At 44.7% G+C, this 115,343-nt stretch carries 96 protein-coding genes and 2 pseudogenes (2 of these 98 only partly in view); 46 read left to right on the top strand and 52 right to left on the bottom strand.

Annotation, left to right across the window (positions count from 1 at the left end; translation table 11 throughout):
* On the bottom strand, positions 1–878 hold the 5' portion of the coding sequence (locus V7R42_RS09925; protein WP_334020025.1) for a D-2-hydroxyacid dehydrogenase. Its footprint begins 115 nt before the window's first position; 878 of the gene's 993 nt are visible here — the first part of the coding sequence; it begins with the start codon at positions 876–878; the stop codon falls past the left edge of the window.
* A 155-nt stretch (positions 879–1,033) separates the two neighbouring features.
* Between V7R42_RS09925 and V7R42_RS09920 the strand changes: the two genes are divergently transcribed.
* Entirely contained in the window at positions 1,034–2,845 is a 1,812-nt protein-coding gene (locus tag V7R42_RS09920; protein ID WP_334020024.1) for a trans-sulfuration enzyme family protein, read from the top strand.
* 201 nt (positions 2,846–3,046) lie between these two features.
* The gene (locus tag V7R42_RS09915) at positions 3,047–3,493 is read left to right on the top strand and encodes an SRPBCC family protein (RefSeq protein WP_334020023.1); all 447 of its coding nucleotides are present in this window, start codon (positions 3,047–3,049) and stop codon (positions 3,491–3,493) included.
* 95 nt (positions 3,494–3,588) lie between these two features.
* On the opposite strand, the gene V7R42_RS09910 is transcribed toward V7R42_RS09915, so the two are convergent.
* Both V7R42_RS09910 and V7R42_RS09905 read right to left on the bottom strand, forming a co-directional pair.
* A complete protein-coding gene (locus V7R42_RS09910) occupies positions 3,589–4,710 on the bottom strand; it encodes an alkene reductase (RefSeq protein ID WP_334020022.1) in 1,122 nt (373 codons plus the stop codon).
* Between the two features lie 113 nt (positions 4,711–4,823).
* Positions 4,824–6,146: a carbohydrate porin gene (locus V7R42_RS09905; RefSeq protein ID WP_438823646.1), complete on the bottom strand. Its 1,323-nt coding sequence runs from the start codon at positions 6,144–6,146 to the stop codon at positions 4,824–4,826.
* Positions 6,147–6,645: 499 nt separating this feature from the next.
* Between V7R42_RS09905 and fucP the strand changes: the two genes are divergently transcribed.
* Both fucP and nhaD read left to right on the top strand, forming a co-directional pair.
* Positions 6,646–7,983 (top strand): L-fucose:H+ symporter permease, encoded by a 1,338-nt coding sequence (gene fucP, locus V7R42_RS09900; RefSeq protein ID WP_334020020.1) that lies wholly within the window; start codon positions 6,646–6,648, stop codon positions 7,981–7,983.
* 248 nt (positions 7,984–8,231) lie between these two features.
* On the top strand, positions 8,232–9,485 hold the full coding sequence (gene nhaD, locus V7R42_RS09895; RefSeq protein ID WP_334020019.1) for a sodium:proton antiporter NhaD: 1,254 nt from the start codon (positions 8,232–8,234) through the stop codon (positions 9,483–9,485).
* Positions 9,486–9,551: 66 nt separating this feature from the next.
* On the opposite strand, the gene V7R42_RS09890 is transcribed toward nhaD, so the two are convergent.
* Together V7R42_RS09890 and V7R42_RS09885 are read right to left on the bottom strand one after the other, a co-directional pair.
* On the bottom strand, positions 9,552–10,754 hold the full coding sequence (locus tag V7R42_RS09890; RefSeq protein ID WP_334020018.1) for an anhydro-N-acetylmuramic acid kinase: 1,203 nt from the start codon (positions 10,752–10,754) through the stop codon (positions 9,552–9,554).
* Positions 10,755–10,764: 10 nt separating this feature from the next.
* Complete coding sequence (locus V7R42_RS09885; protein ID WP_334020017.1) at positions 10,765–12,090, bottom strand: OapA family protein; 1,326 nt, start codon at positions 12,088–12,090, stop codon at positions 10,765–10,767.
* A gap of 319 nt (positions 12,091–12,409) precedes the next feature.
* On the opposite strand from V7R42_RS09885, the gene tyrS reads away from it, so the two are divergent.
* Positions 12,410–13,609, top strand: coding sequence for a tyrosine--tRNA ligase (gene tyrS / locus V7R42_RS09880; protein ID WP_334020016.1), 1,200 nt, complete (start codon positions 12,410–12,412; stop codon positions 13,607–13,609).
* 54 nt (positions 13,610–13,663) lie between these two features.
* Here the strand turns inward: tyrS and V7R42_RS09875 are convergent, their stop codons facing one another.
* From V7R42_RS09875 to gltB, 12 genes and pseudogenes are all read right to left on the bottom strand, one after another.
* Entirely contained in the window at positions 13,664–14,017 is a 354-nt protein-coding gene (locus V7R42_RS09875; protein WP_334020015.1) for a DUF1428 domain-containing protein, read from the bottom strand.
* A gap of 97 nt (positions 14,018–14,114) precedes the next feature.
* Positions 14,115–15,473 (bottom strand): NAD(P)/FAD-dependent oxidoreductase, encoded by a 1,359-nt coding sequence (locus V7R42_RS09870; RefSeq protein ID WP_334020014.1) that lies wholly within the window; start codon positions 15,471–15,473, stop codon positions 14,115–14,117.
* 29 nt (positions 15,474–15,502) lie between these two features.
* Positions 15,503–16,099: pseudogene (locus tag V7R42_RS09865) on the bottom strand (GNAT family N-acetyltransferase).
* On the bottom strand, positions 16,096–16,497 hold the full coding sequence (locus V7R42_RS09860) for a DUF2721 domain-containing protein (protein WP_334020013.1): 402 nt from the start codon (positions 16,495–16,497) through the stop codon (positions 16,096–16,098). The pseudogene V7R42_RS09865 and the gene V7R42_RS09860 overlap by 4 nt, the downstream one beginning before the upstream one ends.
* A gap of 136 nt (positions 16,498–16,633) precedes the next feature.
* A complete protein-coding gene (locus tag V7R42_RS09855) occupies positions 16,634–17,038 on the bottom strand; it encodes a rhodanese-like domain-containing protein (RefSeq protein ID WP_334020012.1) in 405 nt (134 codons plus the stop codon).
* 133 nt (positions 17,039–17,171) lie between these two features.
* Positions 17,172–18,095, bottom strand: coding sequence for a cobalamin-binding protein (locus V7R42_RS09850; RefSeq protein WP_334020011.1), 924 nt, complete (start codon positions 18,093–18,095; stop codon positions 17,172–17,174).
* Positions 18,092–19,039, bottom strand: coding sequence for a cobalamin biosynthesis protein CobD/CbiB (locus V7R42_RS09845; RefSeq protein ID WP_334020010.1), 948 nt, complete (start codon positions 19,037–19,039; stop codon positions 18,092–18,094). The genes V7R42_RS09850 and V7R42_RS09845 overlap by 4 nt, the downstream gene beginning before the upstream one ends.
* Before the next feature lies 1 nt (position 19,040).
* On the bottom strand, positions 19,041–19,742 hold the full coding sequence (locus V7R42_RS09840; RefSeq protein WP_334020009.1) for a 5'-methylthioadenosine/adenosylhomocysteine nucleosidase: 702 nt from the start codon (positions 19,740–19,742) through the stop codon (positions 19,041–19,043).
* 165 nt (positions 19,743–19,907) lie between these two features.
* Positions 19,908–20,495: a DUF2726 domain-containing protein gene (locus V7R42_RS09835; RefSeq protein ID WP_334020008.1), complete on the bottom strand. Its 588-nt coding sequence runs from the start codon at positions 20,493–20,495 to the stop codon at positions 19,908–19,910.
* Between the two features lie 162 nt (positions 20,496–20,657).
* A complete protein-coding gene (locus V7R42_RS09830) occupies positions 20,658–21,113 on the bottom strand; it encodes a hypothetical protein (RefSeq protein ID WP_334020007.1) in 456 nt (151 codons plus the stop codon).
* A gap of 268 nt (positions 21,114–21,381) precedes the next feature.
* On the bottom strand, positions 21,382–22,797 hold the full coding sequence (locus V7R42_RS09825) for an FAD-dependent oxidoreductase (protein ID WP_334020006.1): 1,416 nt from the start codon (positions 22,795–22,797) through the stop codon (positions 21,382–21,384).
* Positions 22,798–22,810: 13 nt separating this feature from the next.
* Positions 22,811–27,277, bottom strand: a complete 4,467-nt coding sequence (gene gltB, locus V7R42_RS09820) for a glutamate synthase large subunit (protein WP_334020005.1) — start codon at positions 27,275–27,277, stop codon at positions 22,811–22,813.
* Positions 27,278–27,939: 662 nt separating this feature from the next.
* Between gltB and V7R42_RS09815 the strand changes: the two genes are divergently transcribed.
* The 5 genes from V7R42_RS09815 to V7R42_RS09795 all read left to right on the top strand — a co-directional run bounded on the left by V7R42_RS09815 (position 27,940) and on the right by V7R42_RS09795 (position 35,440).
* Positions 27,940–28,875 carry an N-acetylmuramoyl-L-alanine amidase gene (locus V7R42_RS09815; RefSeq protein ID WP_334020004.1) on the top strand — a complete coding sequence of 312 codons (936 nt, stop codon included), beginning with the start codon at positions 27,940–27,942 and terminating at the stop codon, positions 28,873–28,875.
* 98 nt (positions 28,876–28,973) lie between these two features.
* A complete protein-coding gene (arcB, locus tag V7R42_RS09810; RefSeq protein ID WP_334020003.1) occupies positions 28,974–31,328 on the top strand; it encodes an aerobic respiration two-component sensor histidine kinase ArcB in 2,355 nt (784 codons plus the stop codon).
* 165 nt (positions 31,329–31,493) lie between these two features.
* A complete protein-coding gene (locus V7R42_RS09805) occupies positions 31,494–32,048 on the top strand; it encodes a PH domain-containing protein (RefSeq protein WP_334020140.1) in 555 nt (184 codons plus the stop codon).
* A complete protein-coding gene (locus V7R42_RS09800) occupies positions 32,048–33,760 on the top strand; it encodes a PH domain-containing protein (protein ID WP_334020002.1) in 1,713 nt (570 codons plus the stop codon). Before V7R42_RS09805 ends, V7R42_RS09800 begins: the two co-directional genes overlap by 1 nt.
* Before the next feature lie 102 nt (positions 33,761–33,862).
* Positions 33,863–35,440, top strand: coding sequence for a sodium:solute symporter family transporter (locus tag V7R42_RS09795; protein ID WP_334020001.1), 1,578 nt, complete (start codon positions 33,863–33,865; stop codon positions 35,438–35,440).
* A 10-nt stretch (positions 35,441–35,450) separates the two neighbouring features.
* Here V7R42_RS09795 and V7R42_RS09790 read toward each other — a convergent pair whose 3' ends face one another.
* From V7R42_RS09790 to V7R42_RS09765, 6 genes are all read right to left on the bottom strand, one after another.
* On the bottom strand, positions 35,451–36,707 hold the full coding sequence (locus V7R42_RS09790; RefSeq protein ID WP_334020000.1) for a diguanylate cyclase: 1,257 nt from the start codon (positions 36,705–36,707) through the stop codon (positions 35,451–35,453).
* A 121-nt stretch (positions 36,708–36,828) separates the two neighbouring features.
* Complete coding sequence (gene prpF, locus V7R42_RS09785) at positions 36,829–38,010, bottom strand: 2-methylaconitate cis-trans isomerase PrpF (RefSeq protein ID WP_334019999.1); 1,182 nt, start codon at positions 38,008–38,010, stop codon at positions 36,829–36,831.
* Positions 38,011–38,021: 11 nt separating this feature from the next.
* A complete protein-coding gene (gene acnD, locus V7R42_RS09780) occupies positions 38,022–40,613 on the bottom strand; it encodes a Fe/S-dependent 2-methylisocitrate dehydratase AcnD (protein ID WP_334019998.1) in 2,592 nt (863 codons plus the stop codon).
* Between the two features lie 17 nt (positions 40,614–40,630).
* Positions 40,631–41,755: a bifunctional 2-methylcitrate synthase/citrate synthase gene (prpC, locus tag V7R42_RS09775; protein WP_334019997.1), complete on the bottom strand. Its 1,125-nt coding sequence runs from the start codon at positions 41,753–41,755 to the stop codon at positions 40,631–40,633.
* Positions 41,756–41,993: 238 nt separating this feature from the next.
* Entirely contained in the window at positions 41,994–42,869 is an 876-nt protein-coding gene (gene prpB / locus V7R42_RS09770; protein WP_334019996.1) for a methylisocitrate lyase, read from the bottom strand.
* Between the two features lie 65 nt (positions 42,870–42,934).
* Positions 42,935–43,597 (bottom strand): GntR family transcriptional regulator, encoded by a 663-nt coding sequence (locus V7R42_RS09765; RefSeq protein ID WP_334019995.1) that lies wholly within the window; start codon positions 43,595–43,597, stop codon positions 42,935–42,937.
* 791 nt (positions 43,598–44,388) lie between these two features.
* On the opposite strand from V7R42_RS09765, the gene V7R42_RS09760 reads away from it, so the two are divergent.
* Positions 44,389–46,686 carry a TonB-dependent receptor gene (locus V7R42_RS09760; protein WP_334019994.1) on the top strand — a complete coding sequence of 766 codons (2,298 nt, stop codon included), beginning with the start codon at positions 44,389–44,391 and terminating at the stop codon, positions 46,684–46,686.
* A 174-nt stretch (positions 46,687–46,860) separates the two neighbouring features.
* A complete protein-coding gene (locus tag V7R42_RS09755) occupies positions 46,861–47,193 on the top strand; it encodes a hypothetical protein (RefSeq protein ID WP_334019993.1) in 333 nt (110 codons plus the stop codon).
* Positions 47,194–47,223: 30 nt separating this feature from the next.
* On the opposite strand, the gene V7R42_RS09750 is transcribed toward V7R42_RS09755, so the two are convergent.
* Together V7R42_RS09750 and V7R42_RS09745 are read right to left on the bottom strand one after the other, a co-directional pair.
* Positions 47,224–47,427, bottom strand: a complete 204-nt coding sequence (locus V7R42_RS09750) for a hypothetical protein (RefSeq protein ID WP_334019992.1) — start codon at positions 47,425–47,427, stop codon at positions 47,224–47,226.
* Between the two features lie 28 nt (positions 47,428–47,455).
* Positions 47,456–48,205, bottom strand: a complete 750-nt coding sequence (locus V7R42_RS09745) for a hypothetical protein (RefSeq protein WP_334019991.1) — start codon at positions 48,203–48,205, stop codon at positions 47,456–47,458.
* A 218-nt stretch (positions 48,206–48,423) separates the two neighbouring features.
* Between V7R42_RS09745 and V7R42_RS09740 the strand changes: the two are divergent.
* Positions 48,424–48,669 (top strand): annotated as a pseudogene (locus tag V7R42_RS09740) (transposase); the annotation flags it as partial.
* Positions 48,670–48,905: 236 nt separating this feature from the next.
* Here the strand turns inward: V7R42_RS09740 and V7R42_RS09735 are convergent.
* From V7R42_RS09735 to V7R42_RS09710, 6 genes are all read right to left on the bottom strand, one after another.
* Complete coding sequence (locus V7R42_RS09735) at positions 48,906–50,318, bottom strand: MFS transporter (protein ID WP_334019990.1); 1,413 nt, start codon at positions 50,316–50,318, stop codon at positions 48,906–48,908.
* Positions 50,302–50,877 (bottom strand): BON domain-containing protein, encoded by a 576-nt coding sequence (locus V7R42_RS09730; protein ID WP_334019989.1) that lies wholly within the window; start codon positions 50,875–50,877, stop codon positions 50,302–50,304. Before V7R42_RS09730 ends, V7R42_RS09735 begins: the two co-directional genes overlap by 17 nt.
* A 23-nt stretch (positions 50,878–50,900) precedes the next feature.
* On the bottom strand, positions 50,901–51,497 hold the full coding sequence (locus tag V7R42_RS09725; RefSeq protein WP_334019988.1) for a phosphoheptose isomerase: 597 nt from the start codon (positions 51,495–51,497) through the stop codon (positions 50,901–50,903).
* Between the two features lie 177 nt (positions 51,498–51,674).
* On the bottom strand, positions 51,675–52,763 hold the full coding sequence (locus tag V7R42_RS09720; RefSeq protein ID WP_334019987.1) for a glycosyltransferase family 4 protein: 1,089 nt from the start codon (positions 52,761–52,763) through the stop codon (positions 51,675–51,677).
* 181 nt (positions 52,764–52,944) lie between these two features.
* Entirely contained in the window at positions 52,945–53,286 is a 342-nt protein-coding gene (locus V7R42_RS09715; protein ID WP_334019986.1) for a YraN family protein, read from the bottom strand.
* A 4-nt stretch (positions 53,287–53,290) separates the two neighbouring features.
* The gene (locus tag V7R42_RS09710; RefSeq protein WP_334019985.1) at positions 53,291–55,291 is read right to left on the bottom strand and encodes a penicillin-binding protein activator; all 2,001 of its coding nucleotides are present in this window, start codon (positions 55,289–55,291) and stop codon (positions 53,291–53,293) included.
* 141 nt (positions 55,292–55,432) lie between these two features.
* On the opposite strand from V7R42_RS09710, the gene rsmI reads away from it, so the two are divergent.
* From rsmI to V7R42_RS09695, 3 genes are all read left to right on the top strand, one after another.
* Complete coding sequence (gene rsmI / locus V7R42_RS09705) at positions 55,433–56,269, top strand: 16S rRNA (cytidine(1402)-2'-O)-methyltransferase (protein WP_334019984.1); 837 nt, start codon at positions 55,433–55,435, stop codon at positions 56,267–56,269.
* 98 nt (positions 56,270–56,367) lie between these two features.
* On the top strand, positions 56,368–56,631 hold the full coding sequence (locus V7R42_RS09700) for a hypothetical protein (protein WP_334019983.1): 264 nt from the start codon (positions 56,368–56,370) through the stop codon (positions 56,629–56,631).
* Between the two features lie 251 nt (positions 56,632–56,882).
* Complete coding sequence (locus V7R42_RS09695; RefSeq protein ID WP_334019982.1) at positions 56,883–57,719, top strand: glycosyltransferase; 837 nt, start codon at positions 56,883–56,885, stop codon at positions 57,717–57,719.
* A gap of 252 nt (positions 57,720–57,971) precedes the next feature.
* On the opposite strand, the gene nspC is transcribed toward V7R42_RS09695, so the two are convergent.
* The 4 genes from nspC to V7R42_RS09675 form a co-directional block, all read right to left on the bottom strand.
* On the bottom strand, positions 57,972–59,102 hold the full coding sequence (nspC, locus tag V7R42_RS09690) for a carboxynorspermidine decarboxylase (protein WP_334019981.1): 1,131 nt from the start codon (positions 59,100–59,102) through the stop codon (positions 57,972–57,974).
* Positions 59,103–59,291: 189 nt separating this feature from the next.
* Positions 59,292–60,494 (bottom strand): saccharopine dehydrogenase family protein, encoded by a 1,203-nt coding sequence (locus tag V7R42_RS09685; RefSeq protein WP_334019980.1) that lies wholly within the window; start codon positions 60,492–60,494, stop codon positions 59,292–59,294.
* A 305-nt stretch (positions 60,495–60,799) separates the two neighbouring features.
* Complete coding sequence (locus V7R42_RS09680; protein ID WP_014999348.1) at positions 60,800–61,210, bottom strand: hypothetical protein; 411 nt, start codon at positions 61,208–61,210, stop codon at positions 60,800–60,802.
* Between the two features lie 173 nt (positions 61,211–61,383).
* Positions 61,384–62,454, bottom strand: coding sequence for an AraC family transcriptional regulator (locus V7R42_RS09675; protein ID WP_334019979.1), 1,071 nt, complete (start codon positions 62,452–62,454; stop codon positions 61,384–61,386).
* 99 nt (positions 62,455–62,553) lie between these two features.
* Here V7R42_RS09675 and V7R42_RS09670 point away from each other — a divergent pair, with 99 nt between their 5' ends.
* The 3 genes from V7R42_RS09670 (at position 62,554) to add (ending at position 65,052) form a co-directional block, all read left to right on the top strand.
* A complete protein-coding gene (locus V7R42_RS09670; protein WP_334019978.1) occupies positions 62,554–62,982 on the top strand; it encodes an SRPBCC family protein in 429 nt (142 codons plus the stop codon).
* Entirely contained in the window at positions 62,969–63,781 is an 813-nt protein-coding gene (locus tag V7R42_RS09665) for a sterol desaturase family protein (protein WP_334019977.1), read from the top strand. The genes V7R42_RS09670 and V7R42_RS09665 overlap by 14 nt, the downstream gene beginning before the upstream one ends.
* A gap of 257 nt (positions 63,782–64,038) precedes the next feature.
* Complete coding sequence (gene add, locus V7R42_RS09660; RefSeq protein ID WP_334019976.1) at positions 64,039–65,052, top strand: adenosine deaminase; 1,014 nt, start codon at positions 64,039–64,041, stop codon at positions 65,050–65,052.
* A 68-nt stretch (positions 65,053–65,120) separates the two neighbouring features.
* Here the strand turns inward: add and V7R42_RS09655 are convergent, their stop codons facing one another.
* Positions 65,121–65,366, bottom strand: coding sequence for a DUF4282 domain-containing protein (locus V7R42_RS09655; RefSeq protein ID WP_334019975.1), 246 nt, complete (start codon positions 65,364–65,366; stop codon positions 65,121–65,123).
* Between the two features lie 172 nt (positions 65,367–65,538).
* Positions 65,539–66,468 (bottom strand): 1-aminocyclopropane-1-carboxylate deaminase/D-cysteine desulfhydrase, encoded by a 930-nt coding sequence (locus tag V7R42_RS09650; RefSeq protein WP_334019974.1) that lies wholly within the window; start codon positions 66,466–66,468, stop codon positions 65,539–65,541.
* A 274-nt stretch (positions 66,469–66,742) separates the two neighbouring features.
* Between V7R42_RS09650 and V7R42_RS09645 the strand changes: the two genes are divergently transcribed.
* Positions 66,743–67,231 carry a chalcone isomerase family protein gene (locus V7R42_RS09645; protein ID WP_334019973.1) on the top strand — a complete coding sequence of 163 codons (489 nt, stop codon included), beginning with the start codon at positions 66,743–66,745 and terminating at the stop codon, positions 67,229–67,231.
* Between the two features lie 59 nt (positions 67,232–67,290).
* Positions 67,291–67,848: a DUF3833 domain-containing protein gene (locus V7R42_RS09640; RefSeq protein WP_334019972.1), complete on the top strand. Its 558-nt coding sequence runs from the start codon at positions 67,291–67,293 to the stop codon at positions 67,846–67,848.
* 109 nt (positions 67,849–67,957) lie between these two features.
* On the opposite strand, the gene V7R42_RS09635 is transcribed toward V7R42_RS09640, so the two are convergent.
* Entirely contained in the window at positions 67,958–68,812 is an 855-nt protein-coding gene (locus V7R42_RS09635) for a right-handed parallel beta-helix repeat-containing protein (RefSeq protein WP_334019971.1), read from the bottom strand.
* Between the two features lie 161 nt (positions 68,813–68,973).
* Here V7R42_RS09635 and V7R42_RS09630 point away from each other — a divergent pair, with 161 nt between their 5' ends.
* Both V7R42_RS09630 and rhaM read left to right on the top strand, forming a co-directional pair.
* On the top strand, positions 68,974–69,876 hold the full coding sequence (locus V7R42_RS09630; RefSeq protein WP_334019970.1) for a HEAT repeat domain-containing protein: 903 nt from the start codon (positions 68,974–68,976) through the stop codon (positions 69,874–69,876).
* A 365-nt stretch (positions 69,877–70,241) separates the two neighbouring features.
* Positions 70,242–70,556 carry an L-rhamnose mutarotase gene (rhaM, locus tag V7R42_RS09625; RefSeq protein ID WP_334019969.1) on the top strand — a complete coding sequence of 105 codons (315 nt, stop codon included), beginning with the start codon at positions 70,242–70,244 and terminating at the stop codon, positions 70,554–70,556.
* 114 nt (positions 70,557–70,670) lie between these two features.
* Here the strand turns inward: rhaM and V7R42_RS09620 are convergent, their stop codons facing one another.
* Positions 70,671–71,459: a DUF1961 family protein gene (locus tag V7R42_RS09620; protein WP_334019968.1), complete on the bottom strand. Its 789-nt coding sequence runs from the start codon at positions 71,457–71,459 to the stop codon at positions 70,671–70,673.
* A 137-nt stretch (positions 71,460–71,596) separates the two neighbouring features.
* On the opposite strand from V7R42_RS09620, the gene V7R42_RS09615 reads away from it, so the two are divergent.
* The 13 genes from V7R42_RS09615 to V7R42_RS09555 all read left to right on the top strand — a co-directional run bounded on the left by V7R42_RS09615 (position 71,597) and on the right by V7R42_RS09555 (position 89,365).
* Positions 71,597–74,293 (top strand): exo-rhamnogalacturonan lyase family protein, encoded by a 2,697-nt coding sequence (locus V7R42_RS09615; RefSeq protein WP_334019967.1) that lies wholly within the window; start codon positions 71,597–71,599, stop codon positions 74,291–74,293.
* A 214-nt stretch (positions 74,294–74,507) separates the two neighbouring features.
* Entirely contained in the window at positions 74,508–75,614 is a 1,107-nt protein-coding gene (gene bglB / locus V7R42_RS09610; RefSeq protein WP_334019966.1) for a beta-galactosidase BglB, read from the top strand.
* A gap of 32 nt (positions 75,615–75,646) precedes the next feature.
* Positions 75,647–77,194 carry an MFS transporter gene (locus V7R42_RS09605; protein ID WP_334019965.1) on the top strand — a complete coding sequence of 516 codons (1,548 nt, stop codon included), beginning with the start codon at positions 75,647–75,649 and terminating at the stop codon, positions 77,192–77,194.
* Positions 77,184–78,521: an oligogalacturonate lyase family protein gene (locus V7R42_RS09600; RefSeq protein WP_334019964.1), complete on the top strand. Its 1,338-nt coding sequence runs from the start codon at positions 77,184–77,186 to the stop codon at positions 78,519–78,521. Before V7R42_RS09605 ends, V7R42_RS09600 begins: the two co-directional genes overlap by 11 nt.
* A 50-nt stretch (positions 78,522–78,571) precedes the next feature.
* Positions 78,572–79,333, top strand: coding sequence for a 2-dehydro-3-deoxy-D-gluconate 5-dehydrogenase KduD (gene kduD / locus V7R42_RS09595; RefSeq protein WP_334019963.1), 762 nt, complete (start codon positions 78,572–78,574; stop codon positions 79,331–79,333).
* 56 nt (positions 79,334–79,389) lie between these two features.
* Positions 79,390–80,163 carry an IclR family transcriptional regulator gene (locus V7R42_RS09590; RefSeq protein ID WP_334019962.1) on the top strand — a complete coding sequence of 258 codons (774 nt, stop codon included), beginning with the start codon at positions 79,390–79,392 and terminating at the stop codon, positions 80,161–80,163.
* Positions 80,164–80,208: 45 nt separating this feature from the next.
* Positions 80,209–81,150, top strand: coding sequence for a sugar kinase (locus V7R42_RS09585; RefSeq protein WP_334019961.1), 942 nt, complete (start codon positions 80,209–80,211; stop codon positions 81,148–81,150).
* A gap of 43 nt (positions 81,151–81,193) precedes the next feature.
* Complete coding sequence (locus V7R42_RS09580; RefSeq protein WP_334019960.1) at positions 81,194–82,582, top strand: FGGY-family carbohydrate kinase; 1,389 nt, start codon at positions 81,194–81,196, stop codon at positions 82,580–82,582.
* An 86-nt stretch (positions 82,583–82,668) separates the two neighbouring features.
* Positions 82,669–83,454: a DeoR/GlpR family DNA-binding transcription regulator gene (locus V7R42_RS09575; protein WP_049588492.1), complete on the top strand. Its 786-nt coding sequence runs from the start codon at positions 82,669–82,671 to the stop codon at positions 83,452–83,454.
* A gap of 314 nt (positions 83,455–83,768) precedes the next feature.
* On the top strand, positions 83,769–85,961 hold the full coding sequence (locus V7R42_RS09570) for a bifunctional rhamnulose-1-phosphate aldolase/short-chain dehydrogenase (protein WP_334019959.1): 2,193 nt from the start codon (positions 83,769–83,771) through the stop codon (positions 85,959–85,961).
* A gap of 10 nt (positions 85,962–85,971) precedes the next feature.
* Positions 85,972–87,267, top strand: coding sequence for an L-rhamnose catabolism isomerase (gene rhaI, locus V7R42_RS09565; RefSeq protein ID WP_334019958.1), 1,296 nt, complete (start codon positions 85,972–85,974; stop codon positions 87,265–87,267).
* Positions 87,268–87,404: 137 nt separating this feature from the next.
* A complete protein-coding gene (locus tag V7R42_RS09560) occupies positions 87,405–88,550 on the top strand; it encodes an alpha-hydroxy acid oxidase (RefSeq protein WP_334019957.1) in 1,146 nt (381 codons plus the stop codon).
* Between the two features lie 176 nt (positions 88,551–88,726).
* A complete protein-coding gene (locus V7R42_RS09555; RefSeq protein WP_334019956.1) occupies positions 88,727–89,365 on the top strand; it encodes an RpiB/LacA/LacB family sugar-phosphate isomerase in 639 nt (212 codons plus the stop codon).
* 106 nt (positions 89,366–89,471) lie between these two features.
* Here V7R42_RS09555 and V7R42_RS09550 read toward each other — a convergent pair whose 3' ends face one another.
* The 3 genes from V7R42_RS09550 to aceK form a co-directional block, all read right to left on the bottom strand.
* The gene (locus V7R42_RS09550; RefSeq protein ID WP_334019955.1) at positions 89,472–90,872 is read right to left on the bottom strand and encodes a sensor histidine kinase; all 1,401 of its coding nucleotides are present in this window, start codon (positions 90,870–90,872) and stop codon (positions 89,472–89,474) included.
* Positions 90,869–91,549, bottom strand: coding sequence for a response regulator transcription factor (locus V7R42_RS09545; protein ID WP_334020138.1), 681 nt, complete (start codon positions 91,547–91,549; stop codon positions 90,869–90,871). The genes V7R42_RS09550 and V7R42_RS09545 overlap by 4 nt, the downstream gene beginning before the upstream one ends.
* A gap of 274 nt (positions 91,550–91,823) precedes the next feature.
* Positions 91,824–93,554 carry a bifunctional isocitrate dehydrogenase kinase/phosphatase gene (aceK, locus tag V7R42_RS09540; protein ID WP_334019954.1) on the bottom strand — a complete coding sequence of 577 codons (1,731 nt, stop codon included), beginning with the start codon at positions 93,552–93,554 and terminating at the stop codon, positions 91,824–91,826.
* 179 nt (positions 93,555–93,733) lie between these two features.
* Here aceK and V7R42_RS09535 point away from each other — a divergent pair, with 179 nt between their 5' ends.
* Entirely contained in the window at positions 93,734–94,132 is a 399-nt protein-coding gene (locus tag V7R42_RS09535; RefSeq protein ID WP_334019953.1) for a response regulator, read from the top strand.
* A gap of 133 nt (positions 94,133–94,265) precedes the next feature.
* Here V7R42_RS09535 and arsB read toward each other — a convergent pair whose 3' ends face one another.
* The 6 genes from arsB to V7R42_RS09505 all read right to left on the bottom strand — a co-directional run bounded on the left by arsB (position 94,266) and on the right by V7R42_RS09505 (position 98,820).
* Positions 94,266–95,306, bottom strand: a complete 1,041-nt coding sequence (arsB, locus tag V7R42_RS09530; RefSeq protein ID WP_334019952.1) for an ACR3 family arsenite efflux transporter — start codon at positions 95,304–95,306, stop codon at positions 94,266–94,268.
* Positions 95,307–95,328: 22 nt separating this feature from the next.
* The gene (gene arsH, locus V7R42_RS09525) at positions 95,329–96,003 is read right to left on the bottom strand and encodes an arsenical resistance protein ArsH (protein WP_438823649.1); all 675 of its coding nucleotides are present in this window, start codon (positions 96,001–96,003) and stop codon (positions 95,329–95,331) included.
* Positions 96,004–96,095: 92 nt separating this feature from the next.
* The gene (locus tag V7R42_RS09520; protein ID WP_334019950.1) at positions 96,096–96,563 is read right to left on the bottom strand and encodes an arsenate reductase ArsC; all 468 of its coding nucleotides are present in this window, start codon (positions 96,561–96,563) and stop codon (positions 96,096–96,098) included.
* Positions 96,564–96,698: 135 nt separating this feature from the next.
* The gene (locus tag V7R42_RS09515) at positions 96,699–97,043 is read right to left on the bottom strand and encodes a metalloregulator ArsR/SmtB family transcription factor (RefSeq protein ID WP_334019949.1); all 345 of its coding nucleotides are present in this window, start codon (positions 97,041–97,043) and stop codon (positions 96,699–96,701) included.
* 143 nt (positions 97,044–97,186) lie between these two features.
* Complete coding sequence (locus V7R42_RS09510) at positions 97,187–97,843, bottom strand: hypothetical protein (RefSeq protein WP_334019948.1); 657 nt, start codon at positions 97,841–97,843, stop codon at positions 97,187–97,189.
* Positions 97,844–98,040: 197 nt separating this feature from the next.
* Positions 98,041–98,820, bottom strand: a complete 780-nt coding sequence (locus tag V7R42_RS09505; protein ID WP_334019947.1) for a hypothetical protein — start codon at positions 98,818–98,820, stop codon at positions 98,041–98,043.
* 173 nt (positions 98,821–98,993) lie between these two features.
* Here V7R42_RS09505 and V7R42_RS09500 point away from each other — a divergent pair, with 173 nt between their 5' ends.
* The 3 genes from V7R42_RS09500 (at position 98,994) to V7R42_RS09490 (ending at position 101,628) form a co-directional block, all read left to right on the top strand.
* Positions 98,994–100,247 carry a sensor histidine kinase gene (locus tag V7R42_RS09500; protein WP_334019946.1) on the top strand — a complete coding sequence of 418 codons (1,254 nt, stop codon included), beginning with the start codon at positions 98,994–98,996 and terminating at the stop codon, positions 100,245–100,247.
* A complete protein-coding gene (locus V7R42_RS09495; RefSeq protein ID WP_334019945.1) occupies positions 100,244–100,888 on the top strand; it encodes a response regulator transcription factor in 645 nt (214 codons plus the stop codon). Before V7R42_RS09500 ends, V7R42_RS09495 begins: the two co-directional genes overlap by 4 nt.
* Before the next feature lie 104 nt (positions 100,889–100,992).
* The gene (locus V7R42_RS09490) at positions 100,993–101,628 is read left to right on the top strand and encodes a DUF642 domain-containing protein (RefSeq protein WP_334019944.1); all 636 of its coding nucleotides are present in this window, start codon (positions 100,993–100,995) and stop codon (positions 101,626–101,628) included.
* Positions 101,629–101,718: 90 nt separating this feature from the next.
* Here the strand turns inward: V7R42_RS09490 and V7R42_RS09485 are convergent, their stop codons facing one another.
* Positions 101,719–102,876: an S-(hydroxymethyl)glutathione dehydrogenase/class III alcohol dehydrogenase gene (locus V7R42_RS09485; protein ID WP_334019943.1), complete on the bottom strand. Its 1,158-nt coding sequence runs from the start codon at positions 102,874–102,876 to the stop codon at positions 101,719–101,721.
* Positions 102,877–103,065: 189 nt separating this feature from the next.
* Here V7R42_RS09485 and V7R42_RS09480 point away from each other — a divergent pair, with 189 nt between their 5' ends.
* From V7R42_RS09480 to ung, 6 genes are all read left to right on the top strand, one after another.
* Complete coding sequence (locus V7R42_RS09480; protein WP_334019942.1) at positions 103,066–103,944, top strand: LysR substrate-binding domain-containing protein; 879 nt, start codon at positions 103,066–103,068, stop codon at positions 103,942–103,944.
* Positions 103,945–104,023: 79 nt separating this feature from the next.
* Positions 104,024–106,567: an excinuclease ABC subunit UvrA gene (locus tag V7R42_RS09475; protein WP_334019941.1), complete on the top strand. Its 2,544-nt coding sequence runs from the start codon at positions 104,024–104,026 to the stop codon at positions 106,565–106,567.
* A 354-nt stretch (positions 106,568–106,921) separates the two neighbouring features.
* Positions 106,922–109,387, top strand: a complete 2,466-nt coding sequence (gene thrA, locus V7R42_RS09470; RefSeq protein WP_334019940.1) for a bifunctional aspartate kinase/homoserine dehydrogenase I — start codon at positions 106,922–106,924, stop codon at positions 109,385–109,387.
* A 137-nt stretch (positions 109,388–109,524) separates the two neighbouring features.
* Complete coding sequence (thrB, locus tag V7R42_RS09465; RefSeq protein WP_334019939.1) at positions 109,525–110,469, top strand: homoserine kinase; 945 nt, start codon at positions 109,525–109,527, stop codon at positions 110,467–110,469.
* 101 nt (positions 110,470–110,570) lie between these two features.
* Entirely contained in the window at positions 110,571–111,854 is a 1,284-nt protein-coding gene (gene thrC, locus V7R42_RS09460; RefSeq protein ID WP_334019938.1) for a threonine synthase, read from the top strand.
* Complete coding sequence (gene ung / locus V7R42_RS09455) at positions 111,854–112,525, top strand: uracil-DNA glycosylase (protein ID WP_334019937.1); 672 nt, start codon at positions 111,854–111,856, stop codon at positions 112,523–112,525. The genes thrC and ung overlap by 1 nt, the downstream gene beginning before the upstream one ends.
* A 242-nt stretch (positions 112,526–112,767) precedes the next feature.
* Here the strand turns inward: ung and V7R42_RS09450 are convergent, their stop codons facing one another.
* The 3 genes from V7R42_RS09450 to tal form a co-directional block, all read right to left on the bottom strand.
* Positions 112,768–112,944, bottom strand: a complete 177-nt coding sequence (locus V7R42_RS09450) for a DUF3545 family protein (RefSeq protein WP_012519516.1) — start codon at positions 112,942–112,944, stop codon at positions 112,768–112,770.
* 362 nt (positions 112,945–113,306) lie between these two features.
* Positions 113,307–114,956, bottom strand: coding sequence for a glucose-6-phosphate isomerase (pgi, locus tag V7R42_RS09445; RefSeq protein WP_334019936.1), 1,650 nt, complete (start codon positions 114,954–114,956; stop codon positions 113,307–113,309).
* A gap of 14 nt (positions 114,957–114,970) precedes the next feature.
* On the bottom strand, positions 114,971–115,343 hold the end of the coding sequence (tal, locus tag V7R42_RS09440; RefSeq protein ID WP_334019935.1) for a transaldolase. It continues 587 nt past the right edge of the window; 373 of the gene's 960 nt are visible here — the last part of the coding sequence; the start codon falls outside the window, past its right edge; its stop codon occupies positions 114,971–114,973.

The following is a 115,343-nucleotide window of genomic DNA, read 5'->3' as shown; positions in this document are numbered from 1 at the left end:
TGAGCGGTTATTGAAATATTGGGGTGTGTCCAAAACGAATGGGCTGAGTCGAGGGGCTCGTTACTAAATACGTCCAATACTGCATGCGCCAAAGCACCGTTGTCTAACGCTTTCAAGAGCGCATCGTCGTCAACCGCACTGCCTCGCCCTGCGTTAATAAATACACTGTGGGGTTTCAGCGCGCTAAAAAAGTCGTGAGATAGTATGTTTTGTGTAGATGGCGTGTCTGGCATTAAATTAACCACGTGATCACATGCTCTGGCAAACGCTTCGATAGTGTCGGGTGTATAAACAGCATCGGCACCTTCTACTGCTTGCCCGCTTCGGGTTAAACCCACAACCTTCATACCAAATACGTTAGCGACGGGGATTAACGCCTGACCAATACTACCTAGTCCAGCAATACCCAGAGTTTGTCCATTTAGCGGCATTCGCTTTGATGCTTCCCATCTGGGCTGAGCGGCGCGTTGGTTTCGCTCAAATGCCTTTACGTTTCTGGCATACACGAGCAAGTAAGCAAAAACATATTCCCTCATTAGCTTACCAAAAATTCCCTTTAGTCCGGTAAGTATGTAGTTCTTCTTATCGGCATTTAGAAGGGGAGCATTGCCTGCCCAGGTAGACTGACACCAGGTGAGTGCTGAACATGTATCAATAATTCGAGACGCAAGGTCGGGGTCTGCAAGCAGTACCGTAACGGTTTCTGAATTAACATCTTCAGGGCATTGAGTAATTTGTTTAAGCGTTAAAAGCGGGCGGCCATCAGCGCCAACGAACTCGTCGTTAACTGATATTTTTTGACGAAGTACTTCGGCAATCTCATTGGCCTCATCGCTTAATATGGTTAGCTCAATTTTCTTCGAATCCCTTGCAGTCATTCGCTTAACACTCCTAAAGTAAACTTTTCTTTCCTCTATCTAACTGCACAATCATTGGCCTAATTGTTCTAAAAATGTGATTTAGGATTTACATTTTTGTAAATAGTTTTGGTGTCATGTACATGCACCTGAAGTCAATTTGCAACGGAATCGCTATGCAGTCAGAAAACAAATTCCAAAACTCAACAGATGTTGATGTAACGCGCGCTAAAGTGCTCTCACCAAAGCGTAACACAACTCAAGCTGAAACTACGCAGGCTTTGGTTGAGGAACAACTATCTCATTTCGGTATAAATGCTGAGAGCGACTACGGTAGAGCACTCGCTAGCACCGCCCATCACTTATATGGTGCTCAAGCCAGCGTTATGCAGCTATGGGATATCACTAGCAATACCTTGCAAGGACTCGACAAAGAAGACAGATTAGCTTACTTCAACGCAAAAAAGTTTTTGTCTTTTCAAATTGCCAAAATATTAGACACGTTACAAAACCCGTTTCGTACCACGTATCAAAGTTTGTCGAGTGGCAATGGCTCGCAAGGGCACTATCCACTATTCGACAATGTCACGGCACTTTTTTCTGCAACACCGGTGGTGGTAAGAACAGCGACTTATGTGTATGCCTGTACTGAATGGGTAGATGACGCGTTTCAAGGCAAAGAGTTCACCCACCAAATTTATTCGCGCCTGTTAAACCCTACTAATATCTCTCTTGCTAACGCCATTGTTGACATGGAAGCGGGTCCGTATGCTGCCGAGTATTTAGCGTGGAACTTCAATTCGGGCATGGCGGCAATTGATGCATGTTTGTCAAATGTTCTTAGTCATGGTGATGTACTTATTGTTTCTAGGAACGTGTACGGCGGGGTGTATCAGCTACTCCATGATTATTTCGCCCGCAGCAACCGAATGGATATCCAAATAGCGTGGTTTGATGGATACGACACTGCGAGCTTTGCTAAATTCATGCAGCAAACCAAGGCCGAGCATGCGTCGCGGTTGAATAGCGGGGCAAAAATGCACGTGTATTTAGAGTCGCCTTGTAACCCTCATGGCTATGTCTTGGATGTGCCTGGAATCTGTGAGCTAGCGCATGCACAAAACGCGTTAGTCATGCTGGATTCAACGCTTGCCACGCCTGTTTTGCATCAACCGCTGCAGCATACAAATAGGGCTGCACGACCTGACTATGTGATCCACAGCTACACTAAGGATTTATGTGGCAGTGGCGCAACTACAGCCGGTGTAGTGATTGGTGAAGGACACCGCATGTTCCAGCCAAAAGGCAGTTCAGCAAATGGTGTTGATTGGTCACAGACCATGTTCTGGGATGTGTACTACATTAAAGGCGCGTTCTTAGATTCTGAAAAGGCCTTTGATGTACTAAACGGCATGAAGACCCTAGAGCAGCGCATGATGACGAAGGTCATCAATACGCAAGTGTTTACTGCATTTTTGAATGCTCACGACCAAATTCGCGTTAACTGTCACGCTCTGCCTGAACACAGTAATGCCGGGTTACGCGAGAAACAGCATACACACGGTTGGCCGTGCACCTTATTCACTGTTGATATGGCGCCAGCAAATTTGCCTCGCGATGTATTTGTACGTTTCTTCGATGCGCTAGAGCCGGCATTCAGCCACCAAGTGAGTATTGGGCAAAACAATACGATAATTTTATGCCCAGCGCTGACGTCTCATTCAGAACTTAGTACCGAAGAGCAGAAAAAAGCAGGGATAGAACTGACGACTATGCGTATCGCTATGGGTACCGACAACGTTAAACAGCTCATTGCTCACTTCATGTTGGCGGCCAAACATTTTATTGAGCCTCACGTGCCAGGATTTTGTGAAAAGTTTATGGCAAATGCCGATATCGACAGTCTGTATTTGTCGGTAAGTGAGAGAGTAAGTTCACAGCATTTTGGCAGTAAAGCCAGTATGGATTCACTGATGAAAGGTGCATAGGTGAATTTTTTAGCTCAAGAAGTTGCATTGGGCTGTCGATAAAAAATGTTGAGGATGTTCTCCTTCTCCCGGGCCTTTCCTTACGCGGGCTCGGGATTTTTTTATTTTTAGCAAAGGTAAATGACGCTAGAGCGCCTAACTTTTGTTATAAGGTAACATAGATACAGATCTTTAACATTAAAGAATATCTAAGGCGACTTTATGCACGAGTTTAAAATTGATGTAACGCTAGATGCATCATTGCCCTTTGTTTTTGCAGCATTTCACGAGCCTGAATATCTTAGTGAGTGGTTTGCACCGGGTGATTGTTCGGTCACACAAATCATGAGTGATTTCAAGGAAGGCGGTCGCTATCGCATAAAGATGATGGATCCCAGCGGTATTGAAATGTCATTAACTGGTGAGTATGTGACTATATTAGCGAACGAGCAGCTGTCGTTTTCCTGGGCGTGGGAAGATGATATGGAAGAGTCGGTGATGACATCAGTGGACATTCACTTCGAAAAGACCGAAGAGGGTAATGCAAGGCTAATGCTCATTCAGCAGGGCTTTCTCAATAAGCAAGAGTGCGATCAGCACAACTACGCGTGGATGTCGTGTCTAGAAAAGCTTGCCGTATTAGCCGCTAAGAAAAAGTCGTTTAGCTAGCCCTCACAATTGAAAGAATGCGTAAGCGCTGCGCATGGTAATTTTGCCAGCAACGCTTTTGAAAAGGGCAGAGAAGTAGGCTCTGCCCATAGAGTTTAAGTCAGCGATGTCATGGCGTCTTTTCCGCTTTGTTCTCGATATGTGTCAAAATCGTTGTAGCCTTCTTCACCGCCTCCGTACCAAGCAGACGGATCGTCAAATGACGTAAGTGGGTAGTTATGCTTAAAGCGAGTAGGAAGGTCTGGGTTTGTGATCCATGGTCTTCCAAAAGCAATCATGTCACCATCGCCGTCAGATAAACGTTTCTCGGCTTCTTCTTTGGTATAGCCACAGTTTCCAATGATCATTCCGTCGAATAGCGCCCTAAATTCAGCAAGGGTCATGGCTTCGCCACGTTCGTGGAAACCAAAGGCCAAGCCATCCATCACATGTAAATAACCTATTTCTAGTTTATTTAGCTGTTGGCCTACATAGGTAAAGGTTTCACGAAAATCATCGGCACCCATATCGTTAAATGCGCCGTTTGGCGACAACCTGACACCTACGTGCTCTTTAGCCCATACGCTCAATACTGCGTCCATCACCTCGCCTAAGAAGCGGTACCGGTTATCGACACTTCCACCATAATTGTCACTTCGCTGATTGCTGCGACTATCCAAGAATTGGTTAATGAGGTAGCCATTAGCCGCATGTACTTCCACGCCGTCAAACCCTGCTGCCTTTGCGCTGATGGCTGCCTTTTTGTAGTCTTCGACAGTGCGTTTAATATCGTCATAGGTCATTGCTTTTGGTACTTCGTAAGGTTTCTTACCTTTCGGTGTGTGAATTTCATCCCCTTCAATTTTTATTGCCGATGCTGAGAGGGGAAGGTTACCGTCGTGAAAATCGCTGTGCGACGCGCGCCCTGTATGCCAAAGCTGTAAAACGATTTTTCCGCCGGCCTCGTGCACACGATTGACCACCGAGCGCCAGCCCTCAACCATGGCGTCGGTATAAATTCCAGGGGTGTCAACCCAACCAATGCCTTCTTCTGAAATGGCCGTTGCTTCAGTAATAATCAGCCCTGCATCTGCACGCTGTACATAGTGATCGCCCATAATTTTGTTTGGTATGCGATCGGCGCCCGCTCTACCCCTTGTCATAGGTGCTAATACCATGCGGTTTTGCAATGTATTGCCTGCCCAATCAAACGAACTAAAAAGTACTGAGTCTGTCATTCATAATCCTTATTCAACGTGGAATAGATTGTTGTTGAAGCGCTAAGCGTATTGGAGCTCGTAGCGCCATAAGATAGTAGTGAATACAGAAATAGCGAGGAGTTGGATTGGTATTAGTTAAGTATTAAAGCCGCTAGATTTACGTCGAACCTTAAGCCTAGAACAATAGCGTCATCAACTGCTATAACTCTGTCGCGCTTTGCAAACTGGTCGGGGTTGATGATATAATGGACGTTTGGCTGAATTCTTACGTGGTCATTAAATTGGAAACCGTAACTAAGCTCTAACATAGTTTGGCTGCTCGCCGGTGTACCAAACCCGCCGTTAAAAGATCTAAGTATACGCTGATCCTCTAGCGCTTCATCGCTATACTGTTGGCGGGTAAAAACAAAGCCAATGGTATCGTCAGGGCGAGACGTCAGTGTGCCGCGTAATACAAATCCTGCTTTTATATAGTAGTCTTCGATCAACTCGCCCGATGTACCGGTTAGCACTGCACCGAATAGTGTTAACCCTTCTTTCGTCAGTGGGTTAGGACGAGTAACGGTTTGTTCAAAACGTGCGAATATACCCGAGCGGTCTTTTCTAACAGCGTAATCATTGCCTGACTGCGCCGCATAGTTGCCCTCCTCATCAAAGACAGGGTCGGTGTAGTCTGCGCTATCGTACCAACCGCCAATTTCATAGCGTCTTGGCAGTTCGTCATTGTCCCACGTAGTGTGATATCCCAGAGTGAAGGGGATAACAACACCAGTAGCCTCATTAGTTGCCCAATCGAAGCCGTGATCGCCTAAGTCTTGATGACTGGTGTTATCTTCGTAAACGCCAGTATGAAAGTATGTTTTTGGCGAAAGCCAGTATTTCGCATGACCACCCCAACTCGAAACCGGCCACCACGTAAAGTTACTGGTTCTAAATACAAAGGTTGGGTTTCCACAAGCAGCATTGGTTTGAAAGTACTGACAAAGTTCAGAGCCTAAAAAGCTGATATTCGCTACTGTGCGGCCACCTTCTAGTTCTAAATCGCCATCTAAAAACGTGGAAGAAATAGTAAACCGTGCAAGACGGGTATTTTGGCCGCCAAAGATTTCTTGTACAGACGTGCTGTTCCCAATGTAGTGCTCTGCTAAGTTTTTGCCATGTCGATTTGTCATGGCAATATGGATTTTGGTGTGTTTCCAGCCCGCTAACGTATTTAAATCTAATTCCCCGCCTACAAAGAGCTGACCCGCATAGGCACTGCCTCTGCGTTCACCACCGTCAATATTGATGGCTGACTCACCCGTATAACTTGCTTGAAAATCAAACGCGTTTTGAAACTTACTTTGTGATGCCGACGCACTGGCGGTAATAATAGCGGTGCTTGCGAGGAGCGCTGCTTGCAAGCCTGTCTTATATCCAGAAAGGCAACGGGTAGCTGTAGGTGTTTTCATCATTATTCTCTCAATTAAAAATGTTTATCAACCACAGCGTGCTACGAGCATGTGACTGATGATATCTACGCTTTTGTTACTAACTCCTTGTTGACGCGAGATAAATCAGAGTTGGCTAACGTTACAACGCGTTAACATATGCTTGTTTTGAACGAAATCTAACTAACCTTTTCAATTAAATCAACCTTGTTTATTTATTTCTTTTTCTAGAGTTGTGTGTTTTCCGTTAATGGAATGGCGGGGGCGTTGAGAGTATATCGAGGAGCTAGAGAACTAGAGAATAAGGTTGTCTCTAATGCTATCTTATTGACTGTTATGCGCTTTTTTGTGCTCATATTTCTCGCTTTAGGTAGAGTACGAGTGATTTGTTAAAGGTGCTCTACATATAAAGTTTAATTTTTAACGAAATTCTAAATAAGTAAATTAAATTGATTTATTGACAGCGGTAAAGAGCAGTGCTTAAATTGGTTAACTAATTTTTTACAAGCGAAAGGCCGTTCTTATGAAAAACAACGCCCCTTTGGTTTCCAAAGACACATTGATTCCCTTTGTATTGTTAACGATTTGCTTTGCTGCATGGGGTGTGGCTGCGAATATGACAGACCCTTTGGTAAAAGTATTTAGTAAAATTTTTACTATGTCGGCTTTGCAATCGGCATTGGTGCAATTTGCTTATTATGGCGCGTATTTTTGCTTAGCCATTCCTGCTGCTTTTATCAACAAGCGCTTTTCATATAAAACAGGTGTATTGACCGGGCTGGGCTGCGCAGCCGCGGGAGCATTCCTGTTCTATCCAGCCAGTCAAACCATGACTTACGGCTTTTTCCTTGCTGCACTTTTTGTATTGGCTGGTGGCTTATCCATTCTTGAAACGTCGGCGAACCCTTACGTCATGGCGATGGGAAATCAAAAAAGCGCGACACGCCGTTTAAATCTAGCTCAAGCATTTAATCCCGTTGGTACTAATTTAGGTGTGTTTTTGGCTGCAACGCTAATATTGCCTAACCTGAATCAGGCATCTGCACAAGAGCGTGCCGCCATGTCGGTAAGCGAGCTTAAAGACGTGATAGGAGCTGAGCTTGATGCGGTAATGCTTCCTTATGTAGGTATGGCATGCGTACTAGTTTTGGTTTGGGTTGCTATCTTCCTAAATAAAGTGCCAATTCAAGAATCGGTTGAGTCTAGTGTGGAAGACGTTAAGTTGGGCGCTTCGCTTAAGCGGTTAGTTGCCAACAGGCATTACCGGTTTGGCGTATTGGCTCAATTTTTTAATGTCGGAGCACAAACGTGCGTGTGGACCTTCACCATCCAATATGCAATGAAAGCGACGGGTGGCAACGAAGTGAGTGGAGGTGAAATTTTACAATACAGCATGATTGTCTTTCTCATTTCTCGCTTCGTGATGACATGGGCAATGCAGTACTTCTATCCAGCTAGACTATTAATGATCATGTCATTGATTGCCATGATGTTATGTATTTTCATGACACAGTCTCCTAATTTAGCAGGCGTAATCGCATTGGTATCTATCTCTGCCTGTTTGTCGTTAATGTTCCCTACGATTTACGGCATTGCGCTTGAAGGTCTGGGTGAAGACATCAAACTAGGCGCAGCAGGCCTAGTGATGGCGATTCTCGGCGGTGCCATTATGCCGCTGTTCCAAGCGGCCATTATCGATAGCGCAGGTGTTGTTGTGTCATATTTAGTTCCAGCTATCTGCTTCTTGCTTGTAGGTGGCTATGGCTATTTCGATATGCGCGCTAAAAAGAGCAGTGCTAAGCCTCAGTCCGGTATAAACGCGGATGCCCTTAAAAAGATGGAAATGGGAATAGCTAAATAGTATTTCTGAAGTAACGTCTACGGGGTCAGTGATTTTATCACTGCCCCTTTTTTGTATATTGAACACGTTATGTATTCCACTTTTTTTAGGAATACACTCAATTAGTTAACAGCATTTTTTCACCGTATTTTCATTAGTTTAGTGCATGTTGAATATGACTGATTTTTCGCCCTGTATGGCGCAGAACACCTGCTAAGGCATGAACAGCAATCGTATAATTCACCCCTGACAATTTGGGAGTAAAACGTATGCTGGACTATGTGCTCATTGGCATAGCGGTAATGGCATTATTGGGTGTGGTATTTGAAGAAGTGCTACATGTGAATAAAGCCAAAACCACATTATTTTTCGGAACATTCGCATGGATCCTTCTTTTCATAGATGCGAATAGAGGCCCTCACCTAGCACAGCTCAATGAACACCTTATAGAAAACATAAGCGAAATATCCACCCTTTGGTTATTCCTTGTAGCGGCAATGACTTTCGTTGCTTACCTTAACCGCAAAGGTATGATTGAAAACATGTTAAACATCATCATGCCGCAAAAAATAACCCTCAAAAAACTCATATTCTTTACCGCTATTTTTAGTTTTTGCTTCTCCTCGCTAGCTGACAACATCACAGCGACCTTGGTCTCTATTGCCATGGTGTTATCCTTGGGTTTGCCCTTCAACCAAACCATGCGATTTGCCGTGCTGGTGGTATTTGCGGTGAATTCTGGGGGCGTGTCACTAATAACCGGGGATGTCACCACTCTTATGATTTTCTTGGATGATAAGGTCACTATAACTCAGCTGCTCTTACTCATTATTCCTTCATTCACAGCAGTACTATTTCTAGCGTTACTGTTGAGTATAGGTATGAAGGGGGAGGTTAAGATAAAAAAAACACGTCATGAACTTAGGCGAGTTGATTACGTTATTGCGGGAATATTCTTATCTACCATTGTGCTGACGTTAATTGCCAATGTACTTTTTGCCATCCCACCTATGCTGTCGTTTTTAGCGGGTATGGCGGTTATGTTCTTAGTCGCAACCTTTATGGGAGAAGAAAAATATGATGATCCTATCTTGGACTATATTCGCCTAATAGAATTTGACACGCTGCTGTTTTTCCTTGGGGTGTTGCTGCTTGTCGGTATGCTCGATCACATTGACGCATTAGGCGCACTTTTACATGTATATAGCGTAATGCCTTCAACAGGGGCCAACTTTGTGATGGGGGTGTTGTCTTCCATGATAGATAATGTGCCATTAACTGCTGCGCTGTTAAAAGCGGACATTGCCATGTCGACAGCCGAGTGGATGGCGTTCACGTATGCAGTAGGAGTGGGGGGCTCGTTACTTATTATCGGCTCATCAGCAGGTATTGTTACCATGAGTAAGGTAAAGGGCCTGACGTTTGCCAAATACGGCAAATTCGTGTTGCTTCTTCTTGCCGCCTATAGTGTGGGGTACGCGTTGGTACTGGTGATGGCGAATATGTTTGTTTCAGCAAGTTAAAGTGGTGAAGTGGCATTTATAGACTGAGCCAAAAAGCCGTTTGAGGGCGATGTTTTTTCGCCCTTTTTATGCTTTTTTATATAACGCTCCGAGTACCGTGGCTTTCGAAGCCCCTGTGACAGCAGGCACATTGCCTGGAATATCATTCATATATGCATGTGCAAACCACGCAAAAGCTGCGCCTTCAACGTGCTGTGGGTGAACGCCAAGTGTATGACTATCTGCTATTTCATAATCGCATAACGCATTGCTTAGATAGTTCATGAGCGCCTTATTAAAAGCGCCACCGCCGCACACTACAACTTCGCTTTTTGCACCTTCATGATTGGTTTTAGGTAAATGCTTTACAATTTCCTTAGCGATAGTGCTACCTGTTAGCGAAAGTAGGGTTGCTTGCACGTCTTTAGGGGCTAAATTATTGTTCTTTTCTTCGCTTTGTAGCTCTGCACTAGAAGGGAAGTAATCGGCAAGCGCATTGCTTAACCAATTGATATTGAAATGCTCTCTGCCAGTACTTTTAGGCGCAGGCAATGCAAAGTAATCATCCAGTAAGAGCCTGTCTAACAGACCTGAGTGACAATGCCCTGACGCCGCCCATGCTCCGTCTTTATCAAAGCTTTTATTTAAATGAAGGCTTATCCACTGATCCATCAAGGTGTTACCTGGTCCGGTATCAAACCCTTTAGGTGGAGAAGCATCTTGTTTTGGCGCAAGCAGTGAAACGTTTGCTATACCGCCAATGTTAACGAGTGCTCGGTATTTATCATCACTGGCAAATACTGCATTGTGAAAAGCAGGAACTAAGGGAGCACCCTGACCACCAAGGGCAATATCTTTGCGCCTAAAGTCGGCAATAACATCAATGCCGGTAAGAACAGCGATGGTATTAGGATCGCCTATCTGACAGGTGAAGCCGCGTATGGATGATTCTGCGAAGTGTGCTGATAATACATCGGAATTCGGGTGGTGACGTACGGTTTGGCCGTGCGAGCCAATAGCCGAAATATCCGAGGGACGTAGGTTGTTTTTCTCAAGCAGCGCTAAGGTGACCTTTGCAAAGGTTTCAGCAACCAGTCTATCAGCGATGGCCAAACTATTTAGCTCGTCTGGACCTTCACTACAAAGTGCATTGAGTGCAGTAAGTAATTCGGCAGAATAAGGGATTGAATGGGCGGCGAGGGTGGTGCAAGACGTTTGCGAGATGTCGCACAGGACGGCGTCGACGCCGTCCATGCTAGTACCTGACATCAGGCCAATATATTTTGCCATCTAGACGTCGCTATTTCATCGCAAGCATAATGCGCTTGTTATTATCTAGCTGCTCTTGGCGTATTGCGGCAATTTCCATAAACCTTTCTTTCTCTTCCTTAGCAATGGGAAGCGCCTTCGGCAGCTCTACCGTGCGAGGGTTTCTGTGAACACCATCCACTAAAAACTCATAGTGAAGATGGGCGCCAGTAACCATTCCTGAACTACCCAAATAGCCTACGGTTTGCCCTTGCTTAACCGTATCTCCCACTTTCACTGCACGTTTTTTAAAGTGAAGATATTTGGTCGTGTATTTCTCGCCATGCTGAATGAAAACATGGTGACCGTTATATTTATCGTATCCAGCTTTAATAACTTTACCGTCACCCGCAGCCATAATTGGCGTGCCAACAGCTGCAACATAATCTGTACCGCGGTGCGCTTTCCAACGCTTTTGCACTGGGTGGAAGCGAGCTTTTGTGAAGTTAGAGCTTACATATCTAAAATTCACCGGCGCACGTAAGAAGCTCTTACGCATACTGCGCCCTTCAGGCGTGTAGTAGGTGCCATCTTCGTGAAGAATAGCGCTAAAATGCTCGCCTTGGTTGGTAAATTCCGCTGCTACGATGTCGCCGTAACCCACAAATTCACCGTCAATGTATTGCTCTTCGAATACTACGTTAAACGTATCACCAGAACGGATCTCAATGGCGAAGTCGATATCCCAGCCGAAAATACCCGCTAGATTCATAATTTGGTTACTAGTTAAACCAGCATCACTAGCGGCGTTCCAAAAGCTTGAGTGAATTTCACCTTGTGCAAAATTGTAGCGAATGTCCACATCTCGCTTTTCAAGCTCAGCGGTTAAGGCGCTGTTCTCATCCGACGATTCTGGACGTACAAATAGCGTTTCTGTTGAAGATAATTTGTACTTTAGCTCGCCGAAGCTGCCGTCTTTATTCGCTTTAAACGATAGTTCATCACCAGGCAATAAAGTAACCAGCGTTTTCGTTAATTCACCCGCTTGGGTAACGTTATAAACGTCGCGGGACGTAAAACCTGCGCGCTTAAATAATTTTGCTAGTGTATCGCCGCTACGTACTTTATACGTCTGCCACGAAGACTCTTCTTCACCCGAAAAAACGTTGGTTGACGGTGCAATATGGAGCTCCACCGGATAGCGGACACCCGCATCCAGAATGTGCGCCTCTTGATGACGGCTAGCTTCCACCGGTTCACTCGGAAAAAGAATAAGCCCACCCAGAAATAAGCTAGCAACGGCTAACCCTGTTCTGTGCTGTTTCGGTAATTTCTTAAATAAACTAAGCGCTTTAGAAGCGTCTAATTTCTTTCTCATACTACTGCCCACCTGAGAAATGTTATGTGCACAACACTATTTCACATACGTTGCTCAAAAATGCAACTTTTCTCATTATATTGTTAGCGCAAATTGTTACGCCCAATAGCTCTTATCATGAAGACTATCTCTCTTGAGTTTACTGAATACAGTCCACGTTAATTCAGTTCTCTAATTTCACTTTAAAAGCTGTTGGGTTTAACAACATGACTGTTTGTAATCCGTTTTTTGACGCGCAAACCTTTTAATGGTTCCGTTGTACGCGTAAAATGCCCGCCAATATTGAATATACAGTTTTTTTTAAGAGTGTGACGTACAAATGAAAGATTGGCAAACAGCGCTAGCTGAGATTAAACGGGGCGTTGATGAAATACTCCCCGAAGAGGATTTAATTGAAAAACTAAAATCCGGCAAAACCCTAACCATCAAAGCGGGTTTTGATCCAACTGCGCCTGATCTGCATCTTGGTCACACTGTGTTGATCAACAAGCTGCGTACATTCCAGCAACTAGGCCACAAGGTTGTTTTTCTTATTGGCGATTTTACTGGCCTAATTGGCGATCCTACAGGTAAAAATGTAACACGCAAGCCTTTAAGTAAAGAACAGGTATTAGAGAACGCGAAAACGTATCAAGAACAGGTGTTCAAGATCCTTGATGAGGATAAAACGGAAATACGCTTTAACTCAGAGTGGATGGATGGCCTTGGCGCGGCAGGCATGATTAAACTTGCGGCTAGTCAGACCGTTGCACGTATGCTTGAGCGTGACGACTTTAAAAAGCGTTATAACAACGGCCAGCCTATTGCTATCCACGAATTCCTATATCCACTGGTGCAAGGATGGGACTCGGTAGCCCTTGAGTCAGACGTTGAAATGGGCGGTACTGACCAGCGTTTCAACTTGCTAATGGGCCGTGAGCTTCAAAAAGAGCAAGGCCAAAAGCAGCAGTCAATTGTGATGGTTCCGCTACTTGAAGGCTTAGACGGTGTTCAGAAGATGTCTAAGTCTTTGAACAACTACATTGGTATTACAGATGCGCCAAACGATATGTTTGGTAAAGTGATGTCTATTTCTGATGATTTGATGTGGCGTTACTATGACCTTATAAGCTTCCGTCCGTTAGAAGAGATAGCAGAGCTTAAAGCGCGCGTTGAAGGCGGTGAAAACCCGCGTGATATTAAAATCATGTTGGCAAAAGAAATCATCGCTCGTTTCCATGACGACGCAGCGGCAGAAGGTGCGCATCAAGACTTTATTCAACGTTTCCAGAAAAATGCTATTCCTGACGACATGCCCGAGCTTGAAATTGCATTGAGCGATGAGGGTATTGCCATTGGTAATTTGTTGAAAGAAGCTAACCTTGTAGGTTCGACTTCAGATGCTATGCGCATGATTAAGCAAGGCGCAGTTAAAATTAACGGCGATAAAGTGGAAGACACCCGCTTAGTAATCACCGAAAAAGGTGAAAACGTGTATCAGGTGGGTAAACGCAAGTTTGCGCGTATTACGCTAGCCTAATGTTTTTCTGATAGTTTTTGGAAGCCCGCTTAGTTAAGCGGGCTTTTTTGCTTTTTATAATTCAAGAATAGGAGCGAAGCCCCCATAAATAAGGCGTTTACCGTCAAAAGGCATGGTTTTTTCGTTTTGCTGCATTCTAGGATCTTCCATCACTTTTTGCCACGCAGTGTCACGCTCTTCTTTTGAAGGCCAAAATGCAATAGAGAACACCACGGTTTCATTTTCTTTGGCTTTAACAGCCAGTGGAAAAGACGTGACTTCCCCTTCAGGGACATCGTCACCCCAAGCTTCGAGTATTTTAGTCGCACCATACTCTTTAAAAATATCGCCGGTGAGTTTGGCGTGCTCAATGTATAACGCTTTATTTTCAGTGGGAACGGCTACAGCAAAGGCATCGATATATGACATGAGGTGACTCCGTCAAAGAATAGATACCTAAAATAGCCTAATTTATAGTCAGTATGCAATGCTTACCGTTAAGGTGTATCGTGAATCATAACCATTACTAGCGTTCTGCAATTTTCGCCCATTGGTACAAGCCATGCAGCGTCAACCTTCTTACTTTCGCAAAGGGGTAGGTTTTCAAAGGAGAACGATAAAGGGGAAGCGATAAATCGACGTCATGGGTACCCATCATAAGTTGAGCGAGTCGTTGCCCTGCAAAGGCTGCAAAGGAAACACCTGAGCCGCAATATCCCATGGCATAACCGATATTGCCTTCAGAGCGGTTTGAATTGTTGCCGCTAGTCTCATTGTCGATAAAAATCCGCGGCATGCTGTCTAAAGATACGCTTACCCAACCACTCCAAAAATAGTCCATGGCTATACCGCTAAGTGAAGGGAAACTTTTTACCATGGCGCGATATAGGCGCTGTTTCTCTGAAGCGTTATGGGCATCTTTACCTTTTACAGCACCACGACCACCAAATAATAATCGGCCGTCTGGCAGCACACGGTAGTAGTATTTCATCATTCGTGTATCCATAAAACTCATCGGCGTAGTGAGGCCAGACTTTGCGCGCTGTTCGTGACTCATTGGCGCAGTAACAAAAATGCTCGACTGAACGGGGAATTGCTTATTGTCCACGCTGTCATGAAAGCGTTTAGGAGTATAAGCATTAGTGGCAATTAGTATATGCCTGGCAGAGACTGAACCACTGGGTGTTGTAACAAAATAGCCTGTTTTGTGCTTTTCAATGCGAATGGCTGGCGAGTCGTAAAAAAGCGTTGCGCCAAGCTCCTTTGCTACTCTTGCATATTCGCTTACTAATTTTAATGGGTGTAAGCATGCACCCTTTTGCTCAACGCCACCATACGCCCCTTCAATACCAAAGCGCGTAGTAAGGTCTTTTTCACTAAGCAAAGCGCTCGGTACGTTGAAGTGTGACGCAAGATGCTTCGCTCTGGCACAGAGTAGTTCGGCTTGCTTTATGTTATGCGCCAGTTTTAAATATGATCCTTCTGCTAAATCGACCTGCATATCAAAGTCTGCAATACGTTGTTTAAGCAGATGTACTGCGCCATCAAACTCGTCCTGCATAGCTTTGGCGATTTCACGACCCCACTTGTCCTCTATTGCGCTTAAGCTTAGTCGGCCGCTACCCGAGAGGATAAAGCCCCCGTTACGACCCGCACAGCCAAACCCCGGTGAATTCGCATCAAGCAGGGTGACGTCCTGCTTAGCTTGAGCAAGTGTAATTGCGGCGGAAAGGCCGGTATAGCCACCGCCGATGACTAAGTATTCAGTATTTATCTTTCTGTTTAAAGGTGGCAGTGTTGATGGTTTATGCGTGGCGTGCCAGTAGCTGTTTGCGACCGGTAACATTGATGAAACGCCGCGAGAAATAAGTGGATCGTAGGTCATAGAATAAAATGTTGTGAAGTCGGGAGAGCTTAGAATTGAAGTAGCATTTCTGCACCTTCACATTCGCAATAACCGTGACAAACAGGGCAGTCGTAGCCTTCGTGAATAGATGCGTAGCGCTACTTGTTGGGGTGTTTCTTGATAAGTTGCCCCCCATTTTTAGTGAAGTATTTAAATGCACTGTTGCCCGGGCTTGCCAACCAAATATGAGCTAAACCTGCTTCCGCACCCTGAGCTCTTGCACATTCAATCGACTTATTTAATAGTGCACTGCCAATTCCACAGCCCTGCATGGCGGGGTCTACAGTATTGCATTTGAAATAACATACGGTGTTTGGATTTAAGGGCCAATGTGAAGGAGTGCACCACTCATCTACTTCCCATTGCGTATGCGCAAAGGTTAGCCTGAAACCAACAACCTTTTGTTTGTGTAGTGCCACCCAGCTAGCATTGGTATTGCCAACAAAGCTCTTTGCATAGTAATCAGCAAGCAGCTCATTGGTTAGGTAGTTATCTCCGTGTACAAAATTGCCAAGGGTTATTACCCCTGCAAAAAACTCAGGCGCTAGTGACGCGTAGCTGATATCACTGTGAATTATGTGATTTAAATGATTTGCAGATTTCATACTTTTTCTTTGTGTGGGGTGTTTTTCATCCCGTCAAGGTGCACATCTAGGGCTTCAACTGATATCAATATTTCTCTTACCGACATCCATAGTGAATACAGAAGTGATACTAAACTTGCAGCAAACACCCAGTTTCCTACCTGTTGATAGGTTAGGTATATCGCTAGCATGGATACTACACAAAGAAAAAAACTACCCACACCTGCTATTTGCATTCGCTTAATAAGTTGAATACGTAATCGAAGGTTTTTTATTTGTGCTTGAGTATTCTCATCTCTCTCTTCTTTTGAAAAGTTTCGGATAATAGTTGCAAGCGTTAAAAAGCGATTGGTATAGGCTAGTAGCAATAAAGAAATCGCTGGAAATAACATGGCCGGAGTAGCAATATCTATTTTCATGGGTGTTTCATACAATCGTCGAGTAAAAAGAGTGTACCACAGGGGATTAGTTACACACAGTAATCAGCCAAGAGGTTGAACTTACAACATCTTTAGTGCCAAAGACTAATACGAAGGAGAAGGCGGAATATTGAGTCTACATTCGGTCAACTGTCATGCCAGCGGCACTCCAGCCTAACATATCGCCTTCTAAATGCATGACTTCAGAAAAATCGAGTTCTTCCAATACTTTCATTGCCAGTTTGGCTCTTCTGCCTGAACGACAATAAATGATAATAGGTTTGTTTTTGTGGCCTTCTAATTTGCTAAGGTAGTCATTGATATTTTCATGGGGCATATTTACTGCGCCAGGAATGTGACCATCCGCGAACTCTTGAGGAGAACGGACATCAATAAGAAGCCAGTCGTTGTTCGCAACCCGCTCGATAAGATAAGGTGATGCGGCCACTGAGGCTTGCGCGGTCGCCTTCGCTGTGCATTGAAGCGACACAAATAATGCAACACTGACAACAACTAGAAATCCCGCAACAACAATCCGCATGAATAAAAACTCTTACCTTTTTATTTAATTTTAGGGCCTGCCATTACTGTGTTACACGAAGGCGCTTAAAGTGGGCCAAGTCAGTGTGTATAGATTGGAGACTACCCAGCAGGTCTAGACTTAAGTATAACGCTTATGCGTTTTCTTTAATACCTTTACAGAGCACTTTTAGTTCATTTATTAATCGCAGTGAAAAGCGACTAGTGACGTCTGGATCTACGACAATCAGAGGGGCCTTGAGAAAAAAGCGATGAGCACGCCAAAACACCTCAAGCTCCGAAGGTGTACTTTTAGATGCTGCAATGAGTACACGAGGCTGGCGAGTAAGTACATCTTTCGTCGCGACTTTAGGATAGTCTACGGGACTGTCTGGAAAGAGTGTTTGTGCACCGCATACATTCAATAGCTTGTTACCCCACGCGTTGGGACCGATGGTCATAAGTGGAGCAGTCCACGAATAATAAAATACTGGTATAAGCGAGGATTTGTCGTATTTACTTCGAAGCTCGGCTAGTTCGTTGAGAAAATCATTGGAGAGCTGGGTCGCCTGCTCTTGCGTATTTGTAAGTGCCCCAAGCCTGTTAATTTCGCTGGCAATATCGGCAATACTTTCAACCTTACTGTTAAAGACGTTTAGTCCCATGGAGGAAAGCTTATTGATATCTTGAGGCTTATTGCCTCCATCCCAAGCAAGAATTAAATCAGGTTCTAATGCCACAATAGTGGCGATATCAGCACCTTGAAAATCTGCCACGCGCTCAATGCTTTTCGCCGCTTCTGGATAGTCACTATAGTCGCTTACACCCACGAGGTTAGAACCTAAGCCTAAACTAAATGCCCATTCGGTTAGATGGGGCGCAAGACTGACGATTTTTAGGTCGGTAGAATTTGCTAATGCGTTTGATATCGAGCTAGATGCTACATCGGGAGAACTAAATTTATTTGCATTGGCAAGGTGCGTTGTTTCGACAACAGACATTGAATTAGCAAATGTGAAAAGAGGTACATAGCATACAGCTACTAAAAAAAGCGTTTTCATCGTGCCTGCTGTTTTCATAATACGACCGCCAATGCCAGCATAGTTAACGATGCGAGGGCGGTAACCGCTATCATAGCGTGAGTGACAATACTTTTTGCCGCTAACATGTGAGAATATTTCACCTCGTTTACTCCGCCGACTCGAGGGTATCGAATTTTTTTGTTTGAATAAATCGCTGGGCCACCGAGTTTTACATCAAGTATTCCGCCCATAAGGGCAAGTAGCAATGACGTTTTATCTTTTACCGGCGAGCGCTTTACGGCCTGAAACCCCTTAATAGGATGGCTAACTAGCAGTGTTATCACCCCACCAATTGCCGCAGGTGGCAGAGTGAGCGTATAAACCAGTTTGCGTACGGGTTTGGCAAAGAATGTCATTGCAGGGGTTCGATAATGCCACTGCCAAGATGTGAGCAAAAGTAACCGATAAACGAGCGCGCCTATGGGGCCTGCTACTACAAAATAAAAAATCACTCCGCAATAAAGATAAAGAAATTTGAGCCACAGGGATTCTATGGCAGCTTTAGCAATTCCTATGTCGGTAAGTGAATTGCATTGTCGTGCGGTTATGGTTTGTACCATTTCACGAGCAAGGGATTTCTTGTTTCTTCCTACGCTTGCCAGCACCTTTTTATACTGTTGGCGCTGGTAACCATAATCGAGAAGTGCGACAAGGATAAGTGTCTCAAAAAAGACGGGGTACTGGGCCATATACACCAAGATTGCAACGCATATTACCAGTGGTGTCAAAAGGACTAATACGGCTAACGAGCCTGAAATGTAGTGTTGAGACCGCCCGTAGTCACGGGAAGGCACCACTTTACGCCCCATTTGCTGAACGAGGTAACGCATAAGTGTTAGTGGGTGAGTACTTTGGGGCCAGCGCCATAATGCATCAACGGCGATAGCCAACCAAAGTACGAATAGCGACTGGTATCGCGGGTCGCTAACTACCTCTGCCATCTTATTTTGCGAGGGCCTTAATCATTGCCATTACAAGTTGCGCTGAGTGCTTCGCGGCGGTGTCTAAATATTCCTTGAAGCTCACCGACGATGTTTTCCCCGCAATATCAGACAAAGAGCGAATTACAAGAAAAGGTGTGTCGAGCATATGACACGTTTGGCCTATAGCGGCGCCTTCCATTTCAACTGCTTTCATATCTGGGAAGTTTTCACGTAATTCTGCAACAGCCTCATCACTACCAATAAATGCGTCACCGGTACAAATTAAACCCGACGTCGATTGCAGCGATGTAATGCCTGCCGCAGCGTTGCGTGCCGCTTCCATCAAGGTAGTATCACAACGGAAGTCTTCAGGCATACCCGCACATTGACCTAGCTTGTAACCAAAATGGGTTAAATTAGCATCGTGGTGAATAACGTGGCTGGCGATCACTAAATCACCAATATTTAAATTCTTGTCGAAACCTCCTGCCGAACCGGTATTAACAACCGCATCAGGAGCATACTGCTCAATAAGCACAGTAGTGGCAATTGCTGCAGCCACTTTACCAATACCGCATTTTACGAGTACCACTTCTATGTCGTTAAGTGTGCCTTCGTAAAATGTGAGGTGCTTCCACTGAGTTTCTTTTACATTCCTAAGCGACGCTTTAAGTAGCGCAACTTCTTCGTCCATTGCACCTAAAATACCAATTTTTTTCATAACTATACCGACGGTGTTAAGGGAGTTTAACGCGTGAATACGCAGTTGAATGCACCAATTGTATAAGGAAAACAGAGAAACTGACAGAAAAATGCCTTTGTTACCGCTATTTGAGAGTAAGAAAACAGCAAAGCAACAAAGGCCAGGGGAAGTGTGCCTTACAGATTAAGCGGCCGCAGGTCTGCTTGAGCGTATTGGACGAGTAGGGCGCTTAGGTGGCTCTGGGTTATGCGTTGGCAACTGCGCCATTTTTTGCTGTATGCGTCGGTAGGGAATAAGTTTGTTTTCTAAACACTCGCGGATATCATCAACGGTGTAACCAGACTTCACCTTAATTCTTGCATGAGGAAGGCCCGCAGCATCAAGCGCACCGGATACAAACCAGTCTTTTTGCGATTTATAGCCTTCTTTGCCTTGGCTATGAACTAAGTCGATAGCAAGGACTGGGCTCATGTCATGCTTGTCTACTAATACAAAGTCGAGTTGCCTGCTAGAAGCTCTGCTTATGGCTTGGCTTACTGTTTTTTTACTTGCAGACTGGCGAACCGCCACTAAATCGTTAAGGCGTACACGACACACAATGCGAAACTCTCTCCCCATAGCCTGTTCGATAAGGTTTAAAAAAGAGTGTTCAACTGGAGTGAACAGTTGCGGCTTTCGCCTGAATGGAAATGCGACACCACCGTCTGACAACTTTATGGCACCCAGTGCAACGACAATAAGTAACATCATTAAAATAATTGCCAATTCCATCATAATCCTCGCAAATATCTGTCAAAAGTAGCGTCATAAAAATGACGCTATGATTAAACCAAGGGGGGTCTATGAATGATTTTGCAAAGCAGATGCCAGTTTTATATGTTCATTAACACGCAATTAAAATGTTGTGCTAGACCGTTAATCAGTCAACGGATTTTATTGGACACTAGGCTTTGGGGTGACAAGAATGTCGACTTGTGCACCTGTATTATCTGGTGAAATTACAATGCGAGTATGGTTGTTTTCAGAGGTGAGAAGGGTGCGCTGATTAACTGGTGCGTGAACGGCTAGTGCCGACATATTGGCTTGGTAAAAAGCGACTATATCGTCAGGTTTTTGTTTGCTGTGATAGACAAATGCAGCAGGCATTTGTGTCTCAAATTGCTGGCAGTGTGTGGCATCGTTGATAATTGCAACGTTGTGAAATACCGCTGGGCAAGACACAGTATCAGGTTGTGCTGATGATACAGACGTCTCTGCGTTAGCCGAGGCTTTGTCACTTTCAACTGACAGTGTATCTGCAGATACCGTTGACATAGAAAGCGCGTAAAAAGCCAACGCTGAAACAAACGCAGAGCGTGAAATAGATAATGCAGTTTGGCGGTGATACATGGCGCATTCTCGTTTTTACTTAATGAAATTATGTTACAAAAATACTAGAGCCGAATGACAAACAGTTCAACTACCTTACAGGGTTAATCGTTTCTAAATTAACCGGTTTTACGTATGTAGTTTTCAGGCAAGGTATTAGCCACTGGCGAAGAAGAACATAAGGTCATTGCTTAACGCATGAAAAAGCCCAGTAACAGGTTACTGGGCTTAATATTGACAAGTTTCAAACTCTATTCAAGTCAGAGCAGGTGCCTGTTAATAGCGCATATCAAACGCCAATATAATCCATGATACCTTCGGCAGCTTTACGGCCTTCGTCGATAGCGGTAACAACCAGGTCACTACCACGTACCATATCGCCACCAGCAAATACCTGGGGATGAGAGGTTTGGAAAGCGAACTTGCCCGCTGAAGGGGCGCGAACGCGTCCTTTTTCATCAAGCATGATGCCGAAATCTCCGAACCATGGTGCAGGACTTGGTTGGAAGCCAAACGCAATGATAACTGCATCCGCTTCAAGTACGTGCTCTGAACCTTCTACTTCCACAGGGCGACGACGACCATTGGCATCTGGTGGCCCCATTTCGGTTTTAACGAGCTTAACGCCACACGCCTTACCGTTTTCATCTACTGCAATGTCTAGTGGTTGCAGGTTGAATTTAAACTCAACCCCTTCTTCTTTCGCATTAACCACTTCGCGGCGTGAGCCTGGCATGCTTTCTTCGTCACGGCGATATGCACAGGTGACTTGGGCGGCGCCTTGGCGGATTGACGTACGAACACAGTCCATGGTGGTATCACCACCACCTAGAACCACCACGCGCTTGCCTTTCATATCAATGAAATCAGCCGGATCTTTTTCAAGGCCCATCACGCGGTTGGTGTTGGCAATAAGGAAAGGTAAGGCTTCGTGAACGCCTTCAACTTCTTCGTTATCGAAACCACCTTGCATCGACTTGTACGTACCCATGCCTAGGAAAACAGCATCGTATTTATCAAGCAAATCCTGGAACTGGATGTCTTTACCAATTTCAGTGTTAAGTACGAACTCAACACCCATCTCGGTAAAGATTTGGCGGCGTAGTTTGATTACGTCTTTCTCTAATTTAAAAGACGGAATACCAAATGTAAGTAGGCCACCAATTTCTTCGTATTTGTCGTAAACAACAGGTTTAACGCCGTTACGAACCAGAATATCAGCACATGCAAGACCAGCAGGGCCTGCACCTACAATCGCCACTTTCTTGTCGGTCCATACCACGTCAGACATATCTGGGCGCCAGCCCATTTTGAATGCCGTATCGGTAATGTATTTTTCAATACTACCTATGGTAACTGCACCAAAGTCATCATTAAGTGTACAAGCACCTTCGCACAGTCTGTCCTGTGGGCATACGCGGCCACATACTTCAGGCAAGCTGTTGGTTTTGTGAGAAAGTTCCGCAGCTTCTAGAATGCGGCCTTCGTTAGCCAAGCTTAACCACTGAGGAATGTAGTTGTGCACAGGGCACTTCCATTCACAGTATGGGTTACCGCAGTCCAAGCAGCGATCTGCTTGGCCTTCGGTTTGAGACTGGCTAAGCGGCTGATAAATTTCCGCGAACTCATGTTTGCGTACCATGATCGGCTTTTTCGGCGGATCGATACGTTCAACATCGACAAATTGATATACGTTCTTTGCCATAAACTAAATCCTCCTACTGAGCCTGAATGCGTAATTCAGCACTTGAACGACTGATGTGACCAAGCAAGTTTTTCACATCACTGGTTTTTGGCTTAATAAGCTTGAAGCGTTTCAGCGTTGCGGCGAAGTCAGTAAGCAACGACAACGAGTGCTCGCTTCCTGTTTCTTCGTAATGCTGATTAATTAAGCCACGTAAGTGCTCAGCAAGAATCGCTTTATCTTCAATTGGCATTACATCGACCAGTTCGGCATTTACACGGTTATCAAGGTCGTCGCCATCATCCATAAGATAAGCAAAACCACCTGTCATACCGGCACCGAAGTTAACACCAACCGGACCAAGAACTGCCACGATACCGCCTGTCATATATTCACAGCCGTTATCACCAATGCCCTCTACTACCGCGATAGCACCAGAGTTACGTACGCCAAAGCGCTCGCCAGCGCGGCCAGCCGCAAATAGCTTGCCGCCTGTCGCACCGTAAAGGCAGGTGTTACCCATGATGGCGCTATCGTGGGCGTCATATGAAATATTGCGCGGCGGGTGAATAACAAGCTTACCGCCGGTCATACCTTTGCCCACGTAATCGTTAGCATCGCCTTCAAGGTGCATATGCAGGCCGCCAGCGTTCCAAACGCCGAAGCTCTGACCTGCTGTACCGGTAAGTTCAACTTTAACAGGCGTGTCTTCAAAGTCGTGGTTACCGTGATGTTTAGCAATTTCACCTGATAGCAAAGCGCCTACAGAGCGGTCTGTGTTGCGTACAGGGTATTTAAGGGTAATTGACTCACCATCTACCACAGCCTGCTGTGCATCTTTAAGCATCTGAGCATTCAACTCACCTTTATCGATAGGCGCGTTCGTGGTTTGCGAACAGAATAAACGCGTATGCTCACCTGCTTTAGGCTGCGCTAGCAACGGAGACAAATCTAAACGGTTTTGCTTGGCGGTAATGCCATCTAAAACTTTAAGTAGTTCTGTGCGACCAACAAGGTCGTCGAACTTAGCAATACCCATAGACGCCATAATTTCACGCACTTCTTGAGCAATAAACTTGAAGTAGTTCATTACCATGTCAGGTAAGCCAATGAAGTGGTCGTCACGCAGTTTTTGATCCTGCGTTGCAACACCGGTCGCACAGTTGTTCAAGTGGCAAATACGCAAGTATTTACAGCCTAAAGCAACCATTGGACCCGTACCAAAACCGAAGCTCTCAGCACCTAAAATACCGGCTTTTACTACGTCTAAGCCTGTTTTCAAACCGCCGTCGGTTTGAACGCGTACTTTGTGACGTAAGCCGTTTTCAATAAGCGCTTGCTGAGTTTCAGATAAACCAAGCTCGAACGGACTACCCGCATACTTAACTGATGTCAGCGGGCTTGCACCTGTGCCGCCGTCGTAACCTGAAACGGTGATAAGGTCGGCATAGGCTTTCGCCACACCCGTTGCAATGGTGCCAACACCTGGCTCAGATACTAGCTTAACGGATATAAGCGCCGTTGGATTAACCTGTTTCAAATCGAAAATTAGCTGTGCTAAATCTTCAATTGAGTAAATATCGTGGTGCGGAGGCGGTGAAATAAGGGTTACACCCGGCACAGAGAAACGTAGCTGTGCGATGTACTTATTTACTTTGTCACCTGGAAGCTGACCCCCTTCACCCGGTTTTGCACCCTGCGCCACTTTAATTTGAATAACGTTAGCGTTAACCAAATAGTGAGGCGTTACACCAAAGCGACCTGAAGCCACCTGCTTAATTTTAGAATTCTTTTCAGTACCAAAGCGAGAAGGGTGTTCGCCACCTTCCCCTGAGTTTGATTGACCGCCCAAGCGGTTCATGGCAATTGCCAGCGCTTCGTGCGCTTCAGGGCTTAGTGCACCAATTGACATCGCTGCGGTATCGAAGCGCGGGAATAAGTTTTCCGGAGCTTCTACTTCACTAATATCAATAGGGTCGCAATCAGGGTTTATGGCCAGCAAATCGCGAATGTGTGCAGGCGCACGCTCGTTAACAAGCTTGGCATATTGCTGGTAGTCGTCGTAGTTACCTGACACCACAGCCTTTTGAAGCGTACTGACTACGTCTGGGTTATAAGCGTGATATTCGCCACCGTGAACGTATTTAAGCAACCCGCCGTGATCGACAGACTTACGCTTAAGCCAAGCAATACGGTTTAGGTTGATAAGATCTTGATGGAAATCATCGAAGCCCGCACCTTGAATGCGTGAGGTCACACCTTTAAAGCATAACTTCATCACTTCGTTGTTAATACCCACTGCTTCAAACAGTTTAGAGCTACGGTAACTAGCAACGGTGCTAATACCCATTTTCGACATGATCTTATACAAGCCTTTATTGATACCCTTACGGTAGTTCAACGTGGCCTGCATAGGTGAAATATCCAGTTCGCCTTTTTCGCAAAGCTGTTCGATAGTTTCGTATGCAAGGAATGGGTAAACCGCGGTTGCACCCAAGCCGATAAGTACGGCGAAGTGATGCGGATCGCGGGCACTTGCTGTTTCAACAACAACGTTAGCATCGCAGCGCAATGACTTTTCAACTAGGCGACGCTGTACCGCACCAACTGCCATAGCTGCAGGGATAACTAAGCGGTTTTGCTTAATGTTTCTATCAGACAGAATAACAAATGCAGCACGTTTGTTCTTAACCAGCATTTCTACTTCGTTACACACGCGCTCGATGGCTTTCTTCAAACCTTCTTGCGGCGCATATTGAAGCTCAATGACTTCTGAATAGTAGTTGTCTGGGTTAAATTCGCGCAGTTGTTTAAGGTCGGTATACATTAGCACTGGCGAGTCGAACAATACGCGGTCAGCGTAACCTGAGGTTTCGCTAAATACGTTTTGCTCGCGGCCAATACAGGTTGCCAACGACATCACGTGGTTTTCACGTAGCGGGTCAATCGGCGGGTTAGTCACCTGTGCGAATTGCTGACGGAAATAATCGTAAACCGTACGCTGGCGGGATGACATAACCGCCATTGGCGTGTCATCACCCATTGAACCAACGGCTTCTTGGCCGTCTTTCGCGAGTACTTTTACAACTTGTTGAATTTCTTCATAGCTGTAGGCGTGCAGCTTGTGGTACACCGCCATGGCATCGTCGTCAAACACGCGCTTGCCAATTAATGAAGCATCAAGCTTTTCAATGGGGGTTAGCCGGCGAATATGCTTATCTAGCCACTCTTTATAAGGGTGGCGCGCTTTTAAGTCCTCATCAATTTCAGTAGAGCGCCAGATTTTGCCAGTGTATGTGTCTACAGCAAGCATTTCACCTGGGCCCACACGGCCTTTCTCGATAACGTCAGCTTGTTCGTAATCCCAAATACCCACTTCTGAGGCAAGGGTAATAAACCCATTTTTAGTAATAACGTAACGCGCAGGACGTAAACCATTTCTATCCAAGTTACAGGCTACGTGGCGACCGTTAGTTAAAACGATACCCGCGGGGCCGTCCCATGGTTCCATGTGCATTGAGTTGAACTCATAAAATGCACGAAGGTCATCATCCATGGTTTTATTGTTTTGATAGGCTGGTGGAACAAGTAAACGCATGGCGCGGAATAAATCCATACCACCCGCTAGGAATAGCTCAAGCATGTTATCCAGTGACGATGAGTCGGAACCTTCGGTGTTAACGAATGGGGCCGCGTCTTTCAAATCCGGAATAAGTGGCGTTGAGAATTTAGCAGCACGTGCCATTGCCCAGTCGCGGTTACCTTTAATAGTGTTGATTTCACCATTATGCGCAAGGAAACGGAAAGGCTGAGCTAGTGGCCAGCGTGGTAATGTGTTTGTTGAAAAGCGCTGGTGGAACACGCAGATTGCGCTTTGCATACGCTCGTCGGCAAGGTCGTGATAAAAGGCAGGCAAGTCTTTTGGCATTACCAAGCCTTTGTAGATTGTTACCAAGCCTGATAAACACGCTACGTAAAAATCGGGATCTTTTTCAAGACGTTTTTCAGCGCGGCGGCGGATCATATACAAACGACGCTCAAGGTCGCGTTTTCTCCAGCCCGCAGGTGCGTTAACGAACACCTGTTCGATTTGCGGAACGCCCGTTAGCGCTAATTCACCCAGTACTGAGCGGTCGACAGGCACTTCGCGCCAACCCACTACTGAGAGTGTTTCTTTTTCAAGCTCTTCATTAAGTGCGTCACGCGCGGCTTGCGCAAGTACTGGGTCCTGACTTAAGAAAATCATGCCCACACCGTATTTTTTGCTGAGTTTCCAGCCATTTTCTTCGGCGATTGCATGGAAGAACGCATCCGGTTTCTGTAGTAATAAACCACAGCCGTCACCGGTTTTCCCGTCGGCGGCGATACCGCCACGATGCTGCATACGATCAAGGCCGTGTATTGCAGTCGTTACCAATTCATGACTGGCTTCCCCATGAGTATGAGCGATTAAGCCAAACCCACAGTTGTCCCGGGAATCATTGGGATTATATAAACTCATCTCTTAACTCCTTCAACCTTTTGACTGGGCAAGGTATGCGTTGCGTGTAGATGCGCCTAGGTTTGCGTATCACAACATTATTAGACGTCTTTTATGCCTGCGAGCGGTATTGCTTGCGGCGTGCGCCTTTCTTGTCGTTATTTTATTATTAGAGGATTCCAGTCGTTTCCGCATTTTTATGCATTATTGCGATGCGGGCCGTACAAAATACCCACATTAAAAACTAAAATCAAACGCTAAAAGTATAAGCTTTATAGTGAATTAGTATAAACATAATTAAATCTATATTAATCAGTTGTTTATTTGTTGCTATTTATATTTGTAATAAAAATGTTATCAGCGTTGTAAAGTGAATAACGTCTCCCTTATGAATGATATTGCTTCTCATTTGTACTTTGTTGGTGAATAAATATGCTGATGAAATGGTGTTTTATGTTGTCAATAGCGGTTTGGTGTGTATTTTTATTAAATCGTATAGTTTTGGTTCCACAAATATAAGTGGTTTGTTATATTGGTTTAAAATTGACCACAGGTAAGGCTTTTGAGGTCTTTTACTATGTTAAGCGAGAGCTCCGTGTGTGAATTGACTATATGTTTATGTGGGAGATGAAGAATAAAAATTCTCTATAGTGGCGTGCCGTTAAGACAATAAGGATTATTGTATGAATACCCTTCATGCTTCACCAACATCTACCTTTAGCATAGATGATCACATGTTAATTGGCGACAATATCAGCTACAGGCTTTCTCCTAACACATCTGGTTGTTTTCAATCTGGCGCTCCCGATACTATCGTTATTCATTTTACTGCCGGCAGTAGTCTTACATCTTCGGTTAACGTCTTGACCAATGCCGATAGCGGTGTGTCTGCTCACTTTGCCGTAGGGCGAAACGGCGACATCGTTCAAATGCTGCCGACTAACAAAATTGCGTGGCATGCAGGAGAGAGCCATTACGCGGGACGTAGTGGTTTGAACCAGTATTCTATCGGCATCGAATTGGAGAATGCAGGCCAGCTCAAAACCCGAGGCAACGGCGCCTATGAAAGTTGGTTCGGCGAGATTTATAGTGAGCATGAAGTGTTAGCTGCGCAACACATCAATCAGCCGTCAATTGGCTACTGGCACAAATATACCGACATACAAATTGCAAGGACATTGTCGCTTTGCAAAACGTTGTGCAGTCACTATGATATTTCGACCGTAGTTGGACACGAAGAAATAGCCCCCTTGAGAAAGGTCGATCCCGGTCCTGCTTTTCCCCTTCAAAAATTCAAGGCTACCGTTTTAAATGGTAACAGTGAAAAGTGGGCGGCTGAAACAAATGAACCGAATTTACAACGAGAAGCGCATGATCATATACAACACGAGCTTGCTAGCTCGGTAAAACGTGTGGCCAATGTAAGTGCAAACTCTTTGAGTGTGAGAAAAGGTCCTGATGTCTCATTTCCAACGGTTGAGAGCAGTTTGAACAAAGGGGAGGTGCTAAAAGTTATAGAGAAGCGTGGGGAATGGGCAAAAGTTTCCTATGCGAAGGTTGGATGGGTGAATACCAAATACATTAATGAAATTACCGAAAAGTCTCCCTTTAAATCGTGACCTTATATGAATGATAGCTTCTCGCTTTGACATACCGCATTCCCGAAGCGGAGAAAGCCTGATAGGATAACGACAAAATTAGCTTAAATTAGACGTACATGCATTCAGATTCACCAAACGATTCTTGGGCAATCCGCTTTGCTCAATTTGTCCAGCGTTTTGGCACTCTAAAGCTCAGCATATTGTTTGTTGTCCTTTCGCTTGTGTTTACGCTCGGCGGCTCATACGTAATACGCGTGAGCATGGGAAGCCAAGTGCAGCCCGATGATTTTATCAGTGCTGTAGTATTGACCATGTTGTCTGCGCCTTGGGTACTCTATTTCTTCAGTGAGTTAATTAAGCAATTAGAGAATTCACGCACTAACTTAAAGGAAGTGGTAAGCCAATTGGAAAGCTTGCGTGAAGAAGATGTTTTTCTTAACCGCGAACTTCAAAGCAACATCAGGCAGCTTAACCATGAGATAGAGCAGCGCAAGCAAGCACAGGAAGAGCGCGAAGCGCTATTTAAAGATTTAGAAAAAGAAATTCAGGATAAATCTGAACAGGAAGCGCAAGCCCGCCGCCTATCAACACTTTTACGTTCAATTATCGATGCCTCGCCAGATTTAATTTACTACCGCAATGAAGAAGGTAGGTTTGCAGGCTGCAACCGCATTGCTGAGTTAATGACAGGTAAAACTGAGCAAGAACTGCTTGGCTTAACGCCAAAAGATGTATACGAAGAAGAGCTAGCCCGCCAAATTGTAGCCAGTGATCATGAAGTCTTAGAAACCAACGCGAGTATCACTGAGGAATTATGGCTTCGTTTTGCTGACGGGCGTCGTCGTTACTTTGAAATGAAGCGTGTGCCTTTTTTCGATAAAGAAGGTAACCGCCTGGGGCTACTATCATTCGGTCGTGATATGACTGAGCGCAAACAAGCTGAAAATGCTGCGGCGAAAGCGAGCACAGACAAAACGCGTTTTATAGCGACCATCAGCCACGAGCTCCGTACCCCATTAAACGGTATTGTTGGCTTAAGTCGTATGCTGCGAGATACTGAGCTAAGCGATGAACAATTCAGCTGGGTTAGTACAATTTACGCTAGTGCTATTACACTCGGTAATATCTTTAACGACATTATTGACTTGGATAAGTTAGACAGAGATAAGCTTGAACTAAGTCTTAAGACGATTTCGTTAAAAGACTTCACCGAAGAACTAAGTAGCATCATTCGCTTGCTTGCTGCCGACAAACAATTAGAGCTTAAAACGACCATTAACGAACCGTTGCCCCGGCTAGTTGAAATTGACGGTACGCGCCTTCGCCAGATTTTGTGGAATATATTGTTCAATGCAGTGAAGTTCACGCAAAAAGGTCATGTAAGCTTATCGGTTTCCTCGACAAAACCTGATGGGGATAAGGCATACGTAACCTTTATTATTGAGGACACAGGCGTAGGTATCCCTGAAAGCGAAATTGATAAAATATTTGCTATGTACTATCAGGTTGATCACCCTGACCATCAATCGGCCACAGGTACCGGTATTGGGCTGGCTATTTGTAAGCAAATGGTCGACTTGATGAAAGGTGAAATTCACGTCTCAAGTAAAGTGGGCAAGGGCACCCGTTTCGAAATTGTATTGCCAGTTCAAATTTCTAATAGCCCTATGAAAGTCGCGCAACTTCAAGTGACAGGGCTTAATATCTTGTTGGTAGAAGATATTGAATTGAACGTAATGGTCGCCAAAGCTTTGCTTGAAAAGCTTGGCCAGAAAGTCGACGTAGCAATGACCGGGCAAGAAGCCATAGACAAAGTCAGAGAAAACCAATATGACCTTATCTTGCTTGATATTCAATTGCCCGACATGACCGGGTTTGATGTAGCGAGTACGATTATTGAAGAAGACTTAGTTATGCAAACGCCAATCGTAGCGCTAACGGCAAACGTCATTAAAAAGCGTGATGAATACCTGGAAAACGGTATGGATGACGTTATCGCTAAACCGATAAAAAAATCTCGCGTTATTGAAGTGTTTAATGAGCTGTTCCATGCACCGCCTGCGCCGCTAGAAATTGACGGTGAAGTAGAGCGCCCTGAACCGAATAAAATATTAAGTAACATTTTAGATATGGACTTATTACAGATGTTGGTCGATACCATAGGGGATGAGATGGTGCGCGCTAGCGTTAAAGTGTTCCAAGAAAAAATGCCAGAATATATGGAAATACTGCAGCTAAGCTTGAGTGCGGATGAAAAGTCAGAAGTGTGCTCACAGGCTCATAAAATTAAAGGTGCCGCTGGCTCCGTTGGTTTGGCCCGTGTGCAGCGAATTGCTAACCAAATTCAACAGGGTGACCACCCTACATGGTGGGAGAACGTGCATGATTGGGTAGAAGAGCTACAAATGGCCGTTCAGCACGACATGAAGGCACTACACGATTGGCTGAATGAGCAGCAGGTTGACGACTAGTTTGCGTAACGCGCTCTTTAATAGGTAATGTAAAAAGAGGGCTTGCCCTCTTTTTTGTTATAAAAACTGCGATTGAGTAAACGTTGAGAGCAATGTTGCTAAGTCCCTCTTTAAAAAAAGCGGCAGGCGTATCGTATTTATACAGTTGTAAAAGGAATTAATGTGATGACAATTAGCGCACAACAAGAGACCGTTTTTTCAAATAATCAGCTGAGTGTTGAGGACATTCCCTCACTTCAAATGCTTGCATTACTTCCTATATCCAAAAAGTACCGGGCGCTAAATATCCTCTCCATAGGATTGATAGCCTTAGCGCTAATAGGTATTGCTTCCGCGTTACGATTCCAAAGCTTTTGGTCGTTGCCAGAAGGACTGCTGCAAGCTTACCCATATGTTGTTGCAGGTATCGGTGCTTTACACTCCGTATGGGCGCTGTACCACTTTTTTGCTGATGTACGCATATTTTATGCGATTCGAGAGCAAGACATCAGTAAACAGTCAGGGCTAATTTTCAGAAAGCTCTCGTGCCAGCCTATTTTGCGTGTTCAGCATGTAGAGGTAAATCGCGGTCCGTTGGACAGGTGGGCGGGCCTTGCCTCACTTCAGGTGTTTTCGGCTGGTGGTGAAATGCACACGTTTGAAATACCTGGGTTAAGCATTGAAAGGGCAGAGCAGTTGCGTGAGTTCATTCTTGCTCATAAAGACATTGGTGCGCGCTGATGTCGATATCTGAAACGCCATCAAACCAAACGCCTAATGTCACTAGACCAAGTGAGTGCGAGCCTCACGTAAATGTTTCGCCTCAGCCTCAAACTCAGGGTGAGTGCTCAGGAGAGCCTAAGCTAAGAGTAGAAACCGGTGGAGAGTGGCTGCGTCTTTCCCTTATTTCTATTTTGTATTTTACAATCCGTAATTTCACAAATACAGCACAGGGAGTTATTTATGCTGTTCCTGCGCTAGCGATTTCCTTTAATATTTGGGACAACCTACTTTCCCCTGAAGTACTAATAGGCGCTGGTGTTCTATTTTTGTCTACGAGCATTAGTGGCTTGGTAAGCTACCTAATGTACAAGTTTCGGATACATAACCAGCACGTTGAGATTCATCATGGCGTGTTTCAACGCCGCTATACCAACTTGCCTTTATGGCGTATTCAAAACGTTAAGATAGAACGCCCTTTTTATTACCAACCTTTTGGGTACGCGTTAGTGGTGCTTGATACCGCAGGAAGTGGTAAAGAAGAAGCTAAAATCGTAGCGGTTCCTGAAGATTATGCTGAAGCGCTAAAAAAGCAGGTGTTGTATGAAAAAGCTCAGCACGATGAGGGTGACCTAGATTGTTTGCCAGATGAAGCTTTGTCCGACGAGCAGAGTTCATCTTTTCCCACGCCACGAACGCGCGCTAAAGCGGTAGCTTCTTCCCATTCAAATGAAGAAGTATTAAATCGACGATCTGTGAAAGACATTATTATTCACGGCATCACCAATAATCGCGTATGGATCATACTGGGTGCCGCTGCGCCTTTTTATGATGATGTGTTCGGTTTGGTGTCAGAGTGGTTAGCCGATAAAGGCTTACAGCTCAACCAGCTTGTTGGTGAACAAACGGTAGCGTGGTGGCAATTTGGACTGTATGCCTTCGTTATAATAATGATGCTAATGGCGCTAGTGGCACTACTTAGCGTAGGTGGCGCGCTTTTCACTTTTTACGGCTACACACTTTCACGAACAGGTGATCGCTATATCCGTCGCAGCGGCTTGCTTAATAAACTGGAAGTCAGCATGCGAGCTTCGCGCATCCAAATGATCACGGCGAAGCAAGACTGGCTGGATAAGATTCTTAAGCGGGTGAATTTGTATTTTGAGCAAAACTCCACAGCTGGGCAGCAAATGCAAGAACTGATGTCGCCAAATAAACTCATTGTGCCATCGGTTACCGAAGATGAAGCCTTCGCGCTAAGCCAAGAAGTCATGCCTGGATGCGACCTGCGAGGTCAAGAATATCAAACCATTAGCAAGCGATTCATTACTTTTTGGTTGCTTGCGGGTTGGACATTGCCATTCGCGTTTTTCTTCACCATTGGCGCCGTGTCGTCCCATCTGGATATTATGCTTGGTACACTCGCCGTCATTAGTACGGTTGCGCTTTTACTCACGCTTAGATGGTGGCGATGGGGCATAGCCTTCGACGATAATTACGTTTACATAAGGCGAGGTAGAGTAGGTGTAGACTATCAGTGTTTTGAGCCTTATAAAGTGCAGCAAGTTATCGTTAAGCAAAGCGTGTTTATGAAGCGAAAAAAACTGGCCACCATTAAGTTTGTGCTGGCTTCGGGGGCGGTGACTGTACCGTTTCTACCAGAAGAGTACGTTAATAAACTTGCAGACTGCGTGTTGTTCGAGGTGGAGTCGACCAGAAGATCTTGGATGTAACGTTCACCGTCTCTTTGTGCGTTGCTTTTTTATACGCTTTTTTATGCAAATAGACTGAGTTTATGTAATGGTAGGTATTTAGTTGCTCAACCTTGCGTCTATATGGATATTCTTGATTACAGTGTTATCGCGATTTACCTCATTACGTTACTCGTCATCGGCTTCAGCCTACGCGGACAACAGACAAAGAACGATTATTTTCTAGCTGGAAGAAGCTTAAGTTGGAAACCGCTCTTACTTTCAGTTATGGCGACGCAACTCTCGGCAGTCAGTTTCATTTCTGCTCCTGCATTTGTCGGCTTCCGTGAGGGGGGAGGGCTGATTTGGCTCTCTTATGAACTGGCAGTTCCATTAGCTATGCTTTTACTCATTACCACCGTATTGCCTACGTTGTACCGAAGTGGTGTAGTGAGTATTTATGACTACCTCGAGCGACGCTTCTCTACCTCTACCCGTATTTTCATCAGTATTGTATTTCAATTTAGCAGGGCGTTCGCCACCGGCATAATGGTGTATGCGCTATCCATTATATTGCAAGGAACCATGCAGATTTCATCTACGCAGGCAATACTGCTTGTTGGCGTTATTACCGTTTTGTACTCCTTACAAGGGGGGATGAAAGCGGTTGTATATGGTGACGCGGTGCAAATGGTTGTTATCGTATTAGGCACAGCTATATGCATTGCTTTTGGTCTTAATGCTTTAGGCGGTTGGGATTCTTTTTTACAACTACTTCCAAGCGAACGAGTTGCTACCCTCAATTTTTCATCCCTGGGTTTTGATAGAGACGGCTTTGGCTTTTTACCAATGGTGTTGGGTGGCGTGATCCTCTATGCCTCTTACTATGGCTGCGATCAATCTGAAGCACAACGAGCGTTGTCAGCCAAATCTGAAGACGATCTAAAAAAGATGATGCTAGCCAACGGCATTTTTAGATTTCCAATAACGCTTCTATATTGTTTGGCAGGCTTGGTTATTGGAACGTTAGCGTTTAACGACGTTAACTTATTATCTCAAATACCTAAAGACAACCCGGACTGGCTTATGCCAGTCTTTATTCTTAACTATTTGCCTCATGGGCTGATAGGTTTGCTTGTCGTCGCCATTCTCGCTGCGGCTATGTCATCATTAAGCTCGGCTATCAATTCACTTGCGGCTGTTTCTCTAGAAGACTATTTCAAATTCACTGGTAAGTGCACAAAACCTGAAGGCTACCTGAATTCTGCTAAGTTTGCGGGCTTGCTTTGGGGAGTGATCATTTTACTGCTCTCGCTCAACGCAGGTGATATAGCACCTACCGTAATAGAAGCAGTAAACAAAGTGGGCTCTGTCTTTTTTGGTCCTGTTTTGGCAGTGTTTTTACTAGGGATGCTTGCAAGAAAGGTAAATGCCAAGCAGGCTAACATCGGCCTAATGTGTGGTGTGCTGACTAATTTGTCGTTCGCATTTTTTGTAGAGGACGTGTTTTGGTTTTGGTGGAATGTGACGGGGTTCATCGGCACAGTCATGCCCGCGATTATTCTTTCGACTTTGTTACCTAGCGATAAAAGCACCCTGCGTTCGGCTCCCAAAACGAGCAACAGCAATGTATTTATTAATAAGTCAATTACCACTGTGTTGGTAGGCTATTTCGGCTTGCTGGTATTTATTTGCTATATGTTACCCGGTTGGCTGCTATAGAAACGGTTTATCAAGCATGAGCAGCTTTGGCCGCTGAGTCTCGAAGAATGATCTGGTTTTTGCCCGCGTGTTTAGCTTCGTATAGGCGCGCGTCAGCCACTTCTAATTGAGATTCCAAGCAATTATATTCTTCAGCGCATACGCCGATACTGCAGGTAATATTGAACTTGTGGTTGGTAAACGCTGTGGAACGAACAGCATCCATAAATGCAGAAAGTGCGGATAAGTACACTTTGGGCTGCCTTACCGATACCACAGTAAACTCTTCGCCACCATAACGAACAATAAGGTCGTCAGGGAAGTAATTTCTGAGTAGCGCAGCAAATTCTTGCAACAGCATATCGCCCGTCTTATGGCCGAAGGTATCATTCACGTTTTTGAAGTTATCAGCGTCTATCATCGACACAATGACATCTTTCCTCGACGCTTTATTTGCAAATAGCTCTTCCGCTTTTTCGTAAAGAAAACGGCGGTTGTATACCTTGGTTAGCGGGTCTAAGTTCGCTGAATTTTTAATGGTTTGAATCATTTCCTGTGATTCAAGGTTTTGCATTATCCGGCAATAAAACTCTTCATGATAAAAGGGTTTAGAAAGGAAATCATTCGCGCCGCTTTTAATGAACTTTGAGGTCAGCACGCTATCGCCGTTTGCCGATAGACCAATAAATACCAAGTCCTGCATGCGCTTTTCATGGCGTATTGCTTTTACCAGCTCATAACCATCCATGTTTGGCATACGGTGGTCGGCAATAACCATTTTTATATCACGGTGGTTGTCGAGTTCTTCTAGTGCTTCTAAGCCATCGCTGGCTTCGTGCACTTGAAATTGAAACTTGCGAAGCAATGAACAAATATGATTTCGGCTGGTTCTTGAATCTTCCACTACCAGTACTTTGGTTGTGAGGTTCTTTCTTAAGCGATCTACAAGTTTAGACACTTGAAGGTATGAATAGCGCGACTCTTTTGTGATGTAATCCAATACGCCTTGATCGAGTAGCTGAGCACGAGTAAATTCGTCGAAATTTCCAGTAAGCACGATCGTTGGAACGTTGTAGGAAAGCGCAAGTTCCACACTTTCACCATTTGGGGCGTCGGGAAGATTTAAGTCGACGATGGCTGCCAAGTATTCAGTGTCGCTCTCTAGCGCGCTTTTAGCTTCCGCAAGATCTTCGCACAAATCACACGTAAAGTGAGGATTATCCTCAATAAGTTTGTTTACAATCTTTCGGACTGTGAGACTGTCTTCTACTACAAGAACTTTATACATGTGATCTACTCTCGGCACTTAAGCTTCGATAATAACCAATTCTAAACGAAAAAGCCCTCTGCAAGAGGGCTTTTTAAACTAATGTCTAAATAACTTTTATCTTATGTAACACTGTGTTGCATTAACTTTGCTCAACGGGAACGCGCACCGCACCTTCCATCAAAATACGGGCGCTTCTGCTCATTACAGCTTGCTTAATTTGCCATTTGCTATCTTCAAACGTCGCTTTTGCACCTACTCTTAGCGTGCCTGATGGATGCCCAAAAGTCACCGACTCCCTATCACCGCCGTCTGCTGCTATGTTTACCAGCGTACCTGGAATTGCAGCAGCTGCTGCAATAGCTACCGCAGCCGTACCCATCATCGCGTGATGAAGTTTTCCCATAGACAGTGCGCGAACCAGTACGTCGATGTCAGAGCCTAAAATATCTTTGCCGCTTGATGCTTTATAACCTCTAGGAGGGGCGACAAACGCAACTTTTGGCGTGTGCTGCCTGTTTGCGGCTTCACCCACCTCGTTAATTAGGCCCATTTGGACTGCACCGTGTGCACGAATGGCTTCAAATTTAGAAAGTGCTTCTGTATCACCGTTAATGTCATCCTGCAGCTCAGTGCCTGTGTAGTCAATATCTTCTGCATTTATGAAAATGGTTGGAATACCCGCGTTTATCATAGTTGCCTGAAGTGAGCCCACGCCCGGGACTTCAAGTGTGTCTACTAAGCGCCCCGTAGGAAATATTGCACCTTCACCGTCAGCCGGGTCTACGAATGCTACTTCCACTTCTGCAGCAGGGAAGGCGACGCCGTCTAGTTCAAAGTCGCCCGTTTCCTGTACTTCCCCATTGGTTATTGGCACCTTGGCGATAATGGCTTTATTGATATTGGCCTGCCAAATGTTGACGGTGGCAACGCCGTTCTCTGGTATTTTACTTTTATCTACCAGTCCATTGGTTATGGCAAACGCGCCAACGGCTGCGGTTAGATTTCCACAGTTTCCGCTCCAGTCTACAAAAGGTTTGTCGATAGCCACTTGTCCAAACAGGTAGTCGACATCGTAACCTTCACGTTCACTCTTGCTTAAGATCACCGTTTTGCTTGTGCTTGATGTAGCACCGCCCATACCGTCAGTTTGTTTGCCGTATGGATCGGGGCTTCCGATAACGCGCAGAAGCAGAGCATCGCGCGCCGGTCCTGGCTTCTGCGCGGCTTCTGGCAAATCGGTTAAGTTAAAAAACACACCCTTACTGGTACCGCCACGCATGTAGGTAGCCGGCACTCGAAGTTGTGGCGCATACTTTGTCATGTTTTTCCCCCTCAGCTAGCTTCAGCTTCCAAGAAGTCTTTGGCGAAGCGTTGTAGTACGCCTCCTGCGCTGTAAATCGAGACTTCTTCTGCGGTATCTAAGCGACAGGTTACTGGAACTTCTAGCTGCTCACCGTTTTGACGGTTCACTACTAGTGATAGCGTTGCACCCGGTGACGGTTTGCCGCTTACGTCGTAGGTTTCCGTACCGTCCAACTCTAACGTTTTACGTGTAGTGCCTGGTTTAAACTCAAGCGGTAAAACGCCCATACCAATTAGGTTAGTACGGTGAATACGCTCGAAGCCCTCGGCTACAATCACTTCAACCCCTGCAAGACGAACGCCCTTGGCTGCCCAGTCCCGTGATGAGCCCTGACCGTAGTCAGCGCCAGCAACAATAATTAGCGGTTGCCTACGGTTCATGTAGGTTTCAATGGCCTCCCACATGCGCATCACTTTGCCTTCTGGCTCAACGCGCGCCAGTGAACCTTGCTTCACCTCACCATTTTCTAGCACCATCTCGTTGAACACTTTCGGGTTCGCAAGGGTAGCGCGCTGTGCGGTTAAATGATCGCCTCGGTGGGTGGCGTAGGAGTTGAAGTCTTCTTCGGGTAGCCCCATTTTTGCTAAGTATTCACCTGCAGCACTGCTTGCCATAATGGCGTTCGAAGGTGATAAATGGTCAGTGGTGATGTTGTCACCCAAAATGGCTAACGGACGCATGCCTTTCATTGTTCGCTCGGCATCCATCGCGCCTTCCCAGTAGGGCGGGCGACGAATGTAGGTGCTCATTTCACGCCAATCGTACAGTGGGTTAATGTCTTTGCCATAGTCAACGCTTAAGTCGAACATTGGCTCGTACACTTTTCTAAAGTGTTCAGGCTTCACCGACTTCGCAACGATAGCATCAATTTCTTCGTCGCTTGGCCAAATGTCTTTAAGCGTCACCGGGTTACCGTCTTTGTCTATTCCTAGTACGTCTTTCTCAATATCAAAGCGGACAGTACCGGCAATAGCGTATGCTACAACCAGCGGTGGCGATGCCAAGAAGGCTTGCTTAGCATAGGGGTGAATGCGACCGTCAAAGTTACGATTGCCCGATAATACTGCCGTGGCGTATAAATCACGGTCAATAATCTCTTGCTGAATATTAGGGTCTAGCGCGCCGCTCATACCGTTACAGGTAGTGCAGGCAAACGCTACAACGCCAAAGCCTAAATCTTCCAGCTCGCTCATTAAGTTGGCTTCTTCAAGGTACAACTTAACGGCTTTAGAACCTGGTGCTAGCGAGCTTTTTACCCACGGCTTGCGAGTTAAACCGCGCTGGTTGGCGTTGCGTGCAAGTAGACCTGCTGCAATGACGTTACGTGGGTTTGACGTATTGGTACAGCTTGTGATTGCCGCGATAATAACGGCGCCATCAGGCATTTTGCCTTCCTCCTCGATCCACTTCGCTGCTATGCCGCGACTTTCTAAATCGCTGGTAGGTAAGCGTGCGTGTGGGTTAGAAGGGCCAGCCATGTTACGGCCAACAGCAGAAAGGTCGAACGTAAGCACCCGCTCATACTCGGCAGTTTCTAAATCATCAGCCCATAAACCTGTGTGCTTAGCATATTGCTCCACTAGCGCAATTTGCTTTTCCTCACGCCCTGTTAGGCGCAAGTAATCAATGGTTTGTTGATCAATGTAGAACATGGCTGCAGTGGCGCCATATTCTGGTGTCATGTTCGAAATGGTTGCGCGGTCGCCCAGCGTTAGGTGCGATGCACCTTCACCATAGAATTCAAGATATGCAGATACCACGCGCTCTTTACGCAAAAACTCAGTAAGTGCTAATACAATGTCGGTAGCGGTAATGCCAGGCTGTGGTTTGCCGGTAAGCTCCACTCCTACAATATTTGGCAAACGCATGTAAGACGCGCGGCCCAGCATTACGCTTTCGGCTTCAAGGCCGCCCACACCTACGGCGATAACGCCAAGTGCATCAACATGTGGCGTATGGCTGTCTGTACCCACTAAGGTGTCAGGGAAGGCAACGCCGTCACGAGCTTGAATGACCGGTGACATACGCTCCAAGTTGATTTGGTGCATTATGCCGTTGCCCGGCGGTATTACATCTACGTTTCTAAACGCAGTTTTCGTCCAGTTGATAAAGTGGAAACGGTCATCATTGCGTCTGTCTTCAATGGCACGGTTTTTCTCGAAGGCATCTTTTTCAAAACCCGCATGCTCTACAGCTAATGAGTGATCCACAATTAACTGCGTTGGCACAACGGGATTCACCTTCGCTGGGTCGCCGCCTTTTGCTGCAATAGCATCGCGAAGACCTGCCAAGTCGACAAGTGCCGTTTGACCCAAAATATCATGGCACACCACGCGGGCAGGGAACCACGGAAAGTCTAAATCGCGCTTGCGGTAAATAAGCTGCTTAAGTGAGTCGGTAAGCATGTCAGGCGCGCATTTACGAACTAGGTTTTCAGCCAGTACACGCGACGTATAAGGCAGCTTGGCGTAGGCCCCCGGCTCTATAGTATCTACCGCTTCACGGGTATCGAAAAAATCGATACCCGCATTAGGAAGCGGTTTACGGTAATCAATATTCATAAAACTCAACCTTTGCTCTAAGCGCGTTCGCTAACAGCAGGTACTGGGCGAAGTTCTTCACCTGTGTATTCTGCTGATGGACGAATAATACGGTTGTCAGCGCGCTGTTCCATAACGTGTGCTGCCCAACCCGTAAGGCGTGACATTACGAAGATTGGCGTGAACAGCGGCGTAGGGATTCCCATGAAGTTATAGGCAGAGGCATGGAAGAAATCTGCATTACAGAAAAGCTTCTTCTCGCGCCACATTACTTCTTCACAGCGAACAGACACAGGGTAAAGCACGTCGTCGCCCACATCGGCAGCTAGCTTTTCAGACCATTGCTTAATGATTTCGTTACGCGGGTCTGACTCAGAGTAAATTGCATGACCAAAGCCCATTATCTTCTCTTTGCGCTCAAGCATGCCCATCATTTTTTCTTCTGCATCATCAGGTGAAGTAAAGCCTTCAATCATTTCCATGGCGGCTTCGTTAGCTCCACCGTGAAGTGGACCGCGAAGTGAACCGATAGCGCCAGTTACGCAAGAATGCATATCAGATAAGGTTGATGCACAAACACGGGCAGTAAAGGTAGAAGCGTTAAATTCATGCTCTGCATAAAGAATTAGCGATACATGCATGACTTGTTCGTGCAGTTCACGTGGTTTTTCGCCGTGAAGCATATGTAGGAAATGACCACCAATTGAATCGTCATCGGTTTCAACATCTACACGTACACCGTCGTGTGAGAAGCGATACCAGTAGCAGATAATGCTTGGGAAGCACGCCAACATACGATCAGTTACGTCTTGCTGCTGGTCGAAGCTGGTTTCCATTTCAAGGTTACCTAGCATTGAACAGCCCGTGCGAAGTACGTCCATTGGGTGGGCATTTTTTGGAATGCGCTCTAGCACTTCTTTAAGTGCTGTTGGAAGACCGCGCATGCCGCGAAGTTTTGTTTTATAAGCGTCTAGTTCAGACTGGTTAGGTAGCTTGCCCTTAAGAATAAGATACGCTACTTCTTCAAATTGACAGCTTTGCGCTAAGTCTTTTACGTCGTAACCACGATACGTTAAACCAGAACCTGATTTACCTACGGTTGATAATGCTGTTTTACCTGCAACTTGGCCGCGTAAACCCGCGCCACTTAACTGTTTAGCCATCTTGTTGTCTCCGGTCTTGTGTAATTTGTAAGGTACTTTTAATCGATAATAGTGAGTAATTTGGACGCTTGAAGTTGGCGGGCACATTGGCTGCAGGGGCAAAGCACTGCCCCCTGCCACGCCGTGAACCCTTCTATGGGGGCTCCGCCTCGGCATCCATACCTCGGAGGAGCAGGGAACTGTACTTCACCCCTACATCTTCGTGCCCGCCAACTTCAAGCTCAGTTCGTGTTTTTTCTTAGTTCTTACCTTCGGCGAACAGAGCATCTAGCTTTTGCTCGTATTCGTGGTAGCCAAGATAATCGTACAGTTCCATACGTGTTTGCATGCTGTCGACAACGGCTTTTTGATCACCGTTTTCAAGTATAGATTTGTACACCATTTCTGCTGCTTTATTCATGGCACGGAAGGCGCTAAGAGGGTAAAGCACCATGTCGGCACCCCATTCGCCGAGCTCTTTTTTGTTCCAAAGTTCGGTTTTGCCGAACTCAGTGATATTGGCAAGGATCGGTACGTCTAGGGCCTCTGAGAATGCACGATAGTGCTCTTCAGTTTGTACGGCTTCTGCGAATATGCCGTCGGCACCCGCTGTAACATAGGCTTTTGCGCGCTCAATGGCTTTTTCTAAACCTTCTTGTGCAAATGCGTCGGTACGGGCCATGATGAAGAAATCTGGGTCAGTTCTGGCATCAACGGCGGCTTTGATACGGTCGACCATTTCAGCCGTGCTTACAATTTCTTTGTTAGGACGGTGACCACAACGTTTTTGCGCAACCTGATCTTCCATATGCACTGCCGCGGCACCTGCTTTTTCCATGTCGCGAATGGTTTTGGCAATGTTAAATGCACCGCCCCAACCGGTGTCGATGTCTACCATTAGCGGAAGATCGCATGCACTGGTAATGCGCTGTACGTCAGCAATTACATCATTAAGTGAAGTCATGCCTAAGTCGGGTAGACCGTAAGACGCATTCGCTACGCCGCCACCTGACAGATAAATAGCTTGGTGACCAATAGCTTTCGCCATCATGGCGGTGTACGCATTAATGGTGCCCACAATTTGTAGCGGCTTGTTGTTCTCTAATGCGGTTCTGAATTTCTTTCCTGCACTCATGATAATCACTCGCTTATTTGAAAGTAGGGTAGAGGTGAATTAGGGTTGAAGAAGGCTTTAAAGGGTTAACCATGGTTAAGCTTCTTCTCGATATTATTTTTGGAATAAAGAATATGGCGACGCATTAACATCTCAGCCAGTTCCTCGTCGCGATTGGCAATAGCGTTAACGATGTGTCTGTGCTCATCAAACGCAGTGCTTACGCGAGGGCCAGCCATACCCAGCTGTACGCGGTACATACGCACAAGATGGTAAAGCCCGTCTACAAGTACGCTGATAAGATGATCATTTTTACTGCCAGTTACAATTCTGTAGTGAAAGTCTACATCGCCCGCTTCTTGATAATAACTTTGGCCATCTTTCACTTTATCGAAGTGGCTATCGAGTAATGCCTGCATGTCGGCAATCTCTTCATCGCTCATGTAGCGTGCTGCTAAGCGGGCGGCCATACCTTCTAACGCTTCGCGCACCTGATATAGCTGAATAAGGCCTTCGGGTGACAGTGCTACCACGCGAGCACCTACGTTAGCTTTCCGTTCGACAAGATGGCAAGTGGCTAATCGATTAATGGCTTCACGGATAACCGCACGACTTACTTCATATTTTGTCGACAATTCCATTTCACTCAGCTTACTGCCTGCTGGAATGACGCCCTCAACAATATCCTTCCTTAATTGAAAGAAAGTGCGGTCAGCATTGGTGATGGCTTGTTCGTTCTTTACTAACACTGTATAGAATCTTAAAATAGCTAATGTCGACAATATATGCCTGTTTTGACGATTTTTCAACCTTTTGATCATCATATTGTCGACAAAACAGGTGCAGTATTTTTCTGATAGTTACGTTTAACGGCAGATTTGGACAGATGTGTAATGGTGTTGAGCTACACGTTTACTTGGCAAAGAGTATGAATTCGGCCTATTAGGTGAAATCCGCGCAATGATATTGACGGTGCTGAAAAAGAAAAAGTAATTTAGTAACGTTAGTTAAGCGTAAACGGACAAAGTAAAAGAACAATATTTTTCGGGATGAGGTGTATAAAGTTTGTCCGTTTGGTCTAGGCCTTATTTAACTATTTTGCCTGGGCGTTGCGAATGCTTTATGTGAGTTATCTTTATGTTATTGAAATGTTTTTATGAGCTTTGCGCAAAATTTCTGCTCAATGCTTAATCTAACCAATTAGTCTAATTTTGAATGCTTATTTTAGTAAAACTGTAATATTTTACTTTGCAAGATAGTCATCTAACGGTAACATATCGTTCCAGTCTTCAAGCCTAAATTCTTGCACTGAATTTTAGAGGGCTGGAAAATAAGTTCTACTTTTAAGGCAGTGTATTATTGAAAGTAAGTTTGTAATGTTTTATTGCGACTTACTTTTTTATTGCCTGTAATCCAGTATAAGCACAAGGTTATGTGCGCCTCTTAAATTAGTGAGTTTAGTCTTTCAAAGTTCCAAAGAAGAACTTGAAGCAGCCTAAAAATATTATTACACCTAACACTCACGCAAAGGGGTTATACCATGAAAACCAATACTGACGTGTCTAAGGCACTCGCCAGTAAGCTTTCACCTGTCGCACTTGCAGTAGCGATGACCGTTCCAGCTCTATCAAACATTGCCATTGCTCAAGAAGCCGAAGCAACAGAAGAACAAAAGTTTGAAGCCATTACCGTAACCGCAACAAAGCGCCCTCAAGTTATCTACGAAGTTCCAATTGCTATCAGTGCCTTCGACGGCGACAAACTAGCTGCTCAAGGTATTACTGACCTAACTGACGTTGGTAAGTTTGTACCGAACTTAAACGTTACTGGTTTCTCGGCTGGCCACACGTCGTCTGTAAACCCATTTATTCGTGGTATTGGTCTTCAAGACCACCTTATTACTACAGATCCGGGCGTGAGCGTTTACGTTGACGGCGTATACCTAGGTCGACAGGTGGGACAAAATTGGAGCTTAAACAACATTGAGCGTATCGAAGTGCTTCGAGGCCCTCAAGGTACCCTGTATGGTCGAAACTCTATTGGTGGTGCTATTAACATCATCACCAAAGAGCCTGACCAGGGCGATGTAACTAAAATTAATACTGAATTTGGTACACGTGGGCGCTTAAAAGCAGACCTTTTTGTTAACCATGCTTTATCAGAAACTGTTGCGTTCAACATGAATTTGGCATTCAACAAGCGCGATGGTCTTGGCGAATTCATTAACGTGCCAAATGCTGAGTACGATGTAGGTGAGACCGAAGATATTTCTGGGCGTGTTTCACTTAAGTGGGAGCCTTCAAATGACTTCCGTATGGTATTAACCGCAGATGCTAACAATGGTGACGGCGGCTTACGCCCTTACACTGTACTAATTGATGAAGTGGGTTCAGAACGTTACTTCGGTGGTCAAAATGGCGTTGGTGTACCGTTACGTAATACAGATGTGATACCTGAAGGTGCAGATCGTTATGACAACGCGACGGGCACAGAAGCGATAACGAGTGTATCTAATGAAGCTCGTGGCCTCTCGTTGACTACTGAGTGGGATATCAACGACGACTACACGGCAAAGGTTGTTGCGAGCCAACGTACGTCTAAGTATAAGGCGGGCCTCGATGATGACGGCACAATTTATTCACTAGACCAGTTTCCTGAGCGCGGTGAAGCAGATCAAACATCAATAGAGCTTCAGCTTAACGGCTATATCAACGAATATACTGATTTTGTTGCAGGCCTTTACTACTTCAATGAAGAGGGGAGCAACCGTCAAGGTGACGATTCTAACTTCAATGGCGGCCCGAACCTTTTAGAACTTGATCAGGAAACTACGTCGAAAGCGGCTTATGTTAACGTGCGTCACGACTTAACGGATGAGCTTAGTATCTCTGGTGGTATTCGTTACACGAAAGATGAAAAAGATGCGTCGGCAAACGTGTTCAGTCTTTTGGGTACGGTCAACGACTCAAATGATTGGGACGAAGTGACGTGGGAACTAGCCACTAACTACACATTTGAAAATGGCATGACAGGCTATGCAACCATTCAGTCTGGTTACCAGTCAGGTCAATTCCCAGCACGTCCATTCTGTTTGTTTGATAATGTTGTTGAACAAGGCAATTACGATAACCTAGGTGGTTTCATAACGGCTTCTTCTGAAGAGCAAGAGATGGTTCGTCAATTAGTTCGCGCAAATAACTGCTTTACGGCGTCTGACAATATTACCGCTACTAACTATGAAGTAGGTATTAAAGGTCGTGTGAACGATTACTTCGACATTAGTGTTGCAGTATTTAACACTGAATTTGAAGATCTTCCTTATCAAGTAAGTCGCGTGAGCGAGAGTGGTTTTGACACCGCGAACCTTGTGGTTGAGCAAACATCTCGTGGTGTTGAAGCTGATGCTACGTTCACCTACGGCAACTTCAGCATGATGACCAGCGTTGGTTACATGGATGTAGATGTTGATGATCAAAACGGTTTCAGCCCAGTAGCGCCATTAACTCCAGACCTAACCCTTGCAATTGGTCCGCAGTACACCTTTGAGCTTGATGGTGGTGACTCAATTCGCGTGCGCGCCGATTACTCATATCGCGCAGAAATGTATGGCGAGCCTACTTCTGCGCCTGAGCGTATGACTGAGCTAGATAGCCGTGAGCTAGTCAACTTCGATATCGCGTATACGCCGGCGAACGACGCTTATACTGTTGCACTTTACGGTCGCAACATTTTTGATGAGCGTTACGATAACGCGCGCTTGTACACAGGTGACTATATCCTGCAAGTTCTAAGTAACGACGCAAGCGAGTTCGGCGTTAGGTTTTCAACTGAATTCTAATAGCTACAACGAGTTACGATTATTAAGCCAGTCTGAAGACTGGCTTTTTTTTGCCTTGTTTCTCTTGTGTTATCTCATTTATTAGCATAGTTTTAAAACTGTTTTAAAAACGCACAATAAAAAAAATAAAATACTCGTTGTTGCTTGGGCCTATTAATCATACGGAGATGGAACGTGGCATTGTTTACCAGTTTTAAGAAATCACGTTTAGAAAAAAAGTTTAAGAAAAACGAATGGGTAATCATTCAGCCTATTTCGTTCGCTCAATTTGAACAACTTATCGTAGACCATGTAGACGGAGGTTGGGAAATAGAAGATGACTATGAACGGCTCGCTGAAACGACCGCTAAGTGGCAGTGTGAATTACGCAAAGGTACGAGTATTTTAACCTGCGTGTGGACCGCTAAACAGCAAGGTATCGTATACGGTCCCGAACGCGTGCTTACCGGTTTGTCTGAAAAACTAAATATACCGACGTCTACGGCAATTGCTACGACGTGGTTTTAAGCCTTTATTAAAGCCAACCTTTTTGTTTAGCTATGCGAGCAGCGCATCACGGAAGGCATTGAGTTTCATGTCCTGTTCGACCGCTGCAATCAAGCAAGCCGTTAATCGGTTTGCGGAAATCGACGATATCCATGTAAAAATAAATGTCTTCAGACTCAAGAAACTATTGAGCATGTAGTCCATTGGCGTACTAAGGACAAAGACTATTACGCCAACGATGATCGCTTTTTTCATTTAATTAACTTCCTTTTTTGAACCTAGACTAACGGGACTTAGTAAGACCGGGGATCCATTTTCCTGAAACTGTCCACGCAAAGCCAAAAGACACTAGTGCTAATGCTTCAGCCCAATAAACAAAGTCTTTCACGTCGGTGAACGCCCATTTAAAAAAGTAGAGAAGAAGGCCAATCATACTCAAAAACATAAAAATGCTGCATACGAAGTAAATCCAGTGCCTAAACTTTTCGTCTTGAGATCTTTCTTCGCCGTCAATACGCTCGCCTGTTTCACGGAAGAAAATGAAAAAGCAAAAAATCGTGAGGATGAAAAATAAAATCGCAGCCGCCACATAGTGCGCAATTCCAATCCATACTGGATCGCATGCTATGCATTCGCAAAATACATTTGGTACATCACAAATACATTTACATGCAGTGTCTAAATTCGTCTCAACCTTTTTCCCCAATTTATTGTTACAACCCTCTCGCGTTGTAGGGGAGAGGGCCACACCCATTGCCGCCAGTGATGCAATTTTGCTTAATACACACTGAACTATAGATCTGCCGTTGTAAGCGAAAAGAAACGCCGCAACGGCAAATAGCAAGCCAACAAACCAATCGCGTGCATCTGTGTAATACGATGCACTAATTGAAGATAAGTCGGTTCCCGCTGTGTAGGTGACGAGGAAGGGAATGGTGAGCGCAATGACGCCGACCAAGGTTCGAATCAACAAGAACGAAAAGACTTTGGGTTCTCTCTTTCGTCTGGATGTTGCTATTGCGCATTTTGTCATGTCTTAGATGTCCATATTGTCAAATGTTGAAATTTCTTGTCACGGTGTTTAAGAATTACAAAACACAATTGGCTTTTAATAGAGTGATGTGAGTAAGAAATTTCTCTCCTTTGGTTATTAAAAAAATATATGCGCCTTTTATGCAATGTAACAAGTGAATCGACCAGACTTCTCTAGACACTTAATTGCTTTATAATTATGTGTACTAAGGAGAAAAGATGTCTCAGAGATTTACAGAAGAATTTAAAATACAAGCCGTCAAACAAGTTACCGACCAAGGTTATTCGGTGGCAAGCGTTTCTGAGAGGCTGGGAGTGACTAGCAGTTCGCTGTATAACTGGATAAAAGCCTGCGGCCCAGAGAGTGAAGAACATAGGCAGTCTCAAGAGCAATCCGACCGAATTAAGCAGCTAGAGAAAGAGCTTAAACGCGTAACAATGGAACGCGACATCCTAAAGGAAGCTACCGTATTTTTTCGATTACATCGAAATGTTTTATAACTCTAGACGCAAGCATGGTGAAGCGAATAATATGCCTCCACTGGTTTATGAAAAGCTAGAAGAATTCAAACGAAAATCTGTCTAGTAAAGTCTGGTCGATTCAAGCCATAAAAACATCATCAACTAACAATTTTACACTCTCTGCCATCCGTCTTGCACCGCAACTTGGGCAGAAAACTTCAATCCCCTAAAGATTAGGTCTATAGCGCTTTTTTCGCTTTTCTTTTATTTAACACTGAATTGCCATCTTCCTTTGACAGCATTAAGCTATCGTAAATGCTGACAAGCGCTAGTGCGGCCATGAACATCATAGATAGCGTAAACGTTTGTAGGGTCGGCGTGTTGGCGCTTTGTCCAAGAATGAATGCTGCAGCAGCGATAGCAAGCGCAGAAAGGGTAATGCCAAGACCGCGGTTCATTTGCATTAAAATGGCGCCTAGCGTGTTTGCGTCTCGCATTTTATTGGGGGGGACGTCGGCAAAAGCAATGGTGTTTATTAACGTTAAGTGCATTGAGCGAGTAATACCGTTAACAAATAAAATAACGGCAATAGTAAATGACGATGTGGAGTGATTTATCATCGCGAGCGCCACAAAACCAAGGGCGATGAGCACGCCGTTTACTACAAGCACGCGTTTGAAGCCGAAGGTATTCATGATCCACGTTGTCGCTGGCTTTATCGCTAAGTTTCCAGCAAACAGCCACAACAGCAGTGAGCCAGCTTCGACTGGCGAGTAACCTATCCCAAGCTGTAACATTAGCGGCACAAGAAACGGTGCACTGCCAAGTGCCACACGCATAACAGAGCCGCCAAACACAGTAAGCCGGAAGGTTTTGTGTTGCATCGCATCGAAAGAAAATAGTGGGTTCTTGGCCGTTTTTACGTGTTTGACTGCCAATACCATGAGTACTAAGCCAATAGCGATGATGCCTAATGACTGAATAAGTTTGTCGCTGGTACTGGCTAAAAATTCGATGCCCGCCATAAACAGCGCAAAGCCGACACCGGTTAGCAAAAAGCCTTTTACATCGAATTTTCCCACATCACCTTTGGTATTTTTTAATAAGCACAGTGACGCAATGATAGCGATGATGCCCAGTGGAATATTCATATAAAAAATCCACTGCCAGCTGAAATGAGTGGCGATGTAACCGCCTAGCACAGGGCCTAATAGCGGTGCGCTTAACGCAGGCCAGGTTATAATGGCTACGGTTTTTACCAGCTTTTCTTTTGGTAAATCCCGCAGAACCACTAATCTTCCCACGGGTACCATCATAGCCCCGCCTAAACCTTGAAGAATTCGAGATAAGGTAAATTCGAATAAGCTGGTACTCAGACCACAAAGCACCGAGGCAAAAGTGAATACGGCAATTGCTGCTACAAATATAGTGCGAGCGCCAAATTTATCGGCTGCGTAACCACTTAATGGAATAAAGAGTGTTACGGCTACCAAGTATGCCGATACACCGATAGAAAGGTGGGCTGCCGGTACATTGAAGTCGGCAGCTATGACAGGTAACGCCGTGGTGATAACCGTGGCGTCTAAAATTTCCATAAAGAGTGCCCCTGCAACTAAGAGGGCAGTGGCGAACTCTTTATTTAACAATTTCAAAAGCTCTAACTACACGCGCTACACCCGTAATATTACGAGCAACATCTACCGCGGCAGTGGCTTCTAAATTGGTTAAACGCCCCATCAGGAATACTTCGGAATCTTGAACCACTACCTTAACTTGTAAAGCGGGTACTCGCTCGTCTGCCACAATTTTCGTGCGCACTTTTGACGCTAGCCATAGGTCGTTGGCTTGTGTGCCAGCACCTATTACCTCGCCAATTCTTATTTGATTGTGAATTTTTTTTATATAGCTGACTTCTTGGGCGCGGCGCACGGCTTCGTCAACCAAGCTTTGGTTTGGCGCTTGCCCGGTTAGCAGCGCCACACCGTTATAAATATCCACTTGAAGGTTAGCCAGCTCCTTAAGCGCATCACTTTTCGACCATTGATACGACACCGCAGCATCGGCATTTTGGTCATCAAGCTGCGTGCCCACCGTACGTCTGTCGTTGGCCACTTTCGCTGCCACGGCGCCTGCTGCACCCACGGCCACTACACACCCTTGTAATGTAAGAAGTAGGGCTAATGCAGAACCCAATAGTCCTAAATTTTTCACTTGTGTCCTCATCCTCTATTTCACTACTCGTCGCCGTGATCGGCTGGAAATAAGCTGTCGTCAATACACTCACATAAGTTGTGAATAACCAGTAAGTGAACTTCTTGAATACGCGAAGTTCGGTTAGACGGCACGCGAATTTCTACATCATGTTCACTTAAAAAGCCCGCCATTTCACCGCCATCTTTGCCTGTAAGCGCGACAATTGTCATATCGCGAGATAACGCCGCTTCCATCGCAGCAATAACGTTACGAGAGTTCCCGCTGGTTGAAATGGCTAGCAGTATATCTCCGGGTTGACCGAGCGCCCGCACCTGCTTCGCAAAAATTTCTTCAAAGTTATAGTCGTTCGCAATAGACGTCAGGGTAGAGGTGTCTGTGCTTAATGCAATTGCAGGTAAGCTGGGACGGTCGCGCTCATAGCGGTTAAGCATGTTGGAAGCGAAATGTTGCGCATCGCCTGCAGAACCGCCGTTACCACAGCTCAATACTTTATTGCCTCTAATTAAGGCTTCAACGATCATGTATGCCGCTTTCTCAATATACTCTGGTAATATTTCCGATGCTGCTATTTTGGTTTGTATGCTTTCGGTAAAATTCGCTTTTATCTGTTCAATCATGTGTCGTCTCTTTGTTTTCATCAATCGGCAAATCATTTGATGAAATTCTCTGCGCTGCATAACAGCGCCTATGTATACGTATTGACCGGTATGTGTCTGTCAGAAGTTTAAGCCGCAGCCTCGGTATGAGGGAAAACGGCATTACGCTCAAAGTTAGCGCTAATCAGCCCCCCTTGACTATTGAAGCGTGCGAAAAAACTCAACCAAGTTTCTTGCTTCATCTTCAACTTTGAAATTTTTCACAACGTGTTCACGACCGGCTTTGCCCATTTCTGCAAGTTTGTCCATATCTGAAAGAAGCAGATCCATTTTTTCAGTTACAGATTGCTGGTCTCTGGTAGGAACGATATATCCGTCAATACCTGGTCTTATAATGTCTTCCCATGCGCCTGCTTGCGTAGCTAATACCGCGGCACCAGCACTCATGGCTTCAGGCACAGTTAATCCAAATCCTTCGTTATAGCTAAGTGCACTAACTAAAGATAGTGCACTGAAGATTTTGGGAATTTGCTCGAACGGCAATTCACCAGTGAAGACAATACGATCAGCTAAACCGGCATCAGAAATCTTTGCTTTGAGCTGATTTACAAATTCTTGGTTGCTTGAGGAGATAGCGCCTACAACCACCGCATTTACGTCTGGGTATTTAGGTAATACTTTAATACATGCTTCTACGAAAAGATGAACGCCTTTTTGCTCTCTTACTCTGCCCAGAATACCAATGCCGTATCTGCCGCCGTAACCTAATGCCTGCCAAGCCTCTTGCTTGTTTTCTGCTGGCGTGTAGTTGTCTATTTGCACACCATGAAGATTTATCTTGGTGGGGGGCTTATTTAGGTATTTCGCAGAGCGATTACTCATTGCAATAACCGCGTCCATTTTATTGCTTAACCACACCGTAGAAGCAGAGCGTTTACGTTGAGCGGCTGAGCTAAATACAAGCTTTATTTTGGCGCGAAACACGTATTTGAGGATCACTCCCTGAATCATCTCGTCAACGCGACGAGCATGAAAAATTCGCCACTTACCGTTGCTAAGCGGGCGTCGACACATTTTCGCGACCTCCCAAAAGGTAAGGGTCATCGATGGGTCTGGAACAAAATGCTTACCCATTATCCGCAAATTAATCATGTGCTTTTGAATTGATGTCACTTGCAGCATGGTAGACGTTACGCCAGAAAAGTTAGCGCTTGAGTTGCCGACTATTAGCTCTATTTCTTGGTTATCAACGCTGCTGGGCGAAACCTTGTTGTTGGGATGACTCATTATTTGTGGGGACCTAAGAAACATTCATCAATCCGATGAAGGGTTGCAAATCATAAGATAAAACAAACGGAATACTTCTGGCATAAAAACGCTTGCACTCATTTACAGACACATTTATCACTGATGTACGCATAGTGTATCTTCGGGCAATAACAGTGTTAAAAATGGATATTGTCAGTTTTTAGCCCACGCTCTTCAACCACTGAAGGTTGTTTCCGTCTATGGCAACAACGTCTATTCGCAGAGGAGTTGACGCTGGATTTAAGCCATTATCTAACAAATAGAAATCAAACGCAGCCTGAATTCGCTGTAGCTTTTTGGCAGTAACAAATTCAAGCGCACTACCAAACTGATTTCGTTTTCGGTATTTAACTTCAACGCACACGATAGTGCTGCCGTCTTGCATTACAATGTCGAGCTCGCCGCGCCGCGTGCGGTAGTTTCGACACCGAAGCGTAAGGCCTTGTTCCATTAGATACTTACAAGCCTTGTCTTCTGCTGCACTCCCTTGCAGTATTGACATAATTTTACTCCGAAAGCATTTGAACTTTTTCGTTACGAATAATTGCCTGAGGCTGTTTGCGTATTACTGCCCCATGTTGATTAAGGGAAAGCGTGCCCGTTAACCCTTCGTGTGAAAGATATTTCAGCGTGTTAAGCATGCCTAGCTGTGGCAGCAATTGGTACGCATCAAAACCAAACGCAAACAAACGTTTTTGCATGGTATTTTGATTTTGCCAAGCCTGTTCAACTTCCTGCTGAAGCGGTTGCCAATTATTTGAAGGCATTAACCAGGGCATGTCGATAAAATGCACATTTTGTAGGTCACGCCACTGATTTTTCCCGCTGTCGTAATCCATTGAGCGAGAGGTGGCATACACCGGAACTTGTTTACCATCGTACGGGTTTAAGCTCGCCTCTATGATGGGGTTAAGTAGTTCAGTATCCTGAGGCGAAGCAAACGCTACAATGGCATCGATATCACGTCTGCTGCGAGGCATATTATACACTTCACTATTTGTCATGTATTCAATTTGGTTGATACGTTTGTTACTTTGCGCCACATCTAACGCCTGAGTAATACCTTCTCTAAGTGAGTTACTGTCGTTAAATGATACCGACGTTATGTTAGCGCGTTGCTTGTTTTCGCGATTGTTAAGCATTCGCCACTGCTTTTTAAAGGTGGCGTCCATTCGCTGGTACAAATTGCTTTGTGCGGCAATCACGATGGGCGCACGATAGCCTTTGTTAAAGATAAATTCGGCAAGCTGCTTTGCTTCATCTTCAGGTGCAAGACCGTAATAATTCAGTGACGTGGGCAGGTCTAATGAGCGGAATTCATCCTGTGTATTATCTTCGGCGAGTTTAGGTCCTAAGGTAACGGAGCTATCGGCTACTGCAGAATCTGACAACCCTGTTACCAACCCTTTAGTAGTAGCATTATCTGGCAATTCGTCAGGTCTGTTTAAAGCAAGTACGTTCACACCAGGCGGCAAACTGGGAATTAAACTTTCGACGGTGTCTTTTAAAAGAGGCCCAATAATGAACTTGGTGTCGCCAATTTCGCTGAGTAAGTGCTGTGTATCTACTTCGTTGGTGTCGATAAAACGAAGACGAGGCAGGAGGTGTTCATCATGGCGCTTTTCGACATCGGTGTAATAAGCTGCCATTATGCCATTTTTAACAGCTTGTCCTGTGCGAGCTAACCTGCCAGATAGTGGAAGTAAAATTGCGATGTCGTTGGCGCCAGCATCGGTAAGCTGGCTTGCTTTAATTACGTTATTAGGCAATGCGTGTTCTAATACATGACCGCGATAAACCTGCCTAAATTGCGTCAGGCTTCTGGCTAATTTTTCTGGCGACGACGCGTTTTCCTCGGTTAATTCGCGAAGCGTAATAAAGGGAGACAGGTCAGGATAAGCACCAGACACTGAATCGAGTGAAGATGTGGGAATAGAAGTAATCCACTGCCAAACTTGCTGCACTTTTTCATCGTCCGACAGATTGGTCTTCAATACGCTATTCGCGGCTGCAGCCATGTTGCCTTGCTGGGTGAAAAGCTGAGTTTGAAGCTTTGCTTTTTGGAATGCAGTTTCGCCTGTATCGTTTACATCATCCAACATTGCCAGCAATTCTTCTGCCGACACGTCAGGCATTCCCGCATAAACCTTAGCAACTAAAAGGGAATAATAAGATTGATGTGTTCCTGAAATTCCATCTTCTTTTACTTCATAGAGTACTTGCTGCGCTAATATGGGCTGTTGATTTTGAAGGTATAGATCAGCGGCTTGCAGTAATAACCTATCGCGCTGTTCTTTATTACGGGTGCGTTCCCATACTTTTTTGGCTTCGAGGAGTTTGTGCTCAGGTGTAACGTTCTCTTCAAGCTGCGTGGCTTCAACGGGTGTTGGTTTCACTGCCACTGGTTTTGACTGACTTTTAGGGGTACTTCCACAGCCCGACAGTACCAATACCGAAGCAATGGCTGATAGCGTAAAAATTTTTCCAGCTTGTCCAATATGACGCACAGTTTCATTCCTTTTACATCGTTATAGGTCAAGTTTATCTTAACCAGTGTGAAAATCTACGCTTGCCAGCATAATCTGGACTAATGGCGTGATACACTTATCGCATATTTTTAAAAATTAACGTAAGACTTAACCACTGTTATGACAGACACTGCCACCCTATATATTGTTCCAACGCCTATCGGTAATTTAGACGACATAAGTGCCCGAGCAATACGCGTGTTAAGTGAAGTAAGCTGGATCGCTGCCGAGGATACCCGTCACAGCGCTCGACTCTTACAGCACTTTAGCATTGGAACGAAAACCCTTTCTCTGCACGAGCATAACGAAGACAAGCGCACAGCCATGCTTTGTGAGCGTTTAAAGGGCGGCGAGTCGGTAGCATTAATAAGTGATGCTGGAACGCCGTTAATTAGTGACCCGGGCTTCGTTTTGGTGCGCAAGTGTCGTGAGCAGGGCATTCCAGTTAGCGCACTACCGGGCCCATGCGCTGCAATTACAGCATTAAGCGCATCGGGGCTGCCAACAGACAAATTTATATTTGAAGGGTTCCTACCGGTTAAAGTGCATGCACGTGAAAGCGTACTGTCAGCACTAATAGATAGAACGTTCACCACAGTTTACTATGAAGCGCCACGTCGAATTCTAGACACCGTTACTGATATTCAGCGGGTTCTAGGCGATCGCCAGATTGTTGTAGCGAAAGAGCTATCCAAAACCTTCGAAACCTATGTGAGTGGCAGCGCGCAAGATGTCATTAATTATCTCAATGCTGATAGTGCACACCAGAAAGGTGAATTCGTTGTCATGATTGGCCCCGCGAAGGTAAGTGACCAAGCGATACCCAGTGAAGCAATGTCGCTGCTGAGTGCTTTGTGTGAGCATATGCCGCTTAAAAAGGCTGCAGCGGTGGTAGCCGGTCACTATGACTTGAAAAAGAATGCGCTTTATCAAGCTGGGCTAGACGCGAAATCGTAAACACATTATTGATCTTAAGAGCTTAAGAACAAATACAAAGGAATGTAATTCACGTCAGCTGCCCAGTTCGATAAGGGCTGAGGTTTATGGAGGCGCATATGACAAAAACACTTAAAATCACCATGTCAGAAGGGAAATGGTTCGTTGATATATTTTCTCAAGCTAACGACTCAGGTGTTTACGATTTAATTCACCCCAACACGTCTGCTGAAGTTGCTTTAAATGAAGGTGAAATGTACGGCTTTCGTTATAGCCTGCATGGAAAAGCAGGAACGTCATTTAAAATTGAGTTAGATAACGAAGTGCTAGCCGAAGGGCAGCTCGACAAATCCGAATCTGCTTCGGGAAATGGGATAGTGTAGACAATAAGTTCATTGTGGAGCCACTTCAAACGAACCGAGATGTATTGCAATATTGTTCGTTCGGTTTCTGAAGCCCGGGTTTGATTTGAAAACAATGTGAGCGAGTTTTAGATTAGAGGAACTTACTTAGCAAAGTAATAGGAAAAAGACTTTTTTGTTCGCAAACGGTCGGTCTTTATTGATACTATTTCATGATGCAGACTGCACTTGTTACTTTGTAATTTTATTTTCTTATAGTCGACGGCATCATCATGTTTCAGCATTTCATATTAACGCGCTTTAACCTTAGAAAAAAAGGTTGGGAAGAGACTAAATCTCAATCTAAAGTTTTAACTGACAGTTGGATGGAAAACAGGTTGGCGCTGTTTGAGCAGTATTGTTATTCATCAATAAAATCTCAAACGGAAAAAAACTTCGAATGGCTAGTGTTTTTCGATACGAATACACCAGAAATTTATCGCGAAAAAATTAACGAGCTAGCTTCAGAGTTCTCTAACTTCATCCCTATTTACGCAGACGGGATGGAGAACTTTTACCCGTCTATAAAAAAAGAAATAGCGTCCAGATTAACAGCGCCCTTTCTCATTACGACAAGGTTGGACAATGATGACAGCCTTCATCAAGACTTCGTTAAAGAAGTGCAGAATCAATTTTCAGAGCAATCGTTCATGGCAATTGACTTTGTTGACGGATATACCTTACAGGTAGCACCTCGCGTTCGGTTAGGCCTGCACTCGCACGTGCATAATCCGTTTATGAGCTTGATTGAAAAAAGTGAAGGATTTAAGACCATTTGGTGCCAAGAAAGGCACGGTTACTGGAGTGGTGTAAAGGAACTGACGCCTGTGAGAGGAAAGCGAATGTGGATGTCGGTTATTCATATTGAAAACAAGGTCAATGAATACAAAGGCTACGGTAACGTTCAAAAAGAAAGGATTGAAGATTTTAATTTACATCCCACCGCCCATGAGAACGTAATTTTAAATGTCGAAGACCCTAAAACTAATAATACTAGCGCTTTAAAACATAAAATCAAAACAAATTGGAAAGTTAATTTTAAATTGATGAAGAGAGCATTATTTTCTTAAATAGCCATTTAATACTTCTTATTGTTCGCACTAATCAAGTTATTCAAAGCTAGCTTAAATAACTATCTCTCATATTTTGAGGCAATGTTAATAAAGCAGCCCTTACAAAAAAGTGAAGGCTGTTGAAGTCTCTTGAATTCAGGTCGTGGGCAAATTGATTTCTCGAACTGCACTCGCTAGCAAGCTGTTTTTTCAACCAAACAGCTTGCCGGCAAAAAGTCAGAGGCAATGGGTCAATATCAATATAGCGAGTTACGACAAACGACCTTTAAAGTCTTCGTAGCTGAACTCGCGAACTAGCTCGAAGTCGCCGTTAGCACGCAAAATACCAATAGCTGGATGCTCTACACCATTAAAGAAGGTGGTTTTCACCATGGTGTAATGCATCATGTCCTCAAACTGTAATCGATCGCCGGCCTTAAGCGGCGCATCGAATGAGTAGGTATCAATAACATCACCAGCAAGGCACGAATTGCCACCTAGCTTCACATTATAAGCTTTTTCATTAGGCATACCCGCGCCCAAAATTGTAGGGCGATAAGGCATTTCCAGCACATCTGGCATATGTGCAGTAGCTGAAATGTCTAGAATAGCGATATCTCCGTCATTTTCTACCATATCAACCACTTCGCAAATTAATGGCCCTGTCTGCCACGCAACAGCAGAGCCTGGCTCAAGAATCACGTCTAGGTGTGGGTAACGGGCTTTAAAGTCCTTTAGCGTTTTAATAAGGTGCTCAACATCATAACCTTCTCGGGTCATCAGGTGTCCGCCACCTAAGTTTAACCACTTTAATTGACCAAGCCATTTGCCAAAACGCTTTTCAATGGCTTCAAGCGTGCGTGCAGTAGCAAAAGAATCACACTCACAAAGGTTGTGGCAGTGAAAACCTTCAATACCGGATAAGTCTACGCCTTCTAGCTCACTAGCACGTATGCCTAAGCGTGAACCTGGTGCAGCTGGGTCGTACAGTGGCGTATCAGCTTCTTGATGCTCAGGGTTTATGCGAAGGCCTAACGACACGTCTGCTAGCACGTCTTTGTGAGCATGCCATTGGGTCAAACTATTGAAAGACAGGTGATTAACAAGTCCCGCCAATTCCTTCGCGTCATTAACTTTGTACGCAGGAGAATACGCGTGAACTTCTTTACCCATCTCTGCAGCAAGTTTCGCTTCCCAAACTGAACTGGCCGTTGCTCCGTGCAAGTACTGTTTGATGATGTTGAAGCAAGACCACATAGAGAAGCCTTTAAGCGCCAGAATAATACGTGCGCCAGATTCGTCTTGAACCCGTTTCATCAGCTCAAGGTTTTTAATTAACTTTGCTTCTTCTAGCACGTAGCAAGGAGAGGGGATATCAGTACGTTGAGTTAAATCGGTCAATGGGATAAAGCTCCAAAAATAAAACTGCTTTCAACATTTATCAAACGCCTAATGTATTACATAACTGGCCTTAGCTCAAAAAACGGCTGGCTAACGCGGTTTGACAGCCTAGTGTAGTTTGAGTCGTTTCGAATGTAGTTAAAGCGTTAATAAAAAAGGGCGCTTGATTTAAGCGCCCTGATATATCGATTATTTGGTGAAAGGGCTGCTTTCACATTCAAGTACGTGCCATGGTAGGCCGTGCTCATTAAGCATGTCCATAAATGGGTCTGGATCGAATTGCTCCATGTTCCATACGCCTGCTTCTTTCCATGTGCCGTTAAGCATAAGCGCTGCGCCAATCATTGCAGGAACACCTGTAGTGTAAGATACGGCTTGCGCGCCTACTTCTTCGTTACATTTAGCGTGGTCACAGTTGTTGTAGATAAAGATCGTTTTTTCTTTGCCATCTTTAATACCTGTGATGTAAGTACCAATGCACGTCATACCGCTGTAACCTTCGGCAAGTGAGCCTGGGTTAGGTAGTACTGCTTTCAAGAACTCTAGCGGTACAATCTTCTGGCCTTGGAATTCAACCGGCTCAATGCTAGTCATACCAATACCTTCAAGTACACGTAGGTGGTTTAAGTAAGCATCACCAAAGGTCATCCAGAAGCGTGCACGCTTAAGGGTAGGGAAGTGCTTAACGATAGACTCTAGCTCTTCGTGGAACATCAGGTAAGACGCACGAACACCAATGTTTTGATAGTCCAGATCTTCACGTACGCTTAGCGGATCTGTTTCTTTCCACTCGCCGTTTTCCCAAAAACGACCGCGTTGGGTAATTTCACGAATGTTGATTTCAGGGTTGAAGTTAGTCGCAAAAGCCTGACCGTGATCGCCGCCATTACAATCCACGATATCAAGGTAGTGGATTTCGTCGAAGTAGTGCTTCGCAGCATATGCTGTGTAAACGTTAGTTACACCTGGATCAAAGCCACTGCCAAGAAGGGCCATAATGCCCGCGTCTTTAAACTTGTCTTGGTAAGCCCACTGCCACGAGTATTCGAATTTCGCTTCGTCTTTAGGCTCGTAATTGGCGGTGTCTAGGTAATCAGTATTCGTTGCAAGACATGCATCCATAATCGGAAGGTCTTGATACGGCAACGCTAGGTTGATTACTAGGTCTGGTTTTACTTCGTTGATAAGTGCTTCCACTTCTTTTGCGTTGTCAGCATCAACAGCGAAAACACCCTTAACGCGATCTGCACCTACTTCTTGTTGTAGCGCTTCACACTTAGATACCGTGCGGCTTGCTAAGTAAATTTCGTCGAAATGTTGCGGTAAACGTGCACATTTTTTCACAGTTACCGACGCAACACCGCCAGCACCAATAATTAAAACGCGAGACATAATAATTAATCCCTAATTTTGCTAATGAATTTTGGGCTGAATGCTAGCAGACCAATGGGATTTGGCAAGCAAAGACAGCCCTTGATAGTACAAAAAATTTTAATCGTTACAACGAATGTAAAAGGTATTGCATACCGGCAAAGAAGCGACCTTTTAAAGCACTCATTTCTATGGAATATTGTCCACGCCAACATACGCTGTACGATAGAAGGTTGAGTTGAAACGAAAACAGACACGTATTTGATTTAAATAACGTGTCTGCAATTCTGCTCGGCTACCAAGCTAGATCTAACCGCATCAGAATTTCAGCGGGTAACCGTATCAATTGGCGGCGATATGACTACCTTATCATCGACTTTGTAGTAAGGGTAAAGAATCAAACGCTCCTCATGATTTGGTGTAGCAGTGGCAATGGCAATGGCGTCGAGCGTTTTACTGTCTTGGGTATTCACTGCTGCAGCATAAACCAATACGCTATAGCTGTTGGTGTCTGTGGTAGTATCTATAATTCGCCACTGAAGCTGCTCGATAAGCTGCGACTCGCGCTTCTTACCTTGCGTTTCGTCATTGAAAATACAACCTACCCGGCCGTTTTCATAGATGGCCGCAAAGGGATAAAACACATCGCATACGGGTAACATAAGCTCACATAAGCTTAGTGACTTCGACACGAGTACGTTTAATGGCGTTGGCAATGTAACTGGACGGTCGATCATAGCGTATCTCCTGTAAGTTAGCGTTGCTGAACAACTTCTAATACCTACGCTTACTACGTCACATTAGTTTAATATCCACTATTGCGATAGCTAAATATTGCTAATTCATACTAAAAGATTAAAATAAAGAATTCAGAGAAATTCGCGTTTATTATTGGTTTTTCAGCGCGCGTTTATTTTTTAAGTGATGGAGAAGTGGAAACCACATTTTCATGCGCTAAGAGTTGTTGTTGGTACTTCAACGGCGTTGTCGAGTACCATTTTTTAAAGGCGTGGGTGAATGATGATTGTTCCTGAAACCCTAATAGGTCTGCGGTATCAGCTATGGAGTGATGTTTCAGTAATTCGTTTAAGCGAGCTTTGCGCTCATTATTGAGAATTTGTTGAAAGCTGGTGCCACTTTGCTTCAATTTTCGCTGCAGAGTACGGGGGCTGATAAATAGTGCATTGGCTACACGTCGCTGATCGCAGCCTTTGAGTGTTGGGTTTGCCCTTAAAAGCGCCACAACTTTATGACTTATATCTTCATGCTGGTTGGCGTTGAACTGGCTATTGGCAGATTGAATGCGATCATCACCTTTGCACGCCATTAGTTCTTCTTCGGTCACTTTCACCAGCGCACTAAACATCGCTTTGTTCTCACTGGTAAATGGAATATGTAAAAGGTGCTGGGGAAAAATAATGGCATTGGTTTTGGCGTTATCAACCACCTCACAATTAAACCACATCTCTAGTCCAGATTTTTCCGAATCGCTCAAAGGAAAAGTAAAGGTGACGGCATTCAGTTTACAGGCAGAACCTAATATTTTGTAGACGGTGGCTACCCAAGCTGTGGTGTTGCGCAATACCATCTGCTTGCAATCGGCGCTTTTGGGTACCCACTCAACGCTGGTATTGTTAGGTTCGAAAAACACGCTAGTGGTGCCGATGTCAGCAACTAAAGCGTCAAAGCGGGTAAGCGCATTTATGGCTTGAGCTAAGTTTTCGCAGCTTTCAACAAGGTAACCCAGTACCCCGTAATCTTTCGCCTGAATATGTTTACCTAATTCAAAGCCAAATAACGAATTCTTGGTTAGTGCTACCCCTTGGTTTAACAACTCAACGTATACATCCATATCAACACGTGAAGAACCAGGCAGTGAGTCATGCTTTTGGGTAGTTAACGAAATATCGTTGGTATTAACGCCTAAACTAAATAAATAGCTCACCGTACTTCGAATATAGGCTGGGGAAACTGATGGCATATGCTTGTCGCAAAATAACAAAAATACTGTCGCATTAACGCAAGATAAACGATGAATGTCAATTTATGCTGATAGCCATCAGAGAAGGAAATACTGTAGATGGTTAACGTTTTCTACCAAAAAAATATTGCTGCCACCCCACAAGAATTGTGTGCTACCTTGCTTGACCACCCGAACTTAAGCGATTTTTTTAATGCGTCGTTTAAGGTATTGAAAGCAGAAAATGATAATGAGGTAAGCGGCGGAAAGGGCTGCGTAAGAGAAGTCACTATTCTGGGTGTTCGCTTTAAAGAAGAGATTGTTCACGCAGATACAAACGGCATTGAGTATAGGGTTGTTGATGACTTTCCAGTAAAAGCACACAGGGGCGTTATTGCATTTAAAGCGCAAGGAAGTCGAACCACTGTTTCTTATCGCATAACGTGTCGCACGCCATGGTATATACCGAACTGGTTACTAGCGCGCCTTTTACAAAATGATGTAGCGCAATGTTTAAATAAGTTAGGAGCTCGTTTTGATTCCCGTTGAACTTATTTTACTTGGGTTAAGCCCGGTTTTTTTACTGTGTGTTTTTGTCGAATTTAAAAAAGCTCGACAATTTTATAATGTAAAAGACAGCGTAAACAATGCTTTACTTGCACTACTTCATCAAGGCTCTGATGCTTTAGTGTTACTACTTTTAATGCCTGCTTTTATTTGGCTACATCAGTTTTCGCTATTTAAAATAGAGCTCACCGCTGTATCGCTTTTGGCCGGTTTTATTCTTCAAGACTTTTTGTATTACTGGTTCCATCGCGCTTCACACAACATACACTGGTTTTGGTTGGCGCATGTGGTACATCACAGCTCAACAAAAATGAATTTCACTACGGCGTTTAGGCAAAGTGTTTTGTATCCGCTGGTGGGCATGTGGCTCTTTTGGGTACCTATGATATTAATTGGTTTTTCGCCAAGCGTGGTTTTTGCCATAGTCGCTATCAATCTTGCTTATCAGTTTTTTGTACACACCCAAACAATTGGAAATTTAGGTTGGATAGAGCACATCTTCAACACGCCTACTCACCACCGAATCCATCACGCAACGAATAGACCCTATATAGACAAAAACTATGGGGGGGTTCTTATTGTCTGGGATAAGATGTTTGGCACGTTCGTTAAAGAAGATAAAACAATTACGATAAAGTACGGCATTATTGGGAAGATGCCAAAGGACAACCCCCTAAGCGCCAATTTCAGTCAAATTACTGTGTTGCGACAACAGCTTCAGCAGGCAAAAGGTGCGAAAGCAAAGTTTAAGAGACTGTTCGGCTATCCTGTTGCAGATTGATGCAGGGGCGGTAGCCATGCCAATGATTTAAAGCTGCACCGCTTACTCTGCAGTAGCGCACCAAAATGACGCGCATAGTCTATTTACGTGTGCATTAAATTTGACCTAAGCCCGCAATTCAATGCGAAGAGCCCAAATATGAATTGACCTTCCTTGGGCGCACTTTTTGCTACTCACTTATTTTCTTGGTGACAAAAAAACAAGCTTGCCAAGTTGTGAGGGTAAATAAAAGTGCGTTAAGTAGTAGGGAAAGTTAAATGAATACGTTTATAGAAAACATGCCAAAAGCCGAACTTCATGTTCATATCGAAGGCACGTTAGAGCCTGAACTAAGTTTTTCTTTGGCACAGAAAAACAAGGTTTCACTGAAAGCTAAAACACCTGAAGAAATGATAAATGCCTATGACTTTTATGATTTACCTTCTTTTCTCGATATTTACTACGCGGGAATGAGTGTGCTTATAGAAGAAGATGACTTCTATCAACTTACCATGGCATACCTTAAGAAAGCTGCGGAACAGAACATCGTATATGTAGAGCTCTTTTTTGACCCTCAGGCGCACACCATTCGCGGCGTAAGTTTCGATACGGTTATTAATGGAATACATGTAGCTCAAAAAGATGCGCGCACTACATTGGGGGTAGAAAGTCAGCTGATCCTGTGTTTCTTACGAGATATGTCGGCTGAATCAGCCATGGAACATTTGCAACTGGCTAAGCCCCACCTGAACAAACTAGTAGGCGTCGGACTCGATTCCGATGAGAAAAATAACCCGCCATCAAAGTTTGCAGAAGTATTCTCAAAGGCGCGTGCATGGGGTCTTAAATTGACTATGCACTGTGATGTCAATCAAGACAATACGTTAGAGCACATACGTCAGGTCATAGAGGATATTAAGGTCGACAGGATTGATCATGGTGTCAATATTCTCGAATCTGATGTTTTATGCGAGCTTGCAAAATCAAAAGGTTTGGGACTAACGGTTTGTCCTGTTTCAAACAAATTTGTAGTTCAATCACTCACTTCTAGTGAGTTGAAACAAATGCTCCATAGAGGATTGCTGCCAAGTATCAACTCAGATGACCCCTCTTACTTTAGGGCCTACTTGAATGAAAATTTAATTGCTTTACAAGAAGAAGGGCAATTCAGTAAAGAGGAGTTAGTCACGCTTGTTGAAAATAGCTTTAAAACCAGTTGGCTTCCTGAACAGCGTAAAATGAAATATTTAGATGCACTAAAACGCTACACAGAAACCGCTGCTGTCGTATAGTCGTGGTTTCTGGCTTTTCGCGTTTACTGGGGGTGCAGCACAAAGCTGCACGCTGTTTGGTATTGGCGTTATTCTTTTTCAGCAATTTTCTGAAGATTACTGTGAATTTTGAAAAGTACGATAAGCAGTTCACACCAAATTCTTGCGCCAATACAGCCAGACACCATAATAAATAGGCCGTATACAATACTCGCGTCGTACCCCACAAACATTGTCGTTACGCCACTTATCACTGATGCTAAAAGCAGTAGCCAATACACAAAAGTGATAATTTTAGGCGTTAGCATTGAGTCGAAGAAGAAAATATCTTTCATAATCATTCCTTGATGAAGTTTGCAGGTGGCAAGCACTGATTTTTATGCCGCATCTTGCGACAAACTTCTTATTGTTATCGTTGTAATATATTTATGAGAATTGTGAGTGGACTCACCCCGTTAGTTGTAACACCGAAGCATAGTTAACGCAATGCTTTGTTGTAAAAGGGTTTTACCTTGCGCCCTGCAAACCGCCTGTGTGCAATACAACAATGCGTGAACCGTCTTCAAACATACCGTTAGCCAGCATTTCTTTGACTGCCCAAAACGCTTTGCCTGAGTAAACAGGCTCTATATCAAACTCGAAAGTACTATTAAAATCACTGCAGAAGGTTTGAAGGGCATTGGTGGCTTTTGCGTAGCCACCAAAATGATAACTGTGGTCAATATGCCAATCTGACTGACTAAGCGGGGCAGGAAGAAATTGTTCAACCAATCCTTCTAGGTAGCCTTCACCCTTCAATACGCCAACACCAATAGCTTTGCAAACGGTCTGATGGTGCGTGTCTGATGCGTTGTTTTTATTACGTTTATTTAACGCATTCACTATCCCTGCTAATGTAGCACCACTTGCTACAGGAGTAACAATGAAATCAAAGTCTATTTCAATTTCATCAACCATGTCTTCTATCCCCAGAAGCGCCTGCGCTTGGCTTCCGCCCTCTGGAATGATCATCGCATCAGGTAGCTGCTGCTTAAGTTGTTGTAAATACGCGCTATCGTGCCGCTTTTTGTAAGTAACTCGGTCTACATAGTCGATGCGAGCGCCCCACTGCATCAAATCCTCAATCATTGGCGACGGAGTACTGCTGTAGTCGCCGCGAATAATGGCGCTAAAAGGAATGCCTAATTTATAACAAGCAAAACCCAGTGCATGGAGGTGGTTAGAAAACCCGCCGCCAAAACTCACTATCGCTTTTGGCAAAGGTGTTGAGAGCGCGTGACTTAGCTTTCGCCATTTATTACCCGACATCACAGGGTGAATAGCATCGTCTCGCTTAACAAATAGCGATACCTTGCTGGCTCCTTCCCAATTTGGCTTAAATGGGATTAACGGAGAGGGGAGGGTTAGTGACGTTTTAAATGCATCAAGGGAAAGCAAAACGAGAGCCTAGTGTTAGTTGATCAAATGTGTGAAGGCAAGAGTATAACCACATAGGAATTAGATAAAAAACCTGTAATTTTTTACGATTTATCAGAGCATAGTTATGGTTATCAAAATGCATGGTCTATCCCCCCTGTTCAGAGGTTTACCCTTACCGACACTTCACAACGGTACCAGTAATGTATGGAGAGCATTAGAGTGCAGCGCCGGCAAGGCTTTAAAAGTGTTTTCCTTCATTCTTTTTGTTTCGTTATCAGCAAGTGGACTAGCCATGTCAAACAATGCAGTTGCGCAAGAGCCAGATGCTACGCACATCAATAATTATGTGCCCAACGCGAAGCTAGTTGGAAAAGGCATGTTCTCTTACTATTTATGGGATGTGTATACCGGAGCGCTTTATGCACCTGAGGGTGAATACACTAACCAGCCCCCCTTTGCACTTAGGTTAACTTACCAACGAGACCTAAAAGGTAAGAAAATTGCCCAGCGTTCTATTGATGAAATGAAAAAGCAAGGAGACTTATCAGCAGGTGATTCAGATAAGTGGCTTTCTCTGATGAATAGTATATTTCCTGATGTCACCGAGGGCGACGTCATTACTGGTATCGCTACGAAAGATGGCACAAGCGTGTTTTACGTGAACGGTGAAAAGGCTGATGAAATTGAAGACAAAGCCTTTACCCAGCGTTTTTTTGACATCTGGCTAAGCGATAAAACGTCTGAGCCAACATTTAGAAAAAAATTGCTGGGAAAAGGGTAAAAGTGAATGGCTATTAGTGCCACACCTGATTATCTCATCTACTGATTAGGGTTATTAAAGTGATTAAAAATACAGTGAAATTTGTTTTAGGTTTAGGCATCGCCGCTTTAGCTGTGGCGGGGCTATCCGGATGTTCAGTTTCTGTCGAAGGTGAAGACTACAAATCTGTATCACCAGTTTTCAACATTGAGCGATTTTTTGATGGAAATGTTAAGGCGTGGGGTATTGTACAAAATCGCTCGGGCAAGGTGGTGCAGAGGTTTGTAGTAAATATCGATGGTTCAGTATCTGGCGATACGTTAACACTAGATGAAACGTTTGATTATGGTGTGGGTGAGGGACCAACGTCGCGAACTTGGACCATTGTAAAACAGAGCGACAATACTTTTGTGGGGCGAGCGAATGACATAGAAGGGTCTGCCAAAGGCACAAGCTATGGCAATGCGTTTAACTTCCACTACGAGATGGATTTGCCAGTGGACGACACTACCTATTCAGTAACGTTTGACGACTGGTTTTGGGCATTTGATGACAGCACAATGATGAACCGTTCTTACATTCGCAAGTTCGGTATAGTAGTGGCAGAAGTCACCATATTTATGCAAAAACAAAGATAGGTTGATGAAGCACTATGATGGCGTTGAATGTAAGTCGGTCGAGAGCAAGCTTAGCGCGCGTAACGTGTAATATTAACGCCCAATTCAACGCCGTCATATAGCGGCTTAATTAGTTTGCGATCGACCCACCGCAATCAGCGTTGATGCTATTATTCGAACCACCTCTTATTCTACAATTGGGGGTTCCTCTTACTTTTCCGCTATTTACCTTAGTGTTGGATGAGTCTTGAATGTAAATACCTTCTTTATTGCTCGACGCTATATCCACATAGTTTACTGTAGTACCACTTGAGCCGCTGACGCTAAAGAAGCCGCGTCCGGAATTACGAGATTTGACAGAGCCTACTTGAATATTACCGCCATTATTATTCGCAACCCTGAACGTTGCGTATCCCCCATATTGATCATTTTTGTCGCCTTCTACGCGAGAAACAGTACCATTTCTGCTGCGATTAAGTAGCAAACCACATCCATCTGTATTGTTCGCTTTGATTGTACCTATTGTGAACCCATTGGTGTCCCACAATTCCACGGCATGGCCACCCACATTGTCGGCTTCAACGTTGTTTATGGTGACGGTTTTATTCTCGGTGCCTTTATCAAACCTTATTCCGCCGACACTATTGCTCATATTTTTCATTTTAAAGTTTTCGATGGTGAAACTACTACATCCTCTTGCAAGTAAGGCGTAGCGAGGGCTGTTGGTTACCGTCACATTTTTTATCGTTACGCCCCGCCGATTGAAGCAACGGAACAAACCATTGTCTGAAATGTTGCCTCCATCAATAGTTCTGCCTCCAAAGTCGTAGGTCTCATTATCAATTAAATTAATAGGAGAGGAGGGTTTATTTGGAATCTGAGTGGTGTCCGCTGCATCAGCCACACTTACCAATGATAGAGCAATTGCCAATGCACCCAGTGGTGATATCCACGAAGTCTGTTTTCTTGCGATTTTTGAAGTCATGAAGCATTCCTGTTGTGTTGTTGGTTTGTTAATCTTATGTTAAGTTTTCATTTATTCAATCAGTATTGGTCAGAATCGATTGTTAATATTCAATTTGGTTCATAATTGAAACCTATTACATGGATGGTACTGAATAGGAAAACACGCAGTGAGGTGAGCGCATGAAAAAGGGGTATGGCATCGTACTAGGAGTTGCAATTGGCGTAGTTGTTTCATTTCTAGTATCCACAAAATGGTTTGAAGAATTGACTTACGACAACGACAAGCCTTTGCTGAGCGAAGTGAGTAATGACAACGAAGCAATAGTAAATTGTACTATGCCTTCTTTAATATCATGGCAAAGTTCGCGTTCAGAGAGCAACGTAACAGCTAATATAGAAGCTGGTTACAACGCGTTGATTAGCGGCGATAAATCAAAACTTCTGGATTTTTTGTTTTTGCTCCGTACCCATCCATCACCCCATGAGTTTATGGTTCACAAACTATTAAGCGTAAATTATTCCGAGCAGAGAATTTTACTTGATGCCCTCTCCCTCGAGGGTGAAAACCTAAGATTCTCCGTGTTAAATGGTCTTTTTCATGAGAGTACACCGCAAGCGGTTGATTTAGCGCTTGATATTGTCAAAATGCATCACTTTTCAAATACCGCTATGGAAGTAGAAGCGCTTTTGATTGAGCAGAGTTATCAAATGGAGAAATCGTCCCATATAGCTGATATCGCTAGGTTGCTAAATTTACGTAGCGCTCAGGCGCACAAGAAAGAAGAGATAGCGCAGCATATGGAGGCATTATTACAACATCAAAATCAGGATATACAGGTTCAAGCTATCGCAGGCATTACGCTTTACGGATCTCAGTTAAGTCTAGTATCGGCAATAGAGAAACTATTATTCCAACCTGATCTGGCACTAAGGCGAGCGGCCATTAAAGCAATGTACAGTGTCGAAGCATCGTGGCTCCACGCCAACTTGATTCATGAAGTAGAACACATTGCAAAAAACCAATCTCAAGAAAATTCATTACAAAAACTGGCTGAGGATATAATACATTTTCACGGCCTATGAAGTATTCGCGCGCTCATAATTCATCTATCATTATGTTTCTCATTTGAACTTTAATGCTTCCTCGCATTACATTTCTTGAGTATTTGTGATTGAATTTGATTGCCAAGGGCTAGTGTGGGAAGTTTGAACGGTGTTGCATAGGTTTTCGGGTTAATACGAGAAAACCATCGTCGATGTCAAAGTGAACGCGAGAGTCGTTTGTATATTTTTTGGCGCGTTTACGCATAATCACCTCAAACCCTACATGTAGGCGCGCCGCCTTATTTAAACCTTGCGCCACAGGGGGACTCGGCATAATCGTTTTCATTTAACGAAATCAATGCTGGATAAGTGCGCTGTCAGTGAGCTCTAACAGGATATTTGAAATGGAAAAAATAGCGTTTGTAATGCAGTTGCTGCCCGGTTTTGAGGATGAATATAAAAAACGTCACGATGAGATTTGGCCTGAACTTGTGGTTTTATTGAAAAATGCGGGGATCCACGACTACTCAATATTTCTGCACCCAGACACCTTGCAGTTGTTCGCGGTGTTAAAGCGGGAATCGGTTCACGGTATGGATAACTTACCCGAATACGAAATCATGCAAAAGTGGTGGGCATTTATGGGCGATATTATGGAACACAACCCCGATAATAGCCCAATTGTTCAGCCGCTTACGCGAGTATTTCATCTAGACTAGAGCCTGTTAGCTGCTGCCAAAAAGTTCAACAAAAAACAACAGGTTCGAGTATCACTTTTTGTTAGTTCGCATGTAGAGAAAATTAAGCCAGCTATGACACTGGCTTAGTGAGTGTTATGGGGTTGTATTGGCCCATACTTTAAAATTCCTATACTGGAACTGAGTCCATTTCATCTGTCTAAAACCTATAAAGCCGTCTGTCAAAGGTTTACCCGTGTCGACGTTGTCTATAACCGGGGTGTTATCTATATAGTCAATCACCTTTTCGTCATCAACAAACAGCTGTATGTGCGCGCTTTGCTTCACAAGCGTGATGTTATGTATCTGTGTTGACTGAGCAGGAATGCCTACTTTTCCTTTTTGCAGCAGTGAGAACGTGTTGTTTTTTCTCAAATTTGCGTGTTGACGATTGGGGTTGTGGGCCGCGTTTGCATAGTAAGATATATGATAGCTTTTAATATCACCCTCGGTATATTGAGTAAAAGTACCATTTCGAGGTACAAGCTGGTCGTCGAAAATAGACTCACCATTTACCCCTTTAGCTGCGAAAAAAACAATGACTAACCCAGCGTCAGTATTGAGGGCTTGCGCTTGCCAACTCGCTACAAAGCTGTCTGGAAATGACACGGGAGCCCAATACACGTGATGCATGGCTTCATCAGGTGACCACATTTGCATCCAATTACTCTTGAAGCTTACCTGCCCAGGCCCCTCCATTCGCCAACCAGCCATATCTTCGTCACTTTGCATGGGGTTGTCATAGATAAGCTGCATATGTTGAGTTACTTGTGCAGGGATTGCGTTAAGGGGCATGGTTTCAGGTGCCTTTTGGCAGCCAGGCAATGACAGCCCTACGAGTGCAAATAAGCTAGCTTTCGCTAGCGACGTCAACGTATTCGACACGGTGTCTCTCCCTAAAAAGTCTGAATGCTTAATTATTTTCAATCAAATTCAATCATAATTGGTTATTTTATTTCTTTTGTGATAAAAATTAAACAAAGATTAAAAACTAATTAACAATAAGCGTTATCGGAGTCCATATGGATAGACGAGAATTTATTATCCGTTCTGGGGTGGCAGCATCCGTGCCATTTTCATTTACAGCGTGTTCAGCATCAACGAAGCCGTCTAGTGGTACACCTCTTCATTCATCAAAAAAAATAGAGCGTATTAAAGGCGCTCTCAATTGGCTAGACGGAGATAAGCCCGGCGAACTAAAAGGGACGACTTTTGGTTATCCATGGAAACAGGGGGCATTGCGTGAAGGAGAGCTACTCTCGCTTGTGAATGAAAAAAGCGAGCAGATTCCTCTGCAAACATGGGTAACAGCATTTTGGCCTGATGGTTCTATAAAGTGGACGGCTCATGCTATACCTGCATCTATAGAGGTCGGTCGCGCGGCGAAAATCATAAAATCAGCTCCAACTATTCCCAAAACACCAGTCAAGGTAAGTGAAAATAACAACGCTGTGATACTTTCAACAGGCATAGCGGAGTTTGAAATTCCTAAACAGGGTACGCATATTGTTAGTAAGTTAATGCGTGGTAACAAGTTGGTGGGGCAAAACGCACATCTTGTCGGATTGGTGAAGTCCTCCCCTGACTTCGATGCAGTTACTACTCAATTTTCTTCAAAAATACAAAGCGTTACGGTTGAGCAGAACGGACCTGTGCGTGCTGTCATCAAAGTTGAAGGGGTGCATGCTAGAGAAAATAGTAAACAATGGTTGCCCTTCACAATACGACTGTATGGATACGCTGGCAGCGACGCGTTACACATAACTCACTCTTTTGTATTTGACGGCGATGTAAACAATGACTTTATACAAGGTTTAGGTTTGCGTTTCTCGGTACTGCAAAACGACGCACTTTACGACAGGCATCTGCGTTTAGTAGGGGAAGGAGAAGGGCTATGGGCAGAAGCGGTAAAGGGGATTACGGGACTTAGGCGAGACCCTGGTCAAGCGGTAAAAGATGCCCAGATCGCGGGACGCAAAACACCTCCTTTAAGTGAATGGGATGAGCGTGTAAGTAGTCGCTTGCAATACATCCCAGTTTGGAACGATGTTACATTAACGCAAATAGGTGCTAACGGCTTTGAGATCAAAAAAAGAACCCAGGAGGGGCACGGCTGGATTGGCGTAGATCAAGGGACGCGTGCAAGTGGGGTAGGTTATTTGGGTGGCTGTAGTGGCGGCATTGCTTTTGGCATGCGTGACTTCTGGCAATTGCACCCAGTACAAATTGATATACGCGATGCAGGAGAAGCAATTTCTCACGCCACAATATGGTTTTACTCCCCTGAAGCCCCCGCTATGGACGTCCGCTTTTATCACGACGGAATGGGTCAAGAAACCTATGAGGAGCAACTCGACGCCCTCAATATCATCTACGAAGATTATGAGCCTGGATTTGGCGATGCTCATGGCATCGCGCGTACCACTGAATTTACCCTTTCAGTGAAAGACAGTACACCAACGAGAGATCATATTATTCGCATGGCGGAGCAAGTACGCCACCCCTCTAGATTAGTGGCGGCGCCAATTGATTACTTAGAAGCCAAAGTATTTGGCGGCGTGTGGAGCTTACCAGATCGTTCAACACCTGAACGCAAGCAAATAGAGGACCGACTAGCATGGCAGGTTCACTATTATGCTGGACAAGTCGAACAGCGTCATTGGTACGGATTCTGGAACTATGGCGATATTATGCATACCTATGATGCTGATCGTCACGTTTGGCGATACGACATAGGGGGATATGCATGGGATAATTCTGAGTTGTCTCCTGATTTATGGCTATGGTACTCGTTTTTACGCAGTGGCGATCCTACTAGCTTTCATTTAGCTGAGCGCATGACTCGGCACAATCGCGATGTGGATATATATCACGCCGGAAAGTTTAAGGGGCTAGGTACTCGCCACAACGTACAGCATTGGGGATGTAGTGCTAAACAAATGCGCATAAGCACCGCGGCTTATCGTCGCTTTCATTACTACATTACCGGTGACGAACGCACAGGTGATGTTCTTAATGAAGTCGCAAATGCAGATGCTGCACTAGCTATAGTAAATCCAACCCGGAAAGTAGATAAAGTTAACCCTATCCCTGGATTGGCGAAGATGGGGGTGGGAACAGATTGGGGCTCTACTGCGGCAAACTGGCTGACGGCATGGGAACGTAGCGGAAACGACGAGTACAAAGAAAAGCTCGTTAATGCCATGAAAGTTATTGGTTCTCACCCTCAAGGGTTTTTCGCAGGCGCATTTGGCTACAATGTAAAAACACAAAAATTAGTTCCCTATGAAGATACAGGGCCTAAGCTATCCCATTTAAGCTCGGTGTTCGGACTGATAGAGATATCCACAGAATTACTGCAATTACTCGATGTGCCAGAATACAAAAAAGCATGGCTACAATACGGCCGTTTATACAGTGCGCCTGCTAGTGAACAAGCTGAAGTACTGGGTAAGCGTATGAAAGGCAACAGTCTTACAGTGGCTCATTCTAGACTTACAGCCTATGTTGCAGCTCAAGAGAATGACGAAACCCTTGCTAAACGAGCTTGGCGGGAATTCAATAAGGCTAGTAGTCAAGGTGCTATCCAAACTGACTGCATTGTGGGACCGATAACCCTCAATTCGGTAGACGAGGCAGCTTGGCTTGCAACGAATGATGCGTCCCAGTGGGGACTTGCTGCAATCCAAAATCTTGCTCTTATTAAAGACGCCCTATAGAACGACAAAGAAGCGATTGCTTGAACGATGATGAGGCGCTCAATTTATGAGCGCCTTTTTCTTATTTGAACAAATGTATTTCATATTTGAATTTAAATTGTAAAAACTACCTCGTTAATCATGTTAAATTGATGTGAAATGATGTATTGTGATTGAAAGTGATTTTTTACGGCGGCTATATTTAAGCCCGTATTGTTTAATTAGAGGAATTGTTATGCCTGCTATCGTAAACGACATCGCCTATTCAACGGTTCGCAATAAGATTGATTTACTTATCGATAATCTTGTCAATATTACTGATGAAACCGGCGAGTTTTTGCTTAAGCTCGAAGATGGACGTGTTATTGACACTAAAGGCTGGGGAGATTGGGAGTGGACGCACGGTATAGGCCTGTATGGCTTGCTAAAGTATTGGGATATTACCGGAGACAGCAAGGCGCAGGAAATTATTGAAGCATGGTTTGCTGACCGATTTGCAGAAGGCACGCCGACGAAAAACGTCAACACTATGTCTCCCTTCTTAACCCTTGCGTATATGCAAGAACGCACGGGTAATCGCAGCTATCTTCCTTACTTAGATGTGTGGGCAGAGTGGATTATGCGTGACATGCCGCGCACCGAAGAAGATGGTTTACAACATATTGTGTTCAATGCAGACAACTACCAGCATTTGTGGGATGACACATTGATGATGAGCGTGCTTCCACTGGCTAAAATAGGCCTGCTATTAGACAGACCTCATTATGTTGAAGAAGCGAAGCGTCAGTTTATGTTACATACCAAATACCTCGCGGATAGAAAAACAGGGCTTTGGTTCCACGGGTGGACATTTGATGGTCGTCACAACTTTGCCGATGCGCGTTGGGCTAGGGGAAACTGTTGGGTCACTATCGCTATTCCTGAGTTTATCGAGTTGCTCGATTTACCAGAGACTGACAGCTTGAGATTGTTTTTGATTGAAACATTAGAAGCACAAATTAAAGCACTTGTTGAGACACAGCATGAAGATGGTTTATGGCATACCCTGCTTGATGATCCTGACTCTTATCTAGAGGCGTCTGCAGCCGCAGGATTTGCTTACGGCATTTTGAAAGCAGTGCGAAAAGGTTACGTTGGTAAGGAGTATCTTCCTTGCGCAGAAAAAGCGATCAAAGCGGTGATAGAACATATTGATGAAACCGGTGAACTTCAGCAGGTCTCATTTGGTACGCCTGTTTTCGATACCCTTCAAGGCTACAAGGATATCCCGTTAACGTCGATGCCGTATGGCCAGTCTATGGCGATACTGGCTCTAGTTGAGTATATGAACAACTACATCTAATCAACAATCACACGGGAAGAGGGAATAGAATAATGACAAGACGAGAACTAAAACCCGTCAATTATGTCGCGTATGGTCTTAATGACATCCTCGGTGCAGGCTCCATGGCCGTCATCAGTGGTTGGATTTTGTTTTTCTATACAACGTTTTGTGGTCTATCAGCAGTGGAAGCGGCGAGTATTTTTGCCATAGCACGTATACTAGACGCGGTTGCAAGTCCTCTTATTGGTCATATATCAGACGGCCTAGGCAATACGCGACTTGGGCGCCGGTTCGGCCGTCGCAGAGTCTTTTTATTGTTTTCTATTCCCTTGCTTCCGAGCTTTGCATTAATGTGGGTTAGTGGTCAGCATTACCTCTACTATTTAGTTACTTACGTATTTTTCGAATTAGTTTACGCAGCGGTGATCATTCCTTATGAAACGCTTGCTGCCGAAATGACTGATGACTATAAGAAAAAAGCAAAGCTTGCCGGTGCGCGTATTCTTACCGGACAAATGTCGGCAATTTTGGCGGGCATTTTACCTAGTTGGATTGTTAGTTCAGTTGGGGGGAAAGAGTCAGCATCAACTTTCCTAATTATGGGGGTTATTTTTGCGGCCTTGTTTATGGCAGTGGTTTTCATTGTGTGGTTGTTTACGTGGGAACGTGAACAAACCGGTGTGAGTGAAGACGCGCTGGCGCAGGAACGCAAAGGAAGCGTGGCTGATACCTTCAAAGTGTTATATACCAATCTCACTTCTACACTGAAGATTCGAGCATTTCGTTTACATCTAGGTATGTATCTCGGTGGTTATATTAGCCAAGATGTATTTAATGCTGTGTTCACCTATTTTGTCGTATTCGCAATTGGCGGAACCGTTGTCGTGGCATCTGAAATGATGGCGGTAACTTACATTGCACAGCTCGCCGCCGTGGCAGTGGCAATACCGTTAGTTATGCGGTTTGGACCTGCACCAACCTATCGCGTAGCAATTTCACTTTATATCGTTGCTATTGTCGCGCTAGTGCTGATGTACATCATGAGTGGAGAGTTTAACCTGTTATGGTTAGCCGCAGGCGTGATTATTGCGGGTCTTGGTCGGGGCGCACTTAATTATATTCCTTGGAACACTTACAACTACATGGCGGATGTCGACCAAATCGTTACCGCTCAGCGTCGCGAAGGAAGTTTTGCGGGTGTCATGACGTTCATTCGAAAAGCAACACAGGCGCTTGCGGTCATGTCGGTGGGGATCATCCTGGAAATGGGGGGATTTATTTCAGGCGCGGACGCGCAAAGTGACCAAGCAGTTTCCACTATTGTGATCATGCTAGCGGTTGGGCCTATTATCGTTTTGATGCTCGGCTTCTACGTATCTACGTTTTTTAAATTAAGCAAAGAGACCCATGAAGTATTGATGGGAGAGATTGCTCATCTGAAAACAGGCGCCACTGCGCCAACGTCGGAACAAAACAAGCGCATCGTAGAAGATCTTTCTGGTTTTAAATACGACGACCTCTGGGGACGCAATAACGTAGGGCGTTTTTCTCCTTCAGTTATCAAACCAGGAGTGAGGGATGCACTCAATGAAAAGTAATCACGCGTTTTCTAGCCTCCTACTCACTTTGGCATTATTCGCTACCTCAAGTGTTGCCAATACGACTCCTAAGGAGTGGATAGACGAGACGACGGGCCACCGTGTTGTAAGGCTGTCTGAAGAACCTGGCTCTCGCTCATTGTATTTCCATCAAAACGGTTACAGCGCCGAAGGAGATAAAATGGTTATCTCTGTTGATAATCCGCGTGGGATTGCAACAGTAGATTTGACTACCTTTGAAGTACGCAGGCTCTACGAACATCCTGATGTCGGATTGTTATTTATGGGGCCGAAAAGTCGCAATGTCTATGTAACACAGATCGAAGGAGTTGGTAGCGGGAAAGTTGTAGCGAAAAACGAACTGCAGCAACCTACCCAAGTACTTGCGATTGATATTGATACTGGTGACGCAAAGCACGTTGCTACTGTGCCGAGGGGGAAAGTTCACTCAATCAATGCCGATGAAACTTTGCTTATAGGTGCGTTTGCAGAGCGTGCTTATCAACTTGAATCGGGACCAAGACATGCTCGATTTGAAGCGCGATATGAGGCGCTAGGTGAGGACGGTAAACCACTTACTTTTGCTGAAGCCAAAGAGGTAAGAATTAATGAACGCCTTGAAGCTAGAATTCCTATGCAGATGTTTGTGGTCGATATCAAGACCGGAGAACAGCGAACCATCTATAAAGCGACAGATTGGTTAAATCACATTCAGTTTTCTCCTCAAGATCCTAACAAGATTATGTATTGCCACGAGGGTCCATGGCATAAAGTTGATCGCATTTGGACCATGAATTTAGATGGCAGTGAACGTAAAAAAATGCACGCGCGGACGATGAATATGGAAATAGCAGGGCATGAGTTTTTTGATGCCTCAGGAGAACGAATTTTCTACGACCTGCAAACGCCGCGAGGAGAGGTATTTTGGCTGGCTAGTGTAAACATAAACACTAACGAGCGGGTATGGCGCCACCTTCCTCGAGACTGGTGGTCGGTTCATTTTAATATTGCGCCTAACGGAATCCTATTTGCCGGTGACGGCGGCGACAGTGAGATGGTTGCTCGCGCCAATGATGGCAAATGGATATACCTTTTTGATTCGCAACCTGTTAAAGACGTGGCAGGAATAAGTGCGCCCGATGCTGAGCATTTAATTAAGCCGTCAGTTTTGAAAGCAACTAAGTTAGTGAATATGGAAAACCACGATTACAGGTTAGAGCCTAATGTTACCTTCACACCAGATAATAAATGGGTTGTTTTCCGTTCCAATATGCACGGCCCAGTCCACGTATATGCCGTTGAAGTTGCACCAACAAAGGTGCAGTAAATCGATAACTACTTTTAGCAATCAATTTTAGTATTAGGGAGCAAGAAGCGATGGCTTTAAATTTTGAACTACATGGCAAGACTGCCCTGGTTACAGGAGCAAGCCGAGGTATCGGACAAGCGCTTGCGGTGGGTCTAGCTCAATCAGGTGCAACTGTAATTTGTGCCAGTAGTCGAAAAGGCGGGTGTGATGACACAGTGACTAAAATTAAGGAACTAGGCCTGAATGCATATGCCCTTAGTGCTGATTTAAGTGACGCGGATGCAACGCGCGCCCTCGCTGATGAAGCACTGACAATAAAAGGTAGCATAGATATTTTAGTTAACAACGGCGGTACCATTTATCGCGCGCCAGCAACGGAATTTCCACTTGAACAATGGCAGAATGTGATGCATGTGAATATTGATTCTGCATTTATATTGTCCCAAGCAATTGGTAAGACTATGGTCAAACACGGGCGTGGAAAAATCATTAATATAGCTTCAATGCTCAGTTACAGCGGGGGTATTACGGTGCCTGCATACACCGCTAGCAAACATGCTATCGCTGGGTTAACTAAGGCATTAGCGAACGAGTGGGGGCAGCATAATATTCAAGTTAACGCCATTGCTCCTGGCTACATTCGTACCGATAACACGCAAGCGCTTCAAGATGACAGTGAACGCAGCAATGAAATACTAAAGCGAATCCCAGCAAATCGTTGGGGGGAGGCTGAGGATTTACAAGGAGCGGCGGTATTCTTAGCCAGTGATGCCAGTGCCTATGTAAACGGTCATATCCTTGCAGTCGATGGCGGTTTCTTGGCGCGTTAATAACCCTGAGTCCGAGGCGCGAAAGCGCTTCAGCACTTCAAAAAGATGGAGTCAACATGGCGACAGAACGTTACACAATACCCAGTGTGGTTCACGCTTGCGAAATTTTGCGATTGATGGCAAACAGCGAGCAAGGGTTAAGTATGCAAGCCCTAGAGGAAGCGTTGTCTCTTCCAAGAACCACAGTGTTTCGTTTGTTAAAAACGCTACTGGCAGAAAACCTGCTCGAAAAGCGGGGCAAACTCTATTTCAGCGGAGCAAGTCTATTACAGCTAGGGTTACAAGTTATCCATTCTGACCGTCTGCAGCATTTTGCCATCCCCCATATTCAACGTTTAGCGCTGCAAACGGGGTATACCGCCCACTTAGCGGTGCCAAACCATGGGAAAGCACTAATAGTGGAAGTGTTTGACAGTCCTAGCCCCTTGATGGTGTCTAAGCGCCCGGGGGGGGAAGCTCAACTTCATTGCTCTGCCACAGGAAAGGTATTTCTCGCATTCTTATATGCAGATAATATCGAGCTACTCATGGAAGAACATCCGATGGAAAAGCATACTGACCTGACGATTACTGAGATCGATGTGCTCGAGAAAGAGTTATCTAGGGTAAGAGCCATGGGGTATGCCGTCGATGAAAGGGAGTACAATAAGGATATACGCTGTGTCGCTGTACCCGTCAGAGATAGCATGGGCACGGTAGTAGCCGCACTTGGTATTACAGCTCCTGCGGCAGTATTTCCTAAAGGTAATATCCAACAAGTGTCCGACTTAGTTAAAGAAGCCGCTCGTGGCATCTATAAAGATACGTATCAGCTAGATAGAGCAAAATAAATTTTTCCGATTATCGCAAAACCATAAACAACCTAGAGCAAATTTATGTACCACAGTGTTTTTATTGGCGAGGTGATGGTAGAGCTGCCTATGACAGAGAGTAATAACGTTACCCTAAACGTCGCAGGTGATACCTTCAATAGTGCAATCTACTTCAAGCGGGTGTTTAACGAGAGTCAGGTGAGCTATTTAACCGCAATTGGTACTGATAAATTTAGTCAGCGTATAAGCCATTTCGCTGAAGGGGAGGGAATAGATAGCTCGCTGATGTTAAAACATCGCAACCGTTTGCCTGGACTTTATGCCATAGAAACCGACTCACAAGGTGAGCGCTCTTTTCATTATTGGCGTGATAGGTCCGCTGCTAAAGATCTTATGAATCTTGCTTTTAATCACGGTGTAACGCTAGACAACGCTGATCTCATTTATTTTACAGGCATAACCCTTGCCGTGCTTTGTGCGGCTCAACGACAGATGTTGCTCGACTTCCTAGAAGAGAGTAAGGCCAAGGGGGCGACCATTGCTTTTGATCCGAACTATCGCCCGATGTTGTGGGAAGGGCTTGAAGATGCAGTTTATTGGACGCAAAAAGCTTATTCTTTGAGTGATATTGTATTTCCAGGGGTAGAGGATCATGCTGCATTATTTGGACATGCTTCTATACCTGAAATAGTAGACTTTTTTTCCTCTATGTCGCCACTGGAGATGATTTTAAAAGATGGGGTTAAACCTGTAAGAGTCGTTACCCCATTCGAAGACACCTTTGTCCCAATCGTACCAATAACAGACGTAGTAGATACCACATCAGCGGGCGACGGTTTTACCGCAGGGTACTTGGCGTGCAGGGCAAAAAAAATGTCAGTAACGCACGCTGTTGAATTTGCGGCAAAATTAGCGGGTACGATCATTCGCCATCCTGGCGCTATCATTCCTCGCCAAGTGATGGACAGTGACTATGTTGATTTATTATCTAGCTCGGTAGATTAATCGCCTTATTTTAGGCACAAATACCATAAGGAAGTATTCATTCATGAGAAAAGCCGTTTTAGACATAGGGAAAACACACATTAAGCTGTTATTTCTCGAAAATAATACTGAATTAGCCAGTTTTAGCTGTAAAAACTCGCCGGTAATAGGTATGTATAGTCAGTGCGATGTCAATGCAATCTGGTCTTGGCTTACCGAAACACTGCGCTCATGTAATTTCACAGCCTCGGTCGAAGCGTTTAGCGTAACAACGCACGGAGCAGCTGGTGCTTTAATTAATCACATAGATAAATCTAACCCTACGGGGTTGGTACTGCCTATCTTGGACTACGAATACGAAGGTGTAGACAGTTGCGAAAAAGATTATGTAACTGTGAGACCAAGTTTCAATGAAACGTTCTCTCCTTCGTTACCTTGCGGTCTAAACCTTGGTAAACAGTTGTTTTGGCTTGAGAGTCATTACCCAAAAGCATTTTCCTCTGCAACCGCGATGTTAATGTACCCGCAATATTGGGCCTGGAGGCTCTGTGGTGAACTGGCTACAGAAGTCACCTCCCTAGGGTGCCATACGGATTTATGGGAACCGCTTTCAGGCCAGTATTCCACCTTAGTCGAGAAACAAAGTTGGCATGGGCTTTTTCCCCCTTTAAAAAACGCGTGGGATTGTTTAGGCACTGTGACAGATGAAGTGAGTGAAGAGACGGGGTTACCGATAAGCTGCAAAGTTTATACGGGGGTCCATGACAGCAATGCGAGCTTACTGCGGTACTTGAAACTAAACCATAATAAAGCATTCTCTGTCATTTCTACGGGAACCTGGACCATTTTAATGCAAGTAAACGGTAACCTTGAAGGCTTGGGAAATCATAAGGATACCCTGTCAAACGTCGATATTTACGGAAATCCAGTGGCTTGCGCCCGTTTTATGGGAGGCCGTGAATACGAACGAATCTGTGCTGCTTTAGGGGGCAATATAGTGATGTCACCGACACAGCAAGATCTTCAAACTGCCATAGATAATTTGTGGATGGTAACGCCAGACTATAGTAACGGAAATGGGCCTTTTGGCGGACTTTCTCCCAGACAATATTGCCCAGAGAATTCGAGTTCTGTACACGCCATTGCAACCTTATATTGTGCATTGATGATTGATCGACGATTAGACGATCTAGACGCGCACGGCGAAATATATATAGAGGGCGCATTCTTAAAAAACCAACTACTCTGTGCGTTGGTAGCTCAATTGCGACCTCATCAAAAAGTTTGGTTGTCTGCTGATAATACCGGTACTGTACTGGGCGCATCGGCATTGACGGAATTTGAGCATTATGACGGAAGTGATATCGCAGTAGAGCCATGCTTAGCGTCAAATTTTAGCGGTATGGAAAAATACAGAGCAAATTGGCTATTTCGCATAAACCAATCAAATTAACGCGTTTTCAATAGTGTCTGATTGATGTTGAGCGTAACTGTGGTTATATTAATGTTAACAAAAAGACCTAACGACAAGGGACATCCATGCTTGAGAAACAGCGCCACCAATTGATTCTCGATATTCTTGATGAAGCCACCTTCATCAGTGTGCGAGATTTGTGCACGCAGCTGAATTCATCAGAGGCCACTATACGCCGAGACCTCAATAAATTGGCGGCACAAAATAAGCTAGAGAAAATACGTGGCGGCGCTCAAGTGATAGAAAGTCGAGCCGTATCGAATATACGCCTATCAGGTAATGCATTCCTAGTCGATAGGGAAAAAAATACCAACACTAAACGTATGATTGCCAAGGCTGCTACGGAAATGTGTGAAGATGGCGAGTCAATTATCATCAATGGTGGAAGCTCGACGTTCATGATGTCGGAGTTCTTAGTTGATCGGCGTATGAATGTATTAACCAACTCGTTTGTACTTGCTCATGAGCTGCTTGAAAATAGTCAGAACCAGGTAACTTTGCCTGGCGGTGAGGTGTACCGTAAACAAAGCATAATTTTAAGTTCGTTTGAGAATGACACCACGCAAAATTATCGCGGCAGTAAAATGTTCATGGGTTCTCCTGGCGTAAGTGAATTCGGTGTAGTGGAGGGAGACCCGCTGCTCATACTTGCCGAGCAGAAGCTACGAAAACGGGCTGAGAAGCTTATTGTGCTTGCCGATAGCTCAAAAATTGGCGTGAAAGGGAATCTTATCTTTTGCGGGATAAAAGACGTAGATACCGTAATCACTGATAGTAACGCCGACGCTGCAACCTTGCAAAAATTGGAAGACAACGGCGTAAATGTGATTGTGGTACAGGCTTGCGATTAACTCGCGTTGGTTAGCGCTTTACTGCCGCGTTTTTGTTTTGTAACGCGCTAACATCAACTACATTTTTTTTAAAACACTCTTCTATTGCCGCATACCTTAAGCGTCTTAACAAGGGCTTACTTCTACAACGCCTTTTTCTCTTTATTAACTTACCGCGGATGTAATTTTCATGTGCTCCATATGTAACATTAATGTTTAATTGTGATTGAAATTGATTGACATAGATTGTTATGGATGTATATTGAGCGTTAGTGGGCTGGTTTAGTTTGCTTTTTGCCCAAATTTCGTAAAATACATTCACAGGACGCGCTTACATGCCTTATAAGCCAGAAGACTACAAATTCGTTAAGTACCTATGGGAAGATGACGTTGCAGACAAACTTGATCCCGTCGAAAACCTGGTGTACCGCTCAAATAAACTAGGTGAAGACCAGCGAATTACTAATACCGGTGGCGGCAATACGTCAGCGAAACTTATTGAAACGGACCCCCTTACTGGAGAGGACGTCGAAGTATTGTGGGTAAAAGGGTCTGGTGGTGATTTAAGAACATCTAAAAAAGAGAATTTTTCATCGCTTTATCAGGATAAGTTGAATGCCCTGGATAATACCTATCAGTCGTTTAGCGATAAGGGCTACAAATCTGCTGGTGAAGACCGCATGGTTGGTATGTTTAAGCATTGTAACTTTTGTTTAAACCCTCGCGCTTCTTCAATTGATACACCTTTGCACTCAATGATTAGTGAGAAGCATGTCGACCATTTACACCCGAATGCAGTGATATCTGTCGCATCTTGCAAAGATCAAAAAGTATTAACCGAGGTTATTTGGGGAGGTAAGTTAGCTTACGTACCTTGGATGCGTCCAGGGTGGGAAGCTGCGAAACTGTGTGAAGATACTTATGCTGAGAACCCAGAAATATGGGGTATTCTGTTAGGCCAACATGGTCACACCAATTGGTCGAATGAAAGCAAAAGCTGTTATGAAACATCATTATGGGTTGTTGAAACAGCGGCGCGCTATATTGAAGAACACGATAAAGGTGAAATGACATTTGGTGGTCAAAAATACCCATCGCTCGATGAATATAGTAGTAAAGCGATGCTAACTAAGTTTCTACCCGTAGCACGTGGTATGTTGTCTAACAAAGTGAAGTTTATAGGCACAGTCCAAAACGACGAAGCTACATTGCGTTTTGTAAACAGTGTTGATGCGCCACGATTAGCCGAATTAGGCACGTCTTGTCCAGATCATTTCTTACGTACGAAGATTAAACCGCTTTATGTCGATTTTAATCCTGAGCAAGACGACATACATATTCTGATTGAGAAGTTCGAACGCGGTCTTGCGAAATACCGCGAGGATTACACGGCTTACTATAACGCGTGTAAACGAGCTGATTCTCCTAAGATGCGCGACCCGAGTCCAACGGTCGTATTGATTCCCGGTGTGGGTATGATTGCTTGGGGCAAAAACAAAAGTGAGTCGCGGGTTACCGCAGAATTCTACAATTGTGCTATTGAAGTGATGCGTGGGGCAGAGGCTATCTCTGAATATACGGCGTTGCCTGCTCAAGAAGCTTTTGACATAGAATACTGGGCGCTTGAAGAAGCTAAATTGCAGCGTATGCCGGCCGAGAAAACACTAGCAAGAGATGTAGTGGTGGTTATTGGTGCTGGTGATGGCATTGGTAAAGCTACAGCGCACCGCGTGGCCAGAGAAGGGGCACACGTTGTATGCGCTGACCTTAATTTGGATAGTGCTGAAGCGACGGCTAAAGAGCTAACTGATATATATGGTCAAGGTATTGGCGTTGCGGGTAGTGGGATATCAGCGTGTGGCCCTGCTATTGCTTTAGCTGTCGATATCACTCGGCGTGAAGCCGTTGAAGCAATGTTGGCAGAGGTTGTTTTCGCCTATGGCGGTATTGATAAGGTCATTGTTACTGCAGGCGTCTTTATTGCCGAAGGGCCGGACCTAGCTAAAAACGACAACGTCTTTGATGTTAGCTTCGGTGTGAACGTTAAAGGCGGCTACATTGTGGCGTCTGAAGCGCAAAAAATTTGGGAAAAACAGGGGCTGAATGGCGCCATGGTTTTAACGACGAGTGTTAACGCCGCCGTATCGAAAAAGGGCTCACTTGCTTATGACACGAGTAAAGCCGCTGCAAATCACTTGACGCGTGAACTTGCGGTGACGCTTTCGCCGTTGATCAATGTGAATGCATTAGCGCCAGCGACTGTGGTACAAGGAAGCAACATGTTCCCTAGGGATCGCGTTATCTCTTCTCTTTCAAAATACGATATAGCCTTTGAAGATAGTGAATCAACAGAGTCACTGAGAAATAAGCTAGCGCAATTTTACGCACAACGCACACTAACAAAACAACCTATTACACCAGAAGACCAAGCTGAGGCGGCGTATTTACTTGTGTCGGGACAGTTGAGCAAAACTACCGGACAAGTTATCAGTGTTGATGGTGGTTTACACGAAGCATTTCTGCGGTAGGAGCGACTTTATGTTAAAACGAATAGATCAAACATTACTAGAAAAAGAGAACAACACACTAAAGCGTGATTTAGAAGCAGATTATGCAGCGCTTGGCGAGAAGCTAGCACGGAGTGACGTGGATATTGAGCGGCTTACCTGCGCCGCGGGCGAATTTCAGATTGCTGTTCCTTCTTGGGGAACCGGTACGGGTGGAACACGGTTTGCGCGTTTTCCTGGCAAAGGCGAGCCTCGCAATATTTGGGAAAAACTGGAGGATTGCGCCGTAATCAATGAGCTTTCTGGTTGTACTGATAGTGTTTCTCCGCACTTTCCGTGGGACACAGTCTCAGATTTTAGTGAGCTAAAAGAGAAAGCAGACGAATATGGCATAAAGTGGGTATCGGTCAATTCTAATACCTTTCAAGATCAAGTGGGGCAAACCGCGTCTTACAAGTACGGCAGCTTGAGCAATACACAAAAAGCCTCTCGAGAACTCGCTATTGCCCACAATTTAGACTGTATTGAGTACGGTAGAAAACTCGGTGCGAAAAGTCTCACGGTATGGGTAGGTGATGGCTCAAATCACCCCGGTCAACAACATTTCCAACGCGCATTTGAACGTTACCTGTCAAGCATGGAAGAAATTTACAAAGGGTTGCCTGACGATTGGGAAATGCATATTGAGCACAAAATGTTCGAGCCTGCGTTTTACTCGACCATTATTCAAGATTGGGGGTCTAATATTCTAGCGGCTATGCAATTGGGGCCAAAATGTAAGTCTCTTGTTGATTTAGGGCACCATGCACCTAATACCAATATTGAGATGATTGTGTCTCGCCTCATTCAATTTAAAAAGTTGGGTGGATTCCACTTCAATGACAGTAAATATGGAGATGACGATTTAGACAGTGGCTCTCTGCATCCTTATCAGCAATTTCTTATTTTTAATGAATTGGTTGATGCAGAATATCGTCAGCAAGAAGAGTTTGGACCTGCTTATATGTTAGACCAGTCGCACAATGTGACTGACCCTGCGGAGAGTTTGATTAACTCAGCGATTGAGGTTCAGCGTTCATACGTGAAAGCGCTTATCGTTGACCGTGAAAAGCTATATGGTTATCAAGATGAAAACGACGCACTAATGGCATCTCTTGAACTAAAAAATGCGTTTAATCTGGACGTGTCGCCTATTTTGGCAATGGCTCGATTGCGCAAAGGTGCGGCAATAGATCCGCTGGCGGTTTATCGCAAATCTAATTATCGAGAGAATATGGCGAAAGCACGTCCAAGAGATCCTAATGCAACGGGATCAGGGATTGTGTAATGAGGAGGGCTCCCTCACACATTCACACTATTGCTGGCGAGTAGTGTTATCAGTGTAAGTGTGTTTTATTAGTAATTTTCAGCCCGTTTATGCGGGCTGTTTTCGTTTCATTCATCACTTTTGATGGCGGAGTTTTCATGAAATTGAGTCATTGTCACAACTTCCATGATTTCAGAAAGTTGGCACAAAAGAAATTACCCGGCCCCATATTTAATTACATTGATGGGGGTGCAGACGACGAAACAACATTAAAACGCAATTCCAATGCTTTCAATGACTGCGACTTAGTGCCTAACGTACTGACTGGTGTTAAAGAGATTGATTTAAGCGTGAGCGTTATGGGCCAACAGCTCAAGTTGCCGGTATATCTTTCACCTACCGCGCTGCAACGACTCTTTCATCACCAAGGGGAAAGGGCAGTGGCGTCGGTTGCAGAGAAGTATGGCACCATGTTTGGCGTATCCTCACTAGGTACGGTCAGTATGGAGGAAATAGCTAAGCAATTTAACACCCCGCAAGTTTATCAATTTTACTTTCATAAAGATCGTGGCTTAAACCAAGCAATGATGGAGCGGGCTAAAGCGTCGGGCATCGAAGTCATGATGTTGACCGTTGACTCCATTACAGGGGGGAATCGAGAGCGCGATTTACGTACTGGATTTTCAATTCCGTTTAAATTGACTGCTGCTGGCCTGTGGCAATTTTTATCGAAGCCCGCTTGGGGCATTAATTACGTCACGCATGAAAAGTTTTCTCTGCCTCAATTAGATGCACACATCAATATGGGGGGCGGAACAAGTTCGATAGGCGACTATTTTACCAACATGTTAGACCCATCAATGAACTGGGACGATGTAGCAGAAATGGTTAAGTTTTGGGATGGTCAATTTTGCCTTAAGGGGATTATGAGTGTAGAGGATGCCAAGCGTGCTGTTGATATTGGCTGTACGGGCATTGTTATTTCTAACCATGGTGGTAGGCAACTAGACGGTTCAAGGAGCTCATTTGATCAACTCGCTGAGATAGTGGATGCGGTCGGTGAGCAAATCGACGTGATATTTGACAGTGGTATTCAACGAGGTACGCATGTGTTGAAAGCGCTGGCGCTCGGTGCTAAGGCGGTTGGATTAGGGCGCTACTACCTCTACGCCCTCGCCGCAGCTGGAGAGAAGGGCGTTGATCGCGCAATGAAACTAATGGTGGCTGAAATTGAGCGTGATATGCGTTTGATGGGGTGTAGCTGTATAAGTGAACTTAATCGAGACCATATTCGTTTTCGTTAGCCTCTATGCCAACCAAAGCAAAAACTTCTTTTTGCTTCAGAAGCGAAAGCATATACATCGTTTATTTCAAATATGGAACTAAGTCATAGTAGTTGAGAGTACACAGTGAGGTGTAAATTGTAAGTATGCTAGGCTAGCTTGAGCTCGGATAAAGAAAGAATCAGTTTGGAGAAGTTATGAAAATTGCACTAATGATGGAAAACAGTCAAGCGACTAAGAATCCGATAATATTAAATGAGCTCACGAGCGTCGCCGACTCGTTGGGACACGCTGTATTCAACGTGGGTATGAATAGTGAAACGGATCATCATCTTACCTACGTGCACTTGGGTATAATGGGAGCTATCTTACTCAATTCAAAGGCTGTCGATTTCGTGATTTCTGGCTGCGGTACGGGCCAAGGGGCAATGATGTCTTTGAATGCTCACCCAGGCGTTTTTTGTGGTTATTGCATCGACCCTTCAGATGCATTTCTGTTTAACCAAGTTAACAATGGGAATGCATTAGCTTTGCCTTTTGCAAAGGGCTTTGGATGGGGCGCTGAACTTAATGCGCGCTATATCTTTGAGAAAGCGCTGACCGGAGAGCGTGGTGCGGGTTACCCCGTTGAGCGCAAAGAGCCGCAAGTACAAAATGCAGGTATTCTCGCAGATTTGAAACGTGCGTTGGCTCCTGAGAGCTATGTTGATTCACTGAAAAAAATGGACGTTGAGTTGGTCAAAACGGCAGTGTCAGGGGAGCGTTTCCAACAATGTCTATTTGACCACGGTCAAGATGAAGACATTAAAGCATACGTGAAGTCGTTATTGGCGTAGGCGTTCGACATATATTGAGACAATGAAAATGTCGGATAAAAACGCTGATGCTCAGAAAAAAGCTTCAGCGTTTTTTTATTTTTCGACAAAAGCGATAGCCCAAAGCTTAACGCTTGAACGTAAATACCACCCCTAACCCGTGCCCCTTTACGAGAGGGTCGTGAATAAACCAAATGCTTCCATCGTGTAGCTTTACAATGGCGGATACGAGTGATAAGCCCAACCCATTTCCTTTGCTGGTTCTACTGCCGTCTGCCCGATAAAACCGGCGTTCTAAATTCACAATTTCATGCTCACCCACGCCAACTCCAGCATCGTTCACGGCAATCACGATATGACTCCCCGTGATAGAAAGTTCTACGGTAACTACACTGTTTTCGTTAGAGTACTTTATGGCATTATCTAACACGTTAGCTACAGCTTGAAAGAGTAGATTAGGATCAGCCAACATTGTGACTGCGTCGAGCTCACTCGATAGGGTGATATTGCGCTCCTCTGCAAGGGGGTGGTAAAGGTCAACCACGTCTTCCACGATGGCGCGCACGTCAGTGGTACAAAAGCCTTCTTTTTTGTTCGTAGTTTCAAGGCCACTTATGCGTAGCAAGCTGTTAAACATATTAAGCAGGTTATCTGCTTCTTGCGTTGTGTCTTCCCTAAGTTGGTCATCTTCGATTTTTTCTAGCGTGTTACGAAGGCGAGATAGGGGCGTTCGCAAGTCGTGAGCAATACTATCGGTTACTGATTTTATACTGTTTACTGAGCTTTCAATAGTATCGAGCATCTGATTAAACACAAATGACAAACTGCTCAGGTCGTCCCAATTACTGTCAATTTCTAAACGCTCTTGCAGGTTACCTGTCTTGATAATATTATCCGCCGTTTGCGACATGCGGTTAATTCGATTTACCACGTAAACGGCTATGGCAAAACTAAGAACACTCAAGGTACAAAGCAACACCACGATGATCCAGCTGAAAGTTTTGCCAAACCACTGTGCACTGTATAAATCGTCAATGCCACGACCTACGTAAAGCACATGGTCACCAAGGGTAACTTCTCTCATAAGGGCCTGGCGTAATGTTTTTCTTGTTGCGCTATTGGGGCGGGTAATTACTATCTCTGAGGTGCTAAAACTGGCGCCTTCATGGCGCTCCAGAATAAGCGGAATTGACGACAAATTGCCAGCCACTAATTGTTCATCTTTACTCAATGCAACAAATGAGCGCAGGTGGTCGGTTTCTGAAGCCATCGATTTGTCACCAAGATAAGACTGGCTATCGCTTTTGGCTATCGCCAACTTAACGGCATCAATTCCAAGGTTTTCATAGAGAGTAATAAGCGCATTTGTTTTGGCATTAACAGCAGCGTTAGATTCCGAAATGAACAAATCGCTGCTGGTTAATCGCCAAAAATAAACAATTAAAACAATAGCAATGCAAGCCAAAGTGGTGAGCAATACGCCTACGCGAAAACTTGAACTACGCGTAAAGTCGCGTATTGCTATCATGCAAGCCCGTCCGCTATTCGATAACCCGTGCCTCTTACGGTTTCGATAAGCGGGACATTAAACACTTTATCCACTTTTTGACGCAAGCGGCTAATGTGAACATCAATCACGTTGGTTTGCGGGTCAAAATGATAGTTCCAAACTTGTTCAAGCAGCATGCTACGCGTTACAACTTTACCTTTATGACGAAGCAAACATTCAAGCAACTGAAACTCTTTAGATTGAAGATCAATTTCTTGATCGCCACGCAATACTTTACGGTTGACTAAGTCTAGCGTGAGATCGCCGACTTTTATTAATGTCTTGTCTTCGCTCTCTTTGTTACGGCCGGCAAGACCCTCAACCCGAGCAAGCAACTCTTCAAAGGCAAAAGGTTTAGTCAAATAGTCGTTCGCGCCTGTTCGAAGGCCCTTGACCTTATCTTCAACTTGGCTCTTTGCGCTTAGTAATAAGACAGGCGTAGTGTTACCTTCTTCGCGAAGTTTTTCTAAAACAGAGAAACCGTCGAGCTCAGGCAACATCACATCTAGAATTACAGCGTCTAATTCGTTATTTGACGCCTGTTGGTAGCCCGATGTTCCATCACCTACAGTAATACATTCATGCCCTTCACCCAATAGTCCATTTGCAATGTGCGAGGCAACCTTTGGATCATCTTCTACAAGTAGCACTTTCATCATTACGCTTCTTTTGTTTATCTACATTCACACACTTGGTTGGCGTTGCTGCCGTCATTTTTTGGCAATTAACGGTTAGCAAGCTAAAACAAGCAGTCGCAAAGCGGTTTCGCTTTCACCTACTTTTACGAGAACTACGTATCGAAACGATCACTTTTAAGCTTTATTGCACGTAACGACGACAGATACAGGTGTTTAGTGTCTCTTGCGCTACCGAACGTTGTGTTACATCGTGGCGATAGCCTGTTTAATCGTACTTTTGTTTTAAACCTAATTAGTCTCTATCAAAACGCATATTGGCGTTGTAAGGCGTAAAGTGTTGAACATCGCCCCGCGCACATTTTTCCTGAACTTCATGCCAATATTCTGGCGTCATTAGGTCGCCGTGCAAAGATTTAAGGATATCTTTGAACTTGCGCTTACCTACAATGAAGTGTTCAAACTGTTCGGGGAACACGTCGTTAGGCGCTACTGAAAGTGTATCAATAGCGTAAGGATCGTCAGATTTCGGCAGGGATCTAAAGTTACGCTCGCTCATTAAGCAAATTTCATCGTAATCGTAAAAGATAACGCGGCCATGACGGGTAATACCGAAGTTTTTATGTAGCATGTCTCCAGGGAATATGTTCGCCATAGCTATTTGCTTAATACAAAGCCCAAGCTCATCTAATGCACGCGTAATTTTTTCTTCATCATTTTCTTTTTGTAGATACAAATTGAGCGGCGTCATCTTCCGTTCAATGTACATGTGTTTAATGATGAGTTCAGACTCTGTGAATTCCAGGCTCGAAGCGCAAGTTTCCTTGAGTTCGTCAATTAGCTCAGGCTCAATTCTGTTAAGTGGGAATCTAAAATTTACGTACTCGTGAGTATCGGCCATTCGGCCCACACGGTCTGACATTTTTACTAATTTGTAGCATTCTTTAACGTGGTCACGCGTAATTTTCTTACTTTCTGCAAACTCGTCTTTGATGATTTTAAACACCACACCATAGGAAGGAAGATGGAAAACCATCATTACCAGGCCGCGAATACCAGGCGCTGCCTCGAATTTGTCATCCGACTCATCCATGTGCTGTAAGAAATTGCGGTAAAATACCGTTTTACCGTGCTTGTAGTGTCCCATTGCCATGTACAGCTCGAAGTGTTTTTTATTTGGGAGAAGCTCTTGAAGAAAAGCGGCAACTTCGGCTGGGTTTTGGGTATCAGCCATAAAATAGCTACGAGCAAAACCGAAAATAACGCTTAGGTCTTTGCGATCGGTCAAAAGCGCATCAACGAACATGTGTGGTTCATTGTACCTTCGCATGGCGATAACAAACGGCAGGGTTTCATCGGGCATGCAAATTCGCCCAATGAGGTAAGCGGCCTTTCCTCGGAAAAAAGTAGGCTTTAGTATTTCAACAGCCTGAACACTGGCTAACTGCTCTTTATTTAGCCGCGCGCGAAGGGCCTTTTCAAGGTTTTGTAAGTCCCGTTCAAAATCCTCAAACGGGATGTTATATCGATAAATTTTGAAAATCGATTCATACATTTCACGCACCGTGGTGGTGGTGTCGAAGCTGTTAATCACTTTGTCTCTGTCTTGTCCTGGTAAAAAACAGCGGCTAGGCAATACAAACATCATGTCGTTATCGATTTTTCTATGCTTAAACAAGCGGCCTATAACTGAGTTATAGAACGTTTCGGCTAGTTCAAACTGCGGGTGCCCTTCTAGCTGTAAAGCGTATACTTTTTTAAGCTCTTGCCAAAAAATATCGTCTTTTTGGTGCACCTGAGTTAGCTGATAAATGTCGGCAACAGCGTCTGAGAGGCTCTGCTCGTAAATGGTTATCCGCTCTTTAGAGGCTAGCTGGGTTTCTTTCCAATTTCCGTTCTCAAACCTTTCCTGAGCGCCGCGTGTGATACGGGTGAACCATCGATAACTTTTATCGAAATGAGACAAAATTTGATAGGCAACTTTTCGTACCAAACTCTTATCTTGGTTAGCAGCTAACGCTTGCATTGTCGTGTATTCCTCATTTTGTTACTCGCTATATCTAACACAAAATAAACGGCTTTAAGAGTGAAGTTTGGCGAAGATGGTGATTAAGTTACCTATATTCAGGCATTTTTTTGTTTTATTATACTTTTGATTAATGTATTCTGTTGACGGATTAATAACCAATTATAAGTTTATATTTGATGGGTTTTAATATTCTTATTTGTGATGACTCGGCGCTGGCGCGAAAAATGGCAAGAAAGAATTTGCCAGATGGCTTTGCTGAAACTATTTACGAAGTGTCTAATGGTATGGACGCGTTGGAAGTGTTGGCACATCACACAATAGACTTAGTTTTACTGGATCTCACTATGCCTGTTCTCGGTGGTATCGGTGTGCTAAGTGAAATAAAAAGTCGTCAGCTAGAAACATTCGTCATTGTTATTTCTGGCGACATTCAGCCAATGATGCAAGAAAAAGTGATGTCATTGGGGGCATTGGGTTTTATTGAAAAACCGATAAAACAAGATGTGCTAACCTCGGTTTTACAACGCTTTGGTTTTATTCTTCCCGACACATATAAACCCGCAATTGCGGTTTAAGATTTGAATTAATAAGAAAAGGCGAACCATGGTTCGCCCTTTTTTTATCCTGTTATTATTCCATTGATGAAGTACCGTTAAAGCGTTTTAGCGTCAGGGTCTCGTCGATGGTTTGTTGCAATTAACACTCACCTTAGTCAAACCAGTGACGTGTATTGTTTGCAAACCACACTAGCGAAAGCATAACCGGTACTTCAACTAATACGCCCACCACGGTGGCAAGCGCTGCGCCACTATGTAATCCGAACAGTGAAATGGCTACAGCTACCGCCAATTCAAAAAAATTCGATGTACCAATCATACATGCAGGTGCGGCAACATTATGCGGAAGCTTCATTCGCTTTGCTGCAAAATAGGCAATGGCAAAGATACCGTAAGTCTGAATAAGTAAAGGTATTGCAATAAGCACAATATCTTGTGGCTGCGATAAAATGGTTTCTGCTTGAAGACCAAACAGGATAACAATAGTCAGCAGTAAGCCAACAACTGAAAAGGGCTTAAATCTACTAACTAATGCGTCAACCGCTGCATTTTTTGAAACAGTATCTCGCGCGCTGTTACTTTTATTTTCCAGGTAACGGCGTGTGATGTAACCTGCAACCAATGGCAGCACAACATACAGTGCGACAGAAAGCAGCAGGGTGTCCCAAGGAACGGTAATATCTGTTACACCTAGCAGCATAGCTGTTAGTGGTGCAAAGGCAACGACCATAATGAGGTCGTTAATCGATACTTGAACCAGCGTGTAATTAGCATCACCTTTGGTAAGATGACTCCACACGAAAACCATGGCTGTACAGGGGGCTACGCCCAGTAAAATCATACCCGCAATATATTCGGTAGCAGTTTGCGGGTCTACCCAATCGGCGAAGATACCTTTAAAAAATAGCCAACCCAACAGCGCCATTGTGAAGGGCTTAATCAGCCAGTTCACTACAAGCGTAAGCACTAAGCCTTTAGGCTTTTTACCGACATTTTTAATAGAACCAAAGTCGATTTGAACCATCATTGGGTAAATCATTAGCCAAATAAGTACCGCCACTACCAAGTTTACGTGTGCATATTCAAGCGCTGCAATAGACTCGAATACATCTGGCATGGCATAGCCTAAGCCCACCCCTGAAATAATGCAAAGGCCGACCCACACTGATAAATAACGTTCAAAGAATCCCATGTTGATTCACCTTTGTCTTATTTTACAACGATTTTTGATTAACACGCTTGCTTACTTCTTCTGCACTTTCTACGCGCTCAGAGTAGCGATCAACCAAAAAATCTTTGTTGTCGCGGGTAAGCAATGTAAATTTCACCAATTCTTCTACAACATCCACTATTCGGTTGTAGTAAGGCGACGGTTTCATGCGTCCATCGTCTTCAAATTCGAGAAAGGCTTTTGCTACTGAAGACTGGTTAGGAATAGTTAACATGCGCATCCAGCGGCCCAAAATACGCATTTGGTTTACCGTATTAAACGACTGTGAACCGCCTGATACCTGCATGATGGCAAGCGTTTTACCTTGAGTCGGGCGCACGCCGCCAAGACTAAGCGGTACCCAGTCAATCATGCTTTTCATAATGCCGGTTATACTGCCGTGCCGCTCTGGAGAGCACCAGATTTGCCCTTCAGACCATATCATAAGCTCGCGCAGTTCTTTAACTTTGGGGTGTGACTCATCTTCAGTATCAGGCTGCGGCAATCCGCGAGGGTCAAAGATTTTGGCTTCTGCGCCAAAGTACTCAAGCAACCGAGCCGATTCTTCAATAACCAGGCGGCTGTATGAACGTTCTCTCAGCGAGCCGTAAAGTAATAAAATACGTGGCTTATGCTCAGAAAATGATGACGCAAATTTGGCCATTATAGGCTTGTGCATGTGTTCCAATACCACATTATCTGATGGCCTTTCAGCTGATGAGGCTGCTTGGCTAGTAGATATTTGTTGATCTATTAAATCATCTTGGCGCATTACTGGGCTCCTAACTTTGATAGCGCCTCTTTAAGCGCTGCTTTATCCAAGTTTTTTTCGGCAAGCTCTGCTAGTGCCGTTACACGCTTTTCAATAATATCAATGGTGTTGTTGAATGCATCGGCCTTCTCTTGTTCGCTACCTTCCAACTTAGACGGGTCTTCTAAGCCCCAGTGCACCTTAAGAGATTTACCGAAGTAAACCGGGCATGACTCCCCGGCAGCTGAATCACAAACCGTGACAACAAGATCTGCATCGTAATCTTCAAATTCGTCCCAAGACTGGCTTTGAAGGTCGTTTGTGTTAATCCCCCGCTCTGCAAGGTACTTAAGAGAAAGAGGGTGTACTTTACCTACAGGCTGGCTGCCCGCACTGCGCGCTTCTACATTGCCTTTAGAGGCGTTAGTAATGGCCTCGCAAAGTATGCTGCGGCAACGGTTGTGCGTACAAATATATAAAATCTTCATATAAAACCTTGTTTAAAAGCTTGGTGCTACTTTAAGTAGCTTTAAAAATGGAAATCAGATTGTTGAAAAAACAGATATTCGGCGATGTATCATGCTGCAATTAGCACTGTTGGTGTCGCTTAGTTAGTTCGAGCTTTAGCAATTCTCGCAGGACAAATTCGCTAACGCCTCGCTAATATATTCTTCGTTATGGGTAGCGGTATTTTCAATGACATCACGTGCCCAAACTGGTAGGTCAGGGTGAAGCTGGTAATACACCCATTTGCCCTTACGGGTATCAAGCACTAAACCGCACTTTCGTAAATCAGCAAGATGCCGCGAAATTTTGGGCTGGCTTAGTTGAAGCGCATCGGTAAGGTCGCACACGCACAGCTCACCTTTTACACTAAGCATTAGTAGCGTCTTTAAGCGGGTGTCGTCCGCCAAGCATTTGAAAAAAGCTAAGGGCAAAAGCTGCGCAGGTTCAGAACACGTCGACATAAAAATATCACATATGAAAATTCGTATGTGATATATCGTATATGAAATTTCGTATGTGTCAAGGGTGTATCCGAAATTTCATATGTGTTAGCCATAAATGAATTAGGCTTGTAAGCGGAATAGTTTTATTGACTTATTAAAGCTTAATCACTTTCTGGCAGGGCAGCCTCGAACGACATCGCTACTTCTTTACCGTTTACCTCATTGTAGTGGGTAATTACCTCGTTCATGAAGGCGAACCATGTTGGATTCGGATGCCAAATAGCCATGAGGTCTTTTTGGGCGGCTTGTTCATTTTCACCAAGTACGTTAATTCTGTATAGATACGTAAAAGCAGCGCCTCGCCAATTCAGTTTACAGTGCGTGAGTACCTTGTCTTTTTTGATATCGACGGTTTGCATAAATGCAGCGTAATTTAAAAAGTTGGCTAATGTGGGGCCTTCCCAATCCACGGGCACATTAAAGTAGTCGAGTCCTAATTCTGAGGTAGCTAAGATTTCACTGGTTCTATCCCCTGGGATCAAATCTACAACGTGTGTCACCCCTTTTTCTTTCAGTAAAGAAAGGTGAGAGGCATCGGGTAAGCCCGAAGAGAACATATATGGCGCGTTTTCTTGGTAGTTGGTGAGCGTTGTAAGTGTCGGTTTGGTATTCATTTGCGCTTGGTCACTGGTTTGCGGTGTTGAATTGTCTTCATGATATGCGTTCGCATGTGCACTTAAACCTAGCCCTAAACCAATACAGGCCGCACTAGCAGCAAGACTAAGTTGAGCCTTTTGAAATAATGGTGACTTTTTCATTCTAGTACGTGTTTGTGATTGGGGCTTTTTCATGATGTAGCGCTCTATGTTGAAACTGATATTGTTGACACAGACATTCTTATAAATGCTTACGTTACACAATAGCTTCCTATCGTCCAAGTGACAAAAGCCGCTGTGTAGTTTTTAACAGCAGCTTTTTTTTGCAAACCAAGCTCTGCCTTATGCTCGTTTCTGAATTAGTCTAGGCGAAGAGTTTGGCCTTTGGCTGACTTTGAGGATGACGCCCTGTAGGCAGATGGCTTCGGTTTATATTTGCAGTTAAGCCATATGGAAAAAGGAACACCAATAAGTGCAGGTAGGACCCAACTGACAATTTGAAGTGATGGTGAGCCTTCAAACAATGCGCGCCCGCCAAAAGCAAAAAATGCGGTATATGCACCAATCCCTGAGCCGATGATATGCCCAATGTGCTCAGTCACCCACAAACCTGCAACAACGTCTTTTTGAAAAACATAACGCACAATACCAATGGCATTTAACAGCGCAATAGGGGCAAAGATACAAGTTAGGGTGATGCCGTAAGTAATGCCTTGATATAAAGAAATGGAAGCTACAACAAAAAGCAGTACGGGCAGCCATAGGTATTCGATAGTGCGCAGTTGTTTGAGATTACGTTTCACTCTAAGCACCGCCACCGAATGCCGAACGTTGTTCCACACTAACAGGCTTAGCATCAACAAAAAGAGATATTGACCTCTTAGGTATGCGGTGAAATAAGCAACAGATTCAAAGTGCTCGGGCATCGTGGGGAAAATGACTAATGGAATAAACAACACCAGTGTGGAGCTAACAACCCCACTGATAGATGTAAATAGCATTGCTTTTATGTAGTAACCCCCATATTGCTTGTGGGCTTTTCCGCCTTTCCTGGTAAAACTAGGTACCCAGAACAGTAAAAGTGACAGTGCGCCTGTTAAAATGTGAAGCGCTACTATAAAGCCATGAATTGTTTGCATCTTGCTTTCCTTTGGCAATGAACAAAATTGTGGGTTTATAGTGATAACTTCTCGAGATTGACTAAAGTGCCATAAGTCACGAAATAAAAAGTGACTTATGGCCTATGCATTAGACCGCATTTTTTGTCAAAGTGGTGCTATAAGAACAACAAACTATAGGTAGTCAGTAACGAATGAAAATCTCAATCCCTGCTCATTGGCAGGTGAACATGGATATTGAGCGTGCATCTGCATGCATTACATGGATGTTTGTGAGCGGCTCAGCGCTTTACTTTTTGTTTCATCAATACGCATTAATGCATTGGCGCACGCTTTCTGGAATTGCTATTTTTTGCATGCTTGCTGTGAGCTTTGTCATTGTCAGCCGGCACGACCACACTATGTCTTCGCTAAGACTGCCTATACTATGGACGATGTTCTTATTAGCAGTGCTGTGCCAGCTCTTACTTCCCTATGCCTACCTTGCCATCTTCATCGTCATTTGGTCTGCCATTCTCCCTTATTATATCGATTGGAAAAAGTGCGTAGCGCTCTCAATACCATTGGCCCTGCCGACAGTTCTCATTCAAGGGTGGGTTTGGGAAGAGCAGCAAGCAGTGCTAACAGGCGCGCTTTTTTGGACGTTCAATTTGTTTGCCATGATAATGTCAAACACAGCCATCAAAGAATCCAAAGCGCGAGAGGAAGCTGATGCGCTTAACAGGCAATTATTAAGTACCCAGCAATTAATGAAGCAGGCGCTTACACAAGATGAACGCCTGCGTATAGCACGAAATATTCACGATGTGTTAGGGCATCATTTAACGGCGCTTACCATCAATCTACAAGTTGCATCGAGAAAGGCTGAGCGATTAAACAGCGTTGAATCACAAACCATAAAACAACACGTCGAACAGTCTCACAGTATCGCAAAGCTGCTGCTTTCTGATGTCAGGGAGGCTATTTCAGACATTCGAGATAATGCGGCTATTGATTTTTCTTTAGCGGTAAATGCACTGTTCAAAGACTTACCCAGGCCGTTGGTGAAATTATACATTGACGAAAATTTAGTGTTAACCAACGTTCGCGTTGCCGATTGCCTTTTGCGAAGTATGCAAGAGGCGCTAACCAATGTTATTCGCCATACGCAGGCCCATTTTTTCTCTATAACACTGGCGCACAGCAAAGGGAGTTATTACCTGCTCATGCAAGATAGTATGGTGCCACTTACTATGTGCGAAAAGCCGATGAACGAAACGCTATGCACCCATACAGAAATCGCTGTAAACCAAGCGGTAAGAAATGAAGCCGATAGTTCTAGTCAGGTGGTTGCCGGTAATGGCTTAAAAGGCATGAAAGAACGAGTGCACGAGCTTAATGGAAAAATAAGTTGGCAGCAAACCGAACAAGGTTTTTGTATTGCCATTCACATACCGGAGGGCGAATGAAAACACGCCTCATTTTAGTTGAAGATCAAATGTTAGTAAGAGAGGGCATTAAATCGCTTTTAGGGCTTGATGATAGTGTAGAGGTTGTTGGCGAATTCGAAAATGGTCAGCAGCTAATTGACAGTGGAAACGGGTCAAATTGTGATGTGATATTGATGGATATACGTATGCCCAAACTTTCGGGTATCGACACTTTACTTGCGCTTAGTGAAAAGGGGGTTACTACGCCCGTACTAATGCTGACTACGTTTGATGACCATGAGTTAGTAAACGGCGCCATGCGGGCCGGAGCAAAAGGGTATCTGCTTAAAGATGTGTCGCTAGAAACCTTAGTTGACACTATTGCACAAATTAAAAATGGCAAAACGCTAATTCAACCTTCGGTAACGGAAAAGGTATTGCAAGGCTTGAAAGGGCTAAGCGTAAAGTTTGAGTCGTTCGAAAATCCAGAGCCCCTTACTGAAAAAGAAGTTGAAATTCTTCGCTTGATTGCTGCAGGTTATAGCAATAAGGAAATAGCTGAAGCGATGTTTAAATCACCAGGCACTATTAAAAACCAAGTTTCATCAGTCATGGCTAAGCTTGGTGTAAGAGACAGAACGAGGGCTGTAATTAAAGCATTAGAGCAAGGAGTTATTTAAGGTCTTAGTTATACTTTTATACAACATGCTAAAGAATAAGATACACAGGTTAGACCACCTGATAAAGTATAATGATAATGTCGATCGTTTTTTTGGAGAAGCGCATGAGCAAGTGGTTAGCTGCTTTATCTTTGATTGTAGGTGTGAGCACGCCAGCTCACGCTAACTTGATTTTAAACGGCAGTTTTGAAAACAACGATATTAAGAGCAATAGCTGGAAGGCTTTCACTGCTGGAACCGTAGACGGTTGGAGCGGCACAAATATGGAGTTATGGGACAACTTTCAACGACTAAATGCGTTTGATGGTAGCCAATACGCTGAGCTTAATGCTAACGGTAATGGCGGACGCTATTCCATTTTTCAGCGTTTTTCTACCGAGATAGGTGCCACTTACGATGTATCATTTGCTTATGCCGCAAGACGCAGCGGAGAGAGTTTCCAGCTAGACATACTCAGTGATACAGATAGCGTTTTATACAGCCAAGTGTTTGACGATCATTCCATCAAAATTTGGTCCGAGTTCAATGGTGATTTTGTTGCACAAACTGCGCTGACAACCATTCGTTTCTCTACTATCAATAGGGGAACTTATGGCAATTTCATTGACGATATTGCGGTAACCGCAGTACCAGATTTTGTTGCAAGTGCCTCCAGTATGTCTGTTTCTGAACCAGTGGGCTTGGCAATTTTGTTACCTTTATCGGCTTTTGCACTGATGCGACGCAAAAGAACGAAATGAGCTGAAATATACTCGTTAGTGAAAAGGCCCGTATTTCTGCGGGCCTTTGTTTTTCATGCGAAAGAAATAATTTCTCTGTGGTTTTGAAGTTTATTTATCCATATGCACAACAGAACGAATGCTTTCGCCTTTATGCATTAAATCAAACGCTTCGTTTATTTCATTAAGACCCATGGTGTGAGTGATAAACTCTTGAAGGCCAAAGTCACCATTTAGGTATTGTTCAACAATTCCTGGTAGCTCCGAGCGACCTTTAACACCACCAAATGCAGAACCGCGCCATACGCGACCTGTCACTAACTGGAAGGGGCGTGTTGAAATCTCTTGTCCTGCGCCCGCTACGCCGATTATCACCGATTCACCCCAGCCTTTATGGCAACACTCAAGCGCAGAACGCATCACGTTTACGTTACCGATACACTCAAACGAGTAGTCAACGCCGCCGTCAGTCATTTCAACAATCACTTCCTGAATAGGCTTGTCAAAATTCTTAGGATTAACGACATCAGTTGCACCAAGCTGTTTCGCCAGGCCAAACTTGCTTTCGTTAATATCAATACCAATAATGCGACCAGCACCCGCCATGCGTGCACCAATAATGGCCGATAGTCCAATGCCGCCTAAACCAAAGATAGCCACCGTGTCGCCTTCCTGTACTTTTGCGGTTTTAAGTACGGCGCCCATACCCGTAGTCACGCCACAACCAAGCAGGCAGACCTCGTCTAGTGGAGCATTTTTGTTAACCTTCGCCAGCGATATTTCAGGCAGAACCGTGTACTCAGAAAAGGTTGAACAGCCCATATAGTGATAAATTGGTTCGCCATCTTTCGAGAAGCGGCTTGTGCCGTCTGGCATTAGGCCTTTACCTTGCGTTTCGCGCACGGCTTGGCAAAGGTTAGTTTTACCTGATTTACAGAACTTACACTCGCCACACTCTGCTGTATAAAGAGGGATTACGTGATCGCCAACGTCTACACTGGTCACGCCTTCACCAACCATCTCAACAATACCACCACCTTCGTGACCTAGAATTGAAGGGAAAACGCCTTCTGGATCATCACCTGATAATGTAAATGCGTCAGTGTGGCACACACCGGTTGCAACAATGCGTACTAAGACTTCACCTTTCTTAGGAAGCTCTACGTCCACTTCTTCCATTTTTAATTGTTCACCCGGGCCCCAGGCCACCGCAGCTTTCGACTTAATGTGCGTTTGACCTTCCTGCAATGAATCTTTGAATGACGCCATGTAATAACTCCTCAATCGTAAATATTCGATGTTGTTTTATAGACCAAAGTATAGGAGACGGTTTACTAATGATAAATACGGTTTTAGTAAATCACTTTTTCATATTTGTAATAATTAATTTGGCCAAATAGAATGCACTTAAAGAAAAGAGCACAACGTTGAACGACGCTAAACTAACGAGTGGAGCTAATGAAATATCTAGAGGGTATAGCAGAGTTTTGTGCTGTGGCTGGCGTTGGCAACTTTACCGGGGCTGCCAATAAGCTCGATACGTCAGTAGCGCAGATAAGCCGTAAAGTCGCATCGCTAGAAAAGCAGCTTGGCGTTAAATTATTGCAGCGCACTACGCGAAGTGTTTCTCTTACTGAAGCAGGTACACAGTATTTTCAGCAAGTTTTACCCGCGTTAAAGGCGCTTGAAGATGCCCAGCTATCCGTAAGTGCGTTACAAGCATCGCCGCAAGGATTGATCAAGCTCACCGCTCCTGTAGCTTTTGGCGAAGCCTTCATCGCGCCTCTGCTCAACACATTCATGCAAAAGTATTCCGGCATTAGTGTGCAGTGCACGTTCTCAAACGAAAAGCTCGATATTGTCGAGCAAGGCCTCGACCTGGCCATCCGCATTGGCAAATTAGAAGACTCGACGCTGGTTGCCAAAAAGCTGGCTACCCGACATTTATTTATATGTGGAAGTAAGGATTATTTCAAAGAGCAAGGACAGCCTAAAGATATCGACGAACTAAAAACTCACTCGCTCTTGGTGGGATCACAACCCTATTGGCGTTTGCTTATCGACAATAAAATTCAATCAATTCCTGTGCAGGGGAGAGTACGGTATAACAGCGGGAATGCTCTATGCAGCGCCGCGGTTGCTGGCTTTGGTATTGCACAACTGCCTGGATTTTACGTGCGTAAAGCGTTAGCGTCAGGTCAGTTAATAGAGCTATTCCCCGAGTATAAAGATAAGCAAGAGGCTATTTGGGCAGTGTTCCCTTCAAACCGGAATGTTGCTCCCAAAATTAGGTTGCTGGTAGATTTTTTAGCTCAACATCTCGTGTCTGATAGCTGAAGTGAATTTTTAAAATAATGATCGAAATGAAGTGCCTTTATCTAACTATCTTTGGTTAAAGTGATATGCAGGTGATGAAGTGCACAATGATGAGGGAAAAATTCAGGTACGCGGCGCCCGTGTACACAACTTAAAAAATATCAGTATCGATATACCGCGAAACGAAGTAGTGGTGTTTACTGGTGTATCCGGTTCAGGAAAGTCTTCTTTGGCGTTCGGTACGCTTTATGCCGAAGCTCAGCACCGCTATTTAGATTCAATATCACCTTATGCCAGGCGCTTAATTGAGCAGGTAGAAAAACCTGACGTAGACGCGATTGAAGGCTTACCGCCTGCTGTGGGCCTACACCAGCGCCGTGGCGCACCTTCAGTTCGCTCTTCCGTTGGCAGTATCACCACGCTTTCTAATAGTCTGCGAATGCTGTATTCCCGGGCCGGTGATTATCCCAAAGGACAAGATATAGTCTACGCAGACGGGTTTTCTCCTAATACGCCAGAAGGTGCATGTGAACACTGTGACGGTATTGGTAAAGTTTTCGACACAAATGCTCATCGCCTTGTACCCGACGACAGCCTCACCATACGTGAGGGCGCTGTGGCAGCTTGGCCTGGTGCGTGGCAGGGCAAAAACCTAGTAAGGGTACTGTTATCGCTAGATATCGATGTTGATATTCCATGGCGTGAACTGCCTCAAAAAACGCGTGACTGGATCTTATACACCGACGAAATGCCTCAGTTACCCGTATACCGAAACTATAACCTAGCGCAAACCCGAAAAGCGCAGCAAGAGGGCGAACCTGCCAGCTACAATGGCAAGTTTATCAGCGCGCGACGTCATGTGCTCGATACCTTTAAAACGTCTCAAAAAGAGAAAATGAAGCAGCGAATTGCTCCCTTTATATCTGTTGAAGCATGTCCGGTTTGCCGTGGAAAAAAGCTTAAGCAAAGTGCGCTTGCAGTGAAAGTTGATGGCTTAGATATTATTGAATTTTCAAGGCTGCCACTACAGCAAGTTCACGAAAAGCTTCAGGCGTTAAGAAAGTCAGTCAACGGCGATACTTCAGAGCGTGGTCAGGTGATATGCAATATTACGGGCGACATTGTCGAAAGAGTGAAGCCCATAATAGCGCTTGGGCTTCATTACCTTTCGTTAGATAGAAGTACAACAAGTATCTCAGTAGGTGAACTACAGCGATTGCGTCTGGCGACTCAGCTTAAATCAAACTTATTTGGCGTTGTCTTTATGATGGATGAACCCTCATCCGGTCTTCACCCTCGCGATGTAGAAGGGCTTATTCACGCGCTTCACAATATTACCGATACGGGCAATTCACTGCTCGTTGTCGAGCACAATCCTTACGTCATCAAAGGGGCTAACTGGGTCGTAGACGTAGGGCCGAGGGCTGGAGTGAATGGCGGTGAGCTTGTTTATAGTGGGCCGGTTAACAAACTAGCAAGCATAAAAAACTCCCCAACGGCAGACTATGTTTTTAACAATAAAGCCCTAAGCCAGCGTATAAAACGTAAATCATCAGGGGTATTGCGTTTAAAAGACGTGTCCAGAAATAATGTCAGCAATGTTGATATTGATATTCCACTTGGTGTAATGACCTGTGTCACTGGCGTTTCCGGCTCTGGAAAGTCGAGTTTAATTAGCCAAGCATTAGTTGAGTTAGTCAAAGGTGGTTTAAGCTCGGCCGAGAAAGAAGGGAAGCGAGCGCAAGAAACAAGAGAAACGAAAGAACTGCTTACTGACGCCAATTCACTTCTCGCTCAAGACGCTTTTTCGCATGAAAGTGAGCCGCAGCAAGGCCGCATTGAAAGCGGGCTTGAAGAGTTGAGCCGTATAGTAGTGGTAGATCAGTCTCCCATCGGCAGGACACCCCGTTCAACATTGGCAACCTATACTGGTATATTTGACCAAATCAGAAGTTTATTTGCTTCAACCGAAGAAGCAAAAGCCCGAGGCTACGATGCAGGCCACTTTTCGTTTAACGTGGCAAAAGGGCGTTGCCCACACTGCGAAGGGGTGGGGGTGGTATCGGTAGAACTACTGTTTATGCCGAGTGTTTATTCCCCCTGTACAGTTTGTAACGGACAGCGTTTTAACGATAACGTACTAGAAGTTGGTTACAACGACCATTCTATCGCTGACGTATTATCGCTTACGGTTGAAGAAGCGCTTACTGTATTTAGTAGTAATCAAGTCATTACGCGGGGGCTTCAAACGCTAATGAACGTTGGGCTTGGCTATCTAACACTTGGGCAAAGTGCCACCGAATTATCAGGCGGCGAGGCGCAGCGCATTAAATTAGCATCAGAACTTAAACGCGCTCAAAACGCTAATACCCTTTACGTGCTCGATGAACCTACAACAGGTTTACACCTTTCAGACACTTCGCTACTTATGCAGCATTTAACCACGTTAGTCGAAGCGGGGAATACGGTGGTGATGGTTGAGCACAATATGCAGGTGGCTGGGGTTTGCGACCACGTTATTGATATGGGGCCAGGCGCGGGTGATGAGGGAGGAAAAATCGTTGCTGAAGGCAGCCCAAAGGAAGTGGCTACAGTTAAAACCAGCGTAACCGCGCCATTTCTAAAGGCGAGCTTAGGCGCTTAGTCTCTAAGAATATTGAGCATTTACATAAAACGCTAGAGGCCTAAACATTTCCAAATGCAACATTTGGTAGCAGAAATTACCATTTGTACCTTAAAGAGAAATATTAATCTGAGAGTGTTTCACTTTTTGCAATACAGTATGGTGAAAACTGCGGTTGACTTATAGACGTCTATACGGCAAATTGTTTGTATGAAAAAGATTCTAGTTACTCGCACCACCATCATGCTGATTACCACCTCAAATAGGGCGGTCGCTGGCTAGTGCAAGTAAGCAAAAGACAACGAAAGCCCGCCTAACACAGAGCGGGCTTTTTTTTACACACGTTTTAGCATGCGTAACCTTAAGGAGCAGCATATGAAAGTCTTAAAGTTTGGGGGTTCTTCTCTTGCCGATGCATCGCGATACATGCGCGTAATGGAAATTAGCACGGCAACCCACCAAACCGAAGGTGCTGCGGTTGTATTATCAGCCCCAAAAGGGGTGACTAACGCGCTTTCACTATTGTGTGAACAAGCAGCCGCGGGTGAAGATTTCCAGCCGTTATTCAATAAGTTAAACGACACGGTTACCGGCATCGCCAATAAGCTAAACGAAGAACTCGACGGATTTGCACATGCAAACGTGGTAGAGTTCATTAATGGTCACCTATCAGTATTAAAACAGCATCTTGAAGGTATAAAGCTGCTTGGTGTTGCGCCTGATAATATTGCTGCCGGTATTCTTAGCATTGGTGAGTACATCTCAGTGACACTCTTTAGCGCTATGCTATCGGCTAAAGGCATAAATAATCGCATTATTGACCCAGTTAAATATGTGCTTGCCGAGGGTGACTACCTAGATAGCATTGCCGACGTATCGCTAAGTAAAGCCCGTTTTTCAGACGTGCCTACCGATGGTAGTGAGTTTTTGGTTATGCCTGGATTCGTTGCCGTTAACGAAGCTGGCGAAAAAGTCACGCTTGGGCGCAACGGCTCAGACTATTCAGCGGCCATTTTAGCGGCGTGTATCGACGCAAGCTGTTGTGAAATTTGGACAGACGTAGACGGCGTCTACAACGCTGATCCTAACCAAGTGGAAGGCGCAGTACTGCTTGATAAGCTTACCTATCAAGAAGCGATGGAGCTGTCATATTTCGGTGCGAAGGTGCTTCACCCGAAAACGATCGGTCCAATTGCACAGCACCACATTCCGTGTTTGATCAGAAATACGTTAAATCCGGCCGCGCCTGGTACGCTAATTAGCAATGAAAAAAGCGAAGTGTGGACGTCGGTTAAAGGTATTTCACAGCTTGATAACGTTACCATGTTTAACGTCGCAGGCCCTGGCCTTAAAGGTATGGTTGGCATGGCAAGCCGTGTGTTCGAAGTCATGTCAAACGCGAATATTTCAATAAGCCTTATTACCCAATCTTCTTCAGAATACTCAATCAGTTTCTGTATTCAAAGCAAAGACGCCAGCCGAGCGTTAACGCTCCTTGAAGATGCGTTTGCACTAGAGCTTCAAAACCAATTGCTTGATCCTATCGAAGTGCGTCATGACCTCGCCATTGTTACGTTGGTAGGTGACGGTATGCGTCAAACCAAAGGGTTGGCAGCGCGTTTCTTTAACTCACTGGCCCAAGCGCGAGTAAACAATGTAGCGATTGCTCAGGGCTCTTCAGAGCGCTCCATTTCAACAGTAATTGAAAGTAAGCGTGCTAAGAAAGCGGTTAAGGTTATTCACCAGAATTTTTTCTCTGACCGCCATACCATCGACGTATTCCTAGTAGGGTGTGGCAATGTGGGAACCGAACTGCTAGGTCAAATTGAAAAACAACAGCCAGCACTTTTAAAACGCAATATTCAGCTGCGCGTTTACGGTATTGCAAATAGCCGTAAATTGCTGTTAAACAGCCAAGGTATTGATTTAAGCGGGGATTGGAAAGCGGCCCTGGACTCTGCAAGTGAAGGCTTAAGTGTGGAGCGCCTGCATCAGTTCGCAAACGATACCAGCTTGGTAAATCCGGTTATTGTTGACTGTACAAGCCATGAAGCGATTGCACAGCAATACGTAGATATGATGGAAAGCGGCTTCCACGTAGTAACGCCTAATAAAAAGGCGAATACCAGCGCTATGTCTTATTACCGCAAGTTGCGTAAGACTGCACTTACTACGAACCGCCAATATCTATATGAGACAACAGTAGGCGCGGGCCTCCCTGTTATCGACAACCTACAAAAACTATTCAGCGCAGGTGATGTGCTTCATCGTTTCGAAGGTATTCTTTCAGGCAGCTTGTCTTACGTATTCGGTAAGCTTGAAGAGGGCATGAGTTTGTCACAAGCGACACAAACGGCCAAAGACAATGGTTTTACAGAGCCAGACCCTCGCGACGATCTAAGCGGTATGGACGTAGCCCGTAAGTTGCTTATTATGGCCCGTGAAGCTGATTTAGCGTTGGAGCTATCTGACATTGAAATTGAGTCTGTACTGCCGAAAGACTTTGCTGAAGACTGTTCAATAGATGAATTTATGCGCCAGCTTCCAGAGCTAGATGCTGCTATGAATGAAAAAGTTGAGGCAGCTAAAGCGGAAGGTAAAGTACTTCGTTATATCGGTAGTATTGAAGATGGAAAATGCAAAGTAAGCATTCAGGCTGTACCGGCTAGCAACCCGCTTTCCCAAGTGAAAGACGGCGAGAACGCGCTGGCTATCAATAGTGACTACTACAGCCCTATCCCTTATGTAATTAGAGGATATGGTGCAGGTGGTACGGTTACTGCCGCTGGGGTATTTGCTGACATTTTACGAACTATGCCTTGGAAACAAATGGCGCATTAACCGCTAGTGAACGTTTAGCGTGCATAATAAGATATTGAAGTAAAAACGCGAAAGTGCGACCTAGGTCAGTGATCTGATGGCGCTCATTTATGGAGCTAATGTATTAGCTGTGTCGCTATCGAAGTAAGAGAAATAATATGAAAGCATTCAAGGCCTTTGCGCCGGCATCAATTGGAAACGTAAGCTTAGGCTTTGACGTACTGGGCGCAGCGCTTGCGCCCGTTGACGGCACTAAGCTAGGTGATGAAGTTGAAATAAAGGCGGCTGAGTCATTTTCATTAGAAACGGTGGGGCGCTTTGCTCACAAACTCCCGGGCGATGCAGACAGCAATATTGTCACCAAGTGCTATCACTATTTCTGTGAGCAAATGGAAAAGGCTGGAAAGCCAACCTCTCCTGTTGCGCTTAAGCTGCATAAAAACCTTCCAATAGGCAGCGGCTTGGGTTCAAGCGCAAGTTCTATTGTGGCAGCGTTTGCGGCACTCAATGCTTACTTCGATACCCCATTCGATGAAGATACGCTACTTATTATGATGGGCGAATTAGAAGGCCAAATAAGCGGTAGTATTCACTATGATAATGTTGCTCCCTGTTATTTAGGTGGTATGACGTTAATGACAGGTAGCGATGCGCCGGTCACACTGTCGTTGCCTTTAAATGACGATTGGTACTATGCAGTGTGCTATTCGGGCATTAGCGTATCGACGGCGGCAGCGCGTGACATCTTGCCTAAACAAGTGGATATGGCGACAGCACTAACCTTTGGCCGACAACTTGGCGTGTTTGTACACGCACTGCATGCGGGTAACTTTGACTTGGCGGCGTCGGTAATGAAAGATGTTATAGCTGAGCCTTACAGAAAATCGTTACTGCCAGGTTTTGATGAAGCTCGCGCGTTTAGCGAGCAAGCCGGAGCACTAGCTTTTGGTATTTCGGGCTCGGGGCCTACGGTGTTTGCTGTATGTCCGAGCAAGGCGCAAGCGGAAGAGGTCGCCGCCTATTTAACCGCGAACTACATTCAAAATGAAGATGGCTTTAGTCATGTGTGCCAAATACCAAGCCAGGGCACGGTAATTTCTTAAAGGTATGATGTTAATAAAGGCAACGTGATTTTTTAAAGCACAGTAATTTCTAAAAAGATTTAAAGGGCAGCATATCTGCCCAACTAAAAAGGTAACAGCAAGTGGAATTGGTAAATTTAAAAGATTCATCGGACACAGCAAATTTTGCTGAAGCCGTTAAGCGCGGCTTAGGTAAAAACCAAGGGCTTTATTTTCCAGAGCATATTCCTACTCTAGATAACATTGACGAATTGTTGGAAAAGCCATTTGTAGAGCGCAGTATTGAAGTGCTTCGCGCGCTTATCGGCGATGAGCTGAATAATGGCGAGCTAGAAGAAATTGTTCAGACTGCATTTGCTTTTGGTGCGCCAGTTCAGCAAGTGAATGATAACGTGTACTGCTTAGAGCTTTTCCACGGCCCAACGCTGGCGTTTAAGGATTTTGGCGGCCGTTTTATGGCGCAAACCTTGTCGCGCATCAGCGAGGGCAAGCCAGTAACTATTTTAACCGCAACGTCAGGTGATACTGGTGCTGCGGTTGCTCACGCGTTCCACGGCATTGAAAACATCAACGTGGTTATCTTGTTCCCTAAAGGCAAGATCAGCGCGCTACAAGAAAAGCTATTTACCACGCTTGGCGGTAACATTCATACTGTTGCGGTAGAGTCTGACTTTGACGCATGCCAATCGTTAGTAAAAACCGCGTTTGACGACCCTGACGTACGTGAAGGCCTTCACCTGAACTCAGCAAACTCAATCAACATCAGCCGTTTACTAGCGCAGGTTTGCTATTACTTTGAAGCAGTAAGTCAGTTGCCAAAAGAGAAACGAGACCAACTCGTTATTTCAGTACCTAGCGGTAACTTTGGTAACCTTACGGCTGGCATGATTGCTAAATCGTTAGGTTTACCTATTAAACGCTTTATCGCAGCAACTAACTTAAACGACACGGTGCCTCGCTACCTAAAAACTGGCGAGTGGGACCCTAAAGCGACGGTTGCGACCATGTCTAATGCCATGGATGTGAGTCAGCCAAATAACTGGCCGCGTATTGAGGCGCTTATCGAACGTGGTTACATCGACAAAGCGTGTCTTAAAGGTGAGATGGTTGACGAAGAATACACGCAGCTCGCTATGCGTCAATTAGCGCAACAAGGCTATACCAGCGAGCCGCATGCCGCTATTGCCTATCGCGCAGTAAGTCACGACTTAGAAGACGGTGAAATTGGTTTGTTCTTAGGAACAGCGCACCCGGCTAAGTTCAGAGAAACCGTTGAAAACGTGTTAGGTAATCCAATCAGTTTACCGAAAGCGTTGGCCGATGTAGCAGGCGAAGACAGCTTAGCGGTAGACTTGCCAGCGTCTTACGATGCACTTAAGCAGCATATGATGGATTTGCTTAAGTAATGACATTCTCGGCTACAACATGGCAAAGCGCGCTTAGTGATGAAAAGCAAAAAGACTATTTTGTTACGTTGCTTGAGCGCGTGAAGCACGCTCGTGAAGCGGGAAGCGTTATTTACCCGCCTCAGCCTGACGTATTTAATGCACTTAAATACACACCGTTAGATAAGGTTAAAGTCGTGATCTTAGGTCAAGATCCGTACCACGGTCCTAATCAAGCCCATGGACTTTGTTTTTCAGTAAAAGCTGGTATTAAAACACCGCCATCGCTTAAAAACATGTACAAGGAGCTGTTGTCTGACATCGATGGTTTTACCGAGCCTAACCACGGCACGCTGACGTCATGGGCGGAGCAAGGCGTATTACTACTTAATACCGTATTAACGGTTGAACAGGGCAAAGCGCATAGCCACGCGAAATGGGGATGGGAAACCTTCACCGATAAGGTTATCGATGTGGTCAATGAGCACTGCCAAAACGTTGTGTTTCTTCTGTGGGGAAGCCATGCGCAAAAGAAAGGCAAGCACATAGACCGTGAAAAACACCTAGTCTTACATGCACCTCATCCATCGCCACTCTCAGCCCACAGAGGCTTTTTAGGTTGTAAACACTTCAGCCAAACTAACCAATATCTAATTGAAAAGGGCAAAGACCCCATCAATTGGCAAGTATAGTCACTGGCGAGCAAGGCAACTAGCCACGCAATAAGCGGGGTTGTCTTATGCTGCTTCTTCTCTCATTAGCTAGATAGCTGTGAGAATACCTCGTGCGGCCTAGCCACATTTAGGCATCAAGCTTACACCTTAGCTATTACGCTATAGCATGGAGCCTGCGTAGAGACACCATGCTTGCACGTGAAGCATTTACAGCACGCTAGAAAGTAAAAAGGCCGCCTGTGTAACAGGCGGCCTTCGTTTTATCTTTCCAGTGTTTCTAGCTCGTACTCGAAACCACAGTCGAGTTCGGCCAGTTCTTTTTCTAATTTGTAGCGATCTTGTAGCGCTTCGATTTCTCTCCACTTACGTTTTTTACTTTTGGTTTTTGCTGGGCTTGCTTCGATGTCTAACATGGCAAATAGATCTGATTTATCCACTGGGATCTCCTTTTTATACCACTACAACTAATACAGAGTTTTTGTTTTTAATTCCCTCTGTACAATTTTGTATCACAGCCGCCACTAAAATAAAATAGTTTAATTTACCTTTTATTAACAAATTGTGACGATATGATGACAAGGGTAAGGAAATGTCCAGTGTGTTTAAAGCGTGAACAATAACTGTATGTAATTGATCCTATTTGATTTATTAGTAACCAATTGTACAGTGCTACAGCTATCAAAAGTGTCTGTCGTGTAGTCGATGAATACCGCAACAAAAAACGGCTAGCTTCCGAAAAAGCTAGCCGTTCAGTTTGTTATTTGCACCAAGTGGGTGAATTTAAATCACCTCGCATTCCTTATTTTGGTGCATTCGCTGCTCTGAATTTGGCAATCAATTGTTGTGTTGAAGCGTCGAAATTATCTTTGTCTGCTTCGCCTTGAATGCCTGCAAGTACTTGGTTTCCTAGTACTTTACCTAACTCTACGCCCCATTGGTCGAATGAGTTAAGGTTCCAGATAACACCCTGAACGAATACCTTATGCTCATACATTGCAACCAACGCGCCAAGTGTTTTAGGTGTAAGGCTATCAAACAAAAACGTATTGCTAGGCTTGTTGCCAGGCATGGTTTTATGAGCGGCCAAGCGTTTGCGTTCAGCGTCGTCTAGGCCTTTACCGTCAAGGTCTGCATAACACTCTTCAAAGGTTTTACCCTGCATTAGTGCCTGTGTTTGACCAAAACAGTTAGACGCAAGCATAGCGTGATGCGTGTCGTCCTGATTGGGCACGTTAAGCGGCAGCATAAAATCTGCCGGGATAACGCCAGCACCTTGGTGGATAAGCTGATGGAAGCTGTGCTGGCCGTTTGTACCTTCACTACCCCAAATAATTGGGCCAGTAGGGTAGTCTACGCTTTCACCTTCTTGCGTCACTTCTTTACCATTACTTTCCATATCCAACTGCTGTACGTAAGCTGGTAAGCCGCGAAGATAGTGGTAATAAGGCAGCAACACATGAGACTGTGCATCGAAAAAGTTTCTGTACCATACGCCTAAAAGCGCAAGCAACACAGGCATGTTTTCTTCAAGTGGTGCGGTGGTGAAATGGGTGTCCATCTCAAACGCACCGTCAAGCAAGCCTTTGAAGTTTTCAAACCCAAGGGCAAGCGAGATAGGTAAGCCAATAGCTGACCACAGCGAGTAACGACCGCCTACCCAATCCCACATCGGGAAAATATTGTCGGCGCTAATACCAAACTCGGTGGCTGCTTTAACGTTTGAAGACACGGCTACAAAGTGTTTAGCGATATCTTTTTGTGTACCGCCAGACTTTAAGAACCAGTCTTTAGCTGTTAGCGTATTTTGCAGCGTCTCTTGGGTAGAGAAAGACTTTGATGACATGACTACCAAAGTTTCTTCAAAATCTACGCTAGATAGCACATCGTGAATATGGCAACCGTCAACGTTGGCAACAAAGTGAACTTTCACGGCGTCAACGGTATGCGGCTTAAGTGCCTCGGCCATAATTTTAGGGCCAAGGAACGAACCACCAATACCAATTGCTACAATGTGCTTGATAGGCTTGCCGGTATAACCTTTGTGTTCACCGCTGTGAACCGATGCAGTAAACGCTTCAATTTTTGCAAGCGTAGCATGCACTTCAGGCATTACGTCTTCGCCATCTACCAGTACTTTACGGTCTGAGAAATTACGAAGTGCGGTGTGAAGCACAGCGCGACCTTCTGTTGAGTTAATTTGTTCACCAGAAAACATCGCGTCGCGAAGGGTTTCTAGTTTGCACGCTCGAGCGAGGTCGAAAAGCCCTTTAAGCGCATCATCATTTACACGGTTTTTCGAGTAATCAAGAAAAATACCGCAGGCTTCTAGCTGCATCTTATCCGCGCGATTTGCATCTTGTGCAAACCAGTCGCGCATGTGCGCGTCTTTTACCGTTGCAGCAAGTTCAGACAGCTTTTTCCATTCAGGAAGAGAAGTTAAAACACTCATTTTTACAATAACCCTTACGCGCTTAGTTTTTCGCGAAGCATGGTTTCAAGTTTTTCCTGATCTGCAGCGAAGTTGCGGATGCCTTCAGACAGCTTTTCGGTTGCCATTGGATCTTCGTTCATTGCCCAGCGGAATTCGCTTTCTGTTAAGCGGTCACTTGGTGTTTTTGTAGCGCCATTGTCTTTAAGTTTAACCTCTAGATCGCCAGGCTCGTTTGCCAGTTCTTCTAGCAGTGCTGGGCTAATGGTTAGACGATCACAACCTGCCAACGCTTGAATTTCACCAATGTTACGGAAGCTTGCGCCCATCACTACGGTATTGTAGCCGTGCTCTTTGTAGTAGTTATAAATTTTAGTTACAGATACTACACCTGGATCTTCATCTGGA

Origin of the sequence: Alteromonas sp. S015 (assembly GCF_036864485.1) — a bacterium.
Classification (GTDB): Bacteria; Pseudomonadota; Gammaproteobacteria; order Enterobacterales; family Alteromonadaceae; genus Alteromonas.
This window is presented reverse-complemented; position numbering and strand designations above follow the sequence as displayed.

What these genes read in the sequence shown, in the direction of transcription:
- V7R42_RS09920 (WP_334020024.1), top strand. Translation starts at nt 1,034, where the DNA reads ATGCAGTCAGAAAACAAATTCCAAAACTCAACAGATGTTGATGTAACG.
- V7R42_RS09915 (WP_334020023.1), top strand. Translation starts at nt 3,047, where the DNA reads ATGCACGAGTTTAAAATTGATGTAACGCTAGATGCATCATTGCCCTTT.
- V7R42_RS09910 (WP_334020022.1), bottom strand. Translation starts at nt 4,710, where the DNA reads ATGACAGACTCAGTACTTTTTAGTTCGTTTGATTGGGCAGGCAATACA.
- V7R42_RS09905 (WP_438823646.1), bottom strand. Translation starts at nt 6,146, where the DNA reads ATGATGAAAACACCTACAGCTACCCGTTGCCTTTCTGGATATAAGACA.
- fucP (WP_334020020.1), top strand. Translation starts at nt 6,646, where the DNA reads ATGAAAAACAACGCCCCTTTGGTTTCCAAAGACACATTGATTCCCTTT.
- nhaD (WP_334020019.1), top strand. Translation starts at nt 8,232, where the DNA reads ATGCTGGACTATGTGCTCATTGGCATAGCGGTAATGGCATTATTGGGT.
- V7R42_RS09890 (WP_334020018.1), bottom strand. Translation starts at nt 10,754, where the DNA reads ATGGCAAAATATATTGGCCTGATGTCAGGTACTAGCATGGACGGCGTC.
- V7R42_RS09885 (WP_334020017.1), bottom strand. Translation starts at nt 12,090, where the DNA reads ATGAGAAAGAAATTAGACGCTTCTAAAGCGCTTAGTTTATTTAAGAAA.
- tyrS (WP_334020016.1), top strand. Translation starts at nt 12,410, where the DNA reads ATGAAAGATTGGCAAACAGCGCTAGCTGAGATTAAACGGGGCGTTGAT.
- V7R42_RS09875 (WP_334020015.1), bottom strand. Translation starts at nt 14,017, where the DNA reads ATGTCATATATCGATGCCTTTGCTGTAGCCGTTCCCACTGAAAATAAA.
- V7R42_RS09870 (WP_334020014.1), bottom strand. Translation starts at nt 15,473, where the DNA reads ATGACCTACGATCCACTTATTTCTCGCGGCGTTTCATCAATGTTACCG.
- V7R42_RS09860 (WP_334020013.1), bottom strand. Translation starts at nt 16,497, where the DNA reads ATGAAAATAGATATTGCTACTCCGGCCATGTTATTTCCAGCGATTTCT.
- V7R42_RS09855 (WP_334020012.1), bottom strand. Translation starts at nt 17,038, where the DNA reads ATGCGGATTGTTGTTGCGGGATTTCTAGTTGTTGTCAGTGTTGCATTA.
- V7R42_RS09850 (WP_334020011.1), bottom strand. Translation starts at nt 18,095, where the DNA reads ATGAAAACAGCAGGCACGATGAAAACGCTTTTTTTAGTAGCTGTATGC.
- V7R42_RS09845 (WP_334020010.1), bottom strand. Translation starts at nt 19,039, where the DNA reads ATGGCAGAGGTAGTTAGCGACCCGCGATACCAGTCGCTATTCGTACTT.
- V7R42_RS09840 (WP_334020009.1), bottom strand. Translation starts at nt 19,742, where the DNA reads ATGAAAAAAATTGGTATTTTAGGTGCAATGGACGAAGAAGTTGCGCTA.
- V7R42_RS09835 (WP_334020008.1), bottom strand. Translation starts at nt 20,495, where the DNA reads ATGGAATTGGCAATTATTTTAATGATGTTACTTATTGTCGTTGCACTG.
- V7R42_RS09830 (WP_334020007.1), bottom strand. Translation starts at nt 21,113, where the DNA reads ATGTATCACCGCCAAACTGCATTATCTATTTCACGCTCTGCGTTTGTT.
- V7R42_RS09825 (WP_334020006.1), bottom strand. Translation starts at nt 22,797, where the DNA reads ATGGCAAAGAACGTATATCAATTTGTCGATGTTGAACGTATCGATCCG.
- gltB (WP_334020005.1), bottom strand. Translation starts at nt 27,277, where the DNA reads ATGAGTTTATATAATCCCAATGATTCCCGGGACAACTGTGGGTTTGGC.
- V7R42_RS09815 (WP_334020004.1), top strand. Translation starts at nt 27,940, where the DNA reads ATGAATACCCTTCATGCTTCACCAACATCTACCTTTAGCATAGATGAT.
- arcB (WP_334020003.1), top strand. Translation starts at nt 28,974, where the DNA reads ATGCATTCAGATTCACCAAACGATTCTTGGGCAATCCGCTTTGCTCAA.
- V7R42_RS09805 (WP_334020140.1), top strand. Translation starts at nt 31,494, where the DNA reads ATGACAATTAGCGCACAACAAGAGACCGTTTTTTCAAATAATCAGCTG.
- V7R42_RS09800 (WP_334020002.1), top strand. Translation starts at nt 32,048, where the DNA reads ATGTCGATATCTGAAACGCCATCAAACCAAACGCCTAATGTCACTAGA.
- V7R42_RS09795 (WP_334020001.1), top strand. Translation starts at nt 33,863, where the DNA reads ATGGATATTCTTGATTACAGTGTTATCGCGATTTACCTCATTACGTTA.
- V7R42_RS09790 (WP_334020000.1), bottom strand. Translation starts at nt 36,707, where the DNA reads ATGTATAAAGTTCTTGTAGTAGAAGACAGTCTCACAGTCCGAAAGATT.
- prpF (WP_334019999.1), bottom strand. Translation starts at nt 38,010, where the DNA reads ATGACAAAGTATGCGCCACAACTTCGAGTGCCGGCTACCTACATGCGT.
- acnD (WP_334019998.1), bottom strand. Translation starts at nt 40,613, where the DNA reads ATGAATATTGATTACCGTAAACCGCTTCCTAATGCGGGTATCGATTTT.
- prpC (WP_334019997.1), bottom strand. Translation starts at nt 41,755, where the DNA reads ATGGCTAAACAGTTAAGTGGCGCGGGTTTACGCGGCCAAGTTGCAGGT.
- prpB (WP_334019996.1), bottom strand. Translation starts at nt 42,869, where the DNA reads ATGAGTGCAGGAAAGAAATTCAGAACCGCATTAGAGAACAACAAGCCG.
- V7R42_RS09760 (WP_334019994.1), top strand. Translation starts at nt 44,389, where the DNA reads ATGAAAACCAATACTGACGTGTCTAAGGCACTCGCCAGTAAGCTTTCA.
- V7R42_RS09750 (WP_334019992.1), bottom strand. Translation starts at nt 47,427, where the DNA reads ATGAAAAAAGCGATCATCGTTGGCGTAATAGTCTTTGTCCTTAGTACG.
- V7R42_RS09745 (WP_334019991.1), bottom strand. Translation starts at nt 48,205, where the DNA reads ATGACAAAATGCGCAATAGCAACATCCAGACGAAAGAGAGAACCCAAA.
- V7R42_RS09725 (WP_334019988.1), bottom strand. Translation starts at nt 51,497, where the DNA reads ATGATTGAACAGATAAAAGCGAATTTTACCGAAAGCATACAAACCAAA.
- V7R42_RS09720 (WP_334019987.1), bottom strand. Translation starts at nt 52,763, where the DNA reads ATGAGTCATCCCAACAACAAGGTTTCGCCCAGCAGCGTTGATAACCAA.
- V7R42_RS09715 (WP_334019986.1), bottom strand. Translation starts at nt 53,286, where the DNA reads ATGTCAATACTGCAAGGGAGTGCAGCAGAAGACAAGGCTTGTAAGTAT.
- rsmI (WP_334019984.1), top strand. Translation starts at nt 55,433, where the DNA reads ATGACAGACACTGCCACCCTATATATTGTTCCAACGCCTATCGGTAAT.
- V7R42_RS09700 (WP_334019983.1), top strand. Translation starts at nt 56,368, where the DNA reads ATGACAAAAACACTTAAAATCACCATGTCAGAAGGGAAATGGTTCGTT.
- V7R42_RS09695 (WP_334019982.1), top strand. Translation starts at nt 56,883, where the DNA reads ATGTTTCAGCATTTCATATTAACGCGCTTTAACCTTAGAAAAAAAGGT.
- V7R42_RS09685 (WP_334019980.1), bottom strand. Translation starts at nt 60,494, where the DNA reads ATGTCTCGCGTTTTAATTATTGGTGCTGGCGGTGTTGCGTCGGTAACT.
- V7R42_RS09680 (WP_014999348.1), bottom strand. Translation starts at nt 61,210, where the DNA reads ATGATCGACCGTCCAGTTACATTGCCAACGCCATTAAACGTACTCGTG.
- V7R42_RS09675 (WP_334019979.1), bottom strand. Translation starts at nt 62,454, where the DNA reads ATGCCATCAGTTTCCCCAGCCTATATTCGAAGTACGGTGAGCTATTTA.
- V7R42_RS09670 (WP_334019978.1), top strand. Translation starts at nt 62,554, where the DNA reads ATGGTTAACGTTTTCTACCAAAAAAATATTGCTGCCACCCCACAAGAA.
- add (WP_334019976.1), top strand. Translation starts at nt 64,039, where the DNA reads ATGAATACGTTTATAGAAAACATGCCAAAAGCCGAACTTCATGTTCAT.
- V7R42_RS09655 (WP_334019975.1), bottom strand. Translation starts at nt 65,366, where the DNA reads ATGAAAGATATTTTCTTCTTCGACTCAATGCTAACGCCTAAAATTATC.
- V7R42_RS09645 (WP_334019973.1), top strand. Translation starts at nt 66,743, where the DNA reads ATGTCAAACAATGCAGTTGCGCAAGAGCCAGATGCTACGCACATCAAT.
- V7R42_RS09635 (WP_334019971.1), bottom strand. Translation starts at nt 68,812, where the DNA reads ATGACTTCAAAAATCGCAAGAAAACAGACTTCGTGGATATCACCACTG.
- V7R42_RS09630 (WP_334019970.1), top strand. Translation starts at nt 68,974, where the DNA reads ATGAAAAAGGGGTATGGCATCGTACTAGGAGTTGCAATTGGCGTAGTT.
- rhaM (WP_334019969.1), top strand. Translation starts at nt 70,242, where the DNA reads ATGGAAAAAATAGCGTTTGTAATGCAGTTGCTGCCCGGTTTTGAGGAT.
- V7R42_RS09615 (WP_334019967.1), top strand. Translation starts at nt 71,597, where the DNA reads ATGGATAGACGAGAATTTATTATCCGTTCTGGGGTGGCAGCATCCGTG.
- bglB (WP_334019966.1), top strand. Translation starts at nt 74,508, where the DNA reads ATGCCTGCTATCGTAAACGACATCGCCTATTCAACGGTTCGCAATAAG.
- V7R42_RS09605 (WP_334019965.1), top strand. Translation starts at nt 75,647, where the DNA reads ATGACAAGACGAGAACTAAAACCCGTCAATTATGTCGCGTATGGTCTT.
- V7R42_RS09600 (WP_334019964.1), top strand. Translation starts at nt 77,184, where the DNA reads ATGAAAAGTAATCACGCGTTTTCTAGCCTCCTACTCACTTTGGCATTA.
- kduD (WP_334019963.1), top strand. Translation starts at nt 78,572, where the DNA reads ATGGCTTTAAATTTTGAACTACATGGCAAGACTGCCCTGGTTACAGGA.
- V7R42_RS09590 (WP_334019962.1), top strand. Translation starts at nt 79,390, where the DNA reads ATGGCGACAGAACGTTACACAATACCCAGTGTGGTTCACGCTTGCGAA.
- V7R42_RS09585 (WP_334019961.1), top strand. Translation starts at nt 80,209, where the DNA reads ATGTACCACAGTGTTTTTATTGGCGAGGTGATGGTAGAGCTGCCTATG.
- V7R42_RS09580 (WP_334019960.1), top strand. Translation starts at nt 81,194, where the DNA reads ATGAGAAAAGCCGTTTTAGACATAGGGAAAACACACATTAAGCTGTTA.
- V7R42_RS09575 (WP_049588492.1), top strand. Translation starts at nt 82,669, where the DNA reads ATGCTTGAGAAACAGCGCCACCAATTGATTCTCGATATTCTTGATGAA.
- V7R42_RS09570 (WP_334019959.1), top strand. Translation starts at nt 83,769, where the DNA reads ATGCCTTATAAGCCAGAAGACTACAAATTCGTTAAGTACCTATGGGAA.
- rhaI (WP_334019958.1), top strand. Translation starts at nt 85,972, where the DNA reads ATGTTAAAACGAATAGATCAAACATTACTAGAAAAAGAGAACAACACA.
- V7R42_RS09560 (WP_334019957.1), top strand. Translation starts at nt 87,405, where the DNA reads ATGAAATTGAGTCATTGTCACAACTTCCATGATTTCAGAAAGTTGGCA.
- V7R42_RS09555 (WP_334019956.1), top strand. Translation starts at nt 88,727, where the DNA reads ATGAAAATTGCACTAATGATGGAAAACAGTCAAGCGACTAAGAATCCG.
- V7R42_RS09550 (WP_334019955.1), bottom strand. Translation starts at nt 90,872, where the DNA reads ATGATAGCAATACGCGACTTTACGCGTAGTTCAAGTTTTCGCGTAGGC.
- V7R42_RS09545 (WP_334020138.1), bottom strand. Translation starts at nt 91,549, where the DNA reads ATGAAAGTGCTACTTGTAGAAGATGATCCAAAGGTTGCCTCGCACATT.
- aceK (WP_334019954.1), bottom strand. Translation starts at nt 93,554, where the DNA reads ATGCAAGCGTTAGCTGCTAACCAAGATAAGAGTTTGGTACGAAAAGTT.
- V7R42_RS09535 (WP_334019953.1), top strand. Translation starts at nt 93,734, where the DNA reads ATGGGTTTTAATATTCTTATTTGTGATGACTCGGCGCTGGCGCGAAAA.
- arsB (WP_334019952.1), bottom strand. Translation starts at nt 95,306, where the DNA reads ATGGGATTCTTTGAACGTTATTTATCAGTGTGGGTCGGCCTTTGCATT.
- arsH (WP_438823649.1), bottom strand. Translation starts at nt 96,003, where the DNA reads ATGCACAAGCCTATAATGGCCAAATTTGCGTCATCATTTTCTGAGCAT.
- V7R42_RS09520 (WP_334019950.1), bottom strand. Translation starts at nt 96,563, where the DNA reads ATGAAGATTTTATATATTTGTACGCACAACCGTTGCCGCAGCATACTT.
- V7R42_RS09515 (WP_334019949.1), bottom strand. Translation starts at nt 97,043, where the DNA reads ATGTCGACGTGTTCTGAACCTGCGCAGCTTTTGCCCTTAGCTTTTTTC.
- V7R42_RS09510 (WP_334019948.1), bottom strand. Translation starts at nt 97,843, where the DNA reads ATGAAAAAGTCACCATTATTTCAAAAGGCTCAACTTAGTCTTGCTGCT.
- V7R42_RS09505 (WP_334019947.1), bottom strand. Translation starts at nt 98,820, where the DNA reads ATGCAAACAATTCATGGCTTTATAGTAGCGCTTCACATTTTAACAGGC.
- V7R42_RS09500 (WP_334019946.1), top strand. Translation starts at nt 98,994, where the DNA reads ATGAAAATCTCAATCCCTGCTCATTGGCAGGTGAACATGGATATTGAG.
- V7R42_RS09495 (WP_334019945.1), top strand. Translation starts at nt 100,244, where the DNA reads ATGAAAACACGCCTCATTTTAGTTGAAGATCAAATGTTAGTAAGAGAG.
- V7R42_RS09490 (WP_334019944.1), top strand. Translation starts at nt 100,993, where the DNA reads ATGAGCAAGTGGTTAGCTGCTTTATCTTTGATTGTAGGTGTGAGCACG.
- V7R42_RS09485 (WP_334019943.1), bottom strand. Translation starts at nt 102,876, where the DNA reads ATGGCGTCATTCAAAGATTCATTGCAGGAAGGTCAAACGCACATTAAG.
- V7R42_RS09480 (WP_334019942.1), top strand. Translation starts at nt 103,066, where the DNA reads ATGAAATATCTAGAGGGTATAGCAGAGTTTTGTGCTGTGGCTGGCGTT.
- thrA (WP_334019940.1), top strand. Translation starts at nt 106,922, where the DNA reads ATGAAAGTCTTAAAGTTTGGGGGTTCTTCTCTTGCCGATGCATCGCGA.
- thrB (WP_334019939.1), top strand. Translation starts at nt 109,525, where the DNA reads ATGAAAGCATTCAAGGCCTTTGCGCCGGCATCAATTGGAAACGTAAGC.
- ung (WP_334019937.1), top strand. Translation starts at nt 111,854, where the DNA reads ATGACATTCTCGGCTACAACATGGCAAAGCGCGCTTAGTGATGAAAAG.
- pgi (WP_334019936.1), bottom strand. Translation starts at nt 114,956, where the DNA reads ATGAGTGTTTTAACTTCTCTTCCTGAATGGAAAAAGCTGTCTGAACTT.